The sequence below is a fragment of the Streptomyces sp. NPDC049915 genome (genome assembly GCF_040656475.1).
Taxonomy (GTDB): Bacteria; Actinomycetota; Actinomycetes; order Streptomycetales; family Streptomycetaceae; genus Streptomyces.
On sequence record NZ_JBFAMH010000020.1, the window covers coordinates 55,096 to 139,018 of the forward strand.

General features: G+C 71.7%; 75 protein-coding genes and 4 tRNA genes (1 of these 79 cut by a window edge). 38 read left to right on the forward strand and 41 right to left on the reverse strand.

All coding sequences use genetic code 11. From position 1 onward, the window contains the following. The 5 genes in view from AB0J12_RS28260 to AB0J12_RS28280 are tightly spaced (at most 49 nt apart) and all read left to right on the forward strand, a layout consistent with a single transcriptional unit that may run on beyond the window. Positions 1–459: the 3' portion of an ABC-2 family transporter protein gene (locus AB0J12_RS28260; protein ID WP_363267289.1), read on the forward strand. It extends 342 nt beyond the left edge of the window; only the last 459 of its 801 coding nucleotides appear in the window; its start codon lies off the left edge, out of view; the stop codon is at positions 457–459. A 49-nt stretch (positions 460–508) separates the two neighbouring features. Further along, the gene (locus tag AB0J12_RS28265) at positions 509–1,273 is read left to right on the forward strand and encodes an ABC transporter permease (protein ID WP_363267370.1); all 765 of its coding nucleotides are present in this window, start codon (positions 509–511) and stop codon (positions 1,271–1,273) included. 5 nt (positions 1,274–1,278) lie between these two features. After that, positions 1,279–1,446, forward strand: coding sequence for a hypothetical protein (locus AB0J12_RS28270; RefSeq protein WP_363267290.1), 168 nt, complete (start codon positions 1,279–1,281; stop codon positions 1,444–1,446). Then, the gene (locus AB0J12_RS28275) at positions 1,443–2,453 is read left to right on the forward strand and encodes an ATP-binding cassette domain-containing protein (protein WP_363267292.1); all 1,011 of its coding nucleotides are present in this window, start codon (positions 1,443–1,445) and stop codon (positions 2,451–2,453) included. Before AB0J12_RS28270 ends, AB0J12_RS28275 begins: the two co-directional genes overlap by 4 nt. Before the next feature lie 32 nt (positions 2,454–2,485). Then, positions 2,486–3,313, forward strand: coding sequence for a DUF1707 domain-containing protein (locus AB0J12_RS28280; protein ID WP_363267294.1), 828 nt, complete (start codon positions 2,486–2,488; stop codon positions 3,311–3,313). Between the two features lie 125 nt (positions 3,314–3,438). Here the strand turns inward: AB0J12_RS28280 and AB0J12_RS28285 are convergent, their stop codons facing one another. Further along, the gene (locus AB0J12_RS28285) at positions 3,439–4,773 is read right to left on the reverse strand and encodes an SGNH/GDSL hydrolase family protein (RefSeq protein ID WP_363267295.1); all 1,335 of its coding nucleotides are present in this window, start codon (positions 4,771–4,773) and stop codon (positions 3,439–3,441) included. A gap of 246 nt (positions 4,774–5,019) precedes the next feature. On the opposite strand from AB0J12_RS28285, the gene AB0J12_RS28290 reads away from it, so the two are divergent. Then, positions 5,020–6,324, forward strand: coding sequence for a DUF445 domain-containing protein (locus AB0J12_RS28290; protein ID WP_363267296.1), 1,305 nt, complete (start codon positions 5,020–5,022; stop codon positions 6,322–6,324). A gap of 54 nt (positions 6,325–6,378) precedes the next feature. After that, positions 6,379–7,908 carry an MFS transporter gene (locus tag AB0J12_RS28295; RefSeq protein ID WP_363267297.1) on the forward strand — a complete coding sequence of 510 codons (1,530 nt, stop codon included), beginning with the start codon at positions 6,379–6,381 and terminating at the stop codon, positions 7,906–7,908. 132 nt (positions 7,909–8,040) lie between these two features. Here the strand turns inward: AB0J12_RS28295 and AB0J12_RS28300 are convergent, their stop codons facing one another. Beyond that, positions 8,041–8,352, reverse strand: a complete 312-nt coding sequence (locus AB0J12_RS28300; RefSeq protein WP_363267298.1) for a hypothetical protein — start codon at positions 8,350–8,352, stop codon at positions 8,041–8,043. 162 nt (positions 8,353–8,514) lie between these two features. On the opposite strand from AB0J12_RS28300, the gene AB0J12_RS28305 reads away from it, so the two are divergent. From AB0J12_RS28305 to AB0J12_RS28315, 3 genes are all read left to right on the forward strand, one after another. Beyond that, positions 8,515–8,940 carry an Hsp20/alpha crystallin family protein gene (locus tag AB0J12_RS28305; RefSeq protein WP_363267299.1) on the forward strand — a complete coding sequence of 142 codons (426 nt, stop codon included), beginning with the start codon at positions 8,515–8,517 and terminating at the stop codon, positions 8,938–8,940. A gap of 283 nt (positions 8,941–9,223) precedes the next feature. Continuing rightward, positions 9,224–9,649: a DUF2267 domain-containing protein gene (locus AB0J12_RS28310; protein ID WP_363267371.1), complete on the forward strand. Its 426-nt coding sequence runs from the start codon at positions 9,224–9,226 to the stop codon at positions 9,647–9,649. A 73-nt stretch (positions 9,650–9,722) separates the two neighbouring features. Further along, the gene (locus AB0J12_RS28315) at positions 9,723–10,526 is read left to right on the forward strand and encodes an alpha/beta hydrolase (RefSeq protein ID WP_363267300.1); all 804 of its coding nucleotides are present in this window, start codon (positions 9,723–9,725) and stop codon (positions 10,524–10,526) included. 153 nt (positions 10,527–10,679) lie between these two features. On the opposite strand, the gene AB0J12_RS28320 is transcribed toward AB0J12_RS28315, so the two are convergent. Genes AB0J12_RS28320 through AB0J12_RS28335 form a run of 4 tightly spaced genes read right to left on the reverse strand, consistent with a single transcriptional unit; the run spans position 10,680 to position 22,139 of the window. Further along, positions 10,680–12,539, reverse strand: coding sequence for a DUF1998 domain-containing protein (locus AB0J12_RS28320; RefSeq protein WP_363267301.1), 1,860 nt, complete (start codon positions 12,537–12,539; stop codon positions 10,680–10,682). Next, the gene (locus AB0J12_RS28325; protein ID WP_363267302.1) at positions 12,536–15,775 is read right to left on the reverse strand and encodes a helicase-related protein; all 3,240 of its coding nucleotides are present in this window, start codon (positions 15,773–15,775) and stop codon (positions 12,536–12,538) included. The genes AB0J12_RS28320 and AB0J12_RS28325 overlap by 4 nt, the downstream gene beginning before the upstream one ends. Continuing rightward, positions 15,772–17,673 carry a UvrD-helicase domain-containing protein gene (locus AB0J12_RS28330; RefSeq protein ID WP_363267303.1) on the reverse strand — a complete coding sequence of 634 codons (1,902 nt, stop codon included), beginning with the start codon at positions 17,671–17,673 and terminating at the stop codon, positions 15,772–15,774. Before AB0J12_RS28330 ends, AB0J12_RS28325 begins: the two co-directional genes overlap by 4 nt. Continuing rightward, positions 17,670–22,139, reverse strand: a complete 4,470-nt coding sequence (locus AB0J12_RS28335; protein ID WP_363267372.1) for a DEAD/DEAH box helicase — start codon at positions 22,137–22,139, stop codon at positions 17,670–17,672. The genes AB0J12_RS28330 and AB0J12_RS28335 overlap by 4 nt, the downstream gene beginning before the upstream one ends. A gap of 66 nt (positions 22,140–22,205) precedes the next feature. On the opposite strand from AB0J12_RS28335, the gene AB0J12_RS28340 reads away from it, so the two are divergent. Then, positions 22,206–22,424, forward strand: coding sequence for a hypothetical protein (locus AB0J12_RS28340; protein WP_363267304.1), 219 nt, complete (start codon positions 22,206–22,208; stop codon positions 22,422–22,424). 177 nt (positions 22,425–22,601) lie between these two features. Here AB0J12_RS28340 and AB0J12_RS28345 read toward each other — a convergent pair whose 3' ends face one another. Then, a complete protein-coding gene (locus AB0J12_RS28345; protein WP_363267305.1) occupies positions 22,602–22,814 on the reverse strand; it encodes a hypothetical protein in 213 nt (70 codons plus the stop codon). A gap of 525 nt (positions 22,815–23,339) precedes the next feature. On the opposite strand from AB0J12_RS28345, the gene AB0J12_RS28350 reads away from it, so the two are divergent. The 3 genes from AB0J12_RS28350 to AB0J12_RS28360 are packed head-to-tail and all read left to right on the forward strand — an operon-like array spanning position 23,340 to position 27,364. Next, positions 23,340–25,490 (forward strand): helix-turn-helix transcriptional regulator, encoded by a 2,151-nt coding sequence (locus AB0J12_RS28350; RefSeq protein WP_363267306.1) that lies wholly within the window; start codon positions 23,340–23,342, stop codon positions 25,488–25,490. Between the two features lie 3 nt (positions 25,491–25,493). After that, the gene (locus tag AB0J12_RS28355) at positions 25,494–26,489 is read left to right on the forward strand and encodes a hypothetical protein (protein WP_363267307.1); all 996 of its coding nucleotides are present in this window, start codon (positions 25,494–25,496) and stop codon (positions 26,487–26,489) included. Next, the gene (locus AB0J12_RS28360) at positions 26,486–27,364 is read left to right on the forward strand and encodes a DUF6339 family protein (RefSeq protein ID WP_363267308.1); all 879 of its coding nucleotides are present in this window, start codon (positions 26,486–26,488) and stop codon (positions 27,362–27,364) included. The genes AB0J12_RS28355 and AB0J12_RS28360 overlap by 4 nt, the downstream gene beginning before the upstream one ends. Before the next feature lie 18 nt (positions 27,365–27,382). Here AB0J12_RS28360 and AB0J12_RS28365 read toward each other — a convergent pair whose 3' ends face one another. The 5 genes from AB0J12_RS28365 to AB0J12_RS28385 form a co-directional block, all read right to left on the reverse strand. After that, positions 27,383–28,717, reverse strand: a complete 1,335-nt coding sequence (locus tag AB0J12_RS28365) for a DNA cytosine methyltransferase (protein WP_363267309.1) — start codon at positions 28,715–28,717, stop codon at positions 27,383–27,385. Positions 28,718–28,728: 11 nt separating this feature from the next. Then, complete coding sequence (locus tag AB0J12_RS28370; protein ID WP_363267310.1) at positions 28,729–29,724, reverse strand: DNA cytosine methyltransferase; 996 nt, start codon at positions 29,722–29,724, stop codon at positions 28,729–28,731. After that, positions 29,721–30,122 carry a very short patch repair endonuclease gene (locus AB0J12_RS28375; RefSeq protein WP_363267373.1) on the reverse strand — a complete coding sequence of 134 codons (402 nt, stop codon included), beginning with the start codon at positions 30,120–30,122 and terminating at the stop codon, positions 29,721–29,723. The genes AB0J12_RS28370 and AB0J12_RS28375 overlap by 4 nt, the downstream gene beginning before the upstream one ends. A gap of 163 nt (positions 30,123–30,285) precedes the next feature. Beyond that, the gene (locus AB0J12_RS28380; RefSeq protein WP_363267311.1) at positions 30,286–31,305 is read right to left on the reverse strand and encodes an SEC-C domain-containing protein; all 1,020 of its coding nucleotides are present in this window, start codon (positions 31,303–31,305) and stop codon (positions 30,286–30,288) included. Between the two features lie 85 nt (positions 31,306–31,390). Next, a complete protein-coding gene (locus AB0J12_RS28385; protein ID WP_363267374.1) occupies positions 31,391–32,767 on the reverse strand; it encodes an MFS transporter in 1,377 nt (458 codons plus the stop codon). 275 nt (positions 32,768–33,042) lie between these two features. Between AB0J12_RS28385 and AB0J12_RS28390 the strand changes: the two genes are divergently transcribed. From AB0J12_RS28390 to AB0J12_RS28405, 4 genes are all read left to right on the forward strand, one after another. Continuing rightward, positions 33,043–33,576, forward strand: a complete 534-nt coding sequence (locus AB0J12_RS28390; RefSeq protein WP_363267313.1) for a helix-turn-helix domain-containing protein — start codon at positions 33,043–33,045, stop codon at positions 33,574–33,576. A 75-nt stretch (positions 33,577–33,651) separates the two neighbouring features. Further along, positions 33,652–33,963 (forward strand): DUF6412 domain-containing protein, encoded by a 312-nt coding sequence (locus AB0J12_RS28395; protein WP_363267314.1) that lies wholly within the window; start codon positions 33,652–33,654, stop codon positions 33,961–33,963. Positions 33,964–34,145: 182 nt separating this feature from the next. Further along, positions 34,146–34,865 (forward strand): YidC/Oxa1 family membrane protein insertase, encoded by a 720-nt coding sequence (locus AB0J12_RS28400; RefSeq protein ID WP_363267316.1) that lies wholly within the window; start codon positions 34,146–34,148, stop codon positions 34,863–34,865. Positions 34,866–35,052: 187 nt separating this feature from the next. Further along, the gene (locus AB0J12_RS28405; protein WP_363267318.1) at positions 35,053–35,910 is read left to right on the forward strand and encodes a fumarylacetoacetate hydrolase family protein; all 858 of its coding nucleotides are present in this window, start codon (positions 35,053–35,055) and stop codon (positions 35,908–35,910) included. Between the two features lie 97 nt (positions 35,911–36,007). Here the strand turns inward: AB0J12_RS28405 and AB0J12_RS28410 are convergent, their stop codons facing one another. The 3 genes from AB0J12_RS28410 to AB0J12_RS28420 all read right to left on the reverse strand — a co-directional run bounded on the left by AB0J12_RS28410 (position 36,008) and on the right by AB0J12_RS28420 (position 38,543). Further along, positions 36,008–36,871 carry an LLM class F420-dependent oxidoreductase gene (locus AB0J12_RS28410; protein ID WP_363267319.1) on the reverse strand — a complete coding sequence of 288 codons (864 nt, stop codon included), beginning with the start codon at positions 36,869–36,871 and terminating at the stop codon, positions 36,008–36,010. Between the two features lie 101 nt (positions 36,872–36,972). After that, positions 36,973–37,467: a heme-degrading domain-containing protein gene (locus tag AB0J12_RS28415; protein WP_363267320.1), complete on the reverse strand. Its 495-nt coding sequence runs from the start codon at positions 37,465–37,467 to the stop codon at positions 36,973–36,975. After that, positions 37,464–38,543 (reverse strand): Gfo/Idh/MocA family oxidoreductase, encoded by a 1,080-nt coding sequence (locus AB0J12_RS28420; protein WP_363267321.1) that lies wholly within the window; start codon positions 38,541–38,543, stop codon positions 37,464–37,466. The genes AB0J12_RS28415 and AB0J12_RS28420 overlap by 4 nt, the downstream gene beginning before the upstream one ends. A 48-nt stretch (positions 38,544–38,591) precedes the next feature. On the opposite strand from AB0J12_RS28420, the gene AB0J12_RS28425 reads away from it, so the two are divergent. From AB0J12_RS28425 to AB0J12_RS28445, 5 genes are all read left to right on the forward strand, one after another. Continuing rightward, a complete protein-coding gene (locus AB0J12_RS28425) occupies positions 38,592–39,728 on the forward strand; it encodes an ROK family transcriptional regulator (RefSeq protein WP_363267322.1) in 1,137 nt (378 codons plus the stop codon). A 127-nt stretch (positions 39,729–39,855) separates the two neighbouring features. Further along, entirely contained in the window at positions 39,856–40,770 is a 915-nt protein-coding gene (locus AB0J12_RS28430; protein WP_363267323.1) for an LPXTG cell wall anchor domain-containing protein, read from the forward strand. Positions 40,771–41,027: 257 nt separating this feature from the next. After that, on the forward strand, positions 41,028–41,807 hold the full coding sequence (locus AB0J12_RS28435; RefSeq protein WP_363267324.1) for an HAD-IIA family hydrolase: 780 nt from the start codon (positions 41,028–41,030) through the stop codon (positions 41,805–41,807). A gap of 137 nt (positions 41,808–41,944) precedes the next feature. Beyond that, positions 41,945–42,532, forward strand: coding sequence for a hypothetical protein (locus AB0J12_RS28440; RefSeq protein ID WP_363267325.1), 588 nt, complete (start codon positions 41,945–41,947; stop codon positions 42,530–42,532). A gap of 2 nt (positions 42,533–42,534) precedes the next feature. Beyond that, positions 42,535–43,200, forward strand: a complete 666-nt coding sequence (locus AB0J12_RS28445) for a class F sortase (protein ID WP_363267326.1) — start codon at positions 42,535–42,537, stop codon at positions 43,198–43,200. Between the two features lie 187 nt (positions 43,201–43,387). Here AB0J12_RS28445 and AB0J12_RS28450 read toward each other — a convergent pair. Next, positions 43,388–43,461, reverse strand: a tRNA-Lys gene (locus AB0J12_RS28450). 189 nt (positions 43,462–43,650) lie between these two features. Here AB0J12_RS28450 and AB0J12_RS28455 point away from each other — a divergent pair. The 3 genes from AB0J12_RS28455 (at position 43,651) to AB0J12_RS28465 (ending at position 46,884) form a co-directional block, all read left to right on the forward strand. Next, on the forward strand, positions 43,651–44,997 hold the full coding sequence (locus tag AB0J12_RS28455) for a peptidoglycan-binding protein (RefSeq protein ID WP_363267327.1): 1,347 nt from the start codon (positions 43,651–43,653) through the stop codon (positions 44,995–44,997). A gap of 32 nt (positions 44,998–45,029) precedes the next feature. Then, complete coding sequence (locus tag AB0J12_RS28460) at positions 45,030–46,145, forward strand: SPFH domain-containing protein (RefSeq protein WP_363267328.1); 1,116 nt, start codon at positions 45,030–45,032, stop codon at positions 46,143–46,145. A gap of 133 nt (positions 46,146–46,278) precedes the next feature. Continuing rightward, entirely contained in the window at positions 46,279–46,884 is a 606-nt protein-coding gene (locus tag AB0J12_RS28465) for a lytic polysaccharide monooxygenase (RefSeq protein WP_363267329.1), read from the forward strand. Positions 46,885–46,942: 58 nt separating this feature from the next. On the opposite strand, the gene AB0J12_RS28470 is transcribed toward AB0J12_RS28465, so the two are convergent. The 6 genes from AB0J12_RS28470 to ehuB all read right to left on the reverse strand — a co-directional run bounded on the left by AB0J12_RS28470 (position 46,943) and on the right by ehuB (position 51,118). Continuing rightward, a tRNA-Lys gene (locus AB0J12_RS28470) sits at positions 46,943–47,016 on the reverse strand. A gap of 114 nt (positions 47,017–47,130) precedes the next feature. Beyond that, the gene (locus AB0J12_RS28475; protein WP_363267330.1) at positions 47,131–47,889 is read right to left on the reverse strand and encodes an IclR family transcriptional regulator C-terminal domain-containing protein; all 759 of its coding nucleotides are present in this window, start codon (positions 47,887–47,889) and stop codon (positions 47,131–47,133) included. 197 nt (positions 47,890–48,086) lie between these two features. Next, entirely contained in the window at positions 48,087–48,869 is a 783-nt protein-coding gene (ehuA, locus tag AB0J12_RS28480; protein WP_363267331.1) for an ectoine/hydroxyectoine ABC transporter ATP-binding protein EhuA, read from the reverse strand. Beyond that, the gene (ehuD, locus tag AB0J12_RS28485; RefSeq protein WP_363267332.1) at positions 48,859–49,509 is read right to left on the reverse strand and encodes an ectoine/hydroxyectoine ABC transporter permease subunit EhuD; all 651 of its coding nucleotides are present in this window, start codon (positions 49,507–49,509) and stop codon (positions 48,859–48,861) included. The genes ehuA and ehuD overlap by 11 nt, the downstream gene beginning before the upstream one ends. Continuing rightward, complete coding sequence (ehuC, locus tag AB0J12_RS28490; protein ID WP_363267333.1) at positions 49,506–50,207, reverse strand: ectoine/hydroxyectoine ABC transporter permease subunit EhuC; 702 nt, start codon at positions 50,205–50,207, stop codon at positions 49,506–49,508. Before ehuC ends, ehuD begins: the two co-directional genes overlap by 4 nt. Beyond that, a complete protein-coding gene (gene ehuB / locus AB0J12_RS28495; protein ID WP_363267334.1) occupies positions 50,204–51,118 on the reverse strand; it encodes an ectoine/hydroxyectoine ABC transporter substrate-binding protein EhuB in 915 nt (304 codons plus the stop codon). Before ehuB ends, ehuC begins: the two co-directional genes overlap by 4 nt. 47 nt (positions 51,119–51,165) lie before the next feature. Between ehuB and AB0J12_RS28500 the strand changes: the two genes are divergently transcribed. Further along, positions 51,166–51,660, forward strand: coding sequence for a DUF3830 family protein (locus AB0J12_RS28500; protein ID WP_363267335.1), 495 nt, complete (start codon positions 51,166–51,168; stop codon positions 51,658–51,660). On the opposite strand, the gene AB0J12_RS28505 is transcribed toward AB0J12_RS28500, so the two are convergent. Beyond that, positions 51,641–53,041: an amidase gene (locus AB0J12_RS28505; protein ID WP_363267336.1), complete on the reverse strand. Its 1,401-nt coding sequence runs from the start codon at positions 53,039–53,041 to the stop codon at positions 51,641–51,643. The two genes, AB0J12_RS28500 and AB0J12_RS28505, sit on opposite strands and share 20 nt — an antisense overlap. A gap of 35 nt (positions 53,042–53,076) precedes the next feature. Continuing rightward, positions 53,077–54,030 carry a D-2-hydroxyacid dehydrogenase gene (locus tag AB0J12_RS28510; protein WP_363267338.1) on the reverse strand — a complete coding sequence of 318 codons (954 nt, stop codon included), beginning with the start codon at positions 54,028–54,030 and terminating at the stop codon, positions 53,077–53,079. Positions 54,031–54,178: 148 nt separating this feature from the next. Here AB0J12_RS28510 and AB0J12_RS28515 point away from each other — a divergent pair, with 148 nt between their 5' ends. The 3 genes from AB0J12_RS28515 (at position 54,179) to AB0J12_RS28525 (ending at position 57,630) form a co-directional block, all read left to right on the forward strand. Next, on the forward strand, positions 54,179–54,988 hold the full coding sequence (locus tag AB0J12_RS28515) for a decarboxylase (RefSeq protein ID WP_363267375.1): 810 nt from the start codon (positions 54,179–54,181) through the stop codon (positions 54,986–54,988). Beyond that, a complete protein-coding gene (locus tag AB0J12_RS28520; protein WP_363267339.1) occupies positions 54,985–55,716 on the forward strand; it encodes a decarboxylase in 732 nt (243 codons plus the stop codon). Before AB0J12_RS28515 ends, AB0J12_RS28520 begins: the two co-directional genes overlap by 4 nt. 804 nt (positions 55,717–56,520) lie before the next feature. Next, the gene (locus AB0J12_RS28525) at positions 56,521–57,630 is read left to right on the forward strand and encodes an LLM class flavin-dependent oxidoreductase (RefSeq protein ID WP_363267340.1); all 1,110 of its coding nucleotides are present in this window, start codon (positions 56,521–56,523) and stop codon (positions 57,628–57,630) included. Here the strand turns inward: AB0J12_RS28525 and AB0J12_RS28530 are convergent. Continuing rightward, on the reverse strand, positions 57,603–59,447 hold the full coding sequence (locus tag AB0J12_RS28530) for an EAL domain-containing protein (RefSeq protein WP_363267342.1): 1,845 nt from the start codon (positions 59,445–59,447) through the stop codon (positions 57,603–57,605). The genes AB0J12_RS28525 and AB0J12_RS28530 overlap by 28 nt on opposite strands. Positions 59,448–59,867: 420 nt before the next feature. Between AB0J12_RS28530 and AB0J12_RS28535 the strand changes: the two genes are divergently transcribed. Further along, positions 59,868–61,076, forward strand: coding sequence for a M6 family metalloprotease domain-containing protein (locus AB0J12_RS28535; RefSeq protein WP_363267376.1), 1,209 nt, complete (start codon positions 59,868–59,870; stop codon positions 61,074–61,076). Between the two features lie 157 nt (positions 61,077–61,233). Here AB0J12_RS28535 and AB0J12_RS28540 read toward each other — a convergent pair. The 7 genes from AB0J12_RS28540 to AB0J12_RS28570 all read right to left on the reverse strand — a co-directional run bounded on the left by AB0J12_RS28540 (position 61,234) and on the right by AB0J12_RS28570 (position 67,447). Next, positions 61,234–61,307 (reverse strand) — tRNA-Lys (locus tag AB0J12_RS28540). Beyond that, positions 61,298–61,876: a bifunctional DNA primase/polymerase gene (locus tag AB0J12_RS28545; RefSeq protein ID WP_363267343.1), complete on the reverse strand. Its 579-nt coding sequence runs from the start codon at positions 61,874–61,876 to the stop codon at positions 61,298–61,300. The genes AB0J12_RS28540 and AB0J12_RS28545 overlap by 10 nt, the downstream gene beginning before the upstream one ends. A gap of 142 nt (positions 61,877–62,018) precedes the next feature. After that, complete coding sequence (locus AB0J12_RS28550; protein WP_363267344.1) at positions 62,019–62,384, reverse strand: hypothetical protein; 366 nt, start codon at positions 62,382–62,384, stop codon at positions 62,019–62,021. Between the two features lie 132 nt (positions 62,385–62,516). Beyond that, positions 62,517–63,857 (reverse strand): AAA domain-containing protein, encoded by a 1,341-nt coding sequence (locus AB0J12_RS28555; RefSeq protein ID WP_363267377.1) that lies wholly within the window; start codon positions 63,855–63,857, stop codon positions 62,517–62,519. A gap of 2 nt (positions 63,858–63,859) precedes the next feature. Continuing rightward, positions 63,860–65,452, reverse strand: coding sequence for a hypothetical protein (locus tag AB0J12_RS28560; RefSeq protein WP_363267346.1), 1,593 nt, complete (start codon positions 65,450–65,452; stop codon positions 63,860–63,862). Continuing rightward, positions 65,443–66,564 carry a hypothetical protein gene (locus tag AB0J12_RS28565; RefSeq protein WP_363267348.1) on the reverse strand — a complete coding sequence of 374 codons (1,122 nt, stop codon included), beginning with the start codon at positions 66,562–66,564 and terminating at the stop codon, positions 65,443–65,445. The genes AB0J12_RS28560 and AB0J12_RS28565 overlap by 10 nt, the downstream gene beginning before the upstream one ends. Then, the gene (locus AB0J12_RS28570) at positions 66,515–67,447 is read right to left on the reverse strand and encodes a phosphatase PAP2 family protein (protein WP_363267350.1); all 933 of its coding nucleotides are present in this window, start codon (positions 67,445–67,447) and stop codon (positions 66,515–66,517) included. Before AB0J12_RS28570 ends, AB0J12_RS28565 begins: the two co-directional genes overlap by 50 nt. Positions 67,448–67,662: 215 nt before the next feature. Between AB0J12_RS28570 and AB0J12_RS28575 the strand changes: the two genes are divergently transcribed. Further along, positions 67,663–68,259, forward strand: coding sequence for a histidine phosphatase family protein (locus AB0J12_RS28575; protein ID WP_363267352.1), 597 nt, complete (start codon positions 67,663–67,665; stop codon positions 68,257–68,259). A gap of 97 nt (positions 68,260–68,356) precedes the next feature. Here AB0J12_RS28575 and AB0J12_RS28580 read toward each other — a convergent pair whose 3' ends face one another. Beyond that, positions 68,357–69,805 (reverse strand): hypothetical protein, encoded by a 1,449-nt coding sequence (locus tag AB0J12_RS28580; RefSeq protein WP_363267353.1) that lies wholly within the window; start codon positions 69,803–69,805, stop codon positions 68,357–68,359. A 307-nt stretch (positions 69,806–70,112) separates the two neighbouring features. On the opposite strand from AB0J12_RS28580, the gene AB0J12_RS28585 reads away from it, so the two are divergent. Next, complete coding sequence (locus AB0J12_RS28585; protein ID WP_363267354.1) at positions 70,113–70,541, forward strand: hypothetical protein; 429 nt, start codon at positions 70,113–70,115, stop codon at positions 70,539–70,541. A gap of 105 nt (positions 70,542–70,646) precedes the next feature. Next, a complete protein-coding gene (locus AB0J12_RS28590; RefSeq protein ID WP_363267355.1) occupies positions 70,647–71,516 on the forward strand; it encodes a fused MFS/spermidine synthase in 870 nt (289 codons plus the stop codon). 47 nt (positions 71,517–71,563) lie between these two features. Here AB0J12_RS28590 and AB0J12_RS28595 read toward each other — a convergent pair whose 3' ends face one another. Beyond that, positions 71,564–72,082: a hypothetical protein gene (locus AB0J12_RS28595; protein WP_363267356.1), complete on the reverse strand. Its 519-nt coding sequence runs from the start codon at positions 72,080–72,082 to the stop codon at positions 71,564–71,566. A 144-nt stretch (positions 72,083–72,226) separates the two neighbouring features. Here AB0J12_RS28595 and AB0J12_RS28600 point away from each other — a divergent pair, with 144 nt between their 5' ends. From AB0J12_RS28600 to AB0J12_RS28610, 3 genes are all read left to right on the forward strand, one after another. Then, positions 72,227–72,934: a response regulator transcription factor gene (locus AB0J12_RS28600; protein ID WP_363267357.1), complete on the forward strand. Its 708-nt coding sequence runs from the start codon at positions 72,227–72,229 to the stop codon at positions 72,932–72,934. Beyond that, positions 72,931–74,307 (forward strand): HAMP domain-containing sensor histidine kinase, encoded by a 1,377-nt coding sequence (locus AB0J12_RS28605; protein WP_363267358.1) that lies wholly within the window; start codon positions 72,931–72,933, stop codon positions 74,305–74,307. Before AB0J12_RS28600 ends, AB0J12_RS28605 begins: the two co-directional genes overlap by 4 nt. A gap of 183 nt (positions 74,308–74,490) precedes the next feature. Next, positions 74,491–75,957, forward strand: a complete 1,467-nt coding sequence (locus tag AB0J12_RS28610; RefSeq protein ID WP_363267359.1) for a cellulose binding domain-containing protein — start codon at positions 74,491–74,493, stop codon at positions 75,955–75,957. 23 nt (positions 75,958–75,980) lie between these two features. Here the strand turns inward: AB0J12_RS28610 and AB0J12_RS28615 are convergent, their stop codons facing one another. The 4 genes from AB0J12_RS28615 to AB0J12_RS28630 form a co-directional block, all read right to left on the reverse strand. After that, positions 75,981–77,417: a GH1 family beta-glucosidase gene (locus AB0J12_RS28615; RefSeq protein ID WP_363267360.1), complete on the reverse strand. Its 1,437-nt coding sequence runs from the start codon at positions 77,415–77,417 to the stop codon at positions 75,981–75,983. A gap of 116 nt (positions 77,418–77,533) precedes the next feature. Further along, a complete protein-coding gene (locus AB0J12_RS28620; RefSeq protein ID WP_363267361.1) occupies positions 77,534–78,427 on the reverse strand; it encodes a carbohydrate ABC transporter permease in 894 nt (297 codons plus the stop codon). Next, complete coding sequence (locus AB0J12_RS28625) at positions 78,424–79,455, reverse strand: sugar ABC transporter permease (RefSeq protein ID WP_363267362.1); 1,032 nt, start codon at positions 79,453–79,455, stop codon at positions 78,424–78,426. Before AB0J12_RS28625 ends, AB0J12_RS28620 begins: the two co-directional genes overlap by 4 nt. Beyond that, positions 79,452–80,786, reverse strand: a complete 1,335-nt coding sequence (locus AB0J12_RS28630) for an ABC transporter substrate-binding protein (protein WP_363267364.1) — start codon at positions 80,784–80,786, stop codon at positions 79,452–79,454. The genes AB0J12_RS28625 and AB0J12_RS28630 overlap by 4 nt, the downstream gene beginning before the upstream one ends. A gap of 321 nt (positions 80,787–81,107) precedes the next feature. Between AB0J12_RS28630 and AB0J12_RS28635 the strand changes: the two genes are divergently transcribed. Next, the gene (locus AB0J12_RS28635) at positions 81,108–82,169 is read left to right on the forward strand and encodes a LacI family DNA-binding transcriptional regulator (protein ID WP_363267365.1); all 1,062 of its coding nucleotides are present in this window, start codon (positions 81,108–81,110) and stop codon (positions 82,167–82,169) included. 65 nt (positions 82,170–82,234) lie between these two features. Here the strand turns inward: AB0J12_RS28635 and AB0J12_RS28640 are convergent, their stop codons facing one another. The 3 genes from AB0J12_RS28640 to orn form a co-directional block, all read right to left on the reverse strand. Continuing rightward, on the reverse strand, positions 82,235–82,783 hold the full coding sequence (locus AB0J12_RS28640) for a GNAT family N-acetyltransferase (RefSeq protein WP_363267378.1): 549 nt from the start codon (positions 82,781–82,783) through the stop codon (positions 82,235–82,237). 42 nt (positions 82,784–82,825) lie between these two features. After that, positions 82,826–82,898 (reverse strand) — tRNA-His (locus AB0J12_RS28645). A 110-nt stretch (positions 82,899–83,008) separates the two neighbouring features. Then, positions 83,009–83,617, reverse strand: a complete 609-nt coding sequence (gene orn / locus AB0J12_RS28650; RefSeq protein ID WP_363267366.1) for an oligoribonuclease — start codon at positions 83,615–83,617, stop codon at positions 83,009–83,011. Positions 83,618–83,923 lie beyond the last annotated feature (306 nt).

The window sequence follows — 83,923 nt, forward strand, 5'->3', positions numbered from 1 at the left end:
GGCCGGGCCTGTTTCCAGCTGCTCGGCCGCGGCGTGATTCCTTTCACCTTCGGCGCGCTGTTCTTCCCGGTGGCCCTGCCCACGCACGCCGCGACCTGGGTCGCCTTCCTCGTCGCCGTGGCGCTGGCGATGGTGGTCGGCTTCGGCATCCGCTACCTGATCGCGCTCACCGCGTTCTGGCTGCTGGACGGCACCGGCGTGCTGCAGATGCTGATGATCACCGGCACCTTCTGCTCCGGCATGATGCTGCCGCTGAACCTGTTCCCGGGCGCGCTCGGCGACGTCATGCGCGCACTGCCCTGGTCGTCGCTGCTCCAGGCCCCGGCCGACGTGCTGCTGGGACACGCCGACCCGTGGCCGACGTACGCCTTCCAGGCCGGCTGGGCCGCGGCGCTGCTCGCGGCCGGACGGGTCGTGCAGTCGGTGGCGACCCGCAGGGTGGTGGTCCAAGGTGGCTGAGACGGGCCGTGTGAGAGCGGCGGCGCGGGCGTACCGCCTGGTCGCCGCGATGTGGATCCGCTCCACTCTCGCCTACCGCACCTCCTTCGCGCTGACCACGCTCGGCAACTTCGCGCTGACCGGCCTGGACTTCGTCGCGATCCTGCTGATGTTCTCCCGCGTGGACGCCCTCGGCGGCTACTCGCTCACCCAGGTCGCCTTCCTCTACGGCGCCTCCTCCGTCGCCTTCGGCGGGGCCGACCTCGCGATCGGCTCGATGGACCGGCTCGGCCGGCGCGTGCGCGACGGCACCCTCGACATCCTGCTGGTGCGTCCCGCGCCGGTGCTGGCGCAGATCGCCGCCGACCGCTTCGGCCTGCGCCGGCTGGGCCGGGTCACCCAGGGCGCGCTGGTGCTGGGCTGGGCGCTGCTGCGGCTGGACATCGACTGGACACCGTTGCGGCTGGTGCTGATGCCGGTGATGCTGCTCAGCGGCTGGGTGATCTTCTGCGCGGTGTTCGTGGCGGGCGCGGCCTTCCAGTTCGTGGCGCAGGACGCCTCGGAGGTGCAGAACGCCTTCACCTACGGCGGGACGACGCTGCTGCAGTATCCGCCGACGGTGTTCGGCACGGAGCTGGTGCGCGGGGTGGTGTTCGTGCTGCCGCTGGCGTTCGTGAACTGGGTGCCGGCGGCGTACGTCCTCGGGTTGCCCATGCCGTTGGACCTGCCCCGCTGGGTGGCGTTCGCGCCCCCGCTGGTGGCAGTGGTGTGCTGCGCCCTGGCCGCGGCCGCCTGGCGGGCGGGGCTGCGGGCGTACCGGAGCACGGGGAGCTGAGGGGCGTGGCGGAGCACGGGGAGCTGACGGGCGTGGCGGAGCACGGGGAGCTGAGGGGCGTGGCGGAGCACGGGGAGCTGACGGGCGTGGCGAAGCACGGGGAGCTGAGGGGCGTGGCGGAGCACGGGGAGGCGGCCGTCGTAGCGGAGCGCAGGGAGTGGAGTGGGGCATGACCGATCCGTTCATCGAGGTCGACCGGGTGGAGAAGGTCTTCGACGTCCGCCGCAGGACCGGGTTCCTGCGGCGGGAGCGGCGGCAGGTGCGGGCCGTCGACGCGCTGTCCTTCACCGTCGCGCGCGGCGAGATGGTCGGCTACATCGGCCCGAACGGCGCCGGGAAGTCGACCACGATCAAGATGCTGACCGGCATCCTCACCCCGAGCGGCGGCCGGCTGCGCGTCGCCGGCATCGACCCCTCCCGCGAACGCACCCGGCTCGCGCACCGCATCGGCGTGGTGTTCGGGCAGCGCACGACGCTGTGGTGGGACCTGCCGCTCATCGACTCCTACCGGCTGGTGCACCGCATGTACCGGGTGCCGGACGCCCGTTACCGGGAGAACCTCGAGCGCTGTGTCGAACTGCTCGAGCTGGGTGAGCTGCTGGACGTGCCGGTCCGCCAGCTGTCACTGGGCCAGCGGATGCGCGGCGACATCGCGGCGGCGCTGCTGCACGACCCCGAGGTGCTGTACCTGGACGAGCCGACGATCGGCCTGGACGTCGTGTCGAAGGCGAAGGTCCGCGCCTTCCTGCGGGACCTGAACGCCGAACGCGGCACGACAATCCTGCTGACCACGCACGACCTGCAGGACATCGAGCAACTGTGCTCCCGGGTCATGGTCATCGACCACGGCCGTCTGATGTACGATGGCCCGCTCGCCGGACTGCACGAGGCGGGCGAGAGCGAGCGCACGCTCGTGATCGACCTGGAACGCGAACTCCCGCCGATCGACGCGCCCGCCCCCGCCCGGGTGGTACGGGTCGAGGGCCCGCGCCAGTGGCTGGCGTTCCCGGCGTCGGAGTCGGCGGCGCCGCTGGTGGCCCGGCTCGCGACGCGGTACCCGCTGGTGGATCTGTCGGTGCGCGAGCCGGACATCGAGGCCGTGATCGCGCGGATGTACGCGGAGCAGCCGTCCCGTCCCGCCGGGCAGCCGCCCCGTCCGGCCGAGGAGTCGGTTTCGTAGCCGCCGACCGGTGGTTCTCGTAGGCTGCTGGCATGACCGACGACGCAGTCCCGGACCTCCGCGCGTCCGATGCCGATCGCGAGCGGGTCGCCGAGATCCTGCGGGACGCCCTCGCCGAAGGGCGCCTGGACATGGCCGAGTTCGAAGAACGGCTCGACGCGACGTACCAGGCGCGCACCTACGGCCAACTGGCCCCGATCACCCGTGACCTGCCGGCCGCGGGCGCGCCGGCCCCGGCGGTCTGCCTGACCAAGGAGCCGCAGGAGAGCGGGGGTTGGCGGGACCGGATCGTCGGCGGCGACGGCTCCTCGCAGTGGGCCGTGGCCGTCATGTCCGGTTTCCAGCGCAAGGGCCGCTGGACGGTGCCGCGCCGCATGGACTGCGTGGCCTTCTGGGGCGGCGGCGAACTGGACCTGCGGGACGCTGTGTTCGCGGACCGTGAGGTCGTGATCAACTGCGTGGCGATCATGGGCGGTGTGAACATCGTCGTACCGCCCGGCGTCGAGGTCGTCGTCCGCGGCATCGGCGTCATGGGCGGCTTCGACCAGACGGAGGCCGACGTCGTGGGCGACCCCGGCGGCCCCCGCGTGATCGTCACCGGCTTCGCCTTCTGGGGCGGAGTCGGCGTCGAACGCAAGCTGCCCCGCGCGGAGCGGCTGCGCCTGAAGGAGGAGCGCCGCCGCGAGAAGCTGGACCGCGGCAAGACGCTCCGCGAGATCCAGTCGGGCTTCCACGAGGATGTCCGCGAGGCCCACCGCCGCCTGCACGACGACCACCGCGACCTGCACCGCCGACGCCGGGAGGAACGGCGGGAGGAACGCCGGGAGGACCGGGAGCGCAGGAGGCACGGGGAGTACTAGGCGTCCGGCCACGGGGACTACTGGGCGTCCGTCGGCGGGGAGTACCAGGCGTCCGACCGGGCGCCGACGGGACCGTGGTGCCGTGTGGTCAGGCCGCAGCCCCCCTGCCCCGAGGCGCCTCGTGGTCAGGCCGCCGCCCGCTGCACCGCGGCGGGCCCGCCTGTCAGCTCCCGCAGGTCGAACACCTCCGCCATGCGCCGGTACCCCCGGTCGCTGGGATGCAGGTGGTCCCCGCAGTCGTACTCCGCCCGCAGTCGCCGCGGGTCGTACGGATCACGCAGCGCCTTGTCGAAGTCGACCACCGCGTCGAACACCCGGCCCGCGCGGATCTGCGCGTTGACCTGCCGGCGTACGGTCTCGCGCTCCTCGGTGTCCCAGGCGTGCCCGCCGAACGGCGTCAGCGTCGCCCCGATCACCTTCAGCCCGTGCGCGTGGGCCTGCCGCACCAGGGCGCGCAGCCCCTCGACGATGCGCTCGGGGGCGGCGGGCGTACGCGGGCGCAGGATGTCGTTGACGCCGAGGTCGATGACGACGGCCTTCACGTCGGGGCGGCCGAGCACGTCCCGCTCGAAGCGGTGCAGGGCGCTGGGGTTGTCCGTGGACAGGCCGTCCCCGTCGACCAGCACGCGGTTGCCGCTGATACCGGCGTTGACCACCGCGTAGCGCGGCACGTCCCGGCCGTCGAGCAGGGCGGCCCGCAGCCGGTCCGAGAGCACGTCCGGCCAGCGCCGGTTGGCGCCCTGTGTCGACCCCGACCCGTCGGTGATCGAGTCACCGAGCAGGACGACGGTGCCGTCCGAGGTGTCGCTCAGCACGTCCAGCGCGGTCAGGTAGCGCCAGTACGGCACGAGCGTGGTGTACGGATCGGCGCTCTGGCTCTGTGTGTGGTCGCCGTCGGCGGCGTAGGAGATCTGCCGTGCCACCCGGTGGATGGTGACGGGTCCGGACGGGGTGGGGGAGTAGGTGCTGACCAGCACATCGCTGTCCGGTGGGAGCACGATCCGCACGGGGTCGCTGACCACCTCGGCGCCGGCCGGGACGACGACCCGCGTGGCCCCGCCGAACGTCAGCCGCCGCATGCTGCCGGGCCGCGCCGCGGCCGTGCCGGATCCGGCGGCGACGGCGAGGGAGGCGTCCGTGAGGGTCAGCGGTGTCCGGCCGTAGAGGTTGGACAGCGTGATCCGGGCACTCGTACCGCCGACGCCGGTGTGCACCACGTTGCGCACCGACCGCCCGGCCACGCCCCTGGCGTCGGTACCGGGCTCATGACCGGACGGCGAGGCGGACCAGGAGCCGACCCACCGCCCGGTGGAGGCGGGGTGGGCGGAGTCGTACGGCGTGGAGGCCGTCCCGGCCCGGCCGGGCAAGCCGTCGTTCACGGCGGCATAGATGCCGACGGACACGACCGTGATGAGGGCGACGATCGCGCAGAGCAGGGCATAACCGTGACGCCTGGCCATGGGGGTATGTGTCTCCTCGGACAACGGGAGCCCGGGTCGGGTGCCCGGTACTCCGAAAGGATCACCTCATGATGCGACATGAGGAAGAAAGCACCGCGCACAGCCCCCCGTTGCCCCCGGGTCGACGGCCGGCCGGGAACCTTTCACCGGCCCCCGGAGTCGCTCCTGCAGGGCAGGAGGGATCCGGAAAGAGACAATGGGTGAAGAAACCATGATCGGATGGACCGGACGGAGCGGACGGAGCGGATGGAAACGGAGATAAAGGCCGGCGAGACGCCCACGCGCGCCATGACCGCCTTCGGCCCCGCCGACGAGGAACGCCGCCGCGGCGTGCGCCGCATGAAACTCACCGCGACCGGTCTGCTCGTCCTCGTCGCCGTCGTCTACGTCCTCGCCAAGTGGGCCGACGAGTCCGGCGCGGGCGCCTGGGCGGCCTACGTCGCCGCGGCCGCCGAGGCCGGCATGGTCGGCGCGCTCGCCGACTGGTTCGCGGTCACCGCCCTCTTCCGCCACCCCCTCGGCCTGCCCATCCCGCACACCGCGATCATCCCGAACAAGAAGGACCAGCTCGGCATCTCCCTCGGCGAGTTCGTCGGCGAGAACTTCCTCTCCGAGGACGTCGTACGGCAGCGGCTGCGCGCCGTCGGCATCGGCAGCCGGCTCGGCGCCTGGCTCGCCGAACCCGCGAACGCGGACCGGGTGACCGCCGAACTGTCCACGGCCCTGCGCGGCGCGCTGACCGTGCTGCGCGACTCCGATGTGCAGGCGGTGGTCGGCGAGGCCATCACCCGTCGCGCGAACGCCCAGGAGATCGGCCCGGGGCTCGGCAAGATGCTGGAGAAGGTCGTCGCCGACGGCGGCCACAAACGCGTCGTCGACCTGATCGTCACCCGCGCCCACGACTGGCTGGTGCTGCACGGCGACTCGGTGATGGGCGCCGTGCAGGGCGGCGCGCCCGGCTGGACCCCGCGGTTCGTGGACCGCAAGGTCGGCGAGCGCGTCTACAAGGAACTGCTGCGCTTCTGCGCCGAGATGCGCGACATGCCCTCGCACCCCGCGCGCGGCGCCCTCGACCGCTTCCTCACCGACTTCGCCGGCGATCTGCAGTCCGACACCGACACCCGCTCCCGGGTGGAGCGGCTCAAGGGCGAGGTGCTCGGCCGCGGCGAGGTCCAGGACCTGATCGCGTCCGCGTGGACCGCCGTCCGCTCCATGATCGTCTCCGCGGCGGAGGACGAACGCAGCGAACTGCGGCTGCGGGTGCGCTCCTCCCTGCTCGCCCTCGGCGCCCGGATGGCGTCCGACCCGGCCACGCAGGGCAAGGTCGACCGCTGGGTGGAGGGCGCGGCCGTGCACGTCGTCACCACCTACCGCAAGGAGATCACCTCCCTCATCACGGACACCGTCGCGGGCTGGGACGCCGAGCACACCACCCGCAAGATCGAGGCGCACATCGGCCGCGACCTGCAGTTCATCCGGATCAACGGCACCGTCGTGGGCTCCCTGGCCGGCCTGCTGATCTACGTCGTGACGCAGGCGCTGGGAGCGTAAAGCAGCGCCGGCCGGGCACCCGAACGAGCGGTCCGCTCAAGGAGGAGGGTGCCCATGACCACCGCGGAGGCCGAGACCGGCCGTACCGTCACCACGAACATCCCCGCCCGTCTCGACCGCCTGCCGTGGTCCCGCTGGCACTGGACCATCGTCATAGGCCTCGGCACCGTCTGGATCCTGGACGGCCTCGAGGTCACCGTCGTCGGCAACATCGCCAGCCGGCTGTCGGAGTCCGGCAGCGGACTGGACATCAGTTCCGGCCAGATCACCGGCACCGCCGCGGCCCTCTATGTGGCCGGTGCCTGCGCCGGCGCCCTGTTCTGGGGCCGGCTGACCGACCGCTGGGGGCGTAAAAAACTCTTCATGATCACCCTGGCGGTGTATCTGGCCGCCACCGCCCTCACCGCGATCTCCTTCGACGCCTGGTGGTTCTTCCTCTTCCGCTTCCTCACCGGCTTCGGCATCGGCGGCGAGTACGCGGCCATCAACTCCGCGATCGACGAGCTGATCCCGGCGAACTATCGCGGCCGCGTCGACCTGATGATCAACGGCAGCTTCTGGCTGGGCGCCGTCGGCGGCTCCCTGCTGTCGATCCTCGCGCTGAACACCGCGATCCTGCCCAAGGACGTCGGCTGGCGGCTGACCTTCGCGCTCGGCGCCGTCCTCGCCCTGGTCATCCTGCTCGTACGGCGTCACGTCCCGGAGAGCCCGCGCTGGCTGCTGATCCACGGCCGGGACCGGGAGGCGGAGGAGATCGTCTCCTCCATCGAACGGCAGGTGGAGTCGGACAAGGGCGGCGTGCGGCTGCCGGAGCCCGAGGGCGAGATCACCATCCACCAGCGCCGCAGCGTGTCGTTCGTGGAGATCGCCCGCACGGTCTTCGCCCGCTACCGCCGCCGCTCGATCCTCGGCTTCGCCCTCTTCATCGGCCAGGCGTTCCTCTACAACGCGATCACCTTCGGCTTCGGCGCGATCCTGACGACGTTCTTCGACGTGCCGTCCGACCACACCGGCTACTACTTCGCGGTCATCGCGGTCGGCAACTTCTGCGGCCCGCTGCTGCTGGGCAAGCTCTTCGACACGGTCGGCCGCCGGGTGATGATCGCCTCCACCTACCTGCTGTCCGGCCTGCTGCTGTTCGGCACGGCCTGGCTGTTCGACCAGGGCCACCTGAACGCGACGACCCTGACCGCCTGCTGGTGCGCGGTGCTGTTCTTCGCCTCGGCGGGCGCGAGCAGCGCGTACCTGACGGTGTCCGAGATCTTCCCGATGGAGACGCGGGCGATGTCCATCGCCTTCTTCTACGCCCTCGGCACGGCCGCCGGCGGCATCAGCGGACCCATGCTGTTCGCCGACCTCACGGGCACCGGCGAGGTCGGCGACACGGTGCTGGCGTTCTCCATCGGCGCGGCGCTGATGTGCGTGGCCGGGCTGGTGGCGGCGTTCCTCGCGGTGAACGCGGAACGCCGCTCGCTGGAGGACATCGCCGAGCCGCTGACGGCGGTGGCGAAGAAGGCGTCGGGCGCGGCCGGTGCTGCCGGTACGGCGTCGGGGCGTCCGGGGTCCAGGACGGCGACGGCGTAGGGCTGACGGGGGCGACGGGGCCGACGGGCCTGACGGGTTTGTGACGCTGACGCCCGCGGTGGGTCACCGTGGGCGTCGGGCGTTGCCATTGGTCGCCGGGCGTTGCTTACCGGGTCGCCGGTCGCCGGTCGCCTACGGCCGGCCGGTGTCGCGGTCGGCGACGGCCCAGGAGGCGAGGGCGACGGCGCCCGCGACACCGAAGACGGCCGGCCAGGCGCCCACCTTCTTGGCGAGCGGGTGCGACCCGGCGAAGGCGGCGACGTACGCGGCGGTCAGCGCACCCGCGGCCCTGCCGCCGGCCCGGGCGCGCCACTGCTGAGCGGCGGCGGCACCGGCGACGGCCAGTACGGCCCCGCCGAGCTGCCGCTTCTTGGTCCAGCGGGCCACGCCGTACCCGCCGACGAGCCCGCCCGCGGCGATCACCGAGCTGGGAACCTTCGCCATGCCTGCCTCCTGTGTCGGTCTGCCCCGAGGTTAACCCGGCACGGCAGCGACCTGTTCCTGAGTCTCCCCTTGTCAACTTTCCTCCCCGGAGCTATATAAAAAGGGAAGCCCCCGCATGAGGCACCACGTACAGCACGTAGGCATCGAAGGGAGTGACCAGTGATGCTCATGCGTACCGACCCGTTCCGTGAGCTCGACAGGGTCACGCAGCAGGTCTTCGGCGCCATGGCCCGCCCGACGGCGATGGCGATGGACGCCTACCGGTCCGGGGACGACTTCCTGGTCCACTTCGACCTCCCCGGCATCGACCCCGAGTCGATCGAACTCGACGTCGAACGCAACGTCCTCAACGTCCGCGCCGAGCGCCGGTCGCCCGCGCCGCAGGACGCGGAGGTGCTCGTCGCCGAACGGCCCACCGGCACCTTCACCCGCCAGCTGTTCCTCGGCGAGACGCTCGACACCGAACGCATCGACGCGTCGTACGAGGCCGGCGTCCTGACCCTGCGCATCCCGGTGGCGGAACAGGCGAAGCCGCGCCGTATCCAGATCAGCGGAGCCGGCGGGCAGCGCAAGCAACTGAACGGCTGAGCGCGGCCGGTGACGGGTCGGGGCCGGTAGGAGGCCCCGACCCGCGCAACGCGTCGGCCCTCACCCTCACACGCGAGGGTTTCACGCCATATCCGAGATGTGAGACGTGTACGAACCGCCCGGCAGGGGATTCGGTTACGGGCGCCACGGCTCGACACAGCCCGGCGCGCGCGAACGATCGGGAACCCGGAGGAGGACGCCGCACATGACGACGACGGTGCCGAACACGACGACACTGCTGCCGAACACGACGCCGTTGAGGACACCGACCCCCGCCCCGCCGATGCCCCGCAAGGCCACGGCAGGGGACGACGGTTGGCGGGCGTTGACCGATGCGGTGAAGGAGATGGGCCAGTACCCGACGAGAGCGGAGGCCGAGACGGTCACCCGCATCGTCCTGTCGGCACTGGGCGGCCAGGTGATCGGCGAGGAACGCGTGGCCCTCGCGCAGTCCCTCCCGCCCCAGGCGGCCTGCGTGGTCGCCTCCCAGATCCCGGCCACCCGCCGCCTGACGGCAGCGGAGTTCGTGGACTCGGTGGCGGCCCGCATCGAGGGTGCGACCCCGGCCACGGCCCGCTGGGACGTCAGCTCGGTCCTGAGCGTCCTGCCGCCCCTGATCGGCGAGGACCTGACGACCCGCATCCTCGCCGAACTCCCCCCGGGCTACGCCCTGCTGTTCGGCCGAGCCGACCTGGCACCGCACCACTAGACACGGAGGCCCGAGCCGAGCGCCGACTGCATATCGACTGGCGCCGGCCGGGCCGTCCGGCCAACACTGCCGTGTGCGCTACTTGACGACCCCGGACGGCACGGACATCGCCTACGACGACCAGGGCCCGGCCGACACCCCGGGCCCGCCGATCGTCCTCCTCCACGGCCTGGCGGGCCACATGGGCGAATGGGACGACCTGATCCCCCTCCTCCTGTCCGACGGTCACAGAGTGATCCGCTACGACGCCCGGGGCCACGGCGCGAGCACACGCACCCCGGCGGACATGACCCGCGCGGCGGCGGTCACGGACGCGGTGGCCTTGATCGACCGTCTGGGATTGCCCCCCGTGACGCTGATCGGCCAGTCCCTGGGCGGCCTGACCGCCCTCCTCCTGGCCGCCCGCCACCCCACCCTGGTCACCCACCTGACCCTGATCGAGGCAGGCCCGGCGTGCGCCAACCCGTCACTGCCGGGCGACATCGCGCGATGGCTGGACAGCTGGCCGGCCCCGTTCCCGACCTTCTCCGCAGCGACGTCCTTCTTCGGCCACGAGGCATGGACACGCGGCCTGGAGAGGCGGGAGGACGGCTACCACCCGCGCGTGGACCGCGACACGATGATCGCAGCGGTGAGGGAACTGGCGACGGAGAACTACTGGTCGGACTGGTCCTGGATCACCTGCCCGACGCTGGTCCTGCGGGGCGAGAAGGGCACGATGCCGGCTGAGGAGGCGAAGAAGATGCAGGCCCGCCGCCCGGGGACACGGGTTGAGGTGGTGGCGGGGGCGGGGCATGACGTGCATCTGGACGCGCCGGGGGCGGTGTATGAGGCGGTGTACGACTTCGTGGGCGGCCGGCTCGACATGCGCCGCTGAACGCGTGGCCGGACGGAGCGGCCTCCCGCGAGCCGAGTGAGAGAGGGGTACAGCGACCGGGCCCGGCTCCGGTCGAACAACGCGGCTTGACGCCACTCGTCAGCCGTGGGTGAGGAGGCGGGTTTCATGTATCCCCTCCCGTCAATTCGGCCGTCACAACAGGGGCGCGAAGAAGCCCGGGAGCGCGTCGTCCGGAGTGCCGACGAGCAATGCGCGGTCGAGCAGGATGTTGTTGTGCTCGCAGCTCGTCTCGGGGAGCATCACGCAGGCGTGACAGGCCGCGAGGTTGGTCCCGATGGTGCCGGAGGCCTCGGACTCGACGCACAGCGGGTCCGAGGAACACCACTCGGCGCGGCGGACGGCCGAACGGATCGCCTGGTCGAGGCGTTTCGGCTCGCCCTGCGCCACGAGTCCTCCGAGGCTGCCTGCCGAGTCACTGGTCGCCGTATACACGAGCACGCCCGACATGTCGTCGGCGGCGTAGAGCCGCTCACGCAGTGAGGCGGCTGGATAGCCGGCTTCCAGGCTCCACTCGTTGATGAGGACATGGGCCAAGGTGTGCAACAGCACCATGCGGGGGGTCACCGGCGACGGCACAGCACGGCTCGGGTCGTCGGCGCGCTGCTCCAGCACCCGCTGGTGGGCCGTCCGCATGCGCTCGGCCCGGGCCGCCACGGCGGGCGCCTTCTCCCAGGTGCTCAGTCGTTCTTCGTCGAGACGCAGGAAGACTCCCTCGCCGCGGACTTCCATGGCCGGCAGCCAACGCAGGGGGTTTTCGGAGAGCGGCATCTCCTTCGCATCGGTCGTCGACTCGGCGTCGACGAGACGGGTGAACGCCTTCAGGGCCCGCACCTCGCGAAGCTTCTTGACCAGCATCGGACCGGTGACACCCAGCGGTTCGAGCACGCTCTGGTCACCGAGCGGCGACTCGCAGACGAATTCCTCCTCGCGGGAGTACTCGCTCTCGTCGTTGCCGGCGCGCAGGCGCTCGTACTCCTTGTTGCGCAGGGCGCGGTAGCGGTGGTCGAAGGTCGGGGCTGCGTCGCCCTCGGCCTCCTCCTCGCGTTCGGCGTCGAGCAGCGTCATCACCTCGTCGAGCGAAAGCGGACACTGGCCCTTGAACGCGCCCTGGAGATAGATCCTGATGTGCTCAGGCTTGTCGAACTGGCGGAGAGCCTCCCAATGCTCCGCGAGCGGATCCGCGCGGCCGCTGCTCCACGGCGGGATCGAAAGCGCTGATTTCAGCACCGGCTGCCACACCGAGGAGGAACCGCGCTGCAGCGTGCGCAGCGGGCGTCCGCACCCTCCGGCAGGGACGGAAAGCCCGAGCCAAGGGCGGGTGCCCCGGCACATGAGCCCGAGATCCTTCAACGCGCTCCTGCGGAAGGAACCCTCCATCGAGACCTCGGGCACCTTCCCGCAGGTGCAGGAGATGACGATCGAGCGGAGCGAGGAGGTACGCCCGGTTGTGCGCATCCTGAGCTTGCCTCCACATTTTCCGTACGTCCTCGAACCCGGGTCGGCCGAGCGGTGCACCCACTGCCAGTAAGGAAACTCGTCGAGGTGTCCGGCCTCGCAGGCGACGACGAAGCGGGAGGGGACCAGGTCCACCTCGCACGTGCCGCAGACGCTTCGACCTGGTGGGGGGGAGAAGTCCCGATGTTTCTGCAGCTCGTTGCATTCGGGGCAGGAATGCATCAAGGGGAAGCGACGGACGCGCAGACCGTCCTTGCTGTCGTCGTCGGACGCCGGCGGCAGCCGGAAGTGATCGACCCCGAGCAGCCGTTCCAGACGCCGCTCGTGAATGCGCGGTGCCTCGCGCTCGCTCCAGCTCCGGTCGGCCTCGTCCAGGCCCGAGACGATGAAGGACTCGTGGTCGACGGCGACGAGCGAGCCGACGCCGTACGTCGTAATCGCCTGGGCGCGCCGGACTGTGCCGCGGCGCGGCAGGTTGTGGGCGGGCGTCGAGCCGTTCGCGCCGGTCCGGCGGCGTCTCGCGGGCGGCGGGGTCATCGGGTTCCCTCCATGAACAGGGCGGACTCGGCGTCGACGTCGCGCAGACTCCACAGCGTCGACCACGCCTTGCCGTCGGATTCGTCGTCGTACGGCTTCAGGAGCGCGGGCGCACGGCTGCCCTTCTGCGGTTCGAAGAGCAGACTGTTGTGGATGTCGGCTTCCCTGAGCCACCAGTCGACGAACTCGTCGAAGCCCTTCTCAACGCTGTCGGCCTCCTCCGGAGTCACGGCGCCGACGCGCTTCAGCAACAGGTCCTTGATGCGCCCGCGAAGAACACCCTCGTAGGCCTCGACCTTGCCGGCGCCCTCATTCGGGCGGGCCTCCGGGATCAGGATGCGAGCGAGGGCGACGATCACCGCATGCAGGCCCCGTTCACGCGCGCGGGCGGAGAACGGGGTCACGGACGTGGATTCGACCTCGCGGTAGAGAGCGGAGTGGTAGTGCTGGAAGTTCTCGTAGTGAGAACGGTCCCGCGCGCGGGTGGAGTTGAGCATGACCGCGACCAGGCCGGGATGGGCGCGCCCGACGCGGCTCGTCGCCTGGATGTACTCGGCGGTCGTCTGTGGTTGGCCCATCACGGCCATCAAACCGAGCCGGTCCACGTCCACGCCCACCGCGATCATGTTGGTGGCGAGCAGGACGTCCACGGTGTCCTCGTCGGGGAGCCGCTTCTCGATGCCCTTGAGCCGCGTGGGGATCTCGCTGGCGTCGATACGGCTGGTCAGCTCCGAGTAGTTGGCGACCTGGCGCACTGCGACGCCCTCGCGGGCGGCGAGGACCTCCAGGTAGGCCACGACGTCGTCGTGGACCTGGAGTTCGGCCGCGGACAACAGCCGCAGACTGTTGAAGTAGCCGACGAGACTCCAATACGCGTCGCGCACCTTGTCGTCGGTGTCGGCGTGCAGGGCCCGGTGCAGCAGCGTGGCGTACGTACGGATGAGCAGCGTGGCCTGGCTCGTGCCGGGGGCCAGAAGACCGACGTAGCGGCGGCTGGCCTTCTCCTCTCGCGGAGTCTCCACGGCGAACCACGAGTCGCGCGCGTCCAGACCGGCGGGCGGGAATTGTCGCACGCCACGGGCGAAGAGGTGGAGACCCTGGTCGGCCGCACGACGGATGGTCGCAGTCGAGGCGATCACCTTGGGACACTCGGCCAGCGCGTCCACAGCGGTCTCGTAGAGGCCCGTGAGGGTGCCCAACGGGCCGGAGATCAGGTGAAGCTCGTCTTGGACGATCAACTCCGGGGGAGGGGTGGCGTCGTGCGGGTCGTCGAGGTTGAAGAGCGCGGAGGTCGCCGGGCGCCACGGCATCGAGGCGAACTTGTCGACGGTGGCGATCACCAGCGTCGGGCGCGCGTCGTACACCGCTTGGTCGATCAGATGGACGGGGAGCCCGTCTGTGAAGTCGCAGTCGCTGCCGGGGCAGCGGATGTACATTCGCTCGGCGACCTCATCGACCTCGTAGCTCCGCGCGTCGAGACGGGTGCCGCACCACGGGCAGGCATGCAACTGGACGGGGTTCTCGGTGGCGAGCCGCTTGTCGAGGTCGGCGCGAAGCTCGTCGAGCCTGGCGGCGGCCTCGGCCAGCGTGTTGGGGGTAGCCGAACGCCCCACCCACATGCCGACTGAGAACTCCTCGACGCCCAGTTCGGGCGTGCGACGTCGCATGTGCTCCATGGCACAGAGCAGGATCGCCGCACGTTCGAACTGCTGCAGGGTGAGCAGCCGGAGCGTGTAGCGCATGAGAACGGTGACGCCGCCGCCGTTACGACCCCTGCGGATACGGCGCAGGAAGGACGTCAGGGCGATCAGCCCGAGGTAGGCCTCCGTCTTGCCGCCACCAGTCGGGAACCACAGAAGGTCGGAGATCTTGCGGTCGTCGTGCTTCGGGTCGTCGATGCCGGCCAGGCAGAGAAGGAGGAAGGCGATCTGGAAGGGCCGCCAGCGGCCGGCTGCCGGATCGGGGCTGCCGACGCGTCCGCCCTTCACCCATGCGCTGCGCGCACGCTGGTCGGCCATGGCGCGGTTGGCGAGTCGGAACGCCCGCATCAGATCGGGCTTGTCCTGTAGCAGCCCGATGCCTTCACGGATCCGGCCGAGCGCCTCGCGGCAAGCCTCCACCCGGTCCCGCGCCGGGACCTCGTGCGGGCTGTCCGCCAGGGCGTCCGCCTCGGCGGACTTCCGGTCGATCCAGGCCTCGTAGCCCGTGGCGAGTGCCTCCAATGCCGCCAACACCTCGGTGTCGGGCTTCTCGGCCAGTCCCAGCATCGACAGGGACGAGCTGTCGATCTCCGGGTTGGAGTCGGTCAGCAGCACCTCCACGCTGGGCACGAACTCGGTGCGCACCTCAGGGACCGCGGCGACGACCCGTGCTTCGGTCACCCCTATGGGCGAGGGCACCCAGTCCCACACGGCGGCGCAGCCGTGTCCGACGGCGAAGGTAGGGACGTGGCGGTGCAGCAGCCGACTGGTGGCGATCTCGGGGTCGTGCGCGGCGGTCGGGGCGGGGCGCTCGACGATCAGGCTGGAGCCGTCGGCGGCTCTGACCCTCATGCCGCACTGGAACAGGGCGAAGGCGTCCTGGAGGTCCCGCTCGCCGACCTTCTGTTGGTTGACCAGCGTCACCGTGATCGTGACCGTCCCGGTGCCGGGATCGGGGCGGCGCACGACGACGCGCAGTTGGGCCCTGTCGTCGAGAGGCACCCGTTTGTCGCCGACAGGGGTAGTCACGTCGATCGTGACGTCGGGGAGGTGGAGTTCCTTGCGGTGCCACCGCTCCCGCTGTTCGGCGGTGGTACGGGCCTCGGCGCGGCGCGCCGGGACCGGATTGCCCTCGGCGTCGGTGGGCTCGTAGACCGCAGCACGCGTGGAGACCACGATCGTGCTTGTCTCCGAGGCGACTGCGAACGTCAGCCCCATGGAAGAGGGCCGCCTGTTCCCCGAGACTCCGAGGTCCTCGGTGCCTGCGGCCTCCTCCGCGTCCCCGCGCCGGGTCACCGGCGCGGCGTCCAAGCCGTCCTGTTCGGCGGCCTCCTCGACCTTCCGCTCCTTCGATGCGCGCGGGTACAGCACGCCGGTCACATAGCGGTCGATCGGCGCGTCCTGCGCGAGGACCTCGGCCCGTTCCTCCGGCGCCGAGTCCTCGGCAGGGCCGAAGAGTTCACGCCGGAGTCCCACGAGAAGTTCCTCGTCCCGCACCCGGTAGTGCTCGGAGTGCCGATCTGCCTCGTACGTCATGCGTCCTGCTCCTCGTCCTCAACCCGTCGAAACATGCCGATGCCGGTGATCCGGGGAACGATCCACACGCCTCGGTCGCCGAGGCCGGCGTTCACGCCGGCGGCGACGCCGCCCGCCACGGTCTCCAGGGTGTCGATCCGCAGACCGCGGATCTCGTCGGGCCACCACGGGTCCCACGTCCGGTTGACCTTCTGCACCCGGAACAGCTCCTCCCGGAACCGCTCCGAGGCCTCACCGATCTCGCGTCCGTCATGGATCAGGGCGTACGGCGGGCTCTGGACCTCACCCATCGGCAGGTCGTGGCGCTTGCGCAGCACCACCTCGTGCCCGGGGCGGACCCGCTCCAGGAGATACGCCTGGATCGCCACGGCGTCCGACGCGTGGCCGGGCGGGTCGTCGCGCCAGATGTCACCGGCTTCCGCGACGATCCCGTATCTGTCGAACGACCGCCATCCGCCGATGTACCGTCGGCCGTTCCTGCGGCCGCCCGCTCTCCGAAACTGGGGCAGGTCGGGGGGACTCATGAAATAGAGGTCCTGTCGGGCGCGCGTCATCGCCACGTACAACGCTCGGGCCTCGGCGGGGAGATCCAGTTCGTCCTTGTACTGCTTGTGCAGCTCAGGGACGGCTGGTGGTGTCAGCACGATCACCCGGTCGAACTCCAGGCCCTTGGCGCGATGCACGGTGGAGACGACGATCCGGGCGGTCTCCGGGTCGGCAGCCTCGTCGGGGAACCGGCCGTCGCCGACCAGGCGGCGCAGCCGGTCCAGGTCGAGCGCGGTGCGCCCGGGCGAGCGCGTGGCGCGCCGCAGCACCGTCCACAGGGCCGCGGCGTTCGGTTCGTGGGGCAGTGGTATCTCCGCGAGCAGGGAACGGAACCGGTCCTCGGACAGACCGGTGGCCTCGGTCCGGCGCAGCAGCTCCGCTACCCAGTAGGGCACCGGCCGCTCCTCCAGGGGGCGGCGCAGTCGGTGCTCGACGCCGTTCTCGTGGAGCAGCCGCGAGACGACCAACGCCTGCCGGTTGTCGCGGGTGAGGATCGCACAGGTGTCGTCGAGGTCCCGCAGACCTTGCAGGGTGTAGGCGTCGTTGAGGTCGCCGTGCGCGTTCGCCGGATCGAGGAGAAGGTCGCACAGTTCCTCGTAGAGCGTGGCAGCTTCGTCGGCGGTCCCCACCTGCTGGAGCCGGAAACCGTACGACAGTGCGAGTCGTGCCTCCGGGGTGACGGCCCGGAAGTTCTCCGTGAGGCGCAGCTCGACCAGATCGTCGGGGAACGAGTACCGCAACCACTCGAAGAAGCGGCCGATCTCGGCGTCCCGTTCTTCCCGATCCTCGATCTGGAAGCCGTAGACGGACTGGGCGGCGTCGCCCACCACGGTGAAGCCGCAGCTGTCCTGGTAGCGGTCGAGCAACGCCTCCACCAGTTCTCGCCGATCACCCAGCAGGTCCTGCACCTCGTCGATCACCACATGGGCGGGCGGCACGGAGTCGCCTGCCTCCAGCGCGCCCTTCTCGATCGCCTCGGCAGCGGCGTGGATCCGCTCGTCGAAGGAGACGCCACCCCACTCCCGATCCGGATACGCCTGCATCAGAACGCCGTACGCCCACGCGTCGAAGGTCTGGGCGCGCACCCGGCGGGCCCGCTCCCCGTGCCGCGTTATGCGTTCGCGCAACTCACGGGCGGCGGCACGCGAGAAGGTGAGCACCAGGATGTCCGATGCGTCCAGCGCCTCGTCCGGATCCTCGTGACCACACAGCGCGTCCAGCCGGCGCACCAGAGTGTGCGTCTTGCCCGCCCCGGCACCCGCGGTGACCAGGACGCGCGCGTCCCAGGGCTGCTCGACCACAGCCCGCTGCTCGGCCGTGAGCGGAGGGCTGTCGAGGTAGACGTCGATCACGTGCGGCTCCAGAGGTGCTCGAACTGGTTGAAAGCGAGCTGCGTGTCGAAGTTGGCGATGTTGTCACTGACGTTGAGGATCAGGCAGGTGTCCTTGCCGCCGTTCCTGGGCCCGCGCAGACCACGACCGATCATCTGCTGGTAGACGTTCCTGCTGAAGACCGGCCGCGCGACGACCACGACACGGGTCGACGGGGCGTCGAACCCCTGGGTGAGAACACCGTAATTCGTGAGGACGCGAATGCGGCCGTTTCGGAAATTCTCGATGCGGGTGCGACGGTCCTGTGCACTGGTCGTCGAGTCCACGGCGGCGGCCGGCACCCCTCGGTCATTGAGCATGGCTGCCAGATACTTGGCATTGTCCACTGAAGTTGCGAAAAGCAACGTCGGCCAGTCCTCGGGCAGTTCGGCCACAGAGTCGACGATGCGACGACTGCGCGCGTGGTCGTCGGCGAGCCGCTGCTCGGCGGCCCGGGACAGCATCGCCATGCGCTCCGCGTACGTCTTCTCGTCCCGACTCAGCTCGATCCGGCCGCCCTCCAGCGTCCGGTGTTCGACCTGGGCGAGCATGCCCCACGTCTGCAGGTCGCGGTACGGGTCACCGGATGGGAAGACTCCTTCGTCGAGTCGCCTGTTGCCGAAGCGGTTGATCAGCCGCCGGGTTTCGTCCTCATTGGTGTTGCGGAAGGGGGTCGCGGTCAGGCCGAGCAGGTGCCGTCGGGTCTCGTACTGAGTGAGTCCCAGCAGGCCGAGGACTTCTGTGTACCGCTTGGAGATGGCGGTGTGCGCCTCGTCCACGATCACCAGTGCGGCTTCACGCAGCCACGCGTACTGGTCGGTGTCCAGGCACCGCTCCAGCTTGGCGTCGGTGGCGACCACCAGATGCGGATGGTCGACGACGTTCCCGACCTCGTTGCTGCTCCACAGACGGCTGATGGTGAGCGGACGTTCCGCACCGACCTTGTTCCAGACGAACTTCCAGCTTTGCACCGCCTGCTCGCACAGTTCCTCGGTCTGCGCGATCCACAACAGTGGACCCTTGAGGTCGCCGACACGCTTGACCCAGCGGATGACGGCCTCGGCGGTGACCCGCGTCTTGCCCGCGCCGGTGGGCAGCGACAGCATGCCGCGCTGGGGGGCCAGCCGGTCGAGCATGGTGGAGATGTTGCGGACCAGGTCCTCCTGGTAGTCGTGCAGACCGGGGAAGTCCCGAGGTCCCTCCACGGTCTCGAACGGGGGCGGCGACGGAGTCCGCGAACCGGCGAACGTGATCGGCAGCTTCAGGTCCGAGACGAACGCGATGGCGGCCGGCGAACCTCCGTACGACATCGGAGCGTCTGGAAAGCGGGCCTGGATGTCACGAGCGTGCTCCTTGAGCACGCCGTCGCCGTGTGCGTTGAACGCCATCTGAGCGATGCGAAGAGGGGACGGCTCCACGCCGCCGGTCGCTTGGAGTTCGGCCTCCATCAACCCCTCCGGGAGGCCTGCCCTGAGGGCTTCCGCGCCGACCAGCAGCTCGATCTTGGCCACGACGTCCTTCGCCTCGCGCACGGCCTTCCGTGCCGCCTTCAGCTCGCCGTCGCGGGCCATGCGCTCCTGGTGCTCCAGCACCGCACGGCAGCCTGCGGCGCCGAGACCGAGGCCGAGTTCCCGGTCGATCAGCCGCAGCATCGGTTCGGGCTCGAGCGGCACGCGGACCTTGACAATGCCGTCCTGACGTACGGCGTCCAGGGGAGAGGCGTGGGCACCGTTGGGGGTACGCGTGACCTCCTCCAGTTCGGTGCACCGCTGCACCGCGCTGCTCCGGTTGCCGCTGTTCAGCCGCTGCCGCAAGGCGGGGAACAGCTCGACCAGCGGCACAGGGTCGCCCTCGGGCACCTCGCGGGTCTCCCGGCTGATCACGTCGGAGTAGCGGAGCATGCCCCACTTCTCCACCATCAGCTCGGCGTCCGCGACGGTCTGCACGAGCAGAGCCGGGAGTTGCTCGGCGCGCAGGGTCCGGTACTCGATGTCGCCGACAGCGAGGGTGATCTCGCCGTCGGGGCGGGTGCCCCAGGTATCGCCGATCCGGCAGCGCGTCAGGGAGTCCTCGGGGAAGTCCGCTCCGAAGCGGGTCAGCATCACGTACGTGGTGCCGACGAACAGGTCGTCCTCGCTACGGGAGACCTCGTCGAGGAGCGCCTCCCAGCGGGCGGCTGGAACCTCCTCGATGGTGCTGGGAAGTCGCAGCCTGCGGGCCTTCTCGGCGGAGATGTCGGCGACGGGCAACACATCGCGATAGGCGGCGAGCTCAGGGCCGACGGCCTCTGCAAGAGGCTTGAGCCCCTGGGAGGTGGCGACCCTGCCGTACTTCCGCAGCATCCACCGGATCGGCGACACCACCGCTTGTCGGGTGCTCGTCTGCGCGCCGAACTGCCGCGTCCAGTTGGCTACTACGGCGTCGTCGGGCAGCGCCTTCAGGTAACGGGCGCGGGATTCCGGCGAGAGGTGACGGAAGAGGTGGAGCTGGCTGCCGATCGCGGCGCCCTCGACCTTCATGCGGGGCAGCGAGGGACGGGGCGCGCTGCTGTCAAGTGTGCGCAGGTAGGAGGCGTGGACGGCCGCCCGGTACTCCTCGAACCACTCCTCGCCCGTCTCCGGCTGCACCCCGCCGGCCGGTCGGTCCTTCAGGCCGACCAGGGAGAAGAAGTGCGTGTCGTCGGAGTGGAAGTGCATGTCGACGGCAACGGTGGGATCCCGGTCGGTGTCGACCACGACGCCAGGCAGCATGCAGTCCCCGATCGGCCGGAACCGCTTGTCAGCGGTCCGGACGCGGAGGGTCGAACGCGGGGTGGGCACCCGCTCCAGCACCTTGTGCGTCAGGCGCCGGACCCCGGCCCGGCGGAACAGTTCCCAGAACCGCAGCCAGTCCGAGTCGGTGTAGTGGTCGAAGCCCTGGTCGAGGACGCTGATGAACCGGCCCTCCGCATCGGCCTCCCGGATGCCCAGGACATTGAGGGCATGGGCCAGCGACGGGTCCTGGGCCAGCTCGGTGACCACATACACCGTGGACTCGCGCAGTCCGTCCTGGTCCTCGGCGCGGCGGAACACCTTGCCGTGCACCGGCGCCACGAGACCGTGCTCCTCGGTGAGTACGATCCGCGCCTTGCGGGCCTCCGCGGCATGCGGAGAGCCGTGCTCGATCATGTCCGCCACGATGCGTACGGCCACCGCCGACGCCTCCGGCGCGCCGTTCTCGACCAGGGCCTCCAGCCATTCACGGACCTCGGCCCGCCCGTGCCCGGCGGCTCCGAGGATGTGCTCGACCTTTCCGGAACGCAGGGCGTCGGCCTCGACACTCGGATGCAGCCAGTTCGAGGGACGACCGGGGCACTCGTGCCACATCCGCAGCCAACCGGTCAGCTTCCTCGGGTCCTTGTCGAGCCGTGGATGGACGCGGAGTGCCGTAGGGACGCGCAGGACACCGTCCTGGTCCGGCAGCGAAGGACAGCGCGCGGCGCGGGCCCAGATCTCACGGGTCAGGAACTCGTCGGCCCAGCTGATGGCTTCCTTGACGCGGCCGGGGAGCAGCGGCAGGAAGGCGGCCGGGTCCTCGGCAGGAGCCAGGGCGGGAAGCGAGTCGACGACCAGCTGCGCCGACCTTCGGATCATCTCCTGGTTGAAGGGAGAGGAGTCGAGCAGGTTCTGCCGATCCTCGTTGGTCTTCCAGGCGCCGTTGAGGACGCCGCTCAACGACATCTCGTACTTGGTCGGGAAGAAGGACCAGAATTTGCCGCGACCTCGGGAGCGCAGGCTCACGTACAGGCCGCTCTCTGGGTCCTTCTCCAAGAGGGGGACGCCCCAGGACAGGTCGAGCGTGATGCGATCGTGCAGCTCCCCGGCATCGTCGCGAGCTGCCGGCCCGGGCTCGTGCGTGACGGTGAAGACGCGCCACCGCTCGGTGGAGGGTGTCCTGCCCGTCCGCTCCTCGACCACCGTGTGCAGGTCACCCGACCGGTGGGTGGTCAGGACCCGACGGGCCACGGGGCGGGGCCGGCGGTCCTCCAGCACGACCTGCGCGACATGTGGAGAGAAGAGTTGGAAGCCGACCGGGAACTCGTCGCGGGATTCGCCGTGATCCTTTCCCCGCCCGCCGTGCATGTCCCGGCCGAGCCGCTCGTCGGTCTTCGGCAACAGAGGCAGGCGAACGACGGTGGTCGCCCAGGCCAACAGCTCGTCCAGCACGGCGTCGACGGCGCGTTCCGCCTGCATGTCGAGCGGGCGGGCCATCCGCAGGACGGGAGCGTCGAACTCCGGGCCGTAGCGCGCCGCCACACCGGGCACGGATTTGATCTTCTCGTAGGACCAGGCGCGGTTGAAGCCGAAGCTGCCGCTGGTGCTGAAGAATTCCGGCGTGTCGGTCACCACGAGAACCGATTTCACGCCGACTCCGAAACGCCCGATCTGACCGCCGCGCTTCTTCGACATACTCATTCGAAGAATCGTCTCCGCGCCTTCCGGCGTCACCGGGTCGCCCTCGTTCGCGCAGTACAAATGGCTTTCCGTCAGGACAACATGAATTCGCCCCCCGGGATCGTCCGCTATTTCGTCCGCCGCGTTCTGGACGAGTTCGAAAAGCTGTCGGTCGCCGTATCCGCCCTGCGTGATGCGGCGTTCGCCGTTGGCGTGCTCGGCCACGAGGCCGGGGTCCACAGCATAAGTCTGGAGGACACGGGCGGACTGTTCGACAACGGTTTCGACGACTGCGGATGACGAGGAGGACTGCACTGCTCTGCGCTCCCTGGGCATGAGGTGGACGAAAGATGAGTGACGGGCCGGTCGCCGGCTGTCGGGCCGGCCCGTCGGTAGTGCGGGCAGGGTCGTCGAAGAGAGCCCTCGTGGGGCCGTCTTCCCTGGTACTGGCGCTGATCGGGAGGCGACGTCGGAGCGTCAGGGCGTGGTGGGGTCACCCTCATCGGCGGGCAGGTCCCGGACCACCTTCTTCAGGTACGGGAAGCCCTTCTCGAAGTCCTCCTCGGACAGTTCGTACGCTTGCAGAATGCGCGTCACTTCCGTCTTGGTCCGCGCCGTCCGGACGCTCAGCCCTAAAGCGCTGAGCTCCCGCATCGAGAGCAGCAGAAAACAGCAGTCGTCCTCGTCCATGGGCCCTCCCCTGTCGCTTATTTTCTCGCGTTCGCCACAGGGGGCGTGACAGCCCAAGTCCCCCGTGCTACCGAATGGTTCTGCTTTCGGGATTCTCTCCCATTGAAACGCTAACGGGTGACGGGCCGGTATCGCCAGCCCTTTCGTGAAACTTCTCCCTGGTTCCTTTTCAGGCCGTTCGTGGACACAACTGTCCCCTTGCGCTCCGGGACTCGTGAGGACGTATTTCTGTCCCTGCTGCCTGTCCTTCCGGATTTCCGGATGTGCGAGCAGGATGGCTTTCCCATCATCGAAGAACGTAGCGGTAAAGCGGGTCGTGCGCAAGGCGAACTTCCGTTCCCCTGTGGGGAGTTGATGATTCCGTTTCCCTGCCGGTGGTCGATCCGGTCGAGGTCGGGCAATTAAGGACAAGTTGGACAGTGGTGCCGAGTGATCGGATCGACTTGTTCGGTTAACTGTTGGTTGACAAGATCGATAGTGTCAAATTAGCGTCACCGGGACGACCCGAGGAAGAGCAGGTGGCGCGTGGAGACAGGTGAGGAGTTCGGGCCGTGGCTGGCCCGGCAGCTCAAGCTCGCAGGGAAGACGCAAGCCGAACTGGCCGAGGAGCTCGGACTGACCCGAGCCGCCGTCTCCGCGTGGATCACTGGGAGGTCGACCCCACGCCCCACGGTCATGGTGGACATCGCGATGGCGCTCGGTACGGATCTCGGCACGGTGCACACGCGCACCACTGACACCCAGGCCGGTCTGCCAGTTACGTGGTACCACCGTCCCGGCTACCCCGACGGCGGCCGTGAACTGGGCAATGCCGCCGCCTTCGCCTTCGACGCGGACGTACAGGTGCTCGCGCGCGAGACCTGTCAGAACAGCCTCGACGAGCGCTTGACGGAGAACGGCCGTCCCGTCCGAGTGCGGTACACCCTGCACGAGTTGACCGGCGAACACCTTGACGCCTTCCGCGATGCCGTCCTCTGGAACGACCTCTTCCCGCACTACTCGGCCGTCTCGGAAGTCGCCGGCAACCAAAAGGTCGGGCGGGTCGTGGACGCCGGTGTGCGCGACATGTACGAGAAGGGCCGTCTGGTCCTGCTGCGTGTCGACGACTACAACGCCTCCGGCCTCACCGGCGACGACTACGCGGACGGCAAGTTCGCTGCCGTGGTCAGGCGTCAGCTGGAAAGCCTCAAGTCCGGGCGCTCGGCAGGCGGTTCGTACGGTCTGGGCAAGGCCACGTTGTGGGCGACCAGCGCGCTCGGGCTCGTGCTCATCAACTCCACTCTCTCTGTGCCCCATGAGGGACGCACCGAGCGCCGGATGATCGGCCGGCTCGAGCTGCCGTGGCGGGAAGTCGACGGTCGCCCGTACGCGGGCCCAGCGTGGTTCGGGCGCCCCGATCCCGACTCGCCGGGCGCTGAAGTGGCTCGCTCCTGGTGGGCGGACGAGGAGACCGTGGCCCGCCTGCACCTGAGGCGCGACAGCGACGAACCCGGTACGTCCTTCCTCATCGTCGGCGCGCACGACGTGGCCAGCCTGGAGGCGAGCACGCCCGACCTCGACGACGAGATCATCGAGGAGGAGGGGGGCGAGGACACGCGAGACATCCGCAGGATGCACAAGCGGCTTGTCCAGGCCCTGGGTCGTGACTTCTGGGCCGCCATGACCGGTGGGGGCGGCCGACTCCCCCTTCTGGAGGTCTCGGTCCGCGCCCTGCGCAACGACGGAGAGGTGGTGGTGGAGGAGACGAAGGTGGACCCCTCCGTCGAACAGCCCTCCAGGACCCGCGCCCTGCGGGCCTACTACGACGGCACCACGGTGGATCGGCTCACCGAGGCCGGGCAGGTCGCGGCTCGGAACGTGCCCTTGAAGCTGCCGTTGTCGGGCGGTGCTGCCGGCGGCACGCTCGGGACCCACCAAGCGGTGCTGCTGGTCACCGAGGCGGCCGGCGACAACGACAGGCCGATCAATCAGGTGCACTCGCTGCGCGGCAACCGCATGACCGTCAAGAAGGCCACCGTACCGAGACTGCCGATCGGGACCAACCCGTTCCAGGCGATTCTCCTGGCCGGCGAGGCCGCCGGAGAAGCGGCCCCCTTCGCCAAGGAGGCCGAGGAGTTCCTGCGTGCGGCGGAACCCCCCGAGCACGACCGCTGGAGCCAGACGGAGGAGTTGACCCTGCGCTGGTCTCCCTCCGCTTACCGGCGGATCGAAGGGCTGACCAAGGAGGTCAACAACGCGGTCAGGGAACTCGTCGCGCGCCCCAAGCGCAGCAACCGCGAAGGCGGCGAAGCCCTGCGCAAGGCGCTGACCGTCAAGAACCGGCCCAAGGCGAAGGTCCCCACCGGCCCCGTGATCCCGGTGCTGCACGCGCTCGACGCGACGATCGGCGAGGCGGGGGAGTGGCGGATCACCGCCGAGGTCAGCATCCCGCGCGGAGACGAGATCGTCCCCATGGTGCCCGTCGCCCTGTTGGACGTGCGCTCCGGCGGCCGCCCGAAGCTCGACTGGGCGGAACTCGAGGCTGTGGAGGGTTGTGAGGTGGAGGAAGGCACCCTCCGTTTCACCCCTGGCGTCCGCCGGGCGACCTTCCGAGGAGCTACCGACGTCACCAGCCATCCGGTCAGGACCGCCTTGACCCGCTTGGTGCTCGACCTGCGTGCCGGCAAGGGGGAGTGACGCGTGAAGATCTACCCGTACAAGCGCCTCAACCGCCCGATCACGTTCCGTGTGACCTCGGTCTCCCTCACCCTCGCGGACGGTACGCGGGATCAGCTGGACACCAGTGCGTACTCGACGCAGCAACAGGCTGTCGCGCTCGGCGTCGTTGGGCATGACGACTGGCTGAACGCCACCATCGGCCTCTCGGCGACCCTGCCCCCGGGAGCGGACGCGCCGGACGCGGCCTGGTCCGACGTGCACGTCCTCGCCGTGCTGACGGACGGCGAGACCAACGTCCGGACCTCGACGAACCTCGCTCGGGACGCGGAGGGCAGCCGAGACTGGTCGGGCTCCCTGGAGGTGCTGCGCGACGACCACGTGGGGCGCGCCTCCCTTGCCGTGTACGCCGTCGGCACGGTCGACGGAGTGGCGCAACGGTCGATCGCCGAGACCGACCGGAGCTGGATCGTCGACACGGTCTCCGACGAGCCGGTCAGCGGCCTCCAACTGGAGGTCCGCAAGGGCTCGTTCACCAGGAGCTCCAGGGAATGGCTGCGGACCTACGCCGACGCGCCCTGGATCGTGGACACCTCGGCCAGGGTGCCCACCGTCTTCGTGAACACCGACGTCGAGGGGATCGTCGGGCTGCTGGACAGCAACGGCTCCGGCGTGGAGAGCAAGGTCGGTGACCTCCTCGTCGCCCAGATGGCCACCGACGTATGGACCGCCGTCTTCCACGGCGCCATGGGCGACCTGGAGGTGGAGCCCGGTGGCAACCCGGTCTTCCCCACCGACTGGCAGGGCGAGGTGCTTCGGGAGATGCTTCCGGACGTCGTCCCCGGCGTGCACGTCGAGGAGGCTCTCCGACTGGTGCACCGCCGGCGCACCGGCGACTCGGGCTGGGCCGAACTGCAGACACGAATCCACTACGCGGCGATCCGACGCGCCGAGGCCTCCAGGGCGCTGGGCTATGCCATCCGCAGTCTGGAACAAGCGAACCGGGAGAGCGAGAAATGATCACCCAGCCCGACCACCTTCCGGAACGCTTGGCGCTGCTTCCCGCATCGGCCGCCGGTAGGTTCCTCACCGAGCAGCTGTTGAAGGCCGAACAGGTCCACGCCGGCATCGACCTCGCGAAGGTCGTCGAACCGCTCCCGGACGACGACGTCAGGTGGGCGGTCGAGCCGATCCGGAGCCTGGTGGAAGACGCCATGTTCGAATTCCGCGACGACCGGACCCGCGCCGATGCGTGGCTCGCGCCGAGGCTCCATGCCACGATGCGCCTCACGCGGCGGGAGGCGGCGGACAAGCGTCTGTGGACACACCTCGCGCTTGCGGTGGCCCCCGATTACGTGGCCTGGCGCCACCTGTCGGAGGCGACGGCCACACGGCCCGAGCGACGTATCCCTGCGGAGCGCTTCCAGGGCCCCGCGGACCGCCAGTGCTTCTCCCGCCTCTGGTGGGCGGCCGAGCTGTTCCGGAACGGTCCGGACTACGAGCCCGTCGAGGTGGCCTGCGGCTATCAGGACCTCGTCCACACCGTTCTACGGATGGAGCTGATCGACCACCGTCCCACCGCCCAAGCCCTCGTCCGCCTGGTGAAGAGCGGCAAGATCTCCACAGGCCGAGAGATCAACGGTCTGAGTGTCGCTGCCAACGCGGCCGGCGCCACCCTCGTCTACGACGCGCTCGCACCGGACGAGCCCAGGGACCCGACCGCTCTCCGGAATTGGATCGCGGAAGCGGAGAGCGCACCCCCGGTCTCGCGCCATGTTCTCCCGGACGGACCCGACGAGGACCCTGTCCCGGAGAAGTCCGTGGCCACGCTCGTCGACCTCCTCACCGACCTGTTCGAGACCGCGCCGGTCAGGGGCAGGAAGAGCGAAGTCTGAGACGGCGGGTAGCCGCGGTCACTCCGCCGATGCCTGCTTCTTGCGCGGGGTGGGGCGCGGAGGTGCCTGGTCCTCGGGGCGCGGGCAGCTGGCGGTGCAGTCGTCCGCCGCCCCGCAGCCGTGGCTGCGCAATTTGGCCCGCTGCTCCTCCGTGGCCGGCACCCATGGCTTCCGCAGAGCCTGCGGGCCCGGCGCGGGCAGACCCAGCGCGGCGCTCAGCAGGTGGGCACCGAACAGGGGCGGCACGGCATTGCCCACTTGTTGTGCCTGGGCCGTGCCCGACCACGGGTACTCCGGCGGGAAGCTCTGCAGCATCCCTGCCTCATTCATGCTGAACCGTGGGCCTTCGTAGACGACGTTCTCGTCCAGGTGCTCGAAGACCACGAAGCGTGAGATGCGGCCGGTGACCGTGGCGGCCGGCTGCTGGTCGGTGCGGACCCCGCGGCGTCCGGGGTTACCGGAGCTTCCGTAGTTCGAGCGGACCAGGAACGGTTTCTTGCGCCCGGGCAGGGCCATGCGCATCGACACCCACGGCTGCGGTCCCTCGGCCTTCCCTCGGCGCGTCACCGGCTCGGGGGCGATCTCCTCATCGAGGACCGGCTGGTGCGCGAGCGCGGCAGCCGCCTGGCCGTTCCTGCGATTCCACTCCTTCGCCTCGTAGGCGCGGTGGGTCGGCTCGGGAAGGAAGGGCTCACCGAGCCCCTCCCGGCGGGCGATCAGCACGGCTCGCGACCGAGTCTGCGGAACTCCGTAGGTCTCGGTGTCGAGGACGTCGACCTTGACCTGGTACGTGGTGCCGTCGGGCAGGCCGGTCTTCTGCAGCACCAAGGCGTAATGCTCCCAGAGCGCCTCGACCGCGGGGACCTGCTCCAGGACGATGACGTCGTACGGCCGGTTGCCGCGGTTCGGGCTTCTGGTCGCCTGGATCGCATAACGGAGGGGTTCGAGGACCAACGCCGTGCGCGGATCGCTGAGCTTCTTCAGCTCCTCGTCGATGTCCTTGTCGGAGACGCCCGCCATGAGCCGCTCGATGTAGCCTTTGACCTCGTCCAGGGCCTGCCGGCCGACACCGCTCCCGGCAACCGAGTACGTCTGGCACGGGGGGCCACCGGCGAGCACGTTGATCTCCGGAGGCAGCGATTCGAAGGCCTCCCTGCGGACCGTGCTCACGTCGGCGTGGAGGGTGTCCAGGCCGGCCGCGTAACGCGTCAGACAGGCGCTCTTGTCCCATTCGATGCCCAGGCTCGGCACGCCTAGCACGTGTGCGGCCACATCCAGCCCGCCGGGCCCTGCGAAGAGATCCAGGACAAAAGGCTTGTCGAGGATGGGTTGATCGTGCGGCGTGCTGGTCATGTGGCGGAAGTCTAGCCGGCGGCGGGGACTGCTCGGGCTTCGTCCAGCGCTTCGGCCACCGCCCGCCCCAACGCCCATCCGACCGGTGGCGGCGTCGCGTGTCCCACCTGGCGGTAGCGTGCGGTCTTGAGCCCGGCGATCTCCCATGACTCGGGGAAGCTCTGCAGCAACGCCGCCTGCTCGACTGTGATTTTCACCATCCCATCCCGGCCGAGTACGGGATCCCACATGAAATCCGGGCCGGGAACCTCGTTGCCCACAGTGTGGGCGTCGACGCCCATGGTGGCCCACTTCCGCTTGGCCCCTGTGGGCCCCAGGTCGGCGCCCCCTCTGTTCTTCGAGCCACCGACGAGTGTCGGAGCAGGCTGATCGGCCTGGGCGGCCCAGCGGGCGGCGTCGGGCCAACCGCGCGACGCCATGCTCGCACCCAGAGCGTCACCGACCGTTCTCGGCTCGTGCACCGCGTGTGCCGGAGCTCGGAACGCCTCGGCCCGAGCTCGTTCGACGGCAACCAGCACGCCCTGCTTCCGGTTCTGCGGTACGCCGAAGTCGACGGCGTTGACGACGAACCAACTGAACTCGTAACCCAAGTGGGTCAGTTCGGCGTGGGCGAAATCACGGAACGGCTGATACTCGACTGCGTGAGCGAGCCCGGGAACGTTTTCGATGAGTACCGCCCGAGGCCGGATCGCATGGACCAGATAGACGGTGGCCTGCAGCAGCCGTTCCTCCACACCCGAGTCCGTTCGTCCGACGGTCGCACTCGACTTGACCCGAGGAAGTCCCGCGGACAACAGATCCACGTCGTAGCTCTCGGGGTAGTCGCTCGGATCGAAGTCGAGAAGATCCGTCTGTAACACGTTCCAGTGCGGACGGTTCGCCCGGAGGGTCCGGCAGGCGTCGTCGTCCTCGTCCAGCAGAAGACGCGGCTCGAAGCCGGCCTGCTCCAGTCCCAGGGCGAGCCCACCTGCCCCCGAACACACATCGACAAAGGTCAGGCCGCTCAACTGTTCCTCCCCCGACCCGTTCGAGTCCTCTCCCGCTGCACCGCCGCCGCCACCCGCACGGCCACGTCCTCCGGAGCCTCATGCTCCCAGAACCGCAGCACGGTCCAGCCCTCCGTGACCAGATGCTGCGTCGTCTCACGGTCGCGGGCCATGTTCCGGTCCAGCTTGGTGCGCCACCAGTCCGCATTGGCCTTCGGCTGTGTGGCGTGCTGAGGGCAGCCGTGCCAGAAGCAGCCGTCGATGAGGACCGCGACCTTCGCCCGAGGGAACGCCACGTCGATACGTCGCCGGGGCATGCCCGGCACCGGATACTCCACGCGGTAGCGCAGCCCGGCAGCGTGCAGCAGCCGCCGCACCGCCAGCTCGACACCGGTGTCCTTGCTCGCCTGCCTGCTCATGCGGGCCGACACGCCGGAAGAGGAAGGCATCACGCTGTTCACTGTCGTCGAACCTCACGAACGCATGTCGTCACGATCGATGATCGCCTTCCACCTTGACCGAACCGGCGGTCGCGATCCGGAGTCACGACGACAGGTTCCCGCCCCGAGGACACAGACGGTGTCACGCCGGCTGGGCGCCGTGACACTCCCCATAAGCCGCCCCCGACCCGCACCAGCAAGCCTCCCCCCGCTCCGGTGGCCAGGGCACCGCCCTGCCGCGTGCCGCCAGGGTCGTCGCGTACTGGGGGAGCAGTGTCGGGTCTGCGGGGGACGTGCCCTCCGAGGCGGCGAAGGCCTCGTAGGAGGGGACCGTGCCGGTGACGATGCCCAGGTTGGGGGTGCCGGAGGCGGAGAGTTCGCGGAGGGACGTCTCTATCGTCGCCAGGTGGTCCTCGTAGGAGGGGTACTCCTCCGTGAGGGTCGGGTAGTCGGCGACGAGTTCGGCCAGCTCCGGCGCCGGCCAGTGGAGGACGGCCACCGGGAACGGGCGGGAGAGGGCCTCTCGGTAGGTGCCGAGTTCGGCGTGGAGGCGGGAGATCTCCGCCTGGAGTTCCGCCGGGTTCGAGGAGCCCAGGGACCAGACGCGTTTCGGGTCGTGGAGTTCGTCCAGGGGGACCGGTGCCGTGTTCAGGGTGTCCGCCAAGGCGTCCCAGTCGTCGTGCGGCAGGCCCAGCATGCGGCGCACCCGGTGGCGGCCGAACAGGAGGGGGCGCGTGGAGTAGGGGGGCTCGCCCTCCGGGGGGAGCAGGAGGTACGCGGCCTGCGTGAACGTGTCCTGGGCCGCCTCCAGTTCGTCGTGGGACTCCAGGGCCTCCGCCACGATCACCCAGGGAAGCGGATCGCGGGGGGCGGCCACGCGGATGCCCTCGATGATCGCGCGGGCCTCGGCTTCGTGGTCGTACTCCCAGAGGTTCGCGGCCTTGCGGGCGCGGATCAGGTGGGGGTGTTCCAGGGAGTCCCCGGTCGCGATCAGGCGGTCGTAGAGGGTGGTCGCGGCGGGGCGGTCGCCGGCGAGTTCCAGGTGGGCCGCGGCCCGCAGCAGCAGGGCTTCCGCGTCCTCGGGATACAGGCCGGCGGTCCGCTCCAGGCGTGCCGCTTCGGCGGTGTGGTCGACGTTCTCGGCGGGCGTGTCGGAGCGCATGGGGGACACCGTACTGCCGATGAATGACAAACGTGAGGTGTCCGCTGGCCAGGGCTGCACGTCCGGACGGGGGTGACCCGCGCCCTCACCCCCGCTCCCGCAACACCCCCACCCCGGCCGCTCCCACGGCCGCCAGGGCCGCCGACACCAGCAGTGCGACGTCCGCGCCGTCGGGCAGGCTTTTCGTGGACGTCACCAGGGCGATGGTGAGGGCGACGCCGGCGCAGGAGCCGATGTAGCGGAAGGTCTGCTGGGCGCCGGAGCCCATCGCCGCGCGCTCCGGCGGGACGGACTCGACCGAGACCAGCGGCAGCGCGGCGTTCAGCAGTCCGCTGCCGATCCCGCCGATCAGCAGGCCCGGCAGCAGGCGCGGCCAGGAGTGGGCCGACAGCGCGCCGAGCATCGTCAGCGCGGCCGCGGCGTGCAGGACGAAGCCCGCCGCGAGCTGCAGGCGGGGCGGGACACGGCCCGCCAGGCGCCGCGCCTGCAACGCCACGACGAAGGACAGGCCGGACCAGAGCAGGAACAGCCACGCCGTCGCCATCGCCGACATCCCGAGCGTCTGCTGCAGCAGCGCCGGCAGATAGCTGAACAGGCCGATCACCGCCAGTCCCGTGAACAGGCCGCCCGCCGAGGACGCCAGGAAGCGGGGGCGGCGCAGCAGGGTCAGGTCGATCATCGGGGTTGCCGTGCGGCGCTCGGCCACGACGAAGAGAGCGAGCAGGACCAGCGTGGCCAGCAGCAACAGGCCCACCGGGGCGCGCAGCCAGCCGTCCCGGCCCAGGGTCAGAGCGGCCACCAGGCAGACCAGCGCCGGGCCGAAGGTGAGGGCGCCGAGCAGGTCGGGGCGTCCTCCGCGCGGGGCGCGGGACTCCGTCAGGGTGCGCGTCGACAGGGCCGCCGTCACCACGGCGGCCGCGCCCAGGACGCCGTAGGCCACCCGCCAGTGCGGCAGGGCACCGGCGAGCAGCGGGCCGACGGCGATGCCGCCGGAGACGAACGCGCCCCACACGCCGGTCGCGTGCAGCCGGCCGCGCGGGGTCGGGAACGCGTGCACGATCAGGCCCAGGCTGCTCGCCAGCAGGGCCGCGCTGGCCGCGCCCTGGGCGATGCGGGCCAGCGTGAACAGCCAGGTGGAGGTGGTCAGCGCGCCCAGGGCCGTGGTCAGTCCGAGGGCCAGGGTGCCGGCGGTGAAGATCCGGCGGCGGCCGTAGTCGTCGGCGAGGCTGCCGGCGACCAGCAGGAGGGCGGCGAGGCCGAGCGGGGTGCCGTTGAGCAGCCAGGCCTGCGCGGACAGCGGGGTGTGCAGATCGGCGGCCGTGTCGGGGAGCGTGACCATCGGCGCCGTGTAGGTCATCAGGGCGATGGCCGTGGCCGCGCTGGTCAGGGCGAGGGTGGCGCGGGGGCGGGCGGCGGTGGGGGGCGTTTCCCCGCCGGCGGTGGGCTTCCGGCGGCCGGACATCGGGACCGCGGACGCGGAGAGTGCGGACGCAGGGGGCACGGATGCCGGGGGCACGGGCGGCGCGGAGGTCGCCTCGGCGCTGGGGAGGTCGGAGCTGGGCATCGCCGTTTCCTTTCCGGGACGGTCCCTCGCGGGCATACGGGACCGGGTGGGACCTGGCACCACCTCGGTCACGGAACCATCGGTTCGCTCACTGAACCTACGAGGTATCCGCCACCGTAGCAGGGTTGGTTCGATGATTGAACCTACGGCGGAGAAGTCGGTACAGTGGCCCCATGGCACTGGGCAAGGACTACGCGACGCAGGAGTGCTCGATCGCCCGGGCGCTGGAGGTCGTCGGTGAGCGGTGGACGCTGCTCGTCATCCGCGACGCGTTCTTCGGCGTCCGGCGCTACAACGACTTCCTCGTCCACCTGTGCATCCCGCGCGCCGTCCTCGCCGCCCGCCTGCAGGCCCTCACCGAGCAGGGAATCCTCTACAAGCGCCGGTACCAGCAGTCACCGCCGCGCGACGAGTACGTCCTCACCGAGCGCGGCATCGCCCTGTGGCCCACCCTGCGCTCGCTCGGCCTGTGGGGCCGCGAGCACTACGGCGAGCGGCCGCTGCGCCTCTTCCGGCACGCCGGCTGCGGCACCGAGCGCGAACTCGGTCCCTACGGTGAATGTCCCGACTGCGGAACCGTCGTGCCGGTCCCGGACGTTGTCATGGAGCCGGGGCCGGGACTCGATCCCGACCCGGCGGATCCGGTCAGCCGGGCCCTGCTCCAGCCCCGGAGGCTGCTGCAGCCGCTCGAACCGGATCCTGTATAAACAGCCTGTACGAACAGGGCCGAAGAACAGCCCGTACGCACCGGGCGTACGACGAAGAGGGCGGGGGGATCGCCGATGAACCGTGACTGGGCCGGGCTGCGTCCCGCCGCCGCGCTGCTGCTTCTCGTCCTGCAGATCGCCCTGCTCGACACCGGCAGCCTCTCCGCCACCGTCGCCCTCGCCGCGACCGCCGCCGTCGGCTCCGCGCTCGCGCTGTGTGCGCTGGTCACCGCGCTCTGCGTGCCCGGCGTGCCGTCCACGCGGGTCCGCACCGCGATACGCGACCGTGCCCGTCGTACGGCTTTCCTGCCCCAGCGCGATCCCGACGCGCGCGGCCGCCGCCGGCCCAGGGCACCCGGACACGCCCTCCCGGCGACCACCGCGTAGGGCATCCCGCCTTCTCCCACGGGCACCATCACCGTTCCCGGGCGGACAGGGCCCCGCGTGGGTCGTCATGCCGATCGCCTCGATCCCGTCGGCCACATCGATTTCGTCGATCTCGTCGATCCGGTCGAACGCGACGATCTCCATCGTTCCGGCACGACGTGACCCCGGAGGGCCACTCACCCATGTCCGTTTTCGCCCACCTCGTCGAGCGGCTCGCCGAGCTGCTCCAGCCTCTGTTCCACGCCTCCGCCGCCGCCGCGGCGATCGTGCTGTTCACGATGCTCGTCCGGCTGCTGGTCCACCCCCTGTCCCGCGCCGCCGCCCGCGGGCAGAAGGCCAAGGCCGCGCTCCAGCCGCGGATCGCCGAGCTGCGCACCCAGCACGCCAAAGACCCGCAGAAGCTGCAGAAGGCGATCATGGAGCTGCACGCCGAGGAGAAGGTCTCCCCGCTGTCCGGCTGCCTGCCCAGCCTGTTGCAGGCGCCCGCGTTCTTCCTGATGTACCACCTGTTCTCCAGCACCAGCATCGGCGGCGAGGCCAACGGGCTGCTCGGCCACCAGTTGTTCGCGGCGCCGCTCGGCGACCGCTGGGCCGACGCCCTTGCCGCCGGCGGCCCGCTCGGCGGCGCGGGACTCGTCTACCTCGCCCTGTTCGCCCTGGTCGCGGTCGTCGCCACGGTCAACTTCCGGCGCACCCGCCGGATGACGGCCGAGAACGCCCCCGTGCCGGCGGCGGCCGGGACGGGCGAACAGGTTCCGGGCATCGGCGCCGTCACGAAGGTCATGCCGTTCATGTCCTTCTTCACCCTCGTCACCGTCGCCGTCGTACCGCTGGCCGCCGCGCTGTACGTCGTGACCAGCACGGCGTGGAGCGCGGTGGAACGGGCGGTGCTCTACCGCTGAGCCGCTCCCGTCCGGCGCACGAACCGCTCCCGCCCGGCTCGCCCTACGGTCCAGTACGTGAACCGGGTCTTGCGGAGTGGACCCCCCTCTTGGAGGATCGACCAGTCCTCCGATGGCTGTCGCGCCACGGCCGCACCCGGCGGCACCATCGGCCGGGCGCCCGCGATCGAGGAAGATGGTGACGACCATGAAGCTGCTGCGAGTCGGTACGGCCGGGGCCGAGCGCCCGGCGCTGCTCGACGCCGACGGGACCCTGCGGGATCTGTCGGGCCTCGTCGAGGACATCGACGGCGCGCTGCTCGCCGACGACGCGGCCCTCGGCCGTATCCGCGCCGCGGCCGAGGCCGGTGAGCTGCCCGCGGTGGACGCGACGGGGCTGCGCATCGGTCCGCCGCTGGGGCGCATCGGCAAGGTCGTGTGCATCGGGCTGAACTATTACGACCACGCCCGCGAGGTCGGTGCCGAGCCGCCCGCCGAACCGGTGATCTTCTTCAAGGCCGCCGACACGGTCGTCGGCCCGAACGACACGGTGCTCGTACCCAGGGGCTCGGTCAAGACCGACTGGGAGGTCGAGCTGGCGGTCGTCATCGGCCGTACCGCCCGCTACCTCGGCTCGGCGGAGGAAGGGCTCGCGCACGTCGCCGGGTACGCCGTCGCGCACGACGTGTCCGAGCGGGAGTTCCAGATCGAGCGGGGCGGGACCTGGGACAAGGGCAAGAACTGCGAGACGTTCAACCCGCTCGGGCCGTGGCTGGTGACCGCGGACGAGGTGCCCGACCCGCAGGCGCTGTCCCTCAAGCTGTGGGTCAACGGCGAACTTAAGCAGGACGGGACCACGGCCGACCAGATCTTCCCGGTGGGCGAGGTCGTGCGCTACGTCAGCCAGTTCATGACGCTGTACCCCGGGGACGTCATCAACACGGGGACCCCTGCGGGGGTTGCGATGGGGCAGCCCGAGCCGAAGCCGTACCTTCGTTCCGGGGATGTGGTGGAGCTGGAGGTTTCGGGGCTGGGACGGCAGCGGCAGGAGCTGAAGGACGCCTGAGCGCTCCGCTGAGGGCCGGGGAACCACGCTTGTCTGCCGGGTGCGGGTGGTGTGTGGCTGGTCGCGCAGTTCCCCGCGCCCCTTCAGGGCGGCCACCTCACCGGAGCAGAGAAGCCAGCCTCCTCCATTCCTCCCTCGGGAGGTCTTCCCTCGGGCCGTCGGTCACCAGCTGAAGTGCCATGTGGTCGGCGCCCGCCTTGACGTAGGTGTCGATGCGCTCGCGGATCCGGTCCTCCGTGCCCCAGGCGAACACCGCGTCGATGAGGCGGTCGCTGCCGCCGCCGGCGAGGTCGGCCTCGGTGAAGCCGAGGCGGAGGAAGGTGTTCGTGTAGTTGGGCAGGCCCAGGTAGACGGAGAGGGCGGCGCGGGCCAGTTCGCGGGCGCGGGACGGGTCGGTCTCCAGGACGACCTTCAGTTCCGGGGCCAGCAGCGCGGCGTCGCCCAGGGTTTCGCGGGCCTCGGCGGTGTGCTCGGGCGTGACCAGGTACGGGATCGCGCCCGCCGCGCGGTCCCGGGACAGCTGGAGGTTCTTCGGACCGAGCGCGGCGAGGACGCGGCGCTCGGCGGGGACGCCGGCCGCGTCGAGTTCGTCGAGGTAGGAGGCCAGCGCCGCGAGCGGGCGGCGGTACTGCGAGGCCAGCTTCGCGTGGCTGACGCCCAGGCCCAGCAGGAAGCGGCCGGGGTGGGCCCGCTCCAGGTCGGCGAAGCGGGCCGCGGTGTCGGCGGCCGTGTGCTGCCAGATGCTCTGGATGCTGGTGCCGACGGTGATGCGCCCGGTCGCCGCCAGCAGGGGCTCGGCGTGGTGGACGGCGCTGCTGCCGCCGAGCCAGAGGGCACCGAAGCCGAGCGACTCCAACTCGGCTGCCGCGTCGGCCCGTTCGCGTTGCCGGGCCGGGTCCTCGGAGCGCAGGCCCACGCTCCAGATGCCGTACCGGCCGATCGTGTCCTGCACCGTGCTCATGGGTCCCTCCGGACGGGTCCGTGATCATCACGTCTACGGCCAGTCCCAACCGGAGGGTCCCCCGGGTTAATCCCGGCGCACGTCAGATCTTCAGGAACTCCTCAGATCTTCAGGAACTCCTCCAGAGCCTCCACCACGAACCGGTGGTCCTGCAGCTGGGGCAGCCCGGAGACGGTGACCGCGCCGATCACGCCGACGCCCTCCACGGTGATCGGGAAGGAGCCGCCGTGGGCCGCGTACACGTCCGGGTCGAGGCGGGAGGACTCCTCGAAGGTGGTGCCCTTGGCGCGGAAGCGGGCGCCGACCAGGTAGGAGGCGCTGCCGTAGCGTTCGACGACCCGGCGCTTGCGGGCGATCCAGGAGTCGTTGTCCGGCGTGGAACCGGGCAGGGCGGCGTGGAAGAGCTGCTGGCCGGCCCGGTGGATGTCGATGGCGACCGGGGCCTGCCGCTCACGGGCCAGCTCGACCAGCAGCGAGCCGAGCGCCCACGCGTCGTCGTGCGTGAACTGCCGGAAGACCAGGCGGCGTTCCTGGGCCTCCAGTTCCTCGATGCTCGGGGTCAGCTCGGGGGTGAACTTCGGGGTCGGTCCGCTCATCGCAGGGTCACCGCCACTCCGTCGCGGGCCGACCGGCGGGCCGCTTCCAGTACCTCGAGCGCGTCGGCCGCCTCCAGCGCGGTCACCGGGTTGGGGCCGGTGCCCGTGAGGGCCTTCGCCACGGCCGCGTAGTAGGCCGGGTAGTCGCCGGGCAGGGTGGGTTCGGCGCGGCCGCCGCCGGTCAGCGGGGACTCCCCGGCGCCGACGCGGCCCCACAGCTCCTCCGGCTCCGCACCCCAGCCGGGGCCCGGGCGCAGGCCCTCGCGCAGCGCCGCCTCCTGCGGGTCCAGGCCGTACTTGACGTAGCCGGCCTGCGAGCCGAGCACACGCAAGCGCGGGCCGAGCTGGGCGGTGGTGGAGGAGACGTACAGGTGGGAGCGAACCCCGTTCGCGTGGGTCAGCGCCAGGAACGTGTCGTCGTCGGCCTGCGCGCCCGCGCGCCGGACCACCGACTCGGCGTACACCTGGGTGACGGGGCCGAAGAGCACCAGCGCCTGGTCGACGACGTGGCTGCCGAGGTCGTACAGCAGGCCTCCGATCTCCGCCGGGTCGCCGGACTCCCGCCAGCCGCCCTTGGGCTTGGGCCGCCAGCGTTCGAAGCGCGACTCGAAGCGCCATACGTCGCCCAGCGCGCCCTCGTCGAGCAGCTTGCGCAGGGTGAGGAAGTCGTTGTCCCAGCGGCGGTTCTGGAAGACCGACAGCAGCAGCCCGCGCTCCTCGGCGAGCGCCGCCAGCTCGCGGGCCTCGGCGGCGGTCCCGGCGATCGGCTTGTCCACGACGACCGGCAGCCCCGCCTCGAGGGCGGCGGTGGCCAGCGGGACGTGGGTCTTGTTCGGGGAGGCGATGACGACCAGGTCGAGGTCGCCGGCCCGCTCCAGCAGCTCGTCGGCGCCGGCCACGGTCCTCACGCCGGGGTGCTCGGTGCGTGCCTGCTCCTGCCGCTCGGGCTGGGAGGTGACGACCGTTTCGAGGATCAGGCCGTCGGTGGTGGCGATCAGCGGGGCGTGGAAGACGGAGCCCGCGAGGCCGTAGCCGATGAGGCCCACGCGGAGGGGGGTGCCTGTCGTACCTGTCATGCCACCCACTTTCGCAACGCTGTTGCCAAAGTGCAAGCGGCAGGGACAATGGGGGCTGTGAGCGGTACGAACGGCGGGATCAAAGACGACGGCGGCGCGAGCAGGGGCGGCTTCAATCTGCTGGGGCTGCGCAGCCACAACACCGCGCTCGTGCTCGAGCTGCTGCGCACGGCCGGCGCCGAGGGCATCAGCCGGCTCGAACTCGCCGAGCGCACGGGGCTGACCCCGCAGGCCGTCAGCAAGATCACCGCACGGCTGCGGGAGCAGGGGCTGGCCGCCGAGGCCGGGCGCCGGGCCTCCACCGGCGGCAAACCGCGCACGGTGCTGCGGCTGGTGCCCGACGCCGGACACGCCGTCGGGGTGCATCTGGACCGCGACGAGCTGCGGACCGTGCTGGTCGACCTCACCGGCGCGGTCGTCGGGCGGGAGCGGGCGCCGCTCGACCTCGGGGCGGGGGCCGCGGCGGTGCTGGGCGGCGTGGAGCGGGCGGTGCGGCCGCTCGCCGACTCGGTGCCGGCCGGGTCGGTGCTGGGCGTGGGCGTCGCCCTGCCCGGACCGCTCGACCATGTGCGGGGCGTGCTGCACCGGGTGACCGGTTTCCCCGAGTGGGACGGCTTCCCGCTGCGGGACGCCCTCGCCGGGCGCCTCGGCCTGCCGGTCGTCGTCGACAAGGACTCCAACGCCGCCGCGCTCGGCCTCGCCGTCGCCGGGGAGGGCGGCTCCTTCGCCTACCTCCATCTCGGCACGGGACTGGGCGCCGGGCTGGTCGTCGGCGGGATCGTGCACCGGGGGGCGCGGACCGGGGCGGGGGAGTTCGGCCACCAGGTGATCCAGCTGGACGGTCCGGTGTGCGGGTGCGGCGACCGCGGCTGCATCGAGGTGCTGTGCCTGGGGGCGGTACGACGCGGGGACACGGCGGAGGCCGCGCGGGTGCTGGGTGCCGGGGCGGCCAATCTCGTGGGGCTGCTGGACATCGACGGGGTGCTGCTCGGGGGGCGGGTCGTCGCGCGGGCGCCGGAGACCTTCGTACGCGGGGTGGCGGCGGTCCTCCAGGAGCGGGCGGTCCGTGAGGGCACGCCCGGCGCTGCGGTGCCCGTGCGGATCGCCGGGGGTGGGGAGTGGGGGGTCGCCTCGGGCGCGGGGCAACTGGTCCTGGGGCCGGTGTTCGGGCGGCGGGACGCGTAGCAGGCGGGGCGCGCGTCCGGGCGGGCGGTGCTCGTGCCACGGTCGGATGACTTCCCTCCGCCGTTCGAGGGGCCTGCTCGGTACGCCTCCGCCGCAGCCCCGCCCCACCCGCCACACTCATGTGATCATGCGACTGTTCCCGCTCGCCCCTGTCCCCGCGGCGGCAGCCGCCACGCTGCTGCCCCTGCTGCCGTTACCGGCCCTCGCGGCGCCCGCCGCACATGTCCTCACGGCCCCCGCGCACACGGGCCCCGCCCCAGCCCACCCGGCGAATGCCGCCCCCGCACCGGTCGTCCCGGCGTATGCCGCCCCCGCGTATGCCGCCCTCGCCCCCGACCCCGCCTGCGCCGCCGACACCGGCTCCTCCGACTTCCCCCTCCGGGCCCGTATCCGCGGTGGCCCCGCGGCGTACGACGCCGGAGGCGGATACGGCGTCTGGTATCTGGACCTGACCAACACCACCCACGGCACCTGCACCGCCGTTCACCCCGTCGTCGTCCTGGTCGACGAGCGGCGTGCGCTGACGGCGGCCCAGCCGCGGCTGGAGTTCGACGACGGCGCCCGCACCCGCTCCGTCCGGTTCGAGACGACCGACGAGGACGAGCTGGTCGGCGCGTTCGGGGAGACGGACGGTTTCGGGGGGTTCAGTGTCGGGCCGCGCCGCACCCTCACCGTGCGCGTGCGGCTCGCGTTCACCGCCGACGCCGTACCCAACGAGGTCACCGCCGAGGCCGCGGTCGTCCGCAGGCACGACGACGACGGCGACTGGGTGGGCCAGTCCAACGACTACCGATTCGCCGTACGCAGCCCGTCCGGGCCCGCGCCCCAGCAGGACCCCGCCACCGACCCCGGCGCCACACCCCCCGGCCCCGCCCGCACCCCCGCCACCGCCAGACCCACCCCCGACCCCACCCCCGCCCCCACCGGCGCGCTCGCCACCGACGAACTCGCCCGTACCGGCATCGCCGACGGCGCGCTCGCCGCCGCCGTCGCCCTGCTGCTCGGCGGCGCCGCACTGCTGGTGCTGCGCAGACGCCGCTGACGGGAGACACGGGCGCCGCCGGGCCGGGCCGTCGCGTCGGGCGACGATCCTGGCGTGGACTGCCTCGACGACCAGGCCCCCGTCGACAGATGGAGGTCCGCGACCGGCAGCTGACCGCGCACACCGCCCCGCAGCCGAGATCAGCGTCCTCGGCGGGGTCGAGATCAGCGACTGCTGATTAGGCTGGGGGCGTCGGTACGCCGTGGTTCCGGCGCCCAGCCCGTGTAGGACCGTACGTACGCCAGGAGACGCAGCACATGGCAGACCGCAAGCCCATCGAATCGTGGCTCACCGACATGGACGGCGTCCTGATCCACGAGGGAGTGCCGATTCCCGGCGCCGACGCCTTCCTGAAGAAGCTGCGCGAGTCCGGCAAACCGTTTCTGGTGCTGACCAACAATTCCATGTACACCCCGCGTGACCTGCACGCCCGCCTGACCCGCATGGGCCTGGACGTTCCCATCGAGAACATCTGGACCTCGGCGCTGGCCACCGCGAAGTTCCTGGACGACCAGCGCCCCGGCGGTTCGGCGTACGTGATCGGTGAGGCCGGACTGACCACCGCGCTGCACGACATCGGCTACATCCTCACCGACCACGAGCCCGACTACGTCGTCCTCGGCGAGACCCGCACCTACTCCTTCGAGGCCATGACCAAGGCCGTGCGGCTCATCAACGACGGGGCCCGGTTCATCTGCACCAACCCCGACGAGACCGGCCCCTCCACAGAGGGCCCGCTCCCGGCGACCGGCGCGGTGGCCGCGCTGATCACCAAGGCGACCGGCAAGCAGCCGTACTTCGCCGGCAAGCCGAACCCGCTGATGATGCGCACCGGCCTGAACGCCATCGGCGCGCACTCCGAGACCAGCGCGATGATCGGTGACCGGATGGACACCGACGTGCTGGCCGGCATGGAGGCCGGGATGCAGACCTTCCTGGTGCTCACCGGCCTGACCACGACCGGCCAGGTGGAGAACTTCCCCTACCGGCCCTCGCACGTCGTGGACTCCATCGCGGACCTGGTCGACCTCGTCTGACCCGGGCCGTCGCCGGCCTGGGTGGCCCCGTCCAACCCAGGTCGGCGTGAACATCACCCGTTCGGAGCAATATCGGCGCCTCTGCGGATGCGGGGAGGGCGCCGGGCGGGGAGCCTCCAGATAACTGGAGGTACACGATGGGCTCACTGAAGGTCACTGTCTGTGCGGGCGCCGCGGTGCTCGCCGCGCTCACCCCGACGGCGTACGCGGCGGACGGGGGCGCAGTCTCGGTGTCCCCTTCCTCACCCGCACCCGGCGCCGACGTGTCGCTGACCGTGCACGGCTGCGCCGGCGGCACCGGCACCGGCACCGCCGTCTCCGCCGCCTTCGTCGCCGACGCCCACCTGGCCGGCGCCGGCGGCACCCTCGCCGGTGAGACCAAGATCCGCTCCTCCGTGACGCCCGGCGCGTACGACGTGAAGGTCACCTGCGCCGACCGCACGGTCAAGGGCAAGGTCACCGTCGTCGCGCGCGGCGGGCACACGGCCCCTCCCTCGCACGAACCGCCGGCGTCCGCCCCCGCCTCCCCGATCGCCCCCGTCCACGCGGGCGGCGGCGGCACCGCACGGCTCACCGCCGAGAGCACCGCACGCCTCACCGCGGCCGACGCCCACGCCGACGGACCCGGCATCGCGCACGCCGTCATGGGCCTGGTGCTGGCCGGCGTCGCCGCGGCCGCCGTGGGCGTGCGCGGCGTCGCCCGCCGGAGCCGCAGGACCCACTGACCATGGCGGACACCGCACGCTCCTCCGGCACCGCGCGCCTGGTCATGGGCGTGGCCTGGGCGGTCCTGCTGCTGGGGCTCTGGCTGTGGGGGATGAAGGTCACCGACGTACGGCAGGGCATGTCCGCGCCGACCACCGGTGACATGGCCGCCGCCGGCCGCCCGCCGCTGGCCGAGCTGCCCCCGGCCGCCCGGCCGCTCAAGGGGGCCGCGCCGCAGCGCATCGACATCCCCGACCTGGGCGTGCAGGCGCCGGTCGTGGGGCGCGGCCTGGACGCCGCGGGCGCCATCGACCCGCCGCCGTTCAATCAGGCCGCGGTGGTCGGCTGGTACGCGGGCGGGGCGGCGCCCGGCGCGGCCGGGACCGCGCTGATGGTCGGGCACGTCGACACCGAGACGAAACCGGCCGTCTTCTACAAGCTCAGCACGCTCAAGCCGGGCCGCACGGTCCGCGTCGTGCGCGCCGACGGCCACGTCGCCGAGTTCACCGTCGACGACGTCGAGGTCCTGCCCCGCGACCACTTCGACGCCCACCGCGCCTACGGCCCCCGCCAGCCGGGGCGCGCGGAGCTGCGGCTGATCACCTGCGGCGGCACCTTCGACCGGGCGAGCCGCAGCTACACGGCCAACGTGATCGTGTCCGCCTATCTGACGGGCACCCCGCTGTAACAGCTCGCCGACGGTCCGCCCGGCAGGTCGCGGGCTACCGGCCGACGGCTTCGCAAGTGCCGTGTATGCGCGCCCCGTTGTCCGTCCAGGGTTCTCCGGGGCTCAGCATGATCGCAAGGTGCGAAACGCGCGTAGGAGCACGGAACGAAACAAGGCCCCTCGCCGAAGCGAGGGGCCTTGCCGTCGGTGCGCCGCCAGGGACTCGAACCCCGGACCCGCTGATTAAGAGTCAGCTGCTCTAACCAACTGAGCTAGCGGCGCCTGCTGACGTCGACAACTCTACAGGACACGCGGGGGTGCCTCTGACCGCGCGCGTCGTGGCCGTTATGTCATGAAATGGGAAAGTCGTACATCATTCGGACCGTCACCATGCGCTTCCGTAAGACGGTTGGGAAACTGATCAGCGTGTACAGGCCTGGACAAAACGGACCGGAGTGTGAGGCGGATCGCATGAACAGTCCGGTATTCGAGGAAATCGATCCCGCGAGCGACTGCGGCTGCCCCGGCTGCGCCCGGCTGCACCGGCCCGCCCCGCCGTCCTCCCCGACCCCTGGCCCCGCCGCACACCGTGCGGTGATCGTCGCGGCCGCCGCCTCCACCGCGCTCGCCGCGAGCGGCGCCGCACCGGCCCTCGCCACCCCGCACACCCCCGCCCGGCCCGGCGTTCCCGCAGGTGACGAGCCGCAGACCCCGCAGGGCGGCAAGGCCCCGCTGCACGGCCCGGCCGGCGCTCCGGCGACGCCCGGCGCCCCGGTGAAGCTGCCGCCGATCAGCCGTACGGAGATCATCAACCGCGCCAAGGTGTGGGTGGCGGCCCAGGTGCCCTACAGCATGTACGCCTACTGGTCGGACGGGTACCGGCAGGACTGCTCGGGCTTCGTGTCCATGGCCTGGCACCTGCCCGGCAACGAGTGGACCGGCAGCCTCGGCCAGTTCGCCGACCGGATCACCAAGGAGGAGCTCCAGCCCGGCGACATCCTGCTGTTCCACAACACCGCCGACCCCGAGAAGGGGTCCCATGTGGTGATCTTCGGCGGCTGGACGGACTACACGCACACCTACTACATCGCCTACGAGCAGACCCGCCCCACCACCCGCCGCCAGGCCACCCCCTACCCGTACTGGAGCAACGCCTCCTCCTATCTGCCGTACCGCTACAAGGGTGTCACCGACGGCGCGGCCGGCGCTCCGGCGGGCAGCGGGGGCACCCAGAAGGACGCCGCCGCGTTCCCCGGCGCGGGCTCCTTCGGACCCGGCGCGAACAACGCCCACGTCACCCGGCTCGGCCAGTGGCTCGTCAAGCGCGGCGGCGCCCGCTTCTACACCTCCGGCCCCGGGCCCGCGTGGACGGACGCCGACCGCCGGGCCACCCAGGCCTTCCAGCAGGCGCAGGGCTGGGCCGGCACAGGAGCCGATGGCCTGCCGGGCCCGAAGACCTGGGCGCTGCTGCTCTCCGGCACGGGCAAGGACATCCCACCCGCGGGAACCCAGGGACCGGCGAAGCCGACACCACCGGCGACGCCTGCCCCGCCGGGCAAGCCCGCCCCGCCCGCCGCCCTCCCGCCCTTCCCCGGCCCCGGCGCCTTGCGCCCGGGCGCGAACAACGCCCATGTCACCGAGCTCGGCCGGCAGCTGGTGAAGAAGGGCTTCGGCAGGTTCTACACGAGCGGCCCCGGTCCGCGCTGGAGCGAGGCGGACCGCAGGGCCGTCGAGGCCTTCCAGCTCGCCCAGGGCTGGCGGGGCCCGGCCGCCGACGGCTACCCCGGCCCGGAGACCTGGCGACGGCTCTTCCGGTGACATCACCCATCCGCAGTGGTTGGAGGCACGCATTGAGTACGGCCACGACGCCCGAGTCGGAGGGGAGTGCGGACGCCGCCGCGTCCCGCCCGCCCCGGCTGATCCAGAACGAGGCCACCACCGAGATCCCTGTCCACCTTCTCTTCCGCGACGATCCCGACCCGCAGCCGGTGCCGGCGCACCCCACCGTCGTGGCGCGCCGCCAGGGCACCGGCGAGCAGCCGCGCGTCCGCCGGCCGGCCCCGAAGGTGCCGCGTCCCGCCGTGCCGGAGGTCGACCCGGAGCTGGTGGAGCGGCGGGCGCGGGTGCTGCCCGGCGCCGTGGGGGTGCTCGCCGGGATGTGCGGGCTGGCCGGGTGTGCGGCCGCCTCCTGGTGGGCCGGGCTGGTACCGCGGCTCGCCGTCCGGGCGCTGCCCCTGCCGGCGACGCCGGACGCCGGGCTCGGGCCGGCGCAGTGGGCGCTGTACGCGGGGGCGGGCGCGCTCGCCCTGTTCGGCTTCGGCGGGCTGGCGCGCGGGCGCACCGGACGGGCCTGGGTGCTCGGCCTGTTCGGCCGCTACCGGGGCACGGTCCGGCGCGCCGGCCTGCTGTGGGTCAACCCGCTGCTGCTGCGCCGCGGTGTGGACGTGCGGCTGCGGCACTGGCGCAGCGAGCCGATGCCGGCGGCCGACGCCAGCGGGGTGGCGCTGCGGGTGGTCACGCTGGTGGTGTGGCGGGTGCGGGACACCGCGCGGGCGGCGCTCGGCGTGGAGGACCACGAGACGTTTCTGCGCGAGTGCGTCGAGGCGGCGCTCACCCGGGTGCCGGTGGAGGTGCCCGGCGCCGGCCGCGCCCCGGCGGAGACGAGCGGGGACGCGCTGACCCGCTCGGTCGCGGCGGACGTGGCGCCGGTGGGTCTGGAGGTGTTCTCGGTACGGCCGCTGCGGGTGGAGTACGCCCCGGAGGTGGCCGCCGTGATGCAGCGCCGGCGGATCGCCGTGCTGGAGGCCGAGCACCGGGCGAGCGTGATCGGTTCGGTCGTGGACTCGGTGGAGGACACGGTGACCCGGCTGACCGTGCGCGGCCTGGTGGCGCTGGACGACTACGAGCGCAAGGCGCTGGTGAAGGACCTCACGGTGGCGTTCTGCGCGGGGCACGGGGAGGGGTAGACGCACGCCGTGGGCCGGGCCGTTCCGGGCGTGCGATTGGTATGGACATGCTCAACGGTCGGCAATAACCTCGAACTTGGTCTAGACCTACCTGCACGGCTCACTGAACTCCCCACATCCCAGGAGCGGCAGCATGCGCACAAGGACCAAGCTCTACGCCGCCGTGGTGGGGCTGGCCACGACCGGAGCGATCGCGCTCTCCTCCGGCGGGGCCAGCAGCCACGGCTACACCGATCTGCCCGTCAGTCGGCAGAAGGTCTGCCAGCTCGGCACCGTCACGAACTGCGGCGACATCCAGTGGGAGCCGCAGAGCGTGGAGGGCCCCAAGGGCTTCCCCGCCGCCGGACCGGCCGACGGCCGGCTGTGCTCGGGCGGCAACACCCGCTTCGCCCAGCTGGACAGCCCGCGCACCCCGTCGGGCGGCGCCTGGCCCACCACCAGGGTGACGGGCGGTCAGAGCTACACCTTCCGGTGGCAGTTCACCGCGATGCACGCCACGACCGACTTCAAGTACTACGTCACCAAGCCGGGCTGGAACCAGGACCACAACCTGACCCGCGCCGACCTCAACCTCACCCCGTTCCTCACCGTCCCCTACGGCGGTCAGCGCCCGCCGTCCACCCTCTCCCACAGCGGCACCCTGCCGTCCGGCCTCAGCGGCCACCACGTGATCCTCGCGGTCTGGACCGTCGCGGACACGGGCAACGCGTTCTACGCCTGCTCGGACGTCACGTTCTGATGTCCGCCGGCTGACCCAACGCCGAAGGGCCCCCGCTTTCGCGAGGGCCCTTCTTCTGTGCGCCGCCAGGGACTCGAACCCCGGACCCGCTGATTAAGAGTCAGCTGCTCTAACCAACTGAGCTAGCGGCGCATGACTCCCACCGACCGCTTCACCAGGCGTTTTCCTGGCCCCGCGGGCGGCGACGAAGAAAATAGTACCTGGTTCTCCGGGGTGCTCATGACCACCCCGCACGGCCCCGCAGGCCTAGATCGTCAGCGACAGGAGCAACGGGGCGGCGCTCCGGCTCAGGGCGTCCGCCGCCGTGCGCAGGCGGTGGGCGTGTTCCACCGGCATCGACAGCGCCAGACATCCCACCGAGGCGCCCGCGGTGATCGGCACGGCCGCGCAGACCGTGCCGACCGCGTACTCCTGCAGGTCGAGGACCGGCACCGTCGGCGGCTGCGCCTCCAGGCGGGAGAGCAGCAGCTTGTCGCTGGTGATCGTGCGCGAGGTGAGGCGGGCCATCTTGTGCCGGGAGAGATGGTCGCGGCGGCCGTTGTGGTCGAGCTGCGTCAGCAGGCTCTTGCCGACCGCGTGGGCGTGCGCGGACTCCCGGAAGTCCACCCACTCGTTGACCGGGGGAGCGCCCGGCCCGGCGGCGTACTGGGTGATCCGCACCTCGCCGTCCACGTAGCGGCTGATGTAGACGGCGGCCCGCACCGAGTCGCGCAGCCGGTCCAGGGTGCGCTGGAGGTGGGCCCGCAGCGCCTCCTCCCGCCCCTGGGCGGAGCCCAGCCGGGCGAGCGCGTCACCGGCCGTGTACGCACCGCCGGTGATCTGCTCGACGTATCCCTCGCGGCGCAGCATCCGCAGCAGCGGGGTCAGTCGCTCGGTGGTGAGGCCGGTGAGGCGGGCTATCCGGGCGTCGGTGACGCCGGCGGTGTGCCGGGCCACGGTCTCCAGCACGCGCAGGGCGTCCTGTGCCGCGTGGTACGGCGCGGTCGGCTCGTTCATCAGCGCCACGGTGTCTCCCCCTGCGGTCGCTTTCAGGCCGTGATCCGAAACCCGGACCCCCTCCACCATAACGGGCAAGCGTCCTGCGTGGAGGGGGTGTTGGCGAGATCGCACCGCTCTCAACTGCGCCATCGGCCCGCTGGCATATGTCCGAGTCATGACCCAGGGGGGGAGACCTGGGGTGTTGGCGCGCACACGGCGCGCAGTCACAGCACGGCGCTCAGGAATTCCCGCGTGCGCTCCTGCTCGGGGTCGTTGAAGATCTTCTCCGGTGGCCCCGCCTCCACGATCCGGCCCGCGTCGAACATCAGCACCTGGTCCGAGATGTCCCGCGCGAAGTTCATCTCGTGGGTCACGCACAGCATCGTGATGTCCGTGCTGCGCGCGATGTCCCGCAGCAGATCCAGCACCCCGGCCACCAGCTCCGGGTCCAGCGCCGACGTCACCTCGTCCAGCAGCAGCACCTTCGGCCGCATCGCCAGGGCCCGCGCGATCGCCACCCGCTGCTGCTGCCCGCCGGACAGCCGGGTCGGGCGCGCGTCGCACTTGTCGGCCAGGCCCACCAGGTCCAGCAGCTCCCGGGCCCGCTCCTCCGCCTCGTCCTTCGACAGGCCGAGCACGGTGACCGGCGCCTCCGTGATGTTCCGGAGGACGCTCATGTTCGGGAACAGGTTGAACTGCTGGAAGACCATGCCGATCTTCTTGCGCGCCTCCCGGCACTGCCGCTCACTCGCCGGGAACAGCCGGTCCCCGTCGACGGTGATCGTGCCCTCGTCGGGCTTGGTGAGCGTCATCAGCAGTCGGAGGATCGTCGTCTTGCCGGAGCCGGACGGCCCGATCAGCGTGACGTGCTTGCCGGCCTCCACGGAGAAGTCCAGATGGTCCAGGACGGTGTTGTCCCCGAACCGCTTGGTGACCTGCTCCAGGCGCACCAGCGGAGCGACATCGGCGGGCGTTGCGGTCGGCTGCTTGCTGGTGTCAACGGACAAGGCGTCGCTCCAGGGTGCGAAGGAGAAGGGAGGCCAGATAGGAGATGACGATGAAGGCGGCGCCGATCACCGTGAGCGGCTCGGTGAACTGGAAGTGCTGCTGCGAGTACAGCCGCGCCTGCCCGAGCATCTCCAGCACGGTGATCACCATCAGCATCGGCGTGTCCTTGAGCATGGCGATCACGTAGTTGCCGAGCGCGGGCACCACCCGGCGCACCGCCTGCGGCAGGATCACCACCGTCCAGGTGCGGTGCACCGGCAGGCTCAGCGCGGTCGCCGCCTCCCACTGCCCGGGCGGCACCGCCTCGATGCCGGCCCGGTAGACCTGCATGGTGTACGTCGAGTAGTGCAGGCCGATCGCGACGACGCCGGTGGCCAGGGCCGACATCGTCACACCCCACTCGGGCAGCACATAGAAGAGGAAGAACAGCTGCACCAGCAGCGGGGTGTCCCGGACGAACTCCGTGACCACTCCGACCGGCCAGCGCACCCAACGCGTCGGCGTGCGCATCAGCAGCGCCCACACCAGGCCCAGCACGAACGAGATCAGCGAGCCGAGCACCAGCGCCTGCAAGGTCACCAGCAGGCCGTCCCAGAAGTGCGGCATGAAACCGCTGACGGCACTCCAGTCCCAGGTCACGAGACACCAGCTCCCTCAGGCACCCGTACCGGGTCCGCCTTCTTCTCCGGCGCCCGGCCGACCCCGGCCTTCAGCCGCTTCTCCAGCCCCCGCATCCCGCGGGTGAGCAGGAACGCGATCACGAAGTAGATCAGCAGCACATACGTGTAGATCTCCGCGCTCTCCTGCAACGCCAGGCGGACCAGATTGCCGCTGAACGCCAGGTCGCCCATGCCCATCACCGACACCAGCGCCGTGCCCTTGAGTAGCTCGATCAGCAGATTGCTGAACGGCGGGATCATCTCCGGAACCGCCTGCGGCAGCAGGATCTTGCGCATCCGCTGTCCCGGCGTGAAGCCGAGCGCGATACCGCCCTCCCGCTGCGCCGGATCGACGGCCTTCAGCGCCCCGCGCACGATCTCCGCGCCGTACGCGCCATAGGTCAGACCGAGCGCCAGCGTGCCCGCCCACAGCGGCACCAGCTGCCAGCCGAAGGCCGGCGGCAGCACGAAGAACACCCAGAAGATCATCACCAGCGCGGAGGTGCCACGGAAGACCTCCGTGTAGAAGCCCGCGAGGAAGCGGACGATCCACAGCCGGTGGGTGCGCGCGACACCGACGACGAACGCCACCGCCGCGCCCAGCAGCGCGCTGCACACCAGCAGTTGGAGCGTGACCCACACGCCCTTGAGTACGAGTTCCCACAGTCCCGAGGTCATCCGCCGCACAGCTCCTTCGCGGTCAGATCGGTCATCTCGGAGCGCGTGAAACCGAACGGCCGCAGGATGCGGAGCAGTTCGCCGCTCTTCTTCAGCTTGTGCAGTTCGGTGTTGAAGGCGTCGCGCAGCCCGGTCTCGGTCGGCCGGAACGCGAACGCGCCGCCGTCGATGTGCGGTGTGCCCTTCACCAGCGGCGCGAACGGCTTGGTCGCCTCCGCCCTGGCCGACTTCTTCACCACGTCACGGACGGTCACAGCCGTTCCCGCGAACACGTCCACACGGCCCGCCTCCACCGCGTTCAGCCCGGCGACCTGGTCCGGGACGATGAGGATGTCGCTCTCCTTGTAGCCCGCCTCCACCGCGTACTGGATCTCCGCATAACCGGTGCCGGTCGCGAACTTCGCCTTCTTCGCGACGATGTCCCGGTAGGTGTGAAGACCCTTGGGATTTCCCTTGCGGACGATGAAGGAATCGAGCATCTGATAGTCGGGATCGGCGAAGATCACCTGCGCGCAGCGCTCGGGATTGACGTACATGCCGGCGGCCACGACATCGAACTGCTGGGAATTCAGCCCGGGTATGAGCGAGCCGAACTCGGTCGGCACGGGCTGCACCTTGTCGACCCCGAGCCGCTTGAAGATCACCCTGGCCAGTTCCGGTGCCTCACCGGTCAGTTCACCGCTCTTGTCGATGTATCCGAAGGGAACCTCCCCGGCGATCCCGAGCCGTACCACGCCCTGCGCGCGCAGCCGGTCGAGCAGGTCACCGCCCTTCTTCGTGGACGCGGTCGCCACCCGCGAGCAGCCCGCGGCACCCAGAGCGCCGACCGCCGCCACCCCCGCGAGCAGCGACCGGCGAGTGGGTCCGGATGTGTGTGCGCCATGTCTTGCATGACCGTGTGGTGGAGCCATGGCGGCGCTGCTACCCAACTGAACGCACCGCATGCACCATGGATTGCATGGCGGATCGCTACCTCGAAGTGTCCCTGGTCAAGCGCCAAATCCACTGCACCGCACAGCTGCTGGACGATCGCGCACCCGTCACCTGCGCCGCGGTGTGGAACGCGCTGCCGCTGTCCGGCGACGTCTACCACGCCAAATACGCCCGCAACGAGATCTACGCGCTTTTCCCACCCTTCGCCGCGACCGAACCACCCCTGGAAAACCCGACGGTCACCCCGATTCCCGGAGATCTCTGCTATTTCTCCTTCGCGGGCGCCGAACTGGGCACCAACGCCTACGGCTACGACCGTGAGGTGGGTGCCGGCACCACCGTCGTCGACCTGGCCCTGTTCTACGAACGCAACAACCTGCTGCTGAACGGCGACGTGGGCTGGGTGCCCGGGATCGTCTGGGGCCAGGTCGTGGACGGCCTGGACGCCATGGCCGAGGCGTGCAACGACCTGTGGCGCACCGGCGCGGCGGGGGAGACGCTCAGCTTCCGGCGGCTGTGAGACCCGCGGCGCCCGCCTCGTACAGGGCGTGCGCCGCCCGCAGCACCAGGTCGTCGCGGTGCCGGGCGGCCACGATCTGCAGCCCCACCGGCAGCCCGTCCGCGTCCACGCCCACCGGGACGGACGCGGCGGGCTGCTGGGTCAGGTTGAACGGATAGGTGAACGGCGTCCACCCCGTCCAGCGCTTCAGCCCCGACCCGCCCGGCACCTCCGCACCCGCCTCGAACGCCGTCAGCGGCAGCGTGGGCGTCAGCAGCAGGTCGTACGACTCGTGGAAGCGGCCCATGCGCCGCCCCAGGTCCGTCCGCACGTCCACCGCGGCCAGATACTCCAGTGCCGAAAGCCGGGCCCCGGCCGCGCAGACCTCCCGCAGTCCCGCGTCCAGCAACTCCCGCTGACGCGGCCTCAGCTGCTGCACCACCCGGGCCGCGCCCGCGAACCACAGGGCGTGGAAGGCGTCCACCGGGTCGGCCTCATCCGGGTCGGTCTCCTCGACGTACGCGCCGAGACCCGCCAGCCGCTCCACCGCGCGCCGCACCGCCGACGCGACCGCCGGCCGCACCGCGACCTGCCCGCCCAGCGACGGCGAGTACGCCACCCGCAGCCCGCGCACCCCCTCACCGAGCACCTCCGTGTACGACAGCCCGGCCGGGCCCAGCGACGACCAGTCCCGGGTGTCCGGCGCGCCGATCACGTCCAGCATCAGCGCCGCGTCCGCCGCGGTGCGGGTCATCGGGCCGACGTGCGCCAGCGTGCCGAAGGCGCTCGCCGGGTACAGCGGCACCCGCCCGTACGTCGGCTTCAGCCCGAAGATCCCGCAGAACGCCGCCGGGATGCGCACACTGCCCCCGCCGTCCGTGCCCAGCGACAGCGGCCCCGCGCCGAGCGCCACCGCGGCCGCGCTGCCACCGCTGGAACCACCGGCCGTACGGGACGGATCGTGCGGGTTGCGGGTGATCCCGGACAGCGGCGAGTCGGTCACGCCCTTCCAGCCGAACTCGGGTGTGGTCGTCTTGCCGGCGAACACCGCCCCGTGCTCACGCAGCCGGGCCACCGACGGAGCGTCCTCCTGCCACCTCCCCGCCGGATCGATCGTGCGGGAGCCGCGCAGGGTGGGGTGGCCGCGCAACAGCAGTATGTCCTTGACGGTCACCGGCACCCCGTCCAGCAGCCCGGCCGGCTCCCCGCGCCGCCACCGCCCGGCCGACGCCCGCGCCTGCTCCAGGGCCTCCTCGGGCAGCAGACGGACGAACGCGTTCACCTCCGGCTGGATCCGCTCAGCCCGCTCCAGCACCGCGCGGGTCACCTCGACGGGGTCGAACTCGCCCTTGCGGTAGCCCTCCACGAGCCCGGTCGCGGTCAGGTCGGTGAGTTCCGTCATGCACAGCCTCCCAGAGGCGTCGGTGAGCAGGTGCGTCAGTGGCCGGGGACGTATCCGCGCTGCTTGTCGACGACGTTGAGCAGCGGCCGGCCCGCCGCCCAGCGCTCGTACAGGTCCACGAACTGCGCGCCCAGTTCGTCGCGCCAGCCGATCGTGTCGCCGCTCATGTGCGGGGAGACGATCAGGTCCCGCACCCGCCACAGCGGGCTGTCGGCGGGCAGCGGCTCATGCGCGAAGACATCCAGCGCGGCCCCCGCGATCCAGCGTTTGGCCAGCGCGTCGGCGAGGGCCTCCTCGTCCACCAGCGGCCCGCGGCCGACGTTGACGAAACACGCCGACGGCTGCATCACGCCGAAGCGGCGCGCGTCGAACATGCCCCGGGTCTGCTCCGTCAGCGGCGCCGCGCAGATCACCCAGTCGGCGCGGGACAGGAGGCGGTCCAGCTCGTCGGGACCGTGCACACCGGTGCGCGGGGTGCGGCCGACGAGCGCGGTGGTGATGCCGAGCGCCTTCAGCAGCCGTACGACGGCCCGCCCGATCGGCCCGGAGCCGACCACGCAGGCGCGCGTGCCGGCCACCCGCCGCGACTCCCGGTGCCGCCACTCCCGCTGCTGCTGCAACCGCACCGTCCGCGGCAGATCCTTGGCCATCGCCAGGACGAGCGCGGCGACGTACTCGGCGATCGGCTGGTCGAAGACACCGCGGGCGTTGGTCACGACGGTGTCCGACTGCACGAGTTGCGGGCACATCAGATGGTCGACGCCCGCGCTCGCCGTGTGCACCCAGCGCGGCCGCGCCCCCTCGCCGGGCCAGGCGTCGCGTACGGCGGTGGAGGTGAAGTCCCACACCAGCAGTACGTCCGCGTCGGGCAGCCGCGCGGCGAGGCCGTCGGCGTCGGTGTGCACGATCCGCGCCCGGCCGGTGAGACGGCCGAGGCGGGGCGGGGGGTCGGCGTCGAGGACCAGGAGCGTGGGCGGGGCGGTGGTCATGCAGGGGCCGTTTCTCCGGGGACCGGGCGATGATCTGGCGTCTGACATGCGCGGATTGACCACGCTCGCACCGGAACCTACCGTCGTCAACAGGGCCACGCACACGATCCGTTGCCCTGTCGTCTCCTACCGTGAGGCGGTGCCCTTGTTGGAGGCCATGTTTCTGGGCGGCCCCCGCCCGCAGCGCGGTGTCGGTGTCGTCGCGCCCTTCGACTTCGCGCTCGACCGGGAGTTGTGGCGCTGGACGCCGGACGAGGTGTCGCTGCACCTGACCCGCACGCCCTATGTGCCGGTCGAGGTCAGCCTGGATCTCGCCCGGCTGGTCAGCGAGCACGAGACGCTCACCGACGCCGTGCGCACCCTGATCGCCGTGCATCCCGAGGTCGTCGCCTACGCCTGCACCTCCGGCAGTTTCGTCGGCGGGATGGCCGGGGAGCGCGCCATGTGCGAGGCGATGACCGGGGCGGGCGCGGTGCCGTCCGTGACGACGTCCGGGGCGCTGCTGGAGGCGCTCGCCGAGCTGGGCGTGCGGCGGGTGGCGCTGGTGACGCCGTACACGGAGTCGGTGACGCGGTCGCTGCGGGCGTACGTCGCGCAGGCCGGGGTCGTGGTGACGGGGTGCGTGTACATGGGGCTGACCCGGCACATCTGGAAGGTGCCGTACCGGGACGTGGTGGAGATGGCCCGGCGGGCGGTCGGCACATCCGGCGCGGCCGGGGAACCGCAGGCGCTGTTCCTGTCCTGCACCAACCTGCCGACGTACGACGTGATCCCGCAGCTGGAGGCGGAACTGCGCATCCCGGTGATCTCGGCCAACCAAGTCACGATGTGGGCGGCACTGCGCCGGCTGGGTACCCGCGCGGTAGGGCCGTACCAGGCGCTGACCGACGACTCGGCACGCGCGTGGCCCGCCGTACTGCCGGACGGACCGCAGGAACAGCAGGAAGGGCGAACATGACCGCACTCGGATTCCTCTACCCGGGTCACTCGGCCGAGGACGACTATCCGCGCATCGAGCAGCTCCTGGGCAGTGACATCCGGGTGGACGTCGTCCACACGGACATCGGCGAGGACGCGCACCGCGTGGACGCGCTGCGGCGGATGGGCGCGGCGGAGCGTCTCACGGCGGGCGTGGAGGAGCTGCGGCTGGCCGGCGTGGAGTCGGTGGTGTGGGCGTGCACCAGCGGCAGCTTCGTGTACGGCTGGGAGGGCGCCCACGAGCAGGTGCGCGGGCTGGCCCGGGCGGCCGGGATGCCGGCCTCCTCGACCTCCTTCGCCTTCGTGAACGCGGTACGGGAGATCGGCGCGCGCACGGTCGCCGTGGGGGCGACGTACCCGGAGGACGTGGCGGAGCTGTTCGCCGGCTTCCTGCGGGCGGCCGGTGTGGAGGTCACCGGGGTGCGCAGCTCGGGGATCGTCACGGCGGCGGAGGTCGGTACGTGGGGTGAGGCGGAGGTACTGGCCCTGGCCCGGGCCGCGGACCACCCCGACGCACAGGCGGTTCTCCTGCCGGACACGGCACTGCACACGGCGGCGCACGTCCCGGCCCTGGAGAAGGAACTGGGCAAGCCCGTCCTCACGGCGAACCAGGTCACGGTGTGGGAGGGGCTGCGGCTGACCGACCGCCGGGTCAACGCTCCCGCGCTGGGGTCCCTGTTCCTGCGGGAGCCGATCGTCCAGGTCTGACGGCGGCTCCGCCGGTTTCGCGGGACGGTCGGACGGGAGGTGCCGTCACGGGGCTGCGCCCCGGACCCCGGGGGTGTTTGCCTCGGTCGGGCAGGAGGTGCCGCGGCGGGGCTCTGCCCCGGACCTCGGGGGGTTTCCCACCCACCCACCCACCCGTCTTGCTTGGGCAGGAGGTGCCGTCACGGGGCTGCGCCCCGGACCCCGGGGGGTTTCCCACCCACCCACGGCAGAGGTGCCGCGGCGGGGCTGCGTCCCGGACCCCGGGGGGTTTCCCACCCACCCACCCGTCTCGGTCGGGCAGGAGGTGCCGCCACGGGGCTCCGCCCCGGACCCCGGAGGCCTCGGTTGAGCAGGAGGTGCCGTCACGGGGCTCCGCCCCGGACCCCGCCGGGGCTTCGCCCCCGGAGCCCGAACCCCCGGAGCCCCGGACCCCCGGACCCCCGGCGTCCCGGCCTCCCGGGCCCCGGACCACGGACCCCGGGCCCCGGCACCGGGAGCTTCGCTCCGGGCCCCGGGCCGCCCCCGACCTTGCCATGGGGCTCCGCACCCCCGACCCCGCCATCAGGCTGCGCCCCAAGGCGTACGGGGGGAGGCCCGCCCCCGGACCTCCCCCCGCAAATCACCCCCGCCCGGCAGCGCACCCACACCCCAGGCCGCCCGGGGCGCGGCACACCCCGACCCGCCAAGCCGACCCACCCAAGCCGCCCCACCCACCCCCCGCAGGGAACAACCCGCAGGGAATAACCGGAGACCCCCTCCTGTTAGCCCAGCGGCAGCGCACCCGCACACGCAGGAGGACCCACCGTGGCCGTATCCGAGAAGTCCGGTGACGAGATCCGGGGCACGGCGCGGGGGTCCGCCGCCGTTCCCCTCTCCGTGCTGGACCTGGTCACCGTGGGGGCCGGGCGGACCGCCTCCGACGCCTTGGCGACCAGCGTGGAGCTGGTGCGGCTCGCCGAGGCGCGCGGGTTCCACCGGTACTGGGTCGCCGAGCATCACTCCATGCCCGGTGTCGCCTCTTCCTCGCCCGCGGTGATCCTCGCCCACCTCGCCGCCCACACCGACCGCATCCGGCTCGGCTCGGGCGGCGTCATGCTGCTCAACCACGCGCCGCTCGTCATCGCCGAGCAGTTCGGCACGCTGGAGGCCATGGCGCCCGGGCGGGTCGACCTCGGGCTCGGCCGGGCGCCCGGCACCGACGGGGCCACCGCGGCGGCCCTGCGCCGTACCGACCGGCTCAACGAAGGCGCCGACGACTTCCCGCAGCAGCTCGCCGAGCTGACCCGGTTCCTCGACGACGACTTCCCCGACGGGCACCCGTACCGCAGGATCCACGCCGTGCCGGGGCCGGTACAGGCCACCTCGCCCGGCGGTGTGCAGTCGCCCCACCGGCCGCCGATCTGGCTGCTCGGCTCCTCCGGGTTCAGCGCCCGGCTGGCCGGCGTGCTCGGTCTGCCGTTCGCGTTCGCGCACCACTTCTCCGCGCAGAACACCCTCCCGGCGCTCGACCTGTACCGCGAGTCCTTCCGGGCGTCCGATGTCCTCGACGAGCCGTACGCCCTGATCGGCGTCGCCGCGCTCGCCACCGAGGACGAGAAGGAGGCCCGGCGCCAGGTGCGGGCCGCCGCGCTGAACATGGTCCGGCTGCGCACCGGGCGGCCCGGGCTCGTGCCTACGCCGGAGGAGGCCGAGGCCTATGAGTTCAGCCCCATGGAGGAGGAGTTCGTCACCTCCTGGAACGCCAACGTCGTCCACGGCACGCCGGACGAGGTGCGCACCGGGCTCGACGAGCTCCACAAGCGCACGGGCGCGGACGAGCTCATGATCACCGGCAACGCGCACAGCGGGGATGTGCGCCTGCGGTCGTACGAACTGATCGCCGACGCCTACGGCTTCACGGCCACGTCCGGCTGAACCCCCGGCGTCGCCAGCAGCGCGGAGATACGATCCGGCGGCACCGGGCGGGAGTACAGCCATCCCTGCCCGGTGTCGCAGCCGATCAGGCGGAGGCGGTCGGCCTGCGCGGACGTCTCCACGCACTCGGCGGTCACCGTGAGCCCGAGCCGGTGCGCGAGCTGGATCATCGCCTCGACGATGACCTCGTCGGCGGGGCTCGGATGCGCGGCGGGGTCGTCGTAACGGAAGCCGCGGACGAAGGAGCCGTCCAGCTTCAGGACCTTCACCGGCAGCCGGGACAGATACGCCAGGTTCGAGTAGCCGGTGCCGAAGTCGTCGATGGCGATCTGCACGCCCATGTCGCTCAGCGCCTTCAGCGTCTGCAGCGGGCGGCCCGCCGAGCCCATCACCGCCGACTCCGTCAGCTCCAGTTGCAGCAGATGCGGCGCCAGGCCGGTCTCGGCCAGCGTCTGCGCCACGTCCGCCACCAGGTCGGAGTCCCACACCTGACGGACCGCCACATTGACGCTGACGAACAGCGGCGGCTCGTCGGGGTTCTCCAGCTGCCAGCGACGGGCCTGCCGGCACGCGGTGGTGAGGATCCAGCGGCCGAGCGGCACGATCGAACCGTCCTCCTCCGCGAGCCCGACGAACCGATTCGGCGGCAGCAGCCCGAACTGCGGATGGTTCCAGCGGACCAGTGCCTCCACCCCGTGCAGCCGGCCGTCGGCCATGCCCACCAGCGGCTGGTAGTCGAGCACGAACTCCCCGCGCTCGATGGCCGGCCGGAGCGTGGAGGCCAGCGCCTGGCGGGTCATCAGGTGTGCGTTGCGCTCGGGGTCGAACAGCGTCCAGCGGTCCTTGCCGTCCGCCTTCGCCCAGTACAGCGTCGTGTCGGCCGCCTGCATCAGCCCGGTCGCCGTCGTCCCCGCCGCCTGCCGTTCCACCACGCCGATCGACGCCGACACCGACAGCCGCTGACCCGCCAGCTCGAACGGCTCCTGAAGCGCCTTCAGGGCCGACTCGGCGAGGTCCGCGAGCTGCTCGGTGCCGGTCGAGTCCTCCACCAGCAGCGCGAACTCGTCGCCGCCCAGCCGCGCCACGAGCGGCGTACTCGCGCGGCCGTGGCCGGCCGTGTCGGCGCAGCGGGTCAGGCGCTCGGCGACGGCGGCGAGCAGCCGGTCGCCGACGCGGTGGCCGAGGGTGTCGTTGACCGCCTTGAACCCGTCCAGGTCCAGGTAGCACAGGCCGATCCGGCCGGTCCCGCCCGTCTCGTACGTGTCCGTCCCCAGTGCGGCCGACTCCAGTGCCGCCGAGAGCCGTTCGAAGAACAGCGTGCGGTTGGGCAGCCGGGTCACCGGGTCGTGCATCTGCAAGTGCCGTAGCTGCGCCTGGAGTTCGCGGCGGGCGCTGATGTCGGCGACCGACAGCAGCGCGCCCTCCTCACCGGCGGGCAGCGGGGAGACGGTGACCTGCGCCCACAGCGAGTGGCCGTCGGGATGCTTCAGTCGGCGGGTGCAGCGCAGCCGGTCGCGGCGGCCGTCGAGCACCTCGCGGTAGGCGTGCCGGGTGCGGGTGTCGGAGCCGAGGTCGAGCAGGTCCGACGCGAGCCGGCCGGTGAGGCCGGCCCGGTCGCCGCCGAGCAGCTCCCCGAGGGTCTCGTTGGCGTCGACGACCAGGCCCGCGCGGTCGACGACGGCCATGGCGAGCGGGGCGGCCGCGAAGGCGGAGCGGTAGGGGGGCTCGGCACGGGCAGGGGTAGGACTGTCACTCTCTGTAACGACGAACCCGTCGGCATCTGCCGCAGGTGTCGACCCTTCGGACGTTCCGCTCACCGCTCGCTCCCGCAGTGCACTCGATCGCTGTCCGCGCAGGAAAGTGTGCCGATCATAGAGGCTGGCCCCGGGCGGTACCAGCCATGGCTCGTTCCCGGGTGGTCCGCGCGGGCTCCCCGACCGATGGCGGATCGTTTCTGTTCGCAGGTGGGCGGCCTGCGCAGGCCTCCGACCGAATGTGACGTTCCGTGAACGCTTCGGGGGTGTCGGCCTGACGGGCGCTCACTCGTCCGGGTCAGATAAACAGGGCATACAGCAACAAACACGACCAGGCTGGGTGCGGCGTCCCGAGAACCGCATCCGGAGGTCCCCTTGTCGCCTCAGCTCACCCTGCGAAGACTGGGCCGAAGAACCCGCAGGGGCCTCAAGTCGGCGTTGGAGCCGCCCCGGCTGCGCAGTACCGCCGCCGTGTTCACCACCATGTCGGCGCTCGCCGCGACCTCCCTGCTCAGCGCCCCCTCGGTCGCCGAGCCCTTCTCCACCGAGCCCTGCACCCTCCAGCGCACCGACGCCCACCACTCCGAGGGCGTGGACACCTGGAACGCCGCATACCCACGGCCCACCCGCGCCCTCAACGCGGTGATGGTCTTCCTGTCGTTCCCCGACGCCACCCCCCTGACCACCCCCGCCGAACTGACCGCCGACCACTTCCCCGCCACCAGCGACTTCTTCCGCCGTGCCTCCTACGGCCGCTTCACCCTGACCCCCCACCCGATGCGGCACTGGATCCGCATGCCCCGGCCGTCCACGACGTACCGCATACAGCGGGACTGGAGCGCCGGCCTGCGCGCCCTGTATCTGCGCGACGCCCTGCGGGCCGCCGACGACCAGGTCGACTTCTCCCGCTACGACGTCGTGTACTTCGTCGCCGACCCGGACGCCCCCGGCGTCGACTCCGACGCCACCAAGGTCGTCAACCTCGACACCCCGCTCAGGGCGGACGGTACGGACATCCGCCGTGTGGTGACGGTCTTCGAACGGCACCCACCGGACCGGCTGGTGCTCGCCCACGAGACCGGGCACGTCTTCGACCTGCCCGACCTCTACCACCGCCCCGCCGACGGCAAGGGCGACTGGGACACCTATGTCGGCGACTGGGACATGATGGGCAGCCAGTTCGGCCTGGCACCGGATCTGTTCGGCTGGCACAAGTGGAAGCTCGGCTGGCTGGACCCGCGCCAGGTGGTGTGCGTGCAGCGCCCGACCCGCCTCACCCTGGAACCGCTCGCCGCCGGACCCGGCGTCCCCGTCCCCGGCGCCGCGGGCGCGCCCGCCTTCGGGCTCGGCGCCGGGACCAAGCTCGCCGTCGTGCGCACCGGCCCCGACAGCGCGCTCGCCTTCGAGGTGCGCGGCCCCGTCGGCAACGACGGCGCGGCCTGCCGGGCCGGGGTGCTCGTGTACCGGGTGCACAGCACCACGGAGTCCGGGCGCGGGCCCATCGAGGTGATCGACGCCCACCCGCACACCGAGGCCTGCTGGGAGAACTCCGTCTACCCGGCCCTCGCCGACGCCCCGGTCTCCCTCGGCGAGAGCTTCACGGTCCCCGGGGACGGGGTACGGGTGGAGGCGGAGAGCCGCACCCCGTCGGGGGCGTGGACGGTGACGATCACGCCGGGGGCACCTGGGTGATCCCTTGGATGCAGAAGAAAGCCCCTCGTCTTCGCGAGGGCCTTCCCGTCGGGGGTGTGGGTGGCGGAGCCCCCACCGCGCGCGGCGAAGCCGCGCAGAAACGACGATGGCGGGTCCTGTTCGCGCTTTCTGCGAACAGGACCCGCCATCGTCATCGTGCGCCGCCAGGGACTCGAACCCCGGACCCGCTGATTAAGAGTCAGCTGCTCTAACCAACTGAGCTAGCGGCGCCTGCTGACGTCGTAGACCTTAGCATCCACGTCGGCGGGAGGTGAAATCGAAATCCGCACCGCCGCGCGGGCCGCCCGCACCGCCGCCCACAGCAGGATTTCCGGGCCCGGCAGCCATGGGTGTCGGGTGTCGGGGGCGACCAGCCAGCGGGCCGCGGAGGTGCCGGGCGCGGTCGCGGACACCGGCGGCACGGTCACCGCGTCACCGGTTCCGTGGCAGATCAGCGGGGGAATCCCGTCGGTACGGCCCGTGTGGTCGCTGCCCGACCCCCACTCCTCCCACTCCAGCAGCGACGGCAGCCGCTGGGCGGTGCCGGGCGCGGCGAAGAGCAGCATCCGGCCCCGGAGGACGGCCACCGGGCCGGAGCCCGGTCCCTCGGCCCAGAGCCGGTCGAGCATGCGGCGCCCGAACAGCGCGGGGGTGCCGACGACGTCGAAGGCGGTGCCGCAGGGCAGGACGACCGGGGCGTCCGGCTGCTCCTCCCACAGGGCGAGGGTGCTGCGCGGGTAGGTACCTGCCGAGGCCAGCCAGCTGGCGCCGTCATGGGTGACATGACACGTGCTGCTCATGTCTCCCAGGTCTACCGGGCGTGAGCACGCGCTTCCACAGGGTTGCGGGAAATCGGGACAGGGGGCACTTGGAGGGGGTATCTTGCCCGCTTCTTGCCCACCTGGCATATGCCGTCACGGCGGGCAGGCCGGATCGGACGGCTCAGACCGGGTCGGACGGGCTGGACCCTTCTCCGCCGCGCAGCAGGTCACGGCCGAATTCGACCATCTTCTTCGCGTAGTCCTCGGTCCACTCGGCCCGCTCGGCGATGTCCGCAGGCGTCAGGCGGTCGAACCGGCGCGGGTCGGCGAGCTGCGCCGCCGCGATCGCCTGGAACTCCACGGCCCGGTCGGCCGCCGCGCGGAAGGCGTGCGTCAGCTCCGTCGCCCGCTCCAGCAGCGCGCGCGGATCGTCGATCGACTCCAGGTCGAAGAAGTGCTCCGGATCGGCGGCCGCCGCCATGGGCTCGAAGAGCAGGGGCGCGGGGCGTAGCCGCGGTTCGTTCCGACGCGGCGTGGGCTCCGCCATGTCTTCTCCTTCTCGTACGGGGCGTACGTCACAGGGGGCGCCGCCACGGGGTGGACCACCCTCCATTGTCCCGCGCGCACGCAAGAGGGCGTCGGCCTCTCGGCTCCCGGGGAGGCCGGCACCCCGGGCACATCAAGCGCCCCGCCAGGACACCCGGTGCTCGGCCAGATGTGCCAGTACCGCGTGGTTCGCCTCCCACCCGTCCGGGAACTTCACGAGCGTGCCGAGCTGGACCGGTTCCGTCGACGGGTAGTCGTCCAGGAGGTCCTCCACGCCCGCGCGGCACACCACGATGCACGCATGCCGGTGGCGGGAGGCCAGCACGCACAGGCGGCCGGTCTCCAGATGGAAGGCCGTGGCGTCGGGGCGGCCGGACAGCGGATGCAGGACCACCGTCACGTCGTACTCACGGCCCTGGAGCCGGTTCGCCGTGTCGACCGTCACATCGGACACGCCCAGCTCGGCCAGCGCCGCGCGGACCGCCGCCGCCTGGTCGCGGTGCGCCGTGCCGACGGCGATCCGGTCGGCGGTCAGCGGGGACGGCTCGGGTGAGCGCTCCGACACCGCCGCCCCGCCCCGGTCCAGCAGCCGCCGGACCACCAGCGCCACCGCCCGGACCGCCTCCGGGTCCGTGCGCGGGGTGTGCCGGGCCGGCAGCTGCAGCAGCCCCCAGCCGGAGGCCGCGGCCTCGTCGACCACCCGGTCGGGGCCTGAGCCGTCCGAGGGGACGGCGAACGCGAGCCTGCGGTCACCGGGGCCGGTGCCGCTGCGGAACGGCGTGTACGGGTAGAACGCGTCCGAGACCAGCGGCGCCGCGGAGGCCGGCAGCCGCCAGGACACCGGCAGCCGGTGCTGCGGCAGATTCGGGTTGTGCGCGAGCAGCGTCGTCACCGCCGACGCCGACGGGTCGTACGACAGGCCCGCCCACTGCTCGCTGCCCACGATCGCGAACGGGTCCAGCTGCCCGGGGTCGCCCACGAACAGCGCCCGCTCGAACAGCCCGGCCACGGCGAGCAGACCGTCGGAGCGCATCTGGTACGCCTCGTCGACGATCGCGTGCCGCCACGGCTCGTCCACCTTCACATGCGCCCACTTGGCCGCCGTGGACAGCACCACCGGCAGCCCGGCAAGATCGGCCGGCTTCGCCGAGGTGCGCACCTGCTCCAGCTCGTCCAGGGCCCGGTCGTAGGCGTCGGCGTCGCTGCTGTGCAGCCGGCCGACGGGCAGTTCGGGGTTCTTCTCGGCCAGCCGCAGCACCAGGTCGTCGACCTGCGCGTTGGTCTGCGCGACGACCATGAGCGGGCGCCCGGCGTCGGCCAGTTCCAGCGCCGCCCGCACCACCAGCGTCGACTTGCCCGCGCCGGGCGGGGAGTCGACGACGACACCGCGCGCGGCGCCGTGCAGCGTGTCGGCGAGGATCGCGTCCGTGGCCCGGGTCGCGGCCGCCCCCGGATCGAAGGCCGTCTCGGTCACGGTCACAGCACGTCCTCCTCGGTGACGGGATCGGCGGGCTCGACGGCCTGCTCACCGGGCGGCCCGCCGTGCGTCCACGGGGTGTCCTCCGGGTCGGGCAGCTTCGCCCCGCCGCGCTGCTCGTGCTCGAACAGCGTGAAGCACACCCGGTCGCCCTTCTCGGGCACCGACCCCTCCTCGGGCTCCTTGCCGCGGCCCATCTTGTCGAGGATGCGCAGCACGAGCAGCGCGCCGTCCTCCTCGGCGCCGACGAACTCCGCCGACTGCGGCCGCCCGCCCAGCGACCGGTACACCTTCGCCCGCTCGCCCAGATGCGGCCGGTCGTCCGTGCGCACGGTCACCAACGGGCGCGGGCTGGGCCGCTTTCCCTCGCTGTACGCCATGGTCACGTCCGTCACCTCACCGGCGAACGCCTCCCCGGCCAACCGCCGCCCCGCCATCACCAGCGGGTCGTCGAGCGCCTCCTGCGCCTCCAGCCGGGCCTGCTCGCGCTCGCGCGCCGCGAGCTTGTTCGCCGCGGTGACCGCGTCGTCGCGGCGCGGCTGCGGCGGCTCCCCGGCCAGCACCCGGTCCCGGTGCCCGGTGAACGACCACCGGTCCCGCGTCCACCGCTCCTCGACATGCGCCCCCGGGGGCAGCGCCCGCAGCAGATCGAGCCCCCGCCAGACCTTCTCCCAGGTGGGCAGGGTGACCTGCTCGACGAGCCGCCGGATCTCCTCCTCGGCGCGGCTGAGCGCACCGAGCCGCTCGTCGGCCTCCAGGCCGTCCTCGGCGGCGGCCAGCGCGGTGCGGGCCCGGTCGTAGCGCTCGATGGCGGGAGCGAGCAGCTTGTTGTCGAACGCCGGATCGGTGGCCGGCCCGGCGGGCGGGCACCTCAACTGCCCGCCCGCGTCACGGGCCAGCTCCGCCTCCAGCGCCGCCTCGGCCCCCGAGGCGCCCTCCGGCGGATCGATCCACGCCAGCAGCGCCCCCAGATGCTGGTCCTCCAGACCGGACTGACCGGTGGCCCAGTGCCGGCCGAGTACCTCGGTCAGGGCCGGCAGCAGCGACGAACCGGGCACCCGGGCCCGCTCGGCGTAGTGCGTGAACCAGCGCCCCAGCAGCGGCACCCGGGGCGGCGCGGGATACGGCGTCTCCGGATCCTGCTCGGCCGTACGCCGGAACCGCATCGAACGCCCCAGCAGCCGCACCAGGTCGACGCCGGCGCGGCTCGGCACGATCAGCTGCGGGGCGTCCGCGCACAGGTCGACCTCGACCTTGACCCGCTTGCCGGTCTCCGGATCGGTCTCGGTGCGCTCGGCGGCCTCCACCACATCGCCGTACGACTCGAGGTACGGCAGGACGACATCGGCCAGCTCGGCCAGGAACGCGAACCGCAGATCCCGGTCGCGCGGCTGCGGTACGACCAGCAGGCGCGGCGTGTCCCGGTCGGTGCCGACCAGCGCGCCGAGCGGGGCGCCCGCCTCACCGGCCGTGGTGAGCGGCACCAGCACCAGCGGCCGGTCGGACAGATGCCGGTGCCGCACGGTCGCGGCGGGCTGCGCGCGCCCGCTGCTGACGGCCTCCATGCGGGCGAGGGTGGCGATCAGCGACATTCGGCCCCCTCCAGCGCCTCGGCGCGCAACTGCGCGGCCCGCCGCAGCGCGGCCACCGCCGGATCGTCCGGGTCCCCGGCCTGACCGCGGGCGGCCGCCAGCACCTCGGGCACGGTGGCCAGCCCGCCCAGCTCGGCCCGCACGGACCGGCCGAGCGAGGTCACCGCGGCGGCCTCGCGCGAGCGCCGACGGCAGTGGAAGGCCAGCTCGCAGGCGGCCAGGCACTCGGGGGCGTACGTCGCCGGAACGGACTCGACGGCCTCGGTGAGCTGCTCGGCGGGCAGCTCGGGGGAGAAGCACGTCCCCTCGGGCAGCGAGTCGGCGATCTCCTCGATGCGGGTGAGCCGGGCCAGTTGCCGACCGGTCACCGCACGCTGCTTGCGCACGTCGACCGCGGCGGCGGTCGGCAGATTGGAGAAGTCCTTGGGGCACACGAGCATCACGCGATGGCGCACCTGCGGCGCGGGCTCCATGCGGCCCGCGACCTCCTCCAGCGCCAGCACGTACACGGCGGCCTGCCGGGCGGCGGCGCCCACCTTCGCCGGGTCGGCGGAGCCGTCCAGCAGCGGGAAGGACTTGATCTCGACGACCGTCCAGCTGCCGTCCGGGTGGACCACCACGGCGTCCGGCTCGAGGAACGCCGGGGAACCGGCGACCTCGAGGGCGAGCATCGGATGGTCCAGCAGCGTCCAGCCGCCCGCCTCGACGGCCTCCCGCAGCGCCAGCGCCGTACGCGCCGTACGCCCCTCGGGCCCGGCCGCGGTCAGATCGGGCACGTAGGTGCGCTCCGGCGGCTCGGCGGCCGGGTCCAGCTTCTCCCGCACCAGCCGCAGCAGCTCCGCGCCGCCGTCCGCCTTGACCTTCGCCTCGAAGGCGTTGCCCCGGGTGAGGGCGAACTGCGACTGCCCGAACGCCGACGGCGCACCGAGCGCGCCCGCCAGCGCCGCCTTGTCCACCCCGGCGCCGTCGAGGAGCGCGCGCCGCCGGCAGCCCGGGTTGGCGGCGAGGGCCGCGAGGGCGCGGGCGTCCAGCGCCCGGGCGGGTACGTCGGGTCCGCGCAGCTCAGCGAGCCGGTGCCGGAGCGCCGTCCCCGGTGTCCGTGGGGACGGCACTCGGCTCGGCGTCGGCTCCGGGCCGTGATGCGCGCTGCCGTGGAATTCGCTCACCCGCCGAAGTCTGGCATCCGCCACTGACAATCGAGGCAGGAGCGCGGGAAGAGCCGCCCGCGAACCGCGCCCGCAGCCGGTCCGCGAACCGCATCACGGCGGGCGCGAGCAGCAGCCCGACAGCCATCACGACGACACCGGCGACCGCGTCGAGCAGATAGTGATTGGCGGTCCCCATCACGACCAGAGTGGTGCCCACGGGATAGACCACCGCGAGGACCCGCGCCGCCGGGCCACGCCCGTACCGCCACAGCATCACGCCGCACCACAGGGCCCAGCCGACGTGCAGACTCGGCATCGCCGCGTACTGGTTGGTCATGCCGCCCATACCGCGCGGCGCGCTCGCCTCGCCGCCCCACCAGCCGTACGAGCTGTAATGGGCCATGGTGTCGACGAAGCCGTACCCGGCGGCCAGCAGGCGCGGCGGGCAGGTCGGCATCAGCGTGAAGCCGATCAGTCCGAGGAACGTGGACGTCAGCAGCCAGGTGCGGGCGGCCCGGTAGTGGGCGGCGTGCGCGCGGAACATCCACACCAGCAGCGCGGGCGTGACCAGGTAGTGCAGCGAGGCGTACCAGAAGTCGGCCGGGACACCGAGCCAGGGGTTGCCGGTGAACAGCCGGTTCAGCGGATGCTCGGCGTTGAGGTGCAGGAACTTCTCGACCCGCAGCAGCGCCAGCCCGTGGTCGACGGCGTCGGAGACGTCACCGCGGGCGAGCAGACGGCCGGCCGAGTAGCAGCCGTACACGAGCAGGACCAGAGGGAGCTCGGTCCACCAGCGCAACCGGGTCGCCGGGCCCGCCTCGCTGCCTGGTGACTCGGTCTGCGGCATCCGATTCGCCCTCCCCCTTCTTCTCACTGCTGTTTCGCGGGTCCTCACGCCGGGATCACCCGGCGGATACGGGGGAGTCACTCTACGGCGTGGGCGGCGCCCCTGACGGCCCGCCCCCGGCGCTGGAAGACGCCACGACCGCCCGCCAGGTTGCCCGCGACACGGGTACGCGATGATGGAGACGAACCCCCTTCCACACCCGAAAGGCCCCTCGCATGGCACCGCGCATCCTGCTGGCACGGCACGGACAGACCGAATGGTCGCTGTCCGGCAGGCACACCGGCAGGACGGACATCCCGCTGCTGGAGGAGGGCCGGCGCGGCGCCAAGCTGCTCGGCGAGCGACTGCACCGCTCGCCGCTGGACGGCCTGCCCGACGTGGAGGTCCGCACCAGCCCGCTGGCACGCGCGCGTGAGACGTGCGAACTGGCCGGCTTCGGCGACCGCGCGACGCGGTGGGACACGCTCATGGAGTGGGACTACGGCGCCTACGAGGGCCTCACCCCGGCCGAGATACAGGCGCTGCGCCCCGGCTGGTTCATCTGGCGCGACGGAGTGCCCGACGGCGAGACCCTGGCCGAGGTGACCGCGCGGGCCGACGAGGTGGTCGCCTGGGCCCGCTCGGCGGACCGCGACGTCCTGATCTTCGCGCACGGCCACATCCTCCGCGCGATCGGCGCCCGCTGGCTGGACCTCCCCCTGCGCTTCGCCTCCCGCATCCGCCTGAACCCGACCTCCCTCTCCACCCTCGGCTGGGCCTACGGCGAACCGGCCCTGGAGTCCTGGAACGACGTCGGCCACCTGCCGGGCTGAGCCGCCGGGCACAAAGGGGCGCGGGGAACTGCGCGACCAGCCACAACGAAACCCGCAGACGAACGACGACCCGGCGCCGCAGGCACGGCACCCCCCGTCAAGGCATGCGCGGCAAACTCGCATGCCGTTCCAAGAACGCCGCCACCCCCGCAGCCCGCCGGTGAGGCAACAGCACCCGCGCCGTCCCCGCCACCATGCTCTGCACCCGCGACGACTGCACCTGATCCAGCAGCCCCAGCACCGTCAACCCCGCCGCGGCCGCCTCGTCGGGCCGCCCCCCACGCGCCAGATCGTCCGCCAGCTCCGCCGTGTACAGCGCCGTGTTCCGCGTGAAGTGCGGGTCCTGCAACCGCGCCGCCCGCCGCGCCTGCCGCGCCGCCCGCTCCCAGTCCCCGAGCGTGGACCAGCACTGCGCCTCCAGGCCGGCCAGCTCGGCCTCGCCGTAGAAGCTCATCCACTCCGGGTCCACCTCCGACGGCCCCCGTTCGAACAGCGCCTGCGCCCGCCCGAGCGCCTGCTCGCACCCGAACCGGTCCGCGAGCCCCGCCCAGCCGCCGGCCTCCCGCAGCGCCAGCAGCGACATCAGCCGTGCCGACCCCAGCGGCCGGGCGACCCGCTGCGCGGCCTGCGCCGCCCGCACCGCCTCCCGCGGGCGCCCGGCGTCCCGCGCGAGGAACGCCATGTTGCAGAACGCGTGCGCCTCCAGCCCCGCGTCCCCGGTCATCCGCGCGGTGGCCAGCGCCTCGGCGTAGTGCGAACGTGCGTCCTCGAAGCGCCCCGAGTCGTGCGCCAGCCACCCCACCGAGATGGCCAGCTCACCCGCGCCCGCGTGCAGCCGGTCGGCGGTCACCTGCCGGGTCGCACCGGCGTCCAGCAGCGCGTACGCGGCGCGCAGCGGGGCGGCCGCCCGCCGGTACAGGCCGTCGGCGCCGTGCCGGTCGTCCAGCACCCGGATCCTGCGGACGGCCTCTTCCAGGGCGCTCGCCTCACTCGCGCCGGCACGGCGCACGGGACGGGCGAGGCGAGCAAGGCCCGTGGCGCGCCCGGACGCCACGGCGTCCGGGGCGAGCCCGATGGGGCCCAGCGAGGCGGCGGCCACCGTGGCGCCTCCGCCGCTGATGAATGCGCGACGCAGCACGTCGCTCTCCTCATGGTCGTGGTGGTGCGTGTCATACGGTTCCTGCGGCTCATACGGTTCGACGCCCGCCCCCGGTTCAGCGCCACCGGCGATGGGCACGCGCGCCGCCCGCCCACGTACCGCCGACCGGGGTGCGAAGCCCAGGTCCACGAGCGTGCGGCCCGGGTACATGTGCAGGAACACCCGCTCGTAGGCGTAGTTGGGACAGCGGATCTCGCCCGCCTCGACCCGACCGATGTAGCGCGCGTCACAGCTCACCCGCTCACCGATCTCCCGGGCCGCGCGCCGCACCAGCGCGGCGAACTCGGCCGGTGAGCGCGCTCCGCGCAGCTGCCGGAAGACGAGGTTGGGCCGCGGTGGCCGGTTGGGCTGGGACGCTGGGGCAGCGTTCACCGTTGACGACGCCATGGCCGGGTCCTCTCGTGCGAACCGTCGAACCATGCCGGAGCCGGGGTGAGTTGCCCCAATGTCGGGGTGATCACCCTGTTCTCCGGCGGCAAGAACGTACCTTCTGTGGTCGTCCCGCCACGCATTGTTTAGCTACAAACCGGATATGCCACCCCCGATCTGCCATGAACTGCCATCCTTTGCGGCGGACTTTCGCCGTAGCCGTTGACACGACCGCGCGTTGAACCCGGTGGACCGCAACAGGCCACACGCGACCGGCCGGTGCGGTCGGCGACAGGTGCCCAGGAATTGCGTGATGGAGGCCGGGATGGAGACCAGCCAGAGCATCGCACCGTGTACGGCACCGGGTTCGCCGGCGGCGCAGGCGCACAGACCGGACGCCGGTGCGGGGAGCGCCTGCGACCTCGTCACCGTGCCGACCCGCCAGGGCCTGGAGGCCGTCGACATCCTGCGCCGCGGCGCCTCGGACGCGGTCGGTCCCGTCCTGCACGACGACGGCTGCGGCACCCTCGCCTTCCTCGTCCCGCCCGGCACGGCCGCCGGCTGGGACCTCCCGGGCAGCACCTGCACCGAGACCGACGGCCGCGGGCTGCGCCTGGCGCCGGAGCCGCCGGTGGAGGGCTCCGCCTGGCTGCTCCCTCCCGGCGACGCCGACCGGGCGACCGACCCGGCGGTCCTGCGCCGCGCCCTGGGTGAGGCGGCCCGCCTGATCGAGGCGGCGGACAGCTGCCGCTGACCTGCCGGCACATCCCCTTCCTCCTGCGCCTGCCCCCCGCCCCTCGCCAGCGCCCGATCACGCCACGCTCGCTCCCGACGCCCCACGACCCCGGATAATGGCCGGATGGGCAAGTCCAGAAACCCCCGCCGCCGGCAGGCCGCCGCAGATGTGGTCGTGGAACAGGTCGACGGCGGGCTCGCGGAGCTGGTCCCCGACCCGGACCGGGCGCGGGCCTGGACGCTGCTGGTGGACAGCGCACCGCAGTCGCACGTCGACCTGGACGACCCGGCGTACCTCTCCTTCGAGTACCAGCGCCGCCTCGGCCACGTCATCGACCTCACCGCCCCGCCCGGCAAACCGGTCCACGCCGTGCACCTCGGCGGCGGCGCCCTCACCCTGGCCCGCTATGTCGCCGCGACCCGCCCCCGCTCCACCCAGCAGGTCGTCGAGCGGGACGCGGCCCTGGTCCAGCTGGTGCGCCGGGAACTGCCGCTGGACCCCGCCGCCCGGATCCGGGTCCGCTCCGCCGACGCCCGCGAGGGCCTCGGCAAGGTCCCGGACGGCTGGGCGGACCTGCTCGTCGCCGACGTCTTCAGCGGCGCCCGCACCCCCGCCCACCTGACCTCCACCGAGTTCCTGGACGAGGTCCGCCGGGCGCTCAAGCCGGGTGGTGTGTACGCCGCGAACATCGCCGACGGCCCGCCGCTGGCGCACCTGCGCGGTCAGATCGCCAGTGCCGCCGCGCGGTTCGCCGATCTCGCGCTGGTCGCCGATCCGGCGGTGCTGCGCGGCAAGCGCTTCGGCAACGCGGTGCTCGTGGCCTGCGACCGTCCTCTGCCCGTCGCCGAACTGACCCGCCGCGCGGCCTCCGACCCGCATCCCGGCCGCGTCGAGCACGGCAAGGCGCTGCGCGACTTCACCGGCGGCGCCGCCCCCGTCACGGACGCGGCCGCCGTCGCATCCCCCGCCCCACCGCCGTCGGTGTTCCGTTAGGCGCTGTCGTTCGGGTCGTCCCGGCGTCGCGGGCCCGGGCCCCGCAGTCAGTACGTGCCGACGTCCACCCGCGGTGGTCCGTCGTGCCATGTGCAGAACACCGACACCCGGTCCGCACCCGAGGCGAACTCGACCCGGATCCACGACTCGGTCTTCCACCACTGCATCGACCAGCCCGGGTTGGGGGCGGCCGACACCAGCGACGCGCTGGACGGGCCGATGTCGAACACCACGCGGCCGCCCTTCGAGTCGTAGCTCTTGATCCGGCCCGAGACGGTGGCGGACGGGCTCGGGGAGGCGGACGGCGGGCGGGCGGAGGCGGTCGCCCGGCGGCTCGGCGACGGCGACGGCGAGGACGGTGGCGTACGGGACGGCGGTGCGGACCGGGCCGTGGACGAAGCGCGCCCCGCGCCCTGCGTCGTCGCCTGCGCCGCCGTGATCGGCAGGGCGCGCGGCGGGTCGTACGCGGTGCCCGCCATCACCGTGTGCACGCCCCACCACGACAGCGTGACCGCCGCGCTCGTGGCGAGCGACCACGCGAGTACGTGTACGAGTCCTCTGCGCATCGCGGGCCATACTGCCTCACCGGTCGCCCGCGTGTCGCACGAATCCGACCGCGCCCGGCCCCCGCGACGCCGCCCGTTTTCCACACCATCGGAGTTGTCCACAGCCTCCCACCGGCGTCCCGCGCATGGCGTACGGTGCGGCGCATGGCAAGTGTGCTCGTGGTCGAGGACGACCAGTTCGTACGCTCGGCGCTCATCCGGCATCTGACCGACGCCACCCACACGGTGCGCAGTGTCGGCACGGCGCTGGAGGCGCTGCGCGAGGTCGCCCATTTCCGTTTCGACGTCGTCATCCTGGACCTCGGACTGCCCGACCTGGACGGCTCCGAGGCCCTGAAGATGCTGCGCGGCATCACCGACGTACCGGTGATCATCGCCACCGCCCGGGACGACGAGGCGGAGATCGTACGGCTGCTGAACGCCGGCGCGGACGACTACCTGACCAAGCCGTTCTCCCCGGAACACCTGTCGGCGCGCATGGCCGCCGTACTGCGCCGCGCCCGCGGCGGCTCCGCCGACGCCCCGCCCTCCACCGTCATCCGGGTCGGCGGCCTCACCGTCGACCCGCTGCGCCGCCAGGCCGAACTGGACGGCGCGCGGCTGGACCTGACCCGCCGCGAGTTCGACCTGCTCGCCTTCCTCGCCGGCCGTCCCGGCGTGGTCGTCCCCCGCCGCGAACTGCTCGCCGAGGTGTGGCAGCAGTCCTACGGCGACGACCAGACCATCGACGTCCATCTGTCCTGGCTGCGCCGCAAACTCGGCGAGACCGCCGCCAGCCCGCGCTATCTGCACACCTTGCGCGGGGTCGGCGTGAAGCTGGAACCGCCACAGGAAGCGGAGCCACCGCGATGAGGTGGGCGCTGGTGCGGGTCTGTCTGGCGGTCACCACGATGGTCGTGATCGCCTTCGCCGTGCCGCTCGGACTCGTCATCAAGGAGATGGCCCGCGACCGCGCCTTCTCCAACGCCGAACGGCAGGCGGCGGTCGTGGTGCCCGCGCTGTCCATCACCACCGATCGCGAGCAGCTGGAGCGGGTCGTCGCCTCGGCCGGCACCGGTGACGGCATGGCGGTCCACCTGCCGGCCGGCGACGGCACGCCCGCCCTCGACCTCGGCCGCCGCCGCGCCACCGCCGGGGACATAGAAGCGGTACGCAGACTGGGCCGCGCCTCCACCGCGGAGGTGCCCGGCGGTTCCGTGCTGCTCCAGCCCGTGGCGCTCAGCCTGGGCACCGTCGTCGTCGAGGTGTACGTCCCCGAGTCCGAGGTCAGCAACGGCGTCGGTACGGCCTGGGCGGTGCTCGCCGGGGTCGGCGCGGCGCTGGTCGTGGGCTCGGTCGCGGTCGCCGACCGGCTGGGCGTCCGGATGGTCCGCCCGGCGCAGCGGCTGGTCGAGGGCGCGCACGAACTGGGCGAGGGCAAGCTCGGCGCCCGGGTGCCGGAGGAGGGGCCGACCGAACTGCGGCTCGCGGCGGTCGCCTTCAACTCCATGGCCGACCAGGTCGTCCACCTCCTCGCCAACGAGCGGGAGCTGGCCGCCGACCTGTCCCACCGGCTGCGCACCCCGCTGACCGTGCTGCGTCTGAACGCCGCCTCGCTCGGTGACACGCCCGCCGCCGAGCAGACCCGGGCCGCCGTGGCGCAGTTGGAGCGCGAGGTCGACACCATCATCCGCACGGCGCGGGAGGCCAAGCCGCAGACCGCGGCCGCCGGGCCCGGCGCCGGCTGTGACGCGGCCGAAGTGGTCCGGGAGCGCATGGAGTTCTGGTCGGCGCTCGCCGAGGACGAGGGCCGCAAGTGGCGGGTGGCCGGTGTGGAGCGCCCGGTGCGCATACCCGTGGCGCGCGCCGACCTCGTGGCTGCGCTGGACGCGCTGCTCGGCAACGTCTTCCGGCACACCCCGCAGGGCACGGCCTTCGCGGTCGACGTGCACAACGGCGAGGACGCGGTGATCGTGCTCGTGTCCGACGCCGGCCCCGGCATACCCGACCCGGAGGCGGCGATGGCCCGCGGCCAGGGCTCGGGCAGCGACGGTTCGACCGGTCTCGGCCTGGACATCGTGTGCCGGCTCGCGGAGTCCACCGGCGGTGATGTGCGCGTCGGCTCCTCGGTGCTGGGCGGCGCGGAGGTGCGGATCTGGATCCAGCTGGACGGCCTCCGCCGCACCCCCGCGGGGCGCGGTCACCGCGGGAGCGTACGGCGGCGCCGTCGCCTTGTCACGAGGTGACGATCCCCGCATCGGCTCTCGCATCGGTCACTCGAATTGGTCTCTACCTTTAATCGGTCCCGATCCCTTCCTTAAGCGCGGCCTAAGAACCCCAACCACCGTCTGCAACAGGGCTTTTGTCCTGTTCGGGCTCGCTAGCGTGCTGCCGCACCACACCCCCGTGAACAGCGAAGGCAGGCACGCATGAGCACGCACCGGCGCAGGATCAGTGGCAGGAACAAGGCGATAGGCGGCCTGGTGGCCGCGGCCGTGGCCGGTGGCGGCGCGGTGCTGCTCACCGGCACCGCGAACGCGGCCGGGGTGAACGCCGCGTACACGAAGACCAGCAGTTGGTCGACCGGCTACACCGCGCAGTACGTCGTCACCAACAACAGCGGCCAGGCGGAGAACACCTGGACGCTCGAGTTCGACCTGCCGGCCGGCGCCAAGCTCAGCTCCCTGTGGAACGGCGAATCGAGCGTCAGCGGACAGCACGTCACCGTGAGGCCGCCGAAGTGGGACGCCGACGGCCTGAAGGCGGGCGAGTCGGCCACCGTCGGCTTCGTCGTCGACGGCACCGGCGATCCGTCGGGCTGCAGCATCGACCAGGCCGCGTGTTCCGCCGACGGCGGTGCCACTCCGGAGCCCAGCGGCCGCCCCACCCAGCCGCAGACCCCCACGCCGACCGCGACCCCCACCGCCAAGCCCACACAGACCGCCGAGCCCACCCAACCGCCCACCGCCTCCCCGTCCCCCAGCAGCGGTACCGGGACCAAGGCGTCCGCCGGCTTCGCCCCCTACGTCGACACGTCCCTCTACCCGGCGTTCGACCTGCTCGCGAGCGCGGACGCGACCGGCGTGAAGAACTACAACCTCGCCTTCGTCACCGACGGCGGCGGCTGCACCCCCAAGTGGGGCGGCGTCACCGACCTCACCGCCGACGCCGTCGCCGGTCAGATCGGCGCCCTGCGCGCCAAGGGCGGCGACGTCCGCGTCTCCTTCGGCGGCGCCTCCGGCACCGAACTGGCCACCTCCTGCTCCTCGGCCGACGCCCTCGCGGCCGCCTACGGCAAGGCCGTCGACGCCTTCAAGCTCACCAAGGTCGACTTCGACATCGAGGGCGGCGCGCTGCCGAACACGGCCGCCAACACCCGCCGCGCCCAGGCCATCGCCAAGCTCCAGCAGAGCCACCCCGGCCTGGACGTCTCCTTCACCCTCCCGGTCATGCCCGAGGGCCTCACCCAGGACGGCGTGAACCTGCTCTCCAACGCCAAGGCGGGCGGTGTGAAGATCTCCGCCGTCAACATCATGGCGATGGACTACGGCGCCTCCTACAACGGCGACATGGGCACCTACGCCGAGCAGGCCGCCACCGCCACCCAGGCCCAGGTCAAGGGTGTCCTCGGGCTGTCCGACAGCGCGGCCTGGAAGGCGGTCGCCGTGACCCCGATGATCGGCGTCAACGACGTCTCCTCCGAGGTCTTCAAGGTCGACGACGCCACCCAGCTGGTGAACTTCGCCAAGTCCAAGGGCCTGGGCTGGCTGTCCATGTGGTCGGCCACCCGCGACAAGGCCTGCGCCGGCGGCCCCAAGCCCTCCGCCGACGCCACGTGCAGCTCGATCGCCCAGGAGAACTTCGCCTTCTCCAAGGCGTTCGCGGCCTACAACTGAGCACCCCGGCAAGCGCCCACCCGCTAGGCGGCCTCCACCGGCGGCAGTGACCCGGTGCGGGCCGCCCGGCCGTACCAGTGGGCGCTGGACTTCGGGGTCCGATCCAGCGTGACGTAGTCGACGTAGACCGCGCCGAAGCGCTTGCCGTAGCCGTACGCCCACTCGAAGTTGTCCATCAGGGACCACAGGTAGTAGCCGCGCACATCGGCGCCGTCGGTGAGGGCGCGGCGCACCGCCGACAGATGGCCGTGCAGGTAGGCGATGCGCTCCGGGTCGTGCACCTGGCCGTCGGCGTCGGGCTTGTCGTCGTAGGCGGCGCCGTTCTCCGTGATGTACAGCGACAGCCCGGGCGCCTCCCGCGAATAGCGCATGATCAGCTCGTGCAGGCCGGTCGGGTCGATGGACCAGCCCATCTCGGTGCGCTCACCCGGCGTCTGGTGGAAGGCCACGTCGTCGGCGGCCGGCCAGGGGGAGTGCTCGCTCTCGCCGTGGCCGTCGGCGCGCACGGGCGGCGCGTCCGGGTCGGCGGCCGAGACCAGCGCCGGGGTGTAGTAGTTCAGGCCGAGCGCGTCCAGCGGCTGGCGGATCAGCTCCAGGTCGCCCGCCTGGACGAAGGACCAGTCGGTCAGCGAGGAGGTGGCCTCCAGCAGGGTGTGCGGGTACGCCCCGTGCAGGATCGGGCCGTGGAAGACGCCGTTGGCCAGGTCGTCGATGCGGCGGGCGGCCGCGAGATCCCGCGGGGTCTGCGACAGCGGGCGCACCACCGAGGAGTTGAGGCTGATCGCCACCTGGTTGCGGGCCGGCATCACCGAGCGCAGCGCCGAAGTGCCGAGCCCGTGCGCCAGGTTCAGATGATGCGCCGCCCTGAGGGAGGCCACCGGGTCGGTGCGGCCGGGGGCGTGCACGCCGGAGCCGTACCCGAGGAAGGCGCTGCACCACGGCTCGTTCAGGGTGATCCACTGCTCCACCCGGTCGCCGAGCGCCTCGCCGACGAGCTGCGCGTACTCGGCGAACCGGTGGGCGGTGTCCCGCTCCGGCCAGCCGCCCGCGTCCTCCAGCTCCTGCGGCAGGTCCCAGTGGTAGAGGGTGACGGCCGGCTTGATGCCGTGGGCGAGCAGCTCGTCGACCAGCCGGCGGTAGAAGTCCAGGCCGCGCTGGACGGCCGGGCCGCGGCCGGTGGGCTGCACCCGGGGCCAGGAGACCGAGAAACGGTAGGCGTTCAGGCCCAGGTCCGCCATCATCGCCACGTCCTCGCGGAAGCGGTGGTAGTGGTCGACCGCGATGTCACCGGTCTCGCCGCCGGCCGTCTTGCCGGGCGTATGGCTGAAGGTGTCCCAGATCGAGGGGGTGCGGCCGTCCTCCCGCACCGCCCCCTCGATCTGGTACGCGGAGGTCGCGGCGCCCCAGAGGAAGGCGGGAGGAAACGTCACCGGGTTCTCCGGGGTCACGGAATCAGACATGGAAGCGCTCCCATTGGTGGTCGTGGAGACCTTCGTGGTCGTGAAGACCGACAGGTGGACAAGAGGGGTGGGGGCCGAGGCGGCGCTGACCCGGCCCCGCGGGAATCTTTCGGCGGTCAGCCCTTGACCGCGCCCTGCATGATGCCGCCGACGATCTGCTTGCCGAACAGCAGGAACGCCAGCAGCAGCGGCAGCGTGCCGAGCAGCGCGCCCGCCATGATCACCGAGTCGTCGGGGATGTAGCCGGTGCCGAGCTGGTTCAGGGCCACCTGGACGGTCGGGTTCTCGCCGTTCAGGGCGATGATCGGCCACAGGAAGTCGTTCCAGGCCATCACGAACGTCAGCAGCCCCAGCACCGCCATCGCCGGCCGCGCCGCCGGGAAGACCACGTGCCACACCACTCTCAGGCTGCTCGCGCCGTCCACCCGCGCCGCCTCGATCAGCTCGGTCGGCAGCGCCTGCACCAGGTACTGCCGCATGAAGAACGTACCGAAGGCGCTCACCAGGGTCGGCAGGATGACCGTCTGCAGATGGTTCGCCCAGTGCAGGTCCGTCATCCACAGATACAGCGGTACGACGGCCAGCTGCGGCGGGACCATCATCGTGCCGATGGTGATCAGCAGCAGCGCTGTGGAGAACCGGAACCGCAGCTTGGCGAAGGCGAACCCGGCCAGCGTGGAGAACAGCACCGTGCCCACGGTGATCGTGCCGGCGACGAACGTGGTGTTGACCATCGCGGTGCCCATACCGGCCTGGTCCCAGGCGGTCTCCAGATTCTTGAACAGATTGCCGCCGAACCACAACGGCGGCGGGGTCTGCGCCAGACGCGTGTTGGTGCGCGAGGCCGCGATCGCCGTCCACACGAGCGGGGCCAGCGAGACGAGCGCGAACACGACCAGCACGACATAGGTGACCGGGCCGGCGTGCAGCTGCTTGCCCGCGCCCAGCACCCGGCGCCGGCCCTGCGGCGCGGCGGCCGTCGGGGGCAGGGTCAGTTCACTGGTGGTCATTGGGCCTTCCTCAGCCGTCGGGAGACCAGCAGGTTGAGCGCGGCGACGAGCAGCAGGATCAGCAGCATCGTCCAGGCGATCGCGGACGCCTTGCCGAGATTGCCGATGATGAAGCCCTGGTCGTACATGTACAGGCCGAGGGTCTGGAACTGGTGCTCCGAGCCGCCCTTGGAACCGCTCACGCCGCCGAACAGCAGCGGCTCGCCGAACAGCTGGGTCGCGCCGATCGTGGAGACGACGACGGTGAACAGGATCGTCGGCCGCAGCATCGGGATCGTCACGTTCCAGAACTGCTGCCAGCGGTTCGCGCCGTCGATCGCCGCCGACTCGTACAGGTCGGCCGGGATCGCCTGCATCGCCGCCAGATAGATCAGCGCGTTGTAGCCGGTCCACCGCCAGATCACGATCGACGACACGGCGAGCTGCGAACCCCAGTCGGACTCGTGCCAGTTGACCGGGTCGAGGCCGAGCAGATCGAGGGCCCAGTTGACGATGCCGTTCTTCTCCGGCGAGAACAGCAGCGCGAACACCAGCGTCGCCGCCGCCACCGAGGTGGCGTACGGGGTCAGCATCACCACCCGCCACACGGTCGAGCCGCGCAGCTTGAAGTGCAGCAGATGCGCCAGCCAGATCGCGGCCGCCAGCTGCGGCACGGTGGAGATCAGACCGATGGTGAAGGTGTTCTCCAGGGCGTTCCAGAAGAACTCCGAGGACAGCAGCGACTTGTAGTTCTCCAGCCCCGCCCAGCTCTGCCCGTCCAGGTTGGACAGCTGCACATGGTGCAGCGAGTACCAGGCGGTGTACAGCAGCGGCACCAGCGAGAAGGCGCCGAAGATCACGAAGAACGGGGAGATGAACGCGTACGGCGACGCCTTCATGTCCCAGCGGTACATCCGGCTGCGCCAGGAGCCCCTGTCCGCCGGCGGCGTACCGCGACCGTGAGCGCCCCGGGCCGCGCCCGGCTGGGAGCCGGGCGCGGCCTCGGCGCTCGACGCGGGATGCGCGAGAGCCTGCTTGGAGCTGGTCACTGGCCGAGCACGTCCTTGATCTCCTTGGTGGCCGCGTCCCAGCCCTGCTCGGGCGACTTGCCCTTCTGCTCGACCTGGACGATGCCGATGTCACAGATCGCGGTGTCGATCGGCTTGTCCTTCGGGCCGAGCGGCTGCGCCGGGATGGTCTTGGCCGCGTCGGAGAAGATCTGCGTCAGCGGGGCGCCCGAGAAGTACGCCTGGGTGTCGGGCTGCGGCTTCAGGCTCGCGTACGCCGCCGGGACGGACGGGAAGCTCGCCTGCTTGGCGAAGACCTTCGCCTCCTGCTCGGGCGCGGTCAGCCACTTCGCCAGCGCGATGGCCTCCTTCTGGTGCTTGCTCGCCTTCGGCACGCCGATGAAGGAGCCGCCCCAGTTGGCCGCGGTCGGGGCCGCCGCGATGTCCCACTTGCCGCTGCCGGCCGGGCCGGACTTCTCCTGGATGTAGCCGATCATCCACGCCGGGCAGGCGACGGTGGCGAAGGTGCCGTTGGCGAAGGCCTGGTCCCAGGACTTGTCGAACTGCTTCAGCTTGGCCGACATGTCGCTGGTCGCCACGCCCATGGCCGCGCCCCAGGCCTTCTTCACGCCCGCGGACTTGTCGTAGACGACGTTGCCGTCCTTGTCGTAGTTGCGCTCGGTCTCGCCGCCGAGGACCGCGTTGTACACGGAGGAGGCGGAGTCGACGTACTTGGTGCCGCTCGGGGCCTTCTTCATGTACTGCTTGCCGAGGTCGACGTACTTGTTCCAGTCGCCCTTCCACAGCGCGGCGAGCTTGGTGCGGTCGCTCTCGATGCCGGCCTTCTGGAAGAGGTCCTTGCGGTAGCAGACCGCCATCGGGCCGATGTCGGTGCCGAGCCCGATGAGCTTGCCGTCCTTGGTGGTGGCCTGGGCGTTCTTCCAGTCCAGCCACTGCGACTTGTCGACCTCCTTGCCGAGATCGACGAACTTGTCGCCCTGGGTCTGGACGGCCTCGGTGACATTGCCGATCTCGATGGCCTGGATGTCGTCGGTGCCGGAGCCGGCCTGCAGGCGGGTGAGCACCTTCGGCCAGTAGACGTCGGTCTTGGTGGTGACGTTCTCCTTGACGACGATGTCCGGGTGCAGCTTCATGTACTCGTCGTACAGTCCGGCCTGCTTGTAACCGAAGACCCCGAAGGTGCCGACGGACAGCGTCACCTTGCCCTTGGAGCTCCCCCCTCCGCCGCCGCTGCCGTTGTCGGCACTCGACGAGCCGTCGTCACTGGCGCAGCCTGCCAGCAGTCCCGTGGCCAGTACGGCGACGGCTGTCAGTGCCGTCAGCCGGTGGGACCGGCGGGTACTCGTACGCATTGCGTCCTCCTGTTGCCTGACGTGCCGACCCCCCGGCCAACTGCAGTGGTTGGGCCCGTTCGTGCTAGCTGCGGCTCGGGCGGGGAACGTGCGGGACATGTATGTGTCAGGTACTGTGGGAGCGCTCCCACATGTGATGTGTTGAAGAGTCGTGGGTTCGTGCGGGGGTGTCAAGGGAACGGACGCGGTCAGATGCGTTCAGTTATCGGGCTGTTAACTGGAGTTGAGGATTCCGGTGCCGGCGTCACGGGGCGGTCACCTCGCGTGGCGGGGCTGTTAGATTCCAGGCCAGCGGGACGACGACGGCGGGAGGCGGAGCCCATGGCAGGCCACGGAGTGCGGGGACGGAGCGGGGGCCGGCCCACCCTCGAGGAAGTCGCCGCGCGCGCCGGTGTCGGCCGGGGCACGGTGTCCCGGGTGATCAACGGATCGCCCCGGGTCAGTGACGCCACCCGCGCCGCCGTCGAGGCGGCCGTCGCCGAACTGGGCTACGTCCCGAACACCGCGGCACGCGCCCTGGCCGCCAACCGCACCGACGCGGTCGCCCTGGTCGTGCCCGAGCCGGAGACCCGGTTCTTCGCCGAGCCGTACTTCTCGGACATGCTGCGGGGCGTCGGCGCGGAGCTGACCGACACCGAGATGCAGCTGCTGCTGATCTTCGCGGGCAACGACCGCGAACGGCAGCGGCTCGCCGAGTACCTGGCCGCGCACCGGGTGGACGGCGTCCTGCTGGTCTCCGTGCATGCCGACGACCCGCTGCCGGACCTGCTGGCCCGGCTGGAGATCCCCGCGGTGATCAGCGGTCCGCGCTCGGCGGGGGAGGTGCTGCCGTCGGTGGACTCGGACAACTACGGCGGGGCCCGGCAGGCGGTGGAGCACCTGCTCGCGCGCGGCCGCTCGCGCATCGCCCACATCACCGGCCGCCTCGACGTCTACGGCGCCCAGCGGCGCGTCGACGGCTACCGGGAGGCGCTGCGGGACGCGGGGCGGGGCGTGGACGACACGCTCATCGAGCCCGGCGACTTCACCGAGGAGGGCGGCCGGCGGGCGATGACCCGGCTGCTGGCGCGGTGCCCGGACCTGGACGCGGTGTTCGCCGGCTCGGACGTCACGGCAGCCGGGGCGCGACAGGTGCTGCGGGAGGCGGGGCGGCGCATTCCGGAGGACGTCGCGCTGGTGGGGTACGACGACTCCGCGATCGCCCGGCACATGGAGCCGCCGCTGACGAGCGTGCGGCAGCCGATCCAGGAGATGGGGCGGCGGATGATCGATCTACTGCTCACCGAGATCGCGGATCGCCGGCCGGCGGTTTCGCGGGACCTGGACGCCGTGCGGCGGCAGGTGGTGCTGGCGGCGGAGCTGGTGGTGCGGGCGTCGTCTTGAGGGGCGGCGGGGTTGGCGGTGCGGGCGTCCGGAGTCGGTGGCCGCGGGTGTCGTCTTGAGCGCCGTCAGCGGGTGAGGCGCCAGCGGAGCTCGCCGTCGTGGTGTTCGTCGGTGGGGTGCAGGCCCGCCGCTCGGGCCACGGCTGCGGAGGCGTGGTGGTCCGGGTGGATGTGGGCCATGATCGTGCGGATCGGCGGCTGCCGGGTTGTCAGCCAGGTCACCAGTTCGCGGGCGGCCTCGGTGGCGTAGCCGTGGCCCTGCCAGGGCGAGCCGATGACCCAGGCGATCTCGGCCTCGGCGGCGCCGGGGGTGATCGTCGCCTGGACGGTGCCGATGGCTCGGCTGTCCTGCGGGTGGTGTTCGCGCAGGCGCAGGACCCAGTTGCACCAGGTGACGGTCGGGTCGGGAGAGCCGGCGACGAGACGGTCGTAGCGGGTGCGGAGTGCCTGGGGTGTGGCGGGGGAGCCGCCGATGAAGGTGTGCAGGGAGGGGTCGGCGAGGACCTCAGCCATCTCGGGGGCGTGCTCGGCCCGCAGAGGTACGACGTCCAGGCGGTGGGTGCGCAGCGGCTCGGCGTACAGGGTGGGCCCCCGGGGAGTGTCAGTGAACGCGATCAGCCGGTGACCTCGATACAAGGTCACCGGCTGATCACACAGGGTGAGTGACGGGACTCGAACCCGCGGCATCCTGGACCACAACCAGGTGCTCTACCAGCTGAGCTACACCCACCATGACCGGCGCTGGGATTCTTGCGTCTCCCTGACCGGCCGAGAAAAAGTGTACAGGGTCCGAAGGGGTGCTCGCGCCCGCTTTCGGCGGCGCCCCCTTCGGGGGCCCGGTCAGTGCGGCTGAGCTGGGAGGACGTGCTTGGCCGCGATCGTCTTGGCGGTGTCGGAGTCCGGGCCGGGCTGGGGGACGAAGATCGCCTCGCGGTAGTAGCGGAGCTCCGCGATGGATTCGCGGATGTCGGCGAGGGCGCGGTGGTTGCCGTTCTTCTCCGGGCTGTTGAAATAGGCCCTCGGGTACCAGCGGCGGGCCAGCTCCTTGACGGAGGACACGTCGACGATGCGGTAGTGGAGGTAGTCCTCCAGCGTGGGCATGTCGCGGAGCAGGAAGCCGCGGTCGGTGCCGACGGAGTTGCCGCAGAGGGGGGCCTTGCCGGGTTCCTTCACGTACTCCTTCACGTACGCCAGGACCTGTTCCTCGGCGTCCTTCAGGGTCGTGCCGTTCGGGAGCTCCGCGAGCAGCCCGGACGCGGTGTGCATCTGACGCACCACCTCCGGCATCGTCTCCAGCGCCTGGTCCGGCGGCCGGATGACGATGTCCACGCCTTCGCCGAGCACGTTGAGCTCGGAGTCGGTGACGAGGGCGGCCACCTCGATGAGCGCGTCGTCGGACAGCGAGAGGCCGGTCATCTCGCAGTCGATCCACACCATGCGATCGTTCATGTGTCTCACCTTACGGGGGTGGGGGGTGCGGGCGGGTGTGTGTGGCGCTTCGGCTGTTGTTCGGGTGCGGGTTTCGTTGTGGCTGGTCGCGGGTGCCTGCGGCGGCCGGTGCGGGTGTCGTTGTGGCTGGTCGCGCAGTTCCCCGCGCCCCTTTTGTGCCTGCGGCGGCCCGTTGCGGTGCGTCGTGGCGTGCCTAGCGCCTGCGGTGCGTTGTGGGTCGGGGCCGGGGTGGGGGGTGTCCGTCCTCGGTCCGGCCGCCCGTATCCGACGGGGGTGCTGTTGCCCGGTGCCGGCCGCTGCGGGCGG

Excerpts from the sequence above, each read along its gene's own strand:
- AB0J12_RS28290 (WP_363267296.1), top strand. The coding sequence starts at position 5,020 with ATGGAAACGGAGATAAAGGCCGGCGAGACGCCCACGCGCGCCATGACC.
- AB0J12_RS28580 (WP_363267353.1), bottom strand. The coding sequence starts at position 69,805 with ATGGCGTCGTCAACGGTGAACGCTGCCCCAGCGTCCCAGCCCAACCGG.
- AB0J12_RS28300 (WP_363267298.1), bottom strand. The coding sequence starts at position 8,352 with ATGGCGAAGGTTCCCAGCTCGGTGATCGCCGCGGGCGGGCTCGTCGGC.
- AB0J12_RS28605 (WP_363267358.1), top strand. The coding sequence starts at position 72,931 with ATGAGGTGGGCGCTGGTGCGGGTCTGTCTGGCGGTCACCACGATGGTC.
- AB0J12_RS28550 (WP_363267344.1), bottom strand. The coding sequence starts at position 62,384 with ATGGCGGAGCCCACGCCGCGTCGGAACGAACCGCGGCTACGCCCCGCG.
- AB0J12_RS28295 (WP_363267297.1), top strand. The coding sequence starts at position 6,379 with ATGACCACCGCGGAGGCCGAGACCGGCCGTACCGTCACCACGAACATC.
- AB0J12_RS28285 (WP_363267295.1), bottom strand. The coding sequence starts at position 4,773 with ATGGCCAGGCGTCACGGTTATGCCCTGCTCTGCGCGATCGTCGCCCTC.
- AB0J12_RS28395 (WP_363267314.1), top strand. The coding sequence starts at position 33,652 with ATGAACCGTGACTGGGCCGGGCTGCGTCCCGCCGCCGCGCTGCTGCTT.
- AB0J12_RS28265 (WP_363267370.1), top strand. The coding sequence starts at position 509 with ATGTGGATCCGCTCCACTCTCGCCTACCGCACCTCCTTCGCGCTGACC.
- AB0J12_RS28410 (WP_363267319.1), bottom strand. The coding sequence starts at position 36,871 with ATGAGCACGGTGCAGGACACGATCGGCCGGTACGGCATCTGGAGCGTG.
- AB0J12_RS28335 (WP_363267372.1), bottom strand. The coding sequence starts at position 22,139 with ATGTCGAAGAAGCGCGGCGGTCAGATCGGGCGTTTCGGAGTCGGCGTG.
- AB0J12_RS28275 (WP_363267292.1), top strand. The coding sequence starts at position 1,443 with ATGACCGATCCGTTCATCGAGGTCGACCGGGTGGAGAAGGTCTTCGAC.
- AB0J12_RS28425 (WP_363267322.1), top strand. The coding sequence starts at position 38,592 with ATGGGGGCTGTGAGCGGTACGAACGGCGGGATCAAAGACGACGGCGGC.
- AB0J12_RS28615 (WP_363267360.1), bottom strand. The coding sequence starts at position 77,417 with ATGTCTGATTCCGTGACCCCGGAGAACCCGGTGACGTTTCCTCCCGCC.
- orn (WP_363267366.1), bottom strand. The coding sequence starts at position 83,617 with ATGAACGATCGCATGGTGTGGATCGACTGCGAGATGACCGGCCTCTCG.
- ehuC (WP_363267333.1), bottom strand. The coding sequence starts at position 50,207 with ATGACCTCGGGACTGTGGGAACTCGTACTCAAGGGCGTGTGGGTCACG.
- AB0J12_RS28415 (WP_363267320.1), bottom strand. The coding sequence starts at position 37,467 with ATGAGCGGACCGACCCCGAAGTTCACCCCCGAGCTGACCCCGAGCATC.
- AB0J12_RS28320 (WP_363267301.1), bottom strand. The coding sequence starts at position 12,539 with ATGACCCCGCCGCCCGCGAGACGCCGCCGGACCGGCGCGAACGGCTCG.
- AB0J12_RS28500 (WP_363267335.1), top strand. The coding sequence starts at position 51,166 with ATGGCGGATCGCTACCTCGAAGTGTCCCTGGTCAAGCGCCAAATCCAC.
- AB0J12_RS28560 (WP_363267346.1), bottom strand. The coding sequence starts at position 65,452 with ATGTCGCTGATCGCCACCCTCGCCCGCATGGAGGCCGTCAGCAGCGGG.
- AB0J12_RS28385 (WP_363267374.1), bottom strand. The coding sequence starts at position 32,767 with ATGTCCGGCCGCCGGAAGCCCACCGCCGGCGGGGAAACGCCCCCCACC.
- AB0J12_RS28420 (WP_363267321.1), bottom strand. The coding sequence starts at position 38,543 with ATGACAGGTACGACAGGCACCCCCCTCCGCGTGGGCCTCATCGGCTAC.
- AB0J12_RS28520 (WP_363267339.1), top strand. The coding sequence starts at position 54,985 with ATGACCGCACTCGGATTCCTCTACCCGGGTCACTCGGCCGAGGACGAC.
- AB0J12_RS28600 (WP_363267357.1), top strand. The coding sequence starts at position 72,227 with ATGGCAAGTGTGCTCGTGGTCGAGGACGACCAGTTCGTACGCTCGGCG.
- AB0J12_RS28360 (WP_363267308.1), top strand. The coding sequence starts at position 26,486 with ATGATCACCCAGCCCGACCACCTTCCGGAACGCTTGGCGCTGCTTCCC.
- AB0J12_RS28505 (WP_363267336.1), bottom strand. The coding sequence starts at position 53,041 with ATGACGGAACTCACCGACCTGACCGCGACCGGGCTCGTGGAGGGCTAC.
- AB0J12_RS28610 (WP_363267359.1), top strand. The coding sequence starts at position 74,491 with ATGAGCACGCACCGGCGCAGGATCAGTGGCAGGAACAAGGCGATAGGC.
- AB0J12_RS28435 (WP_363267324.1), top strand. The coding sequence starts at position 41,028 with ATGGCAGACCGCAAGCCCATCGAATCGTGGCTCACCGACATGGACGGC.
- AB0J12_RS28375 (WP_363267373.1), bottom strand. The coding sequence starts at position 30,122 with ATGAGCAGGCAGGCGAGCAAGGACACCGGTGTCGAGCTGGCGGTGCGG.
- AB0J12_RS28345 (WP_363267305.1), bottom strand. The coding sequence starts at position 22,814 with ATGGACGAGGACGACTGCTGTTTTCTGCTGCTCTCGATGCGGGAGCTC.
- AB0J12_RS28575 (WP_363267352.1), top strand. The coding sequence starts at position 67,663 with ATGGCACCGCGCATCCTGCTGGCACGGCACGGACAGACCGAATGGTCG.
- AB0J12_RS28590 (WP_363267355.1), top strand. The coding sequence starts at position 70,647 with ATGGGCAAGTCCAGAAACCCCCGCCGCCGGCAGGCCGCCGCAGATGTG.
- ehuB (WP_363267334.1), bottom strand. The coding sequence starts at position 51,118 with ATGGCTCCACCACACGGTCATGCAAGACATGGCGCACACACATCCGGA.
- AB0J12_RS28535 (WP_363267376.1), top strand. The coding sequence starts at position 59,868 with ATGTCGGCGCTCGCCGCGACCTCCCTGCTCAGCGCCCCCTCGGTCGCC.
- AB0J12_RS28340 (WP_363267304.1), top strand. The coding sequence starts at position 22,206 with ATGGCTTTCCGTCAGGACAACATGAATTCGCCCCCCGGGATCGTCCGC.
- AB0J12_RS28365 (WP_363267309.1), bottom strand. The coding sequence starts at position 28,717 with ATGACCAGCACGCCGCACGATCAACCCATCCTCGACAAGCCTTTTGTC.
- AB0J12_RS28280 (WP_363267294.1), top strand. The coding sequence starts at position 2,486 with ATGACCGACGACGCAGTCCCGGACCTCCGCGCGTCCGATGCCGATCGC.
- AB0J12_RS28455 (WP_363267327.1), top strand. The coding sequence starts at position 43,651 with ATGAACAGTCCGGTATTCGAGGAAATCGATCCCGCGAGCGACTGCGGC.
- AB0J12_RS28570 (WP_363267350.1), bottom strand. The coding sequence starts at position 67,447 with ATGCCGCAGACCGAGTCACCAGGCAGCGAGGCGGGCCCGGCGACCCGG.
- AB0J12_RS28380 (WP_363267311.1), bottom strand. The coding sequence starts at position 31,305 with ATGCGCTCCGACACGCCCGCCGAGAACGTCGACCACACCGCCGAAGCG.
- AB0J12_RS28405 (WP_363267318.1), top strand. The coding sequence starts at position 35,053 with ATGAAGCTGCTGCGAGTCGGTACGGCCGGGGCCGAGCGCCCGGCGCTG.
- AB0J12_RS28465 (WP_363267329.1), top strand. The coding sequence starts at position 46,279 with ATGCGCACAAGGACCAAGCTCTACGCCGCCGTGGTGGGGCTGGCCACG.
- AB0J12_RS28400 (WP_363267316.1), top strand. The coding sequence starts at position 34,146 with ATGTCCGTTTTCGCCCACCTCGTCGAGCGGCTCGCCGAGCTGCTCCAG.
- AB0J12_RS28635 (WP_363267365.1), top strand. The coding sequence starts at position 81,108 with ATGGCAGGCCACGGAGTGCGGGGACGGAGCGGGGGCCGGCCCACCCTC.
- AB0J12_RS28595 (WP_363267356.1), bottom strand. The coding sequence starts at position 72,082 with ATGCGCAGAGGACTCGTACACGTACTCGCGTGGTCGCTCGCCACGAGC.
- AB0J12_RS28310 (WP_363267371.1), top strand. The coding sequence starts at position 9,224 with ATGCCCCGCAAGGCCACGGCAGGGGACGACGGTTGGCGGGCGTTGACC.
- AB0J12_RS28630 (WP_363267364.1), bottom strand. The coding sequence starts at position 80,786 with ATGCGTACGAGTACCCGCCGGTCCCACCGGCTGACGGCACTGACAGCC.
- AB0J12_RS28585 (WP_363267354.1), top strand. The coding sequence starts at position 70,113 with ATGGAGACCAGCCAGAGCATCGCACCGTGTACGGCACCGGGTTCGCCG.
- AB0J12_RS28430 (WP_363267323.1), top strand. The coding sequence starts at position 39,856 with ATGCGACTGTTCCCGCTCGCCCCTGTCCCCGCGGCGGCAGCCGCCACG.
- AB0J12_RS28620 (WP_363267361.1), bottom strand. The coding sequence starts at position 78,427 with ATGACCACCAGTGAACTGACCCTGCCCCCGACGGCCGCCGCGCCGCAG.
- AB0J12_RS28510 (WP_363267338.1), bottom strand. The coding sequence starts at position 54,030 with ATGACCACCGCCCCGCCCACGCTCCTGGTCCTCGACGCCGACCCCCCG.
- AB0J12_RS28390 (WP_363267313.1), top strand. The coding sequence starts at position 33,043 with ATGGCACTGGGCAAGGACTACGCGACGCAGGAGTGCTCGATCGCCCGG.
- AB0J12_RS28445 (WP_363267326.1), top strand. The coding sequence starts at position 42,535 with ATGGCGGACACCGCACGCTCCTCCGGCACCGCGCGCCTGGTCATGGGC.
- AB0J12_RS28545 (WP_363267343.1), bottom strand. The coding sequence starts at position 61,876 with ATGAGCAGCACGTGTCATGTCACCCATGACGGCGCCAGCTGGCTGGCC.
- AB0J12_RS28305 (WP_363267299.1), top strand. The coding sequence starts at position 8,515 with ATGCTCATGCGTACCGACCCGTTCCGTGAGCTCGACAGGGTCACGCAG.
- AB0J12_RS28440 (WP_363267325.1), top strand. The coding sequence starts at position 41,945 with ATGGGCTCACTGAAGGTCACTGTCTGTGCGGGCGCCGCGGTGCTCGCC.
- AB0J12_RS28325 (WP_363267302.1), bottom strand. The coding sequence starts at position 15,775 with ATGACGTACGAGGCAGATCGGCACTCCGAGCACTACCGGGTGCGGGAC.